This is a genomic window from Burkholderia sp. S-53 (assembly GCF_025560745.1).
Classification (GTDB): Bacteria; Pseudomonadota; Gammaproteobacteria; order Burkholderiales; family Burkholderiaceae; genus Burkholderia; species Burkholderia pyrrocinia.
This window is the reverse complement of sequence record NZ_CP090484.1, coordinates 849,057-960,806: the sequence shown is the minus strand read 5'-3', so window position 1 is coordinate 960,806 and position 111,750 is coordinate 849,057. Positions and strand designations below refer to the sequence as shown.

At 67.7% G+C, this 111,750-nt stretch carries 100 protein-coding genes; 52 read left to right on the top strand and 48 right to left on the bottom strand.

Going from position 1 to position 111,750, the window contains the following annotated elements; translation table 11 throughout:
* Positions 1 to 24 precede the first annotated feature (24 nt).
* The 4 genes from LXM88_RS26510 to LXM88_RS26495 all read right to left on the bottom strand — a co-directional run bounded on the left by LXM88_RS26510 (position 25) and on the right by LXM88_RS26495 (position 3,326).
* Positions 25 to 402 carry a DUF2946 domain-containing protein gene (locus tag LXM88_RS26510; RefSeq protein ID WP_262545634.1) on the bottom strand — a complete coding sequence of 126 codons (378 nt, stop codon included), beginning with the start codon at positions 400 to 402 and terminating at the stop codon, positions 25 to 27.
* 92 nt (positions 403 to 494) lie between these two features.
* Positions 495 to 989, bottom strand: a complete 495-nt coding sequence (locus LXM88_RS26505) for an SRPBCC family protein (protein WP_262545632.1) — start codon at positions 987 to 989, stop codon at positions 495 to 497.
* A 58-nt stretch (positions 990 to 1,047) separates the two neighbouring features.
* Positions 1,048 to 1,350 (bottom strand): 2Fe-2S iron-sulfur cluster-binding protein, encoded by a 303-nt coding sequence (locus LXM88_RS26500; RefSeq protein ID WP_262545630.1) that lies wholly within the window; start codon positions 1,348 to 1,350, stop codon positions 1,048 to 1,050.
* 71 nt (positions 1,351 to 1,421) lie between these two features.
* Positions 1,422 to 3,326 (bottom strand): sigma-54-dependent Fis family transcriptional regulator, encoded by a 1,905-nt coding sequence (locus LXM88_RS26495; RefSeq protein ID WP_262545628.1) that lies wholly within the window; start codon positions 3,324 to 3,326, stop codon positions 1,422 to 1,424.
* A gap of 395 nt (positions 3,327 to 3,721) precedes the next feature.
* Here LXM88_RS26495 and LXM88_RS26490 point away from each other — a divergent pair, with 395 nt between their 5' ends.
* Together LXM88_RS26490 and LXM88_RS26485 are read left to right on the top strand one after the other, a co-directional pair.
* A complete protein-coding gene (locus LXM88_RS26490) occupies positions 3,722 to 3,997 on the top strand; it encodes a DUF2964 family protein (protein WP_318654716.1) in 276 nt (91 codons plus the stop codon).
* Between the two features lie 240 nt (positions 3,998 to 4,237).
* Positions 4,238 to 4,525: a DUF1488 domain-containing protein gene (locus LXM88_RS26485; RefSeq protein WP_034180648.1), complete on the top strand. Its 288-nt coding sequence runs from the start codon at positions 4,238 to 4,240 to the stop codon at positions 4,523 to 4,525.
* 244 nt (positions 4,526 to 4,769) lie between these two features.
* Here LXM88_RS26485 and LXM88_RS26480 read toward each other — a convergent pair whose 3' ends face one another.
* Positions 4,770 to 6,071, bottom strand: a complete 1,302-nt coding sequence (locus LXM88_RS26480; RefSeq protein ID WP_096473708.1) for an NCS2 family permease — start codon at positions 6,069 to 6,071, stop codon at positions 4,770 to 4,772.
* 758 nt (positions 6,072 to 6,829) lie between these two features.
* On the opposite strand from LXM88_RS26480, the gene LXM88_RS26475 reads away from it, so the two are divergent.
* Positions 6,830 to 7,108, top strand: coding sequence for a hypothetical protein (locus LXM88_RS26475; RefSeq protein WP_047902603.1), 279 nt, complete (start codon positions 6,830 to 6,832; stop codon positions 7,106 to 7,108).
* 160 nt (positions 7,109 to 7,268) lie between these two features.
* Here LXM88_RS26475 and LXM88_RS26470 read toward each other — a convergent pair whose 3' ends face one another.
* From LXM88_RS26470 to LXM88_RS26445, 6 genes are all read right to left on the bottom strand, one after another.
* A complete protein-coding gene (locus LXM88_RS26470; RefSeq protein WP_262545623.1) occupies positions 7,269 to 7,643 on the bottom strand; it encodes a DUF2917 domain-containing protein in 375 nt (124 codons plus the stop codon).
* A gap of 326 nt (positions 7,644 to 7,969) precedes the next feature.
* Positions 7,970 to 8,347, bottom strand: a complete 378-nt coding sequence (locus LXM88_RS26465) for a DUF2917 domain-containing protein (RefSeq protein ID WP_262545622.1) — start codon at positions 8,345 to 8,347, stop codon at positions 7,970 to 7,972.
* Between the two features lie 251 nt (positions 8,348 to 8,598).
* Complete coding sequence (locus LXM88_RS26460; RefSeq protein WP_174430291.1) at positions 8,599 to 8,886, bottom strand: hypothetical protein; 288 nt, start codon at positions 8,884 to 8,886, stop codon at positions 8,599 to 8,601.
* Between the two features lie 78 nt (positions 8,887 to 8,964).
* The gene (locus tag LXM88_RS26455) at positions 8,965 to 9,870 is read right to left on the bottom strand and encodes a metal-dependent hydrolase (protein WP_262545620.1); all 906 of its coding nucleotides are present in this window, start codon (positions 9,868 to 9,870) and stop codon (positions 8,965 to 8,967) included.
* 34 nt (positions 9,871 to 9,904) lie between these two features.
* Positions 9,905 to 11,692: an SDR family oxidoreductase gene (locus LXM88_RS26450; protein WP_262545618.1), complete on the bottom strand. Its 1,788-nt coding sequence runs from the start codon at positions 11,690 to 11,692 to the stop codon at positions 9,905 to 9,907.
* A 39-nt stretch (positions 11,693 to 11,731) separates the two neighbouring features.
* Entirely contained in the window at positions 11,732 to 12,631 is a 900-nt protein-coding gene (locus tag LXM88_RS26445) for a M24 family metallopeptidase (RefSeq protein WP_262545617.1), read from the bottom strand.
* A gap of 616 nt (positions 12,632 to 13,247) precedes the next feature.
* Between LXM88_RS26445 and LXM88_RS26440 the strand changes: the two genes are divergently transcribed.
* Positions 13,248 to 14,525, top strand: a complete 1,278-nt coding sequence (locus LXM88_RS26440; RefSeq protein WP_262545615.1) for a haloacid dehalogenase-like hydrolase — start codon at positions 13,248 to 13,250, stop codon at positions 14,523 to 14,525.
* Between the two features lie 81 nt (positions 14,526 to 14,606).
* Here LXM88_RS26440 and LXM88_RS26435 read toward each other — a convergent pair whose 3' ends face one another.
* The 3 genes from LXM88_RS26435 to LXM88_RS26425 form a co-directional block, all read right to left on the bottom strand.
* Positions 14,607 to 15,380, bottom strand: a complete 774-nt coding sequence (locus LXM88_RS26435; protein WP_262545614.1) for a slipin family protein — start codon at positions 15,378 to 15,380, stop codon at positions 14,607 to 14,609.
* The gene (locus LXM88_RS26430; RefSeq protein ID WP_262545613.1) at positions 15,377 to 16,948 is read right to left on the bottom strand and encodes an NfeD family protein; all 1,572 of its coding nucleotides are present in this window, start codon (positions 16,946 to 16,948) and stop codon (positions 15,377 to 15,379) included. The genes LXM88_RS26435 and LXM88_RS26430 overlap by 4 nt, the downstream gene beginning before the upstream one ends.
* A 121-nt stretch (positions 16,949 to 17,069) precedes the next feature.
* Positions 17,070 to 18,110, bottom strand: a complete 1,041-nt coding sequence (locus tag LXM88_RS26425; RefSeq protein WP_262545612.1) for an AraC family transcriptional regulator — start codon at positions 18,108 to 18,110, stop codon at positions 17,070 to 17,072.
* 137 nt (positions 18,111 to 18,247) lie between these two features.
* Here LXM88_RS26425 and LXM88_RS26420 point away from each other — a divergent pair, with 137 nt between their 5' ends.
* From LXM88_RS26420 to LXM88_RS26395, 6 genes are all read left to right on the top strand, one after another.
* On the top strand, positions 18,248 to 19,381 hold the full coding sequence (locus LXM88_RS26420; protein WP_262545611.1) for an acyl-CoA dehydrogenase family protein: 1,134 nt from the start codon (positions 18,248 to 18,250) through the stop codon (positions 19,379 to 19,381).
* A gap of 164 nt (positions 19,382 to 19,545) precedes the next feature.
* Positions 19,546 to 21,252, top strand: a complete 1,707-nt coding sequence (locus tag LXM88_RS26415; protein ID WP_262545610.1) for an AMP-binding protein — start codon at positions 19,546 to 19,548, stop codon at positions 21,250 to 21,252.
* A gap of 109 nt (positions 21,253 to 21,361) precedes the next feature.
* Positions 21,362 to 22,891, top strand: a complete 1,530-nt coding sequence (locus LXM88_RS26410) for a CoA-acylating methylmalonate-semialdehyde dehydrogenase (RefSeq protein ID WP_262545608.1) — start codon at positions 21,362 to 21,364, stop codon at positions 22,889 to 22,891.
* A gap of 18 nt (positions 22,892 to 22,909) precedes the next feature.
* Complete coding sequence (gene mmsB / locus LXM88_RS26405; protein ID WP_096473716.1) at positions 22,910 to 23,809, top strand: 3-hydroxyisobutyrate dehydrogenase; 900 nt, start codon at positions 22,910 to 22,912, stop codon at positions 23,807 to 23,809.
* Positions 23,809 to 24,600 (top strand): enoyl-CoA hydratase, encoded by a 792-nt coding sequence (locus LXM88_RS26400; protein ID WP_262545606.1) that lies wholly within the window; start codon positions 23,809 to 23,811, stop codon positions 24,598 to 24,600. Before mmsB ends, LXM88_RS26400 begins: the two co-directional genes overlap by 1 nt.
* Positions 24,597 to 25,736: an enoyl-CoA hydratase/isomerase family protein gene (locus LXM88_RS26395; RefSeq protein WP_262545604.1), complete on the top strand. Its 1,140-nt coding sequence runs from the start codon at positions 24,597 to 24,599 to the stop codon at positions 25,734 to 25,736. Before LXM88_RS26400 ends, LXM88_RS26395 begins: the two co-directional genes overlap by 4 nt.
* A gap of 30 nt (positions 25,737 to 25,766) precedes the next feature.
* Here LXM88_RS26395 and LXM88_RS26390 read toward each other — a convergent pair whose 3' ends face one another.
* On the bottom strand, positions 25,767 to 26,696 hold the full coding sequence (locus LXM88_RS26390; protein WP_262545602.1) for a LysR family transcriptional regulator: 930 nt from the start codon (positions 26,694 to 26,696) through the stop codon (positions 25,767 to 25,769).
* 178 nt (positions 26,697 to 26,874) lie between these two features.
* Between LXM88_RS26390 and LXM88_RS26385 the strand changes: the two genes are divergently transcribed.
* Complete coding sequence (locus LXM88_RS26385; protein WP_262545601.1) at positions 26,875 to 28,413, top strand: MFS transporter; 1,539 nt, start codon at positions 26,875 to 26,877, stop codon at positions 28,411 to 28,413.
* A gap of 30 nt (positions 28,414 to 28,443) precedes the next feature.
* Here LXM88_RS26385 and LXM88_RS26380 read toward each other — a convergent pair whose 3' ends face one another.
* The 6 genes from LXM88_RS26380 to LXM88_RS26355 form a co-directional block, all read right to left on the bottom strand.
* The gene (locus LXM88_RS26380; RefSeq protein ID WP_262545599.1) at positions 28,444 to 29,817 is read right to left on the bottom strand and encodes an efflux transporter outer membrane subunit; all 1,374 of its coding nucleotides are present in this window, start codon (positions 29,815 to 29,817) and stop codon (positions 28,444 to 28,446) included.
* A 12-nt stretch (positions 29,818 to 29,829) separates the two neighbouring features.
* Positions 29,830 to 31,854 (bottom strand): MacB family efflux pump subunit, encoded by a 2,025-nt coding sequence (locus tag LXM88_RS26375; RefSeq protein WP_262545598.1) that lies wholly within the window; start codon positions 31,852 to 31,854, stop codon positions 29,830 to 29,832.
* A 2-nt stretch (positions 31,855 to 31,856) separates the two neighbouring features.
* Positions 31,857 to 33,050, bottom strand: coding sequence for an efflux RND transporter periplasmic adaptor subunit (locus tag LXM88_RS26370; RefSeq protein ID WP_262545596.1), 1,194 nt, complete (start codon positions 33,048 to 33,050; stop codon positions 31,857 to 31,859).
* Between the two features lie 286 nt (positions 33,051 to 33,336).
* Positions 33,337 to 33,918, bottom strand: a complete 582-nt coding sequence (locus LXM88_RS26365; protein WP_262545594.1) for an HD domain-containing protein — start codon at positions 33,916 to 33,918, stop codon at positions 33,337 to 33,339.
* A gap of 79 nt (positions 33,919 to 33,997) precedes the next feature.
* Positions 33,998 to 34,555 (bottom strand): helix-turn-helix domain-containing protein, encoded by a 558-nt coding sequence (locus LXM88_RS26360; RefSeq protein ID WP_262545592.1) that lies wholly within the window; start codon positions 34,553 to 34,555, stop codon positions 33,998 to 34,000.
* Positions 34,556 to 34,639: 84 nt separating this feature from the next.
* A complete protein-coding gene (locus tag LXM88_RS26355) occupies positions 34,640 to 35,278 on the bottom strand; it encodes a hypothetical protein (RefSeq protein ID WP_262545590.1) in 639 nt (212 codons plus the stop codon).
* 358 nt (positions 35,279 to 35,636) lie between these two features.
* Here LXM88_RS26355 and LXM88_RS26350 point away from each other — a divergent pair, with 358 nt between their 5' ends.
* From LXM88_RS26350 to LXM88_RS26340, 3 genes are all read left to right on the top strand, one after another.
* Positions 35,637 to 37,037, top strand: a complete 1,401-nt coding sequence (locus LXM88_RS26350) for an HdeD family acid-resistance protein (protein WP_262545589.1) — start codon at positions 35,637 to 35,639, stop codon at positions 37,035 to 37,037.
* Between the two features lie 94 nt (positions 37,038 to 37,131).
* Complete coding sequence (locus LXM88_RS26345; protein WP_262545587.1) at positions 37,132 to 37,710, top strand: hypothetical protein; 579 nt, start codon at positions 37,132 to 37,134, stop codon at positions 37,708 to 37,710.
* A gap of 249 nt (positions 37,711 to 37,959) precedes the next feature.
* Entirely contained in the window at positions 37,960 to 38,691 is a 732-nt protein-coding gene (locus LXM88_RS26340; protein WP_262545586.1) for a ribonuclease T2, read from the top strand.
* A gap of 88 nt (positions 38,692 to 38,779) precedes the next feature.
* Here LXM88_RS26340 and LXM88_RS26335 read toward each other — a convergent pair whose 3' ends face one another.
* Complete coding sequence (locus tag LXM88_RS26335; protein ID WP_262545585.1) at positions 38,780 to 39,646, bottom strand: metal-dependent hydrolase; 867 nt, start codon at positions 39,644 to 39,646, stop codon at positions 38,780 to 38,782.
* Positions 39,643 to 42,318, bottom strand: a complete 2,676-nt coding sequence (locus LXM88_RS26330; protein WP_262545583.1) for a fatty acid desaturase — start codon at positions 42,316 to 42,318, stop codon at positions 39,643 to 39,645. The genes LXM88_RS26335 and LXM88_RS26330 overlap by 4 nt, the downstream gene beginning before the upstream one ends.
* Before the next feature lie 61 nt (positions 42,319 to 42,379).
* Here LXM88_RS26330 and LXM88_RS26325 point away from each other — a divergent pair, with 61 nt between their 5' ends.
* Positions 42,380 to 43,090: a hypothetical protein gene (locus tag LXM88_RS26325; RefSeq protein ID WP_262545582.1), complete on the top strand. Its 711-nt coding sequence runs from the start codon at positions 42,380 to 42,382 to the stop codon at positions 43,088 to 43,090.
* 10 nt (positions 43,091 to 43,100) lie between these two features.
* Entirely contained in the window at positions 43,101 to 44,216 is a 1,116-nt protein-coding gene (locus tag LXM88_RS26320; RefSeq protein WP_262545581.1) for a hypothetical protein, read from the top strand.
* Between the two features lie 16 nt (positions 44,217 to 44,232).
* Here the strand turns inward: LXM88_RS26320 and LXM88_RS26315 are convergent, their stop codons facing one another.
* Both LXM88_RS26315 and LXM88_RS26310 read right to left on the bottom strand, forming a co-directional pair.
* Positions 44,233 to 45,126, bottom strand: coding sequence for a hypothetical protein (locus LXM88_RS26315; protein WP_262545580.1), 894 nt, complete (start codon positions 45,124 to 45,126; stop codon positions 44,233 to 44,235).
* A complete protein-coding gene (locus LXM88_RS26310; RefSeq protein ID WP_262545578.1) occupies positions 45,123 to 45,965 on the bottom strand; it encodes a metal-dependent hydrolase in 843 nt (280 codons plus the stop codon). The genes LXM88_RS26315 and LXM88_RS26310 overlap by 4 nt, the downstream gene beginning before the upstream one ends.
* 140 nt (positions 45,966 to 46,105) lie before the next feature.
* Between LXM88_RS26310 and LXM88_RS26305 the strand changes: the two genes are divergently transcribed.
* Genes LXM88_RS26305 through LXM88_RS26295 form a run of 3 tightly spaced genes read left to right on the top strand, consistent with a single transcriptional unit; the run spans position 46,106 to position 49,783 of the window.
* A complete protein-coding gene (locus LXM88_RS26305; RefSeq protein WP_262545576.1) occupies positions 46,106 to 47,044 on the top strand; it encodes a fatty acid desaturase in 939 nt (312 codons plus the stop codon).
* The gene (locus LXM88_RS26300; RefSeq protein ID WP_262545575.1) at positions 47,044 to 48,642 is read left to right on the top strand and encodes a GH3 auxin-responsive promoter family protein; all 1,599 of its coding nucleotides are present in this window, start codon (positions 47,044 to 47,046) and stop codon (positions 48,640 to 48,642) included. The genes LXM88_RS26305 and LXM88_RS26300 overlap by 1 nt, the downstream gene beginning before the upstream one ends.
* 4 nt (positions 48,643 to 48,646) lie before the next feature.
* Positions 48,647 to 49,783: an aromatic ring-hydroxylating oxygenase subunit alpha gene (locus LXM88_RS26295; protein ID WP_262545574.1), complete on the top strand. Its 1,137-nt coding sequence runs from the start codon at positions 48,647 to 48,649 to the stop codon at positions 49,781 to 49,783.
* Positions 49,784 to 49,816: 33 nt separating this feature from the next.
* Here LXM88_RS26295 and LXM88_RS26290 read toward each other — a convergent pair whose 3' ends face one another.
* From LXM88_RS26290 to LXM88_RS26280, 3 genes are all read right to left on the bottom strand, one after another.
* The gene (locus LXM88_RS26290; protein WP_262545572.1) at positions 49,817 to 50,770 is read right to left on the bottom strand and encodes a fatty acid desaturase family protein; all 954 of its coding nucleotides are present in this window, start codon (positions 50,768 to 50,770) and stop codon (positions 49,817 to 49,819) included.
* Between the two features lie 202 nt (positions 50,771 to 50,972).
* A complete protein-coding gene (locus tag LXM88_RS26285) occupies positions 50,973 to 51,563 on the bottom strand; it encodes an isochorismatase family cysteine hydrolase (protein WP_262545571.1) in 591 nt (196 codons plus the stop codon).
* Positions 51,564 to 52,365: 802 nt separating this feature from the next.
* Positions 52,366 to 52,758: a hypothetical protein gene (locus LXM88_RS26280; RefSeq protein WP_262545570.1), complete on the bottom strand. Its 393-nt coding sequence runs from the start codon at positions 52,756 to 52,758 to the stop codon at positions 52,366 to 52,368.
* Positions 52,759 to 53,142: 384 nt separating this feature from the next.
* On the opposite strand from LXM88_RS26280, the gene LXM88_RS26275 reads away from it, so the two are divergent.
* Both LXM88_RS26275 and LXM88_RS26270 read left to right on the top strand, forming a co-directional pair.
* Complete coding sequence (locus tag LXM88_RS26275; RefSeq protein WP_262545568.1) at positions 53,143 to 53,544, top strand: hypothetical protein; 402 nt, start codon at positions 53,143 to 53,145, stop codon at positions 53,542 to 53,544.
* A gap of 505 nt (positions 53,545 to 54,049) precedes the next feature.
* Complete coding sequence (locus LXM88_RS26270) at positions 54,050 to 55,678, top strand: hypothetical protein (protein WP_262545566.1); 1,629 nt, start codon at positions 54,050 to 54,052, stop codon at positions 55,676 to 55,678.
* A 165-nt stretch (positions 55,679 to 55,843) separates the two neighbouring features.
* Here the strand turns inward: LXM88_RS26270 and LXM88_RS26265 are convergent, their stop codons facing one another.
* Positions 55,844 to 56,758 (bottom strand): glutaminase, encoded by a 915-nt coding sequence (locus LXM88_RS26265; RefSeq protein WP_262545564.1) that lies wholly within the window; start codon positions 56,756 to 56,758, stop codon positions 55,844 to 55,846.
* A gap of 219 nt (positions 56,759 to 56,977) precedes the next feature.
* Here LXM88_RS26265 and LXM88_RS26260 point away from each other — a divergent pair, with 219 nt between their 5' ends.
* Both LXM88_RS26260 and LXM88_RS26255 read left to right on the top strand, forming a co-directional pair.
* Positions 56,978 to 57,688, top strand: a complete 711-nt coding sequence (locus tag LXM88_RS26260; RefSeq protein ID WP_262545562.1) for a response regulator — start codon at positions 56,978 to 56,980, stop codon at positions 57,686 to 57,688.
* A gap of 64 nt (positions 57,689 to 57,752) precedes the next feature.
* Positions 57,753 to 58,916: an ATP-binding protein gene (locus tag LXM88_RS26255; protein ID WP_262545560.1), complete on the top strand. Its 1,164-nt coding sequence runs from the start codon at positions 57,753 to 57,755 to the stop codon at positions 58,914 to 58,916.
* A 45-nt stretch (positions 58,917 to 58,961) separates the two neighbouring features.
* Here LXM88_RS26255 and LXM88_RS26250 read toward each other — a convergent pair whose 3' ends face one another.
* A complete protein-coding gene (locus tag LXM88_RS26250; RefSeq protein WP_262545558.1) occupies positions 58,962 to 61,379 on the bottom strand; it encodes a patatin-like phospholipase family protein in 2,418 nt (805 codons plus the stop codon).
* 267 nt (positions 61,380 to 61,646) lie between these two features.
* Between LXM88_RS26250 and LXM88_RS26245 the strand changes: the two genes are divergently transcribed.
* The 5 genes from LXM88_RS26245 (at position 61,647) to LXM88_RS26225 (ending at position 72,989) form a co-directional block, all read left to right on the top strand.
* The gene (locus LXM88_RS26245; RefSeq protein ID WP_262545556.1) at positions 61,647 to 62,681 is read left to right on the top strand and encodes a rod shape-determining protein; all 1,035 of its coding nucleotides are present in this window, start codon (positions 61,647 to 61,649) and stop codon (positions 62,679 to 62,681) included.
* Between the two features lie 234 nt (positions 62,682 to 62,915).
* Positions 62,916 to 63,575 carry a YdcF family protein gene (locus LXM88_RS26240; RefSeq protein ID WP_262545555.1) on the top strand — a complete coding sequence of 220 codons (660 nt, stop codon included), beginning with the start codon at positions 62,916 to 62,918 and terminating at the stop codon, positions 63,573 to 63,575.
* A 726-nt stretch (positions 63,576 to 64,301) separates the two neighbouring features.
* The gene (locus tag LXM88_RS26235) at positions 64,302 to 70,238 is read left to right on the top strand and encodes an autotransporter domain-containing protein (RefSeq protein ID WP_262545554.1); all 5,937 of its coding nucleotides are present in this window, start codon (positions 64,302 to 64,304) and stop codon (positions 70,236 to 70,238) included.
* A gap of 180 nt (positions 70,239 to 70,418) precedes the next feature.
* Positions 70,419 to 72,641 carry an amylo-alpha-1,6-glucosidase gene (locus LXM88_RS26230; RefSeq protein ID WP_262545553.1) on the top strand — a complete coding sequence of 741 codons (2,223 nt, stop codon included), beginning with the start codon at positions 70,419 to 70,421 and terminating at the stop codon, positions 72,639 to 72,641.
* Positions 72,642 to 72,737: 96 nt separating this feature from the next.
* Entirely contained in the window at positions 72,738 to 72,989 is a 252-nt protein-coding gene (locus LXM88_RS26225) for a hypothetical protein (RefSeq protein WP_047902638.1), read from the top strand.
* Positions 72,990 to 73,495: 506 nt separating this feature from the next.
* On the opposite strand, the gene penR is transcribed toward LXM88_RS26225, so the two are convergent.
* Complete coding sequence (gene penR / locus LXM88_RS26220) at positions 73,496 to 74,386, bottom strand: beta-lactamase transcriptional regulator PenR (protein WP_262545551.1); 891 nt, start codon at positions 74,384 to 74,386, stop codon at positions 73,496 to 73,498.
* A gap of 128 nt (positions 74,387 to 74,514) precedes the next feature.
* Between penR and blaPEN-bcc the strand changes: the two genes are divergently transcribed.
* The gene (gene blaPEN-bcc, locus LXM88_RS26215; protein ID WP_262545550.1) at positions 74,515 to 75,426 is read left to right on the top strand and encodes a PEN family class A beta-lactamase, Bcc-type; all 912 of its coding nucleotides are present in this window, start codon (positions 74,515 to 74,517) and stop codon (positions 75,424 to 75,426) included.
* A gap of 489 nt (positions 75,427 to 75,915) precedes the next feature.
* Here blaPEN-bcc and LXM88_RS26210 read toward each other — a convergent pair whose 3' ends face one another.
* The 5 genes from LXM88_RS26210 to LXM88_RS26190 form a co-directional block, all read right to left on the bottom strand.
* Positions 75,916 to 76,116 carry a membrane protein gene (locus LXM88_RS26210; RefSeq protein ID WP_047902641.1) on the bottom strand — a complete coding sequence of 67 codons (201 nt, stop codon included), beginning with the start codon at positions 76,114 to 76,116 and terminating at the stop codon, positions 75,916 to 75,918.
* Between the two features lie 561 nt (positions 76,117 to 76,677).
* On the bottom strand, positions 76,678 to 77,046 hold the full coding sequence (locus tag LXM88_RS26205) for an antibiotic biosynthesis monooxygenase family protein (protein WP_262545548.1): 369 nt from the start codon (positions 77,044 to 77,046) through the stop codon (positions 76,678 to 76,680).
* 34 nt (positions 77,047 to 77,080) lie between these two features.
* Positions 77,081 to 77,527 (bottom strand): MarR family winged helix-turn-helix transcriptional regulator, encoded by a 447-nt coding sequence (locus LXM88_RS37120; RefSeq protein WP_318654715.1) that lies wholly within the window; start codon positions 77,525 to 77,527, stop codon positions 77,081 to 77,083.
* Between the two features lie 342 nt (positions 77,528 to 77,869).
* Entirely contained in the window at positions 77,870 to 79,246 is a 1,377-nt protein-coding gene (locus tag LXM88_RS26195) for an ATP-binding protein (RefSeq protein ID WP_262545546.1), read from the bottom strand.
* A complete protein-coding gene (locus tag LXM88_RS26190) occupies positions 79,243 to 79,905 on the bottom strand; it encodes a response regulator (protein WP_059239568.1) in 663 nt (220 codons plus the stop codon). The genes LXM88_RS26195 and LXM88_RS26190 overlap by 4 nt, the downstream gene beginning before the upstream one ends.
* A gap of 516 nt (positions 79,906 to 80,421) precedes the next feature.
* Between LXM88_RS26190 and LXM88_RS26185 the strand changes: the two genes are divergently transcribed.
* From LXM88_RS26185 to LXM88_RS26160, 6 genes are all read left to right on the top strand, one after another.
* Positions 80,422 to 80,775 (top strand): YgiW/YdeI family stress tolerance OB fold protein, encoded by a 354-nt coding sequence (locus LXM88_RS26185; protein WP_096473745.1) that lies wholly within the window; start codon positions 80,422 to 80,424, stop codon positions 80,773 to 80,775.
* A gap of 55 nt (positions 80,776 to 80,830) precedes the next feature.
* Positions 80,831 to 81,691: a MurR/RpiR family transcriptional regulator gene (locus LXM88_RS26180; protein WP_047902647.1), complete on the top strand. Its 861-nt coding sequence runs from the start codon at positions 80,831 to 80,833 to the stop codon at positions 81,689 to 81,691.
* Between the two features lie 55 nt (positions 81,692 to 81,746).
* Positions 81,747 to 82,172 (top strand): GNAT family N-acetyltransferase, encoded by a 426-nt coding sequence (locus tag LXM88_RS26175; RefSeq protein WP_262545541.1) that lies wholly within the window; start codon positions 81,747 to 81,749, stop codon positions 82,170 to 82,172.
* A gap of 239 nt (positions 82,173 to 82,411) precedes the next feature.
* On the top strand, positions 82,412 to 83,272 hold the full coding sequence (locus LXM88_RS26170) for an isocitrate lyase/PEP mutase family protein (RefSeq protein ID WP_262545539.1): 861 nt from the start codon (positions 82,412 to 82,414) through the stop codon (positions 83,270 to 83,272).
* Positions 83,273 to 83,617: 345 nt separating this feature from the next.
* Positions 83,618 to 83,884 (top strand): YodC family protein, encoded by a 267-nt coding sequence (locus tag LXM88_RS26165; protein WP_262546927.1) that lies wholly within the window; start codon positions 83,618 to 83,620, stop codon positions 83,882 to 83,884.
* A 119-nt stretch (positions 83,885 to 84,003) separates the two neighbouring features.
* The gene (locus LXM88_RS26160) at positions 84,004 to 85,179 is read left to right on the top strand and encodes a cytochrome P450 (protein ID WP_262545538.1); all 1,176 of its coding nucleotides are present in this window, start codon (positions 84,004 to 84,006) and stop codon (positions 85,177 to 85,179) included.
* Positions 85,180 to 85,194: 15 nt separating this feature from the next.
* Here LXM88_RS26160 and LXM88_RS26155 read toward each other — a convergent pair whose 3' ends face one another.
* Both LXM88_RS26155 and LXM88_RS26150 read right to left on the bottom strand, forming a co-directional pair.
* Positions 85,195 to 85,521: a superinfection immunity protein gene (locus LXM88_RS26155; protein WP_047902652.1), complete on the bottom strand. Its 327-nt coding sequence runs from the start codon at positions 85,519 to 85,521 to the stop codon at positions 85,195 to 85,197.
* A 90-nt stretch (positions 85,522 to 85,611) separates the two neighbouring features.
* Positions 85,612 to 86,031 carry a rhodanese-like domain-containing protein gene (locus tag LXM88_RS26150; RefSeq protein ID WP_262545535.1) on the bottom strand — a complete coding sequence of 140 codons (420 nt, stop codon included), beginning with the start codon at positions 86,029 to 86,031 and terminating at the stop codon, positions 85,612 to 85,614.
* Positions 86,032 to 86,145: 114 nt separating this feature from the next.
* Here LXM88_RS26150 and ftrA point away from each other — a divergent pair, with 114 nt between their 5' ends.
* The 7 genes from ftrA to LXM88_RS26115 all read left to right on the top strand — a co-directional run bounded on the left by ftrA (position 86,146) and on the right by LXM88_RS26115 (position 93,079).
* On the top strand, positions 86,146 to 87,108 hold the full coding sequence (gene ftrA / locus LXM88_RS26145) for a transcriptional regulator FtrA (protein ID WP_262545534.1): 963 nt from the start codon (positions 86,146 to 86,148) through the stop codon (positions 87,106 to 87,108).
* A 53-nt stretch (positions 87,109 to 87,161) separates the two neighbouring features.
* Entirely contained in the window at positions 87,162 to 87,893 is a 732-nt protein-coding gene (locus LXM88_RS26140) for a hypothetical protein (RefSeq protein WP_262545533.1), read from the top strand.
* A gap of 48 nt (positions 87,894 to 87,941) precedes the next feature.
* Positions 87,942 to 89,012 (top strand): NAD(P)H-dependent flavin oxidoreductase, encoded by a 1,071-nt coding sequence (locus LXM88_RS26135; RefSeq protein ID WP_262545531.1) that lies wholly within the window; start codon positions 87,942 to 87,944, stop codon positions 89,010 to 89,012.
* An 80-nt stretch (positions 89,013 to 89,092) separates the two neighbouring features.
* Entirely contained in the window at positions 89,093 to 90,547 is a 1,455-nt protein-coding gene (locus LXM88_RS26130; protein WP_262545530.1) for a M20 family metallopeptidase, read from the top strand.
* 61 nt (positions 90,548 to 90,608) lie between these two features.
* Positions 90,609 to 91,718: a malate/lactate/ureidoglycolate dehydrogenase gene (locus LXM88_RS26125; protein ID WP_262545529.1), complete on the top strand. Its 1,110-nt coding sequence runs from the start codon at positions 90,609 to 90,611 to the stop codon at positions 91,716 to 91,718.
* A gap of 16 nt (positions 91,719 to 91,734) precedes the next feature.
* A complete protein-coding gene (locus tag LXM88_RS26120) occupies positions 91,735 to 92,310 on the top strand; it encodes a TfoX/Sxy family protein (RefSeq protein ID WP_262545527.1) in 576 nt (191 codons plus the stop codon).
* A 190-nt stretch (positions 92,311 to 92,500) separates the two neighbouring features.
* A complete protein-coding gene (locus tag LXM88_RS26115; RefSeq protein WP_262545525.1) occupies positions 92,501 to 93,079 on the top strand; it encodes an NnrU family protein in 579 nt (192 codons plus the stop codon).
* A 132-nt stretch (positions 93,080 to 93,211) separates the two neighbouring features.
* Here LXM88_RS26115 and LXM88_RS26110 read toward each other — a convergent pair whose 3' ends face one another.
* Positions 93,212 to 93,949 carry a sulfite exporter TauE/SafE family protein gene (locus LXM88_RS26110; RefSeq protein WP_262545524.1) on the bottom strand — a complete coding sequence of 246 codons (738 nt, stop codon included), beginning with the start codon at positions 93,947 to 93,949 and terminating at the stop codon, positions 93,212 to 93,214.
* A gap of 294 nt (positions 93,950 to 94,243) precedes the next feature.
* On the opposite strand from LXM88_RS26110, the gene LXM88_RS26105 reads away from it, so the two are divergent.
* A complete protein-coding gene (locus tag LXM88_RS26105) occupies positions 94,244 to 94,681 on the top strand; it encodes a hypothetical protein (protein WP_262545522.1) in 438 nt (145 codons plus the stop codon).
* 165 nt (positions 94,682 to 94,846) lie between these two features.
* Here the strand turns inward: LXM88_RS26105 and LXM88_RS26100 are convergent, their stop codons facing one another.
* From LXM88_RS26100 to codB, 3 genes are read right to left on the bottom strand one after another with little or no spacing between them, the layout of a single operon-like run.
* Positions 94,847 to 95,521 (bottom strand): TetR/AcrR family transcriptional regulator, encoded by a 675-nt coding sequence (locus LXM88_RS26100; protein WP_262545520.1) that lies wholly within the window; start codon positions 95,519 to 95,521, stop codon positions 94,847 to 94,849.
* A 46-nt stretch (positions 95,522 to 95,567) separates the two neighbouring features.
* Positions 95,568 to 96,821 (bottom strand): cytosine deaminase, encoded by a 1,254-nt coding sequence (codA, locus tag LXM88_RS26095; RefSeq protein WP_262545519.1) that lies wholly within the window; start codon positions 96,819 to 96,821, stop codon positions 95,568 to 95,570.
* Positions 96,822 to 96,864: 43 nt separating this feature from the next.
* Positions 96,865 to 98,133 (bottom strand): cytosine permease, encoded by a 1,269-nt coding sequence (gene codB / locus LXM88_RS26090; RefSeq protein WP_262545517.1) that lies wholly within the window; start codon positions 98,131 to 98,133, stop codon positions 96,865 to 96,867.
* Between the two features lie 501 nt (positions 98,134 to 98,634).
* Between codB and LXM88_RS26085 the strand changes: the two genes are divergently transcribed.
* The 3 genes from LXM88_RS26085 to LXM88_RS26075 all read left to right on the top strand — a co-directional run bounded on the left by LXM88_RS26085 (position 98,635) and on the right by LXM88_RS26075 (position 101,998).
* Positions 98,635 to 99,924: an NAD(P)/FAD-dependent oxidoreductase gene (locus tag LXM88_RS26085; protein WP_262545515.1), complete on the top strand. Its 1,290-nt coding sequence runs from the start codon at positions 98,635 to 98,637 to the stop codon at positions 99,922 to 99,924.
* A 17-nt stretch (positions 99,925 to 99,941) separates the two neighbouring features.
* Entirely contained in the window at positions 99,942 to 100,499 is a 558-nt protein-coding gene (locus LXM88_RS26080; RefSeq protein WP_021163465.1) for a helix-turn-helix domain-containing protein, read from the top strand.
* A gap of 152 nt (positions 100,500 to 100,651) precedes the next feature.
* Positions 100,652 to 101,998, top strand: a complete 1,347-nt coding sequence (locus LXM88_RS26075) for a glutamine synthetase family protein (protein WP_262545507.1) — start codon at positions 100,652 to 100,654, stop codon at positions 101,996 to 101,998.
* On the opposite strand, the gene LXM88_RS26070 is transcribed toward LXM88_RS26075, so the two are convergent.
* From LXM88_RS26070 to LXM88_RS26045, 6 genes are all read right to left on the bottom strand, one after another.
* Positions 101,967 to 102,551, bottom strand: coding sequence for a GNAT family N-acetyltransferase (locus tag LXM88_RS26070; RefSeq protein ID WP_262545505.1), 585 nt, complete (start codon positions 102,549 to 102,551; stop codon positions 101,967 to 101,969). The two genes, LXM88_RS26075 and LXM88_RS26070, sit on opposite strands and share 32 nt — an antisense overlap.
* A gap of 50 nt (positions 102,552 to 102,601) precedes the next feature.
* Positions 102,602 to 103,180 carry a hypothetical protein gene (locus LXM88_RS26065; RefSeq protein WP_262545504.1) on the bottom strand — a complete coding sequence of 193 codons (579 nt, stop codon included), beginning with the start codon at positions 103,178 to 103,180 and terminating at the stop codon, positions 102,602 to 102,604.
* Between the two features lie 69 nt (positions 103,181 to 103,249).
* Positions 103,250 to 103,639 (bottom strand): lysozyme inhibitor LprI family protein, encoded by a 390-nt coding sequence (locus LXM88_RS26060; protein WP_047902734.1) that lies wholly within the window; start codon positions 103,637 to 103,639, stop codon positions 103,250 to 103,252.
* A gap of 50 nt (positions 103,640 to 103,689) precedes the next feature.
* Positions 103,690 to 104,451: an N-acetylmuramoyl-L-alanine amidase family protein gene (locus LXM88_RS26055; RefSeq protein ID WP_262545501.1), complete on the bottom strand. Its 762-nt coding sequence runs from the start codon at positions 104,449 to 104,451 to the stop codon at positions 103,690 to 103,692.
* Positions 104,452 to 104,575: 124 nt separating this feature from the next.
* Positions 104,576 to 106,195: an NAD(P)-binding protein gene (locus LXM88_RS26050; protein WP_262545499.1), complete on the bottom strand. Its 1,620-nt coding sequence runs from the start codon at positions 106,193 to 106,195 to the stop codon at positions 104,576 to 104,578.
* Entirely contained in the window at positions 106,195 to 107,709 is a 1,515-nt protein-coding gene (locus tag LXM88_RS26045; RefSeq protein WP_262545497.1) for a polyamine aminopropyltransferase, read from the bottom strand. The genes LXM88_RS26050 and LXM88_RS26045 overlap by 1 nt, the downstream gene beginning before the upstream one ends.
* Before the next feature lie 121 nt (positions 107,710 to 107,830).
* Between LXM88_RS26045 and LXM88_RS26040 the strand changes: the two genes are divergently transcribed.
* Genes LXM88_RS26040 through LXM88_RS26015 form a run of 6 tightly spaced genes read left to right on the top strand, consistent with a single transcriptional unit; the run spans position 107,831 to position 111,750 of the window.
* Positions 107,831 to 108,217 (top strand): DUF350 domain-containing protein, encoded by a 387-nt coding sequence (locus LXM88_RS26040; RefSeq protein WP_011354425.1) that lies wholly within the window; start codon positions 107,831 to 107,833, stop codon positions 108,215 to 108,217.
* Between the two features lie 26 nt (positions 108,218 to 108,243).
* Entirely contained in the window at positions 108,244 to 109,299 is a 1,056-nt protein-coding gene (locus LXM88_RS26035) for an SPFH domain-containing protein (RefSeq protein ID WP_262545494.1), read from the top strand.
* A gap of 9 nt (positions 109,300 to 109,308) precedes the next feature.
* Positions 109,309 to 110,811, top strand: coding sequence for a DUF4178 domain-containing protein (locus tag LXM88_RS26030; protein ID WP_262545493.1), 1,503 nt, complete (start codon positions 109,309 to 109,311; stop codon positions 110,809 to 110,811).
* Positions 110,808 to 110,957, top strand: a complete 150-nt coding sequence (locus LXM88_RS26025) for a hypothetical protein (RefSeq protein WP_262545492.1) — start codon at positions 110,808 to 110,810, stop codon at positions 110,955 to 110,957. The genes LXM88_RS26030 and LXM88_RS26025 overlap by 4 nt, the downstream gene beginning before the upstream one ends.
* Entirely contained in the window at positions 110,954 to 111,337 is a 384-nt protein-coding gene (gene speD, locus LXM88_RS26020; RefSeq protein ID WP_262545490.1) for an adenosylmethionine decarboxylase, read from the top strand. Before LXM88_RS26025 ends, speD begins: the two co-directional genes overlap by 4 nt.
* 53 nt (positions 111,338 to 111,390) lie before the next feature.
* Positions 111,391 to 111,750: a hypothetical protein gene (locus LXM88_RS26015; protein WP_262545488.1), complete on the top strand. Its 360-nt coding sequence runs from the start codon at positions 111,391 to 111,393 to the stop codon at positions 111,748 to 111,750.

Genomic DNA, 111,750 nt, shown 5'->3' with positions numbered 1-111,750 from the left:
TGCATCACGCGTGACGACGACGGTTCAGGACGCGGACGGAGGGGCGCGCGGCTGCGCGGCCGTGAGCGGCAGCGCACGGCGCAGGCTGTCGAAGCGGGTCGCTTCGCGGTGCTGGATGACGCGCACGTTGGCCGCGAACGTCAGTTCGGGCGCGGGCAGTGCGGGCGTATGCGCAAGCAGGCTGCAATAGCCGCATGCGTGGAGGTGGGCCTGCAGGCTCTTCGACGCCGAATCGGCGGCGCGGTCGCCGGTGGCCGGCGCGGCCGTGCAGTAGCCGGCCAGCAGCGCATCGACGCGGCCTTGCGTCGTCAGCGCCTGCGAGATCGTCGGCGCGAGCGCCGTCATCAGGATGGCGAGCATCCCGATCAGACTGCCGATCTTCCGGAGACGACGACTCAGCATGCGATGCGCGGCGGCGGTTGGGCGACGATGGAGCGGATTATGCCACGCACGTCGATGCGCATGTCGGCAGGGGTGTGCGGCATCGCGGCACGTCATGCGTGCTTCGTCAGATATTTCGTGATCAGCATCATCTGCGCGGCCCAGCCCTGATCGTTCATCTCGCGCGCCTTCGCGCGACGTGCCTCGATCAACTGGTCGAAACCCGTTTCGGTGACCGTCAGCAGCGTGCCGCCGGCCTGTGCGGCGAGCGTGAACGTGACGAGCGTCATCGGCTCGGACGTGTAATCGATGTTCGGATCGATCGCGAACGGATGCCAGCGAAACGAGAACAGTTGCTTCGGCTCGACGCGATCGACGACGATTTCGAACACGGTGCCCGCATAGGGCTCCTGTGCCTTCGCGACGTCGTCGTCGACGCGCGTCGGCGTGATGCGGCCGAACAGCGGCTGGTCGGCCGCGAACGGCCCGTCGAACGTGACGCCGAACCAGTGGCCGAATTCCCCGGAATTGCTGACGGCTTCCCAGACGCGGTCGGGCGATGCCGCGAGCAGGGTCTGCTGTTCGATGCGATCGGTTTGCTGGGTCATGACGTTCTCCACGCAGGATCAACCGTTGCAGGACGGCGCACGCGATCGCACGCCGCGTCTAGTCGAGCATCATCGCGTCGGGCACGTCGAGCACGAGGTCCGACGTCGCGACGGCCACGCACGGCAGCGTATAGCCGTCGGCCTTTTCTTCGCGGCTCAGCCCCGGCCATTCGATCGTGTAGCGTACGCTGCCGCTGACGATCCGGCAAAGGCAGCTTCGGCACGTGCCGTTGCGGCACGAGCGCGGCAGCGCCACGCGTGCGAACGCGGCGGCCTCGAGCACCGTCAGCGAGTCGGGCGCATCGAAGGTCGCGCCGAGCGGCTCGATGCGCACGAGGGGAGGGTGTTCCGGATCGGTCATGGTGAAGCGGGCGGTGGTTCGGCGGCAACGCGCCAAGCATACCCGAAGCCGCCTGCGGCCGGCCGCGTGTGTCAGTGCCGGCGCAGGTACCGGTACACGGTGTTGCGAGCGAGACCGAGTTCGCGCGCGGCCGCCGATACGTTGCCGCCGTGCCGTGCGAGCACCGCGTCGATCACCGCGGCCTGATGGCTTTGCAGCGTCGTGCCTTCGCGCGGGTCGACCGGTGCGGTCGTGGCCGTTGCAGCAGGTGCCGCCGGCGCATCGTCGCAGTCGAGCCAGAAATCGTCGGGCAAATGCGCGAGCGTGATCTCGGTTTCGTCCTCGGCGAGCATGCCGGCCGTGCGCAGCACGTTGGTCATCTGCCGCAGGTTGCCGGGCCAGCGGTGGCGCGTGAACGCGTCGAGCACGTCGGCCGCGATGCGGCGCGGCATCGGCTCGCTGCGGGCGAGTCGCGCGAGAATCCGCTCGACGAGCGCGGGCAGGTCGGTGCGCGCGGCGAGCGCCGGCAGCGTGACCGCGAGCCCGTTGATCCGGTAGAACAGGTCTTCGCGGAACGTGCCTTCCGCGATCATCGCGCGCAGGTCGCGATGGGTCGCGCAGACCACGCGCACGTCGACCGGCACCGCGCGCGCGCCGCCGAGCGGCATCACCGCGCGTTCCTGCAGCACGCGCATCAGCCGGACCTGCTGCGCGAGCGGCATGTCGCCGATCTCGTCGAGAAACAGCGTGCCGCCGTCGGCCTGCACGATCTTGCCGGGGCTGCCGCGCTTGCGGGCGCCGGTGAATGCGCCGTCTTCATAACCGAACAGTTCGGCCTCGATCAGCGAATCGGGCAGCGCCGCGCAGTTGACCGCGACGAACGGGCCGTCCGCGCGCGGCGACGCCTGGTGCAGCGCGCGCGCGAGCCATTCCTTGCCGGTGCCGGTCTGGCCGAGGATCAGCAGCGGCAAGTCGCGCCCGCGGATCTTCGCGACGCGTTCGAGCACGGCGGCCATGCGCGCGTCGCCGGTATCGAGCGTTGCGAACGTGATCGCGTCGGGGTCCGGCGCGCGCACGCGTGCAGCCGGTGCGGGCGGCGTGACGGCGACGGTCGCCCGCTGCGCTTCCGAGAATTCGCAGCGCGCGAGCACGCGGACGCCGGTCGACAGCGTGAGACGGAACAGCGCGCCGGGCGCGCGCGCCGCCTGCTGCGCGAGCTGGCCGAAGCGCATGCCGAACAGCGCGTCGGTGCCTTGATGCTGCAGTGCATCGAACGGTGCGCCGAGCTGGAATTGTGCGCTGCGGTTCGCGGCGATCAGCCCGCCGTCGGGGCCGAATGCGACGAGCCCGGCGAACAGCGAGTCGACGCAATCCTCGTGTGCGTGAAAGCGCAGCCGCAGTGCTTCCGCGCACTGGTTCGCGAACAGGTGGTTTTCGATCAACTGCGCGGACATCCGCACGAGCGCGAGCGTATGCGGGCTGGAGCCGCGCGGATCGCCGCTGACGTCGAGCGTGCCGAGCGTGCGGCCGAACGGATCGAAGATCGGCGCGCACGAGCAGGTGAGGATGTGATTGGCGCGCAGGAAATGCTCGGCGCCGTGCACCGCGACGGCCTGGCCCGACGCGAGCGCGGTGCCGATCGCGTTGGTGCCGCGCGCGCCTTCGGCCCACGAGACGCCGGTGCACAGCGCGACGCGGTTGGCTTTCTCGATGAAGTCCGCGTCGCCGATGCTGTGCAGGATCACGCCGTCGGCGTCGGTCAGCAGCACGAGGCTTTGCGTATCGGCGATTTGCGCGTGCAGGTTCTCCATCACCGGGCGGGCGTGCGAGAACAGTGCGTGATTCGTGTCGAGCAACTCGCGCAGCGCGATGCGCGACAGCGGCGAGAAATCGGGGCGCTCGTGCGCGCGCAGGCCGACCGCGGTCGAACGCGCATGCGCCTGCGCGAGCAGGTCGGTGCGACCCGCGGTGGCGGGCAGCACGAAGGGGTGCGGCATGACTTGTCTCCTGTCGACCAGAGTTAGCGCTTCAGCGCTTACTCTGGTCCCATGCTTCGCGGTCGGTCCCAGTTAGCGCTTCAGCGCTTACTGGGACCCCATGCTTCGCGGTCGACCAGAGTTAGCGCTTCAGCGCTTACCGAGATCCCATGCTTCGCGGTCGGCCTCGGTCAGCACTTCAGTGCTTACTCGGGCCCCATGCTCCTCGATCGGTCAATCCTGTGCGTCGTTACCTGCCGAAGCGCTATCACCGAAACCACCCGCGGACTCCGGTTCCGCTTGCGGCGCACCATCGGGCACGAAGGCCGACCATCCGGGTACGCATCATCATACAAGCGCCACGTGCGATGTGCGACCGCGAACAAAATCCCCTTGCTTTTAAATGGCCGCATGCAATGATGGAAATGGAACACGCGCGCGCCGTGTTCCGCATCGCAACATGCATGCGACGCGACATGCATCCGTTCGGGAGACGCATCATGGTTCGGACGGAACTGAGAGTCGTGCTGGCGGCCATCGCCACCTTCATCATGCTGGGCGGCATTGCCGTGGCGATCCACGGATTGCTGTTCGATCTGAACGATGCGGTGCGATACGGGGCGGCCGCGATTGCGGTGGGCGTCGCGACGGCCGCAGTCGCGCTCAACGTCTGGCCCACCGATCCGCACTGACGTCCGTTTCCGAAACGGTGCCGGATGCCGCGCTGATCTGATGAAATGCGCGTCGGAACGACGCACACCGGAAAATTTGTCTCCTGCGCGAAACCGTCTAAAGTGGAAAGCAACCAGCATGCATTGTCCGCGCCATACCTCCGCGGACGGTGCCTCCGCTGGCGAGCCCGCGTACATTTCGTCCGGCCGGTAGCGGACGACGGACGCGGTCATTCGTGTTCTACCGGTCGAGGCGGCTTCATGCAGATCCATTTCACGAACGAGAAGCCTGAATATTCGGGGCGCGACCTGATGCTTGGGTTTACCGCGCTGGTCAATGGCGAGCGCGTCCAATGTCAGATCACCGCCGAGGCGCTGGAAGACCACTTCGGTGCGGCATCGCCGCGCTTCGAGGACATGGTCGGCGCATTCGACCAGCACCGCGATCGCATCGAGGCGGCTGCACGGCGCCTGCTGTCGGAGACGCGCGCGCAATGCGTGACGCTGCGCAGCGGTTATGTTCGCTTCTACGAGGCGAACTGGCGCTGAAGAAACGATGCTCGTCTTGCGTCGCGCGTCGCATGACGATGCGCGCGCGGAAAGACGTCGCGTGTCCAAGCAATGCCGTTCGGCGAGGGCCGGGCGGCATTTTCGTATGCGGGCCGCGCCGGCTGCGCATGCGTCGGCATGACCGGACGTGGTGTTTCTCAGGATCGCAGAAGAGATCATTCGAAAACAAAAACGCCGCCCGAAGGCGGCGTTTCTCATCATGCATCGCGCCGAAGCGCGTCCGTCATTCGCTGCCGAGATAGAAGAAGCGGAACAGGAACACGGCCGCGATGATCCACACGATCGGCTTGACCGTGCGGGCCTGGCCCGTCAGCAGCTTGAGGCCGCCGTACGCGATGAAGCCGAACGCGACGCCGTTCGCGATCGAGTACGTGAACGGCATCAGCAGCGCGGTCAGCGCGGCCGGCACGGCTTCCGTCGCATCGTCCCAGGGCACGTCGACCATCTCGCGCAGCATCAGGCACGACACGTACAGCAGCGCCGGTGCCGTTGCGTAGCCCGGCACGACGCCGGCGAGCGGCGCGATGAACAGGCACGCGAGGAACAGCACCGCGACGGTGATCGCCGTCACGCCCGTGCGGCCGCCGGCCTGCACGCCCGATGCGCTCTCGATATACGCGGTGGTCGACGACGTGCCGAGCACCGAGCCCGCGACGATCGCCGTGCTGTCGGCGAGCAGCGCCTTGTTCAGGCGGTTCATCTTGCCTTCGACGAGCAGGCCCGCGCGGTTCGCGACGCCCATCAGCGTGCCCGTTGCGTCGAACAGCTCGACGAGGAAGAACACGAGGATCACGTTGATGATGCCGGTCGACAGCGCGGCGCCGATGTCGAGCTTGAACAGCGTCGCGTCGATCGACGGCGGCGCGGAGAACACGCCGTGGAACTGGTTGTCGCCGAAGAAGAACGACAGGATCGTGACGCCGATGATGCCGATCAGGATCGCGCCGCGCACGCGCAGGTGGTCGAGCGTGACGATCGTGAAGAAGCCGACGATCGCGAGGATCGTGTCGTGCTTGTGCAGGTCGCCGAGCGTGACGAGCGTGGCCGGGCTGCCGACGATCACGCCCGACGTCTTCAGCGAGATGATGCCGAGGAACAGGCCGATGCCGGCGGTGATCGAGATTCGCAGCGATTTCGGAATGCCGTTGACGATCGCCTCGCGCACGCGGAACAGCGTGACGAGCAGGAACAGGCAGCCGGAGATGAACACCGCGCCGAGCGCGGCCTGCCACGTGAAGCCCATCCCCTTGACGACCGTGTACGCGAAGTACGCGTTCAGGCCCATGCCGGGCGCGCATGCGATCGGGTAGTTCGCGTACAGCCCCATGATGATCGACGCCAGCGCCGCGACGAGGCAGGTCGCGACGAACACGGATTCCTTCGGCATGCCGGCGTCGCCGAGGATCGCGGGGTTGACGAAGATGATGTAGGCCATCGTCAGGAACGTGGTGACGCCCGCGAGTATTTCGGTGCGGAAGTCGGTGCCGGCTTCAGCGAAGCCGAAATACCGCTTGATGGATTCCATTAGGGCGTTTCTCCGGTCGGGTTGTCGTGTTGCTTGTTGTGCCGAATTGTTGTAAAGGCAGCGGCCGGCTTAATGTAACCAGCCACTATTGCCCGGCTATCGGCGGATTGTAATAGCGCGGATAGCTCGGACGATATAGTTGGAGGGCCCGATCGACTGCCTGCGCGCGAACGGTCTGGCAGCCCGGTCGCGCGACGAAGGCGCGCATTTTACCGGTTCGGGCGGAACGGGCAGGCGGAAAGGGTAAAAACGGGAGCGTGACGAACCGGCGGGGCCGGCCGATGCGTGCGCAACGGCACGCGGGCCGCATTGCGCGCGGCCGGGATGCGATGGCATTCGACTGAAACGGAGCGCCCGCATGCTGCACGAACACGGTGCAGGCATCGCGTGCGCGCGAACGCGCGTGCGTGGCCGGTGCGAGAGCGCAGCGGCGTGCAGCGGCCATTCGTCAGTCCAAGCGGTTGCAGATATCGGGCTATCCTGCGCCGAAGCCGTTCCGTCCGCAACTGTCATTTGGCGCTGCGGGGGCGACTGTGGTTTCTGTGTAAAAGATTGCAAGACCCCATCGCATAAACCGGCAAGTCTTTCTAGGATAGATACACCGCGCATGCACACGCCGGCCAGTAATTGCCGACGCGGGGGAGTCGCAGTCCGTGCAGGCCAGGCGGTGAAGTGCGGTCAAGGCCGTTGCGCGTTCGGGCAGGCACGGCCGATTGCGATTGCCCGATGCGGGTTCGTCCGTAATCACGGAGGTCAGCATGTTGAACTGGATCAGCCGTTGGGCGATGCGACACGCCCCCACGCCGGAAAAAACCGCTGCGTCGATGCTCGTGACGGCGCGCATGGAACTGTTCGCAGCCGAACAGCGCGTCATCGATGCGAAATTACAGGCGGATTACTGGCGCACACGTGTGTCATTCCTCGAGGAGGTGCAGAAGCAGGGCATCGATCCGTGGGTGACCTCGCAGGCATCGCAACGCCCCGAGCTCGATTCAACTCCCCGAAGCACGGGCCCGCGTCTCGCCGCCAGCACCTGATGCACCTGCTGCATCCGGTCGCTGCGCACGGCGCGCGATCGCTCGCGGCACGCACTGGCGTGCCGCGTCATTCGAAGCGCACCTGCGGCGCGTTGCGCCGCGGGTGCGTCCGTTTCCGGCCGCGGCCGTTCCGCGTCTCGCGTGCGTGACCACGCGTCGATCATCCGCTCCTTCTCCATACCCCGGCGAGCAAACGTTGCACTTGCGCGAGCGTGCGCCTGAAGCGCTCGCTGCGTCGCACGTAGGCGGTCGTGATCGTTGCTTCGGCCGCTCGGTCGGCATCGGTGCCGAGCCAGATGCGCTCGCCGCGTGCGATGCGCAGCACGTCGCCGGGCTGCACCCAGTAGTCGTCGACGCTCGGCGGGCGCGTGATCCACAGCGCCGCGCCGTGCGCGCGGATCTCCGCGTCTTGCGGCGCGCGCCAGGTCATCGTCGTGCGCGGCGCGACCGCGAAACGGATCACGACAGTCGGTAACGCGATCGTGCCGGCGCGGCGCCGATCGGGACGGTCAAACAGCTGGCTTGCCTGGTCCATCGTCTTCTCCATTCAGTGAGCCGGACGGATGACGCGCACCAGAACAAAAAGGCCTCATCCGTTTCCGGCGAGGCCTTGTGTGACATGCGGTACTGCTCGATTGCTAACGCACAAGCGCCTCCCGTGATCCATTCTTTCGAATGTTCACTGGGCAATGAATCGCGATGGCGATGAGCTTGAACGTAGGCATGCGAACGAGTTTGTCTTCGTGGTGATGCGTTGTCAACGATAATTTTCGAGATATGTGACGCGGATGCATCGACGCGTGCTTGCGGCATTTCGTGATGAAGCTGCGCACTCGTACCGCGTACGCAGCGACGCTTTCGTCATGGACGACTTCGACTTCGTCCGCGCAGCATGCCGCGCATCCGTGCGAGCGCCCGCTGCAGCCACGTGCCGCGTTTCATCGTGTATGTGGTCGTGATCGATGCTTCGGCCGGCCGGTCATCTTCGGTGCTCATCCAGATGCGGTCGCCGCGCTGCACGCGCAGCACGTCGCCGGTTCGTATCCAGTAATCGTCGACGCTGCCGAGCCGCGTGATCCACAGCGTCGCATCGTGCACGCGGATCTCGGCGTCGCGCTGCGCACGCCACGTCAGCGTCTTGCGCGGCGCGACCGTGAAATGCATCGTGACGCTCGGCAACGCGATCGCATCGGTGCGGCATCGATCGGGGCAAACAATCAGGCGGCTTGCTTGGTCCATCGTCATCTCCATCCGTTGAGCCGGGCAGGATGACGCGCACCAAAACAAAAAGGCCTCATCCGTTTCCGGCGAGGCCTTGTGACATGCGTGTCTGAATCTCGATGCTAACGCACAAGCGCCCCCGGTGATCGCCGCGTATGGGCGTTCACTCGATTTTCATGCGCGATGGCGATGGGCTTGAGCATAGGCATGCGAACGAGTGTGTCGTGTCGGCGCGGCGCTGTCAACGGCAATTTCGAGATACGTGGCGGTTACGCGTCGCGTTGCGCGAGCCCGTTCACGAGCAGTTCGGACAGCAGGCCCGTCATCCCTTCCGGATGCGTGGCCGCGCGTGCCTTCAGTTGTTCGACGAGTTCGGCGTTGAGCTTGCACGCGAACGGCACGAGCCCCTGTTCCTGGTCGAGCTTGCGCTGCGCGCGGCGGTCGAGCTTTGCCGTGTCTTCGGCGCCCTTGCCGAAACGGGCGGCGCCCGACTGCTTCATCGCTTGCGTCAGCTTGAGCGCCTTGTTCTTTTCGAGATCGGTTTTCTTCATGGCCATCGCGGCACCTCCGGGAAATGAAGCCGCGATTGTACGCATTTCGGCGGGCGCCGCCCGCCGCACCCGCCGGAAACCGGTTTACGCACCCTTCGTCGTGCCCCAGTTGCCGCCGTGCGCGGCCGCCTGCGCGGCCGGCGAGCGCGCGAGGTATTCGAGCGCCTGTTCGGTCGAGCCTTCGTGGTGCGGCGTATAGCTTGGCTTGAAATAGCGCAGCGCCGCGCCGATCACCTTCCAGAACGACGGCAGGTGCCCGCGCCGCGAACCCTGCCACCACGCGAGCACGAAGCCCGGGTAGCGTCCGGCGTCCGGGTCGCGCGTGTACATGAACTTCGCGCCGGTCGTGATGTAGTAGAGCAGCAGCAGGATCACGAACGCCATGTGCACGCAGCGCTCCGGATAGGTGCCGCCCAGGTGCCGGTAGATGTCGAACGCGACGGTGCGGTGCTCGACTTCCTCGGCGCCGTGCCAGCGCAGCAGGTCGACCATCGTCGGGTCGGCCTTGCCTTCGTCGAGCCCGTGCGCGTTGAGCACCCAGTTGCCGAGATAACCGAAGAAGTGCTCGAGCGACGCGATCACCGCGAGCTGTTGCCGCAGCCAGAAACGCGTATGGCCGATCTTCAGCCCGAGCGGCTGTTCGCCGAGCACGCGCGTGAACAGCCGGTTGAGCTTCTGCGTGAACGGCTTCGTGTCGATCCCGTGCCGGTCGTAGTAGTGCTTGAGCACGCCGCCGTGCGAACGCGAATGCACGGCTTCCTGCCGCAGGAAGCCTTCGGCCTCGTCGCGCAGGCGCGCATCGGCGATCAGCGGCAGCGCCTTGTTGTACACGCGGCAGAACCACAGTTCGCCTTCCGGGAACAGCAGGTTCAGCGTGTTGATGATGTGGGTGCTGCCCGGATCGTTCGGCACCCAGGTGATCGGCGTGTCGCTGAAGTCGAACTTCACGTGCCGGGCCTTGATCTTGTGATAGTCGGCGGTAGCGGTCATTTGTGTCTGTCTCCCTGTGCGGCGTCATGCGCCGTCAATGCGATGCCATGCTGACGCGGGCGATCATCCGGCCGAGCCACGGCATGAAGCGGCCGACAAAGCGCATCGCGTGCGCTTCGCCGCCGACCGCGACGACGGGGCGGTTGCGCAGCACGCCGTCGACCATCGCCTGTGCGACGGTTTCGGGTTTCAGGCCGCGCATCTGGTACAGCTTCGTCGCGCGCTTGCGCAGCCGCGCTTCGTCCTGCGCGTTGGCGCCCGCGTATTGCGTCGACCCCATGATTCCGGTTTCCGCGAAGCCGGGGCACACGGCCGTCACGCCGATGCCTTGCTCCGCGAGTTCCGCGCGCATGCATTCGCTGAGCATCAGCACGGCGGCCTTCGTCGTCGCATAGGCGGGCAGGTCGCGCGACGGCCCGAACGCGGCGGCCGACGCGGTGTTGACGATGTGGCCGCCGGTGCCGCGCGCGGCCATCTGCTGCGCGAACAGCCGCGAGCCGTGGATCACGCCCCACAGGTTCACGTGCAGGATGCGCTCCCAGTGCCGCGTGCTCGTGTCGAGGATGCCGCCGGCCATGCCGATGCCCGCGTTGTTGATCACGACGTCCGCGCCGCCGAGTTCGCTGCCGACCCACGCCGCGAGCGCTTCCATCTCGTCGGCGGACCCGACGTCGACGCGTTTCGCGTGCGCCTGCGCACCGGTCAGCCCGATCAGCAGCGCGGTGCGCTCGGCGCTCGCGGCATCGATGTCGCACGCGACGACCGTCGCGCCTTCGCGTGCGAACGCCAGGGCCGCGCAGCGGCCGATGCCGCTGCCCGCGCCGGTGACGACCGCGACCTTGCCGCTGAAGCGCCCGCTGGTTGCGCGGCGGCGCGCGTTCGCGAGCGCGGGCGGTTCGGTGCCCGCTTCGACCGCATCGATCAGTTGCCCGGCGAGATCCGCGAAGCGCGCGGGATCGGCGAGCGGCAGCCAGTGGCCGGCCGCAACCTCGCGCCGGTAGTACTGCGGCACCCAGCGCGACAGGTTCTCGGACAGCGCGGGGCTCACGTACTTGTCGCCGAGCGGCACGATCGTCTGCACGGGCGCATGCGCGTAGCGTTCGCGCGGCGCGAACAGGCAGCGGATGAAGTTCGCGCGATAGAGGCGCACGCCGCGCGCGCCGTCGTCGGCCTGCGTCGCGCGCGGCGCGGCGGGCGTCTTTTCGACGCGGCGCAGCAGGCCCGGCCATGCGCGGCCGAGCCACAGCCGCCAGCCGAGCTCGGGGATGAACGGCAGGTGGAACAGGTACACGTACCACGACCGCACGAGCTGGCCGCCGAGCTTGGCCAGCGACGCGGGCGTCGGGCGCAGCACGCGTTCGCGCAGCCAGAAGCCGACGTGGTCGAGGCACGGCCCCGAGCACGACGTGTACGACGCGATGCGGCCGGCGAGGCGCGGATCGGTGACGAATTCCCAGCCCTGGATCGAGCCCCAGTCGTGCGCGATCAGATGCACGGCGCGGCCGGGGCAGAGCGCGTCGATCACAGCGACGAAATCGTCGGTCAGCTTCGCGAGGTGGTAGTCGGCCGTGCGCTTCGGCACGCCGGACAGGCCCGCGCCGCGCACGTCGTACGCGATCACGTAGTGCTTGCGCGCAAGCAGTGGCGCGACGTGCTGCCAGACGCTGCTGTCGTCGGGATAGCCGTGCACGAGCACGACCGGCGAACGGGCCGGGTCGCCCCAGGTCTTGACCGCGAGCGTCAGGTCGCCGGAGGCGACCGCCGTCTCGCGATGAACCGATTCGAACAGGGCCAGCGGCGCTTCGTCGGAAAGAGGCTGCATCGTGAGTCCGTCGTTCAGGGATTCGGAGGGAGGGGCACGTCAGGCGGCGGCCGGCGCGGTCGCGGCGGCCTGCGCGCGTTCGGCCTGGTGGCGCTGCCAGCGGCGCACGTGCGGCAGGTCGTCGTCGAGCCAGTACGCGTCGTCGTCGGTGATCACGAGCAGTTCTTCGAATTTCGCGCCGACGCCGGCGAAGCCGAGATGCGGTTCGACGGCCCACAGGCCCGGCACGGGCGCATGTTCGGAGCGGCGGTCGATCGACCACAGCGGCGACCAGCCTTGCTGCTTCGCCGCGCGGCCCTGGTCGAGCAGCAGGTTGCGCGTCGCGTTCAGCCCGAAACGCGCGACGAAGCGCGGCTTCGACAGCTTGTGGATCTTCGCGACACGATGCGCGAGCACCTTGAACGGATAGGCCTTGTGGCGCGGCTCGACGCCCTGGCGGCGGCACAGCGCGTCGACTTCCTGCGCGACCTCGGCCATCGGCCGGCGCGCCTTCACGAGCCGCACGATCATGTCGCGGTGGTCCATCAGGTCGTCCTGCAACTGCTCGAGGATCGGGTTCTCGCCGAGGCAGTGCGCGTAGCCGACGTCGGCCACGATGCCGTCGAGCACGGGCGCGACGTCGAGGATCACCGGCATGTCGGTTTCGAGCTGGCGATTGCTCGGGAAGAACGCGAGATTGAAGCCGCCCATGTGCTTGAGGCCCGAGAAGCCCTCGAACGCGGTGCGGTCGCCGAACCACGCGAACGGCTTGTGCAGCCAGTCGTGCACGCCGTTGTCCTGCAGCCATTCGGTCAGCAGGCGCGCGGCTTCCTTTTCGGTGATGCCGGGGTAGAGCATTGCGCCGACGGTTTCGACACAGCGGTAGGCAAGCTGCTGGACCGCGCGGAATTGCGGCAGCTCGTCGAGGTGGACTTCCGGCAGCGGGTGGTGGTCGGCCATGGTGCGTCTCCATATGTCGGCCAGAGTGGGCGCTTCAGCGCTTGTCGACCGGTGTTGGTGCTTCAGCACCGACTCCGGTCCCACGCAAAGCGCGCTCCGGTCCTGTGCAAAGCGGGGCGCTGATCCGGAATGCATTCGCCGGTGTTCCCGTCGAGAATTATTCAGTCAGCATTTAATGTGCCATTGAGTGATGTAATGATAATAGCCGGTTCGACGTGGCGCGCCAGCCCCCGGGGGTGAGGATTTGTCCTAATGAAGGGCCGAAATGGAGGAGAGACTCTAGGTTTCCGGAGGTCGGGGCCGGATGGCTGTCGGCGTGCACGCGTACGGATCGGGGGCGCTGGCCGGTGGTTGTCTCACAGGCGGTCCCGGCGCCGGCCCGGATGGCCGCGCGTGCGGCTCGCCTTGCGACGGCCCGGCATGTCGCGCCGGATCAAGTCCCTGTCGCGTCACGATGTGACGCTGTCAAATTGCCGAAATAATTTCGTCACATCATTCGCCCCCGGTTCGGAGCCATCCCGGCTTCGCCGCGCCGATGAGCCGCCGGCGCGCGGAGCGCCGCGCGGGGTAGCGACCGAAGCCGATTCGAGATTCGACATTTCCACGGAGAGAGACCATGCAACGCCGCCTGTTCATGAACACCCTTGCCGCGGCGACCGCCGCGACGTCGCTGATGCTCAAGGCCGGCACGGCCGACGCGAAGAGCACGACCGCGCCGGATGCGCTGGACCCGGGCCGCTGGTCGCCGTTCAACGCCGCGCGCCTGCAGGCGGTGCTCGACCGGCATGGCGTCGCGAGCGCGCGCTACGACGGCAAGCGCCGCCCGTACGCGGTGTTCGACTGGGACAACACGTGCATCATGAACGACTGCGAAGAGGCGTTGCTGATGTACCAGATCAACCATCTGCAATACAAGCTGACGCCGGACGAATTCGTCGACGTGATGTGGAAGGACGTGCCGAAGGGCGCGTTCATGAAGGACTACACGACGATCGACGGCAAGCCGGTGACGATGGAAGACCTCGCCGCCGACGTCGAATCCGACTATCGCTGGCTCTACGCGAACTACAAGGGATTCGGCGGCAGCAAGAGCCTCGACGAGATTCGCGAGACCGATCAGTTCAAGGATTTCCGCGCGAAGCTGTACTTCATGTACGACGCGATCTGCGACACGCACCCGCTCGAGATCGGCTACAAGTGGATCATCTACTTCTACAAGAACATGACGACCGCCGAGCTGCAGGCGATGGCGGAAGCGTCGAACAACTACGGCATCGGCGACGCGCTGCGCAAGGTCCGCTACGAAAGCCCGAAGACGTTGCCGGGCAAGGCCGGCGTGGTGGCCGACACGCATTTCCACGGCATCCGCATTCATGAGGAAATCCGCGCGGTGATGCACACGCTGCGCGCGAACGGCATCGACGTGTACGTGAGCACGGCGTCGCTCGACGATGTCGTGCGCGTGTTCGCCGGCAATCCGAACTATGGCTACGGCGTGCCGCCCGAGAACGTGATCGGCCTGCGCCTCGACATGCGGGACGGCAAGTACACGAGCACCTATCCGGCCGGCTGGCATTTCAACTGGGGGCCCGGCAAGACGGTGGGCATCCGCAACGTCCTCGAATCGAAGAAGGGCTACGGCCCGCTGCTGGTGTTCGGCGACAGCGACGGCGACGCGTGGATGCTGCGCGACTTCAAGGACACCGCGGCCGGCGTGATCGTCAACCGGATGAAGAAGGGCGAGATCGGCGCGGACAGCAAGCTCGCCGCCGAGCAGGTCGGCAAGCCGGACGCGCGTTTCCTGCTGCAGGGCCGCGACGAGCACACGGGCCTGATGATCCCGGACGAGAAGTCGATCAAGTACGGCAAGACCGAGCGCAAGCTGCTGGCCTGACGTGCGCGGGGCGCCGGGCCGTCGCGGCCCGGCGTCCATCGGGATCGATGGCGGCTTCGCGCGGGCCGGGAAATGCGCGTCTCAGTGCGTGCGTGGCTGGCCGAGCCGGTCCATTAACGCGCCCAGCAGGTCGATCGGCAGCGGAAACACGATCGTCGAGTTCTTGTCGGCCGCGATCGTCGTCAGCGTCTGCAGGTAGCGCAGCTGCATCGCCTGCGGCTCCTGCGCGAGCTTTTGCGCGGCCTGCAGCAGTTTCTCCGACGCCTGCAGCTCGCCTTCCGCATGGATCACCTTCGCGCGCCGTTCGCGCTCGGCCTCGGCCTGCCGCGCGATCGCGCGCACCATCGTCTCGTTCAGGTCGACGTGCTTGATCTCGACCGTCGACACCTTGATCCCCCACGCATCGGTCTGCGCATCGAGCGTCTTCTGGATGTCGGCGTTCAACTGTTCGCGCTCGGCCAGCAGCGCATCGAGCTCGTGTTTGCCCAGCACCGAGCGCAGCGTCGTCTGCGACAGCTGGCTCGTCGCGTCGAAGAAGCGCGCGACCTGGATCACGGCCTTCTCCGGATCGACGACGCGGAAATACACGACCGCATTCACCTTCACCGACACGTTGTCGCGCGTGATCACGTCCTGCGGCGGCACGTCGAACACGACGGTGCGCAGGTCGATCCGCACGACCTGCTGGACGATCGGGATGATCAGCACGAGCCCCGGCCCCTTCACTTTCCAGAAGCGGCCGAGCATGAACACGACGCCGCGCTCGTACTCGCGGAAGATGCGGATCGACGACGCAACCAGCACCACGAAGAAGACGATCAGGACGCTGCTGAAGCCGAATGTGTAGCCGATCATGTTGGTTCACCTTGATGTTGTTGTTCCTGCGCCGGCACGTCGTACAGCGGCGCGACGGTGAGCATCAGCCCCTGGCGGCCGGTGACGCGCACGCGGCAGCCCGCCGCGAGCGGCACGCTGCTCGCGACGCGCCAGCGCTCGCCATGCACGCGGGCCCAGCCCGCGGCCGACGGCGCGGGGCCGGCCGCGCCGTGCGGCTGGTCGGCGAGCAGGCCGTCGTCGAGCACTTCGCCGATGCTGCCGACCATCGCTTCGGCGCCCGTCACGACCGGGCGCCGCCGCGCGCTCAGCGCAACGCTCGACACGCCCGCGACGAGCAGCCCGCCGCCGAGCGCGAGGCTCCCGATCACCGGCCACGGAATCCCGTAGCCGGGCACGTCGGTATCGATCAGCATCAGCGCGCCGATCGTGAACGACACGATCCCGCCGAAGCCGAGCACGCCGAAGGTCGGCAGGAACGCCTCCGCGACCAGGCAACCCAGGCCGAGCAGCACGAGGCCGAGGCCCGCATAGCTGATCGGCAGCAACTGCATCGCGAACAGCCCGATCAGCAGGCAGATCGTGCCGACGAGGCCCGGCAGCACGAAGCCGGGGTTCGCGAATTCGAAGAAGAGGCCGTAGATGCCGATCGTCAGCAGGATCAGCGCAACGTTCGGATCGGCGATGATCGACAGGAACCGGCTGCGCCAGTCGGGCTCGACCACGACGAGCGGCGCATGCGCGGTCGCGAGCCGCACCGTGCCGGCGGTGGTCGTCGCGCTGTGGCCGTCGAGCTGGCGCGCAAGGTCGGCCGGATCCAGAGCGATCAGTTCGACGACGTGCTGCGCGCGCGCCTCGTTCGCCGACAGGCTGACGGCTTCGCGCACCGCGCGCTCGGCCCATTCGGCATTGCGCCCGCGCAACTGCGCGAGGCCGCGAATATAGGCCGACGCGTCCTGCATCGCCTTGCGGATCTCGGTCGATTGCGTGTCGGTCGGCAGCGCGGCCGGCGTCGTGCCCGGGGTTCCGGATGCACCCGGCGTCCCGGCCGGCGGCGCCCGTGGCGCGGCGGGGTTCCCGCCCGGCGGCGTGGCGCCGCCGACGCCGATCTGCACGGGCGACGCCGCACCGAGATTGGTGCCGGGCGCCATCGCCGCGAAGTGGCTTGCATAGACGATGTAGGTGCCCGCGCTCGCGGCGCGCGCGCCGCCCGGCGCGACGAACGCGGCGACCGGCACCGGCGAGCCGAGGATGGCCTTGATGATCTGCCGCATCGACGAGTCGAGGCCGCCGGGCGTGTCGAGCTGCAGGATCGCGAGCGGCGCGTGCTCGCGAGCGGCGCGGTCGAGCGAACGAACGATGAAGTCGGCGCTGGCCGGCCCGATCGCGCCGTTGATGGGGATCACGATGACCGGGTGCGCGGCTGCGGCTGCGGGTGCAGCGGCGGGCGGCGGCGCGGCGACGGCCGCGCACACGACGAGCAGCGCCGCGAACAGTGCGGCGCGTGCGACCCGCGCGGACAGCGGGTGACGGGGGTGGCCGTCGGGCGCGGCAAGCGCCGGCGACGGCCCGTGACTGTGAAAGCGCATCTGGGCGTCCGGGCGGCGCGCGGCCGCGCGCCGCCTGGCTCGCGGAAAGGGCGTTGGCCCGATGCTTAAAGATTAGGCGGTTTCGGCGGAAAGCGCGAAGCCGGGGGCCGCCGCGGCCGGATCAGGACCTGTTCACACCGCCGCCCCGCGCGAGCACTTCGTCGCGATAGTCGGCCGGACTGCGCCCGCTCCATTTGCGAAACGCGCGGTAGAACGCGCTCGGCTCCGCGAAGCCGGTCGCGGCCGCGACGTCGGCGATCGTGCGCGCGGGGTCGGCCAGCGCCTCGAACGCGAGATCGCGCCGCAGCGTGTCCTTGATCGACTGGTATGCCTGGCCTTCCTGGTGCAGCTTGCGGCGCAGTGTGGCCTCGGCCACATGCAGCCGCGCAGCCATTCCGCCCGCGCCCGGCCACGCGGCGGGCGGCATCCCGCGCAGCACCGCGCGCACCCGCTGCGCGAGTGCATTCGGGTTGCGGTACTTGACGATGAAGCTGGCCGGCGCGTTGCGCAGGAACGTCTTCAGCGTCTTCGCGTTCTGCACGACCGGCAGCGTCGCGAATTCGGGATCGAAATCGACATACGAATCGGGCTCGTTGAAGCGCATGTCGTCGCAGAACATCGACGGGTATTCGTGGTCGGCGGGCGGCGTGTCGCAGCGGAAGCTCGCATGCAGCAGCGGGATGCGCCGCCCGATCAGCCAGCAGGTGAGCCCGTAGACGATGATGAAATAGGTCGCATACGTGAACATCGCGGGCGTCGCGCCGTTGTTGCGGTGCACGAAGCGCAGCCGCACGCGCTGCGGATTCGCGTCGAGCTCCGCGTGCAGGTCGTCGAGCACGCAGTGCATGAAATTCACCGCGCGCGCCATCGCGTGCAGGCCGTCGCGCGCGGACAGCGCGGCCTGGCTCATCGCGATGAAGCTGCCGCTGCGCATCGGGTGGCGATCCTGCCCGAAAAACTCGTCGTCGAGCGCGCGTGCGATCGCGTTCCACAGTGCACCGTATTGCTGCGCGGACACGCGTGCGCGCGGCTGCCCGAGCAGCGCGGGCGCGATGCCGGCCTGCGCGAGCAGCGGCTCGGCCGCGACGCCGCGCCGGGTCGCGAGCGCGACGCTGTACGCGACGAGGCTGATCGCGACAGTTCCCTTGTCTTCCTGCTTCATCGGTGTCGCCGGTGTGGCAAAAACGCTCAGTGTAAATGAGCGACGCGAGCATCGAACAGTCGCGCGCGCTTGCCTACACTTGTTGCATCGAAACGCAAGGACGGTCGCGCCCGGCGGCCGCGGGAGACAGCAGCACCATGGACGAGCTTTATACCGAAGACCAGCGGATGATCCGCGACGCCGCGCGCGCGTTTGCCACCGAGATGCTGGCGCCGAACGCCGCGCAGTGGGACCACGATGCGCAGTTGCCCGACGCCGTCGTCGCGCAGCTCGGCGAACTCGGCCTGCTCGGGATGATCGTGCCGCAGGAGCTGGGCGGCTCGTATACGGACTACGTCGCGTATGCGCTGGCGATGGAGGAAATCGCCGCCGGCGACGCCGCGTGTGCGACGCTGATGAGCGTGCACAACTCGGTCGGCTGCGGCCCGATCCTCGGCTTCGGCACGCCCGCGCAGAAAGAGCGCTGGCTGGCCGACATGGCGTGCGGCCGCGTGATCGGCGCGTTCTGCCTGACCGAGCCGCAGGCCGGCTCCGAGGCGAACAACCTGCGCACGCGCGCGGAACTGCGCGACGGAAAATGGGTGCTGAACGGCGCGAAGCAGTTCGTGACCAACGGCAAGCGCGCGGGTGTCGCGATCGTTTTTGCCATGACCGACCCGGAAGCCGGCAAGCGCGGCATTTCCGCGTTCCTGGTGCCGACCGACACGCCGGGCTTCGTCGTCGGCAAGCCCGAGAAGAAGATGGGCATCCGCGCATCGGATACGTGCCCGATCACGTTCGAGAACTGCGCGATTCCGGAAGAGAACCTGCTCGGCAATCGCGGCGAAGGGCTGAAGATCGCACTGTCGAATCTCGAGGGCGGCCGGATCGGCATCGCCGCACAGGCGCTCGGCATCGCGCGCGCCGCGTTCGACAGGGCGCGCCGTTATGCGGGCGAGCGCGTGCAGTTCGGCAAGCCGATCGCCGAGCATCAGGCGATCCAGCAGAAGCTCGCCGACATGGCCACGCAGATCAACGCCGCGCGCCTGCTCGTGCATCACGCGGCGAAGCTGCGCACCGCCGGGCTGCCGTGCCTGTCGGAAGCGTCGCAGGCGAAGCTGTTCGCGTCCGAGATGTCCGAGCGCGTGTGCTCGGATGCGATCCAGATCCACGGCGGCTACGGCTACCTGGTCGATTACGAAGTCGAGCGTCATTATCGCGACGCGCGCATCACGCAGATCTACGAAGGCACCAGCGAAGTGCAACGGATGGTGATCGCGCGGCAGCTTTGAGCCGCGGCGGTCGCGTCGACGGAACGGAAGCATCACGCAGGGCACGAGGGCAATGCGGTGAACGCGGCACGCAACGACGTGACCGTGCGCCGCGCAACAGGGAATCGGGATGCGCTGCAGCGCACGCGCCGGTTGACCGCGACGCATGGAGACTGGAGGAAACGATGACGGTACAGGCATTCCTGGACGCACGCGATTTTCTGCTGCGCCATCGCACCGACTACGAAACCGCTTACCGCGATTTCGAGTGGCCGGTGCTCGATGCGTTCAACTGGGCGCTCGACTACTTCGACCCGATGGCGCGCGGCAACGACCAGCCCGCGCTGTGGATCGTCGATGCGGCGACCGGCACGGGCGATCCGTATTCGTTCGCGCAGATGTCCGAGCGTTCGTCGCGGATCGCGAACTGGCTGCGCTCGATCGGCGTCGTGCGCGGCGATCGCATCCTGCTGATGCTGCCGAACCGTGTCGAACTGTGGGACGCGATGCTCGCCGCGATGAAGCTCGGCGCGATCGTGCTGCCCGCGACCACGCAACTGTCGGCCGACGACGTGCGCGACCGCGTGCAGATCGGCGGCGCGAAATACGCGATCGTCGACGAGAACGAAACCGCGAAATTCGAACAGCCGGACCTCGGCCTCGCGCAGAAGATCGTCGCCGGCGCGCCGCGCGCGGGCTGGCTCGCGATGAGCGACGGCTATGCGGCGAGCGGCGCGTTCGAGCCGGACGCCGTCACGCATGCGGGCGATCCGATGCTGCTGTATTTCACGTCGGGCACGACGTCGAAGCCGAAGCTCGTCGAGCATACGCACCGCACCTATCCGGTCGGCCATCTGTCGACGATGTACTGGGTCGGCCTGCAGCCGGGCGACATCCACTGGAACATCAGCTCGCCGGGCTGGGCGAAGCACGCGTGGAGCTGCTTCTTCGCGCCGTGGAATGCGCAGGCGTGCGTGTTCGCGTTCAACTACGCGCGCTTCGAGCCGAAGGTCGTGCTCGATGCGCTGGTCAAATACCAGGTGACGACGCTGTGCGCGCCGCCGACCGTGTGGCGGATGCTCGTGCAGCAGCCGCTCGCGTCGTTCGACGTGAAGCTGCGCGAGATCGTCGGTGCGGGCGAGCCGCTGAATCCCGAGATCATCGAGCGCGTGAAGAAGGCGTGGGGCATCGCGATCCGCGACGGCTACGGCCAGACCGAGACGACCTGCCTGATCGGCAACTCGCCGGGCCAGCCGGTCGTCGCGGGCTCGATGGGCCGGCCGCTGCCCGGCTACCGGATCGCGTTGCTCGATCCGGACGGCGCGCCCGTGACCGAAGGCGAGGTCGCGCTGCCGATCGGCCAGGACGTCGCGCGCCCGGTCGGGCTGATGACCGGCTATGCGAACAACCCCGACGCGACCGCCTGGGCGATGCGCGACGGCCACTACCGCACGTCGGACATCGCGATGCGCGGCGACGACGGTTACTACGTGTACATCGGCCGTGCGGACGACGTGTTCAAGTCGTCCGACTACCGGCTGAGCCCGTTCGAACTCGAGAGCGTGCTGATCGAGCATCCGGCGATTGCCGAGGCGGCCGTCGTGCCGAGCCCCGACCCCGTGCGGCTGTCGGTGCCGAAAACCTTCATCACGCTGCGGCAGGGTTATGAAGAAAGCCCGGCGCTCGCGCTGGAGATCTTCCGCTTCTCGCGCGAGAAGCTCGCGCCGTACAAGCGCATTCGCCGCCTGCAGTTCGCGGAGCTGCCGAAGACGATCTCGGGAAAGATCCGCCGCGTCGAGCTGCGCCGGCGCGAAATCGAGCGCGGCGACGATGCGACCGCGCGGCTGCCCGGCGAATACTGGGAAGAAGATTTCGCCGCCGAACTGAAATGACCGACCGCGGGCCGTGCGCGCCGCATTCCGCGGCCGCGACCCGCAGCCGAATTGAACCGGCCGCGCGGCGATATCGCGCTTCGCGGCCCTCTGCAAGGAGAAAGGATCGATGAACGCGAATCCGACGCCCCAAACGGGGCAAGACGTGCCGACGGTCAAGCTGCTGATCGACGGCGCCTTCGTCGAGTCCGCCACGAAAGAGTGGCGCGACATCGTCAACCCGGCGACGCAGCAGGTGCTCGCGCGCGTGCCGTTCGCGACCGTCGCGGAAGTCGACGCGGCCGTGCAGGCCGCACACACCGCGTATGCGACGTGGAAGAACGTGCCGATCGCCGCGCGCATGCGCATCATGCTGAAGTTCCAGGATCTCGTGCGCACGAACCAGCAGCGCATCGCGAAGACGCTGACGGCCGAGCAGGGCAAGACGATTCCCGATGCCGAAGGCGACATCTTCCGCGGCCTCGAAGTGGTCGAGCACGCGTGCTCGATCGGTTCGCTGCAGCTCGGCGAATTCGCGGAGAACGTCGCGGGCGGCGTCGATACCTACACGCTGCGCCAGCCGCTCGGCGTGTGCGCGGGCATCACGCCGTTCAACTTCCCCGCGATGATTCCGCTGTGGATGTTCCCGATGGCGATCGTCTGCGGCAACACGTTCGTGCTGAAGCCGTCCGAACAGGACCCGATGTCGACGATGGAACTCGTCCAGCTCGCGATCGAGGCCGGCGTACCGAAAGGGGTACTGAACGTCGTGCACGGCGGCAAGGATGTCGTCGATGCGATCTGCACGCATCCGCTCGTGAAGGCGATCTCGTTCGTCGGCTCGACCCTCGTCGGCACGCACGTGTACAACCTCGGCAGCGCGCACGGCAAGCGCGTGCAGTCGATGATGGGCGCGAAGAACCATGCGGTGGTGTTGCCCGATGCGAACCGCGAGCAGACGATCAATGCGCTCGTCGGCGCCGGCTTCGGCGCGGCGGGGCAGCGCTGCATGGCGACGTCGGTCGCGGTGCTGGTTGGCGACGCGCGCGACTGGCTGCCCGATCTCGTCGCGAAGGCGAAGCTGTTGAAGGTGAATGCAGGCGCGGAAGCCGGCACCGACGTCGGCCCGGTCGTGTCGAAGACCGCGAAGGAACGCATCCTGTCGCTGATCGAAGCGGGCGTGAGCGAAGGCGCGAAGCTCGAGCTCGACGGCCGCGACGTGAAGGTGGCCGGCTACGAAAGCGGCAACTTCATCGGCCCGACGATCTTCTCGGGCGTGAAGACCGACATGTCGATCTACACGCACGAAATCTTCGGCCCGGTGCTCGTCGTGCTCGAAGCCGACTCGCTCGACGACGCGATCGCGCTCGTCAACGCGAACCCGTTCGGCAACGGCGTGGGCCTGTTCACGCAAAGCGGCGCGGCCGCGCGCAAATTCCAGAGCGAGATCGACATCGGCCAGGTCGGCATCAACATTCCGATCCCGGTACCGGTGCCGTTCTTCAGCTTCACCGGTTCGCGCGGCTCGAAGCTCGGCGATCTGGGCCCGTACGGCAAGCAGGTCGTGCAGTTCTATACGCAGACGAAGACGGTCACCGCGCGCTGGTTCGACGACGACACGACGGCCGGCCCGGTGAATACGACGATCCGGCTGCATTGAGCGGCGGAGGACACGAACATGAAAATCGGATTTATCGGCCTGGGTCACATGGGTGCGCCGATGGCGCTGAACCTGTTGAAAGCCGGTCATGAGGTGCATGCGTTCGACCTGAGCGCCGATGCATTGCGCGCGCTGCAGGACGCCGGCGCGCAGGTTGCCGCGTCGCCGCGCGACGCCGCGTCGGGCGCGACGTTCGTGATCACGATGCTGCCGGCCGCGCCGCACGTGCGTTCGGTGCTGAGCGGCGAGAACGGCGTGCTGGCCGGCCTCGACGCGGGCGCGACCGTGATCGATTCGAGCACGATCGACCCGGCGAGCGCGCAGGCGTTCGGCGCGCTGGTGCGCGAGCACGGCGGCGCGTTCGTCGATGCGCCGGTATCGGGCGGCACCGGCGGCGCGGCGGCCGGCACGCTGACCTTCATGGTCGGCGGCAGCGATGCCGATTTCGAGCGCGTGAAACCGGTGCTCGCCGGCATGGGCAAGAACATCGTCCATTGCGGCGCGACGGGCATGGGGCAGGTCGCGAAGGTCTGCAACAACCTCGTGCTCGGCATCTCGATGGCGGCCGTGTCGGAGGCGATGTCGCTCGGCGTTGCGCTCGGCATCGACCCGAAGGTGCTGGCCGGCATCGTCAACACGTCGACGGGCCGCTGCTGGAGTTCGGACACGTACAACCCGTATCCGGGCGTGATCGACACCGCGCCGTCGTCGCGCGGCTACTCGGGCGGCTTCGGCACCGACCTGATGCTGAAGGATCTCGGCCTCGCGAACGACGCGGCGAAGCAGGCGCGCCAGCCCGTCTATCTCGGCGCGCTCGCGCAGCAGCTTTACCAGACGATGAGCAGCCGCGGCGACGGGCAGCTCGATTTCTCGGCGGTGATCCGCCTGTACCAACCGGCAACGAAGAAGGACGCGTGATGATCGAACTCGACTACGTCGACGACGGCGCGATCGCGTGCGCGACGCTCAAGCGTCCGCCCGCGAACGCCTTTACCGCCGACGGGCTGCAGCAATTGCAGGAAACCGTCGCCGAACTGAATGCGAACCCGCGCGTGCGCGCACTGGTGATCACGGGCGACGGCCCGAAGTTCTTCAGTGCGGGCGCCGATCTCAACACGTTCGCCGACGGCGACCGAGCAGTCGCGCGTGCGATGGCGTCGCGTTTCGGTGCGGCATTCGAGGCGCTGCACGATGCGCGCGTCGTGACGATCGCGGCGATCAACGGCTATGCGATGGGCGGCGGCCTCGAATGCGCGCTCGCATGCGACCTGCGGATCGCCGAGACGCATGCGCAGATGGCGCTGCCGGAGCCGTCGGTCGGCCTGCTGCCGTGCGGGCTCGGCACGCAGACGCTGCCCTGGCTCGTCGGCGAAGGCTGGGCGAAGAAGATCATCCTGACCGGCGCGCGCGTCGACGCGCCGACCGCGCTCAGGATCGGCCTCGTCGAAGACGTGGTCGAGAGCGGCGCCGCACGCGACGCGGCGCTGGCGCTGGCGCGCAACGTCGCGCGGCAGAGCCCGCACGCGGTTGCATACAGCAAGGAGCTGATCGGCCTCGCGCGCCGCGGCGTGCCGCGCAGCGCGGCGCTCGCGGTCGAGCGCGAACGCTTCGTCGACCTGTTCGACACGCACGATCCGCGCGAAGGCGTGGCCGCGTTTCTCGGCAAGCGCGCGCCGCAGTGGAATACCGACGGAGAGCCGCAACGATGAGCACGCCGGTGACGAATCACGACGCGTTCGCGGAAGCCGCGCCCGAGGTGCTGTTCCGCGTGGTGAACCGCGTGGCGCTGATCACGCTGAACCGGCCGGCTGCGCTCAACGCGCTGTCGTACGCGATGATCGGCGAGCTGGCCGCGCTGTTCGAGCGCTGCCGCCACGACGACCAGATCGTCGCGGTCGTGTTGCGCGGCGCGGGCGAGAAGGGCTTCTGCGCGGGCGGCGACGTGCGCGCGCTGTACCGGATGGTGGCGCAGCGCGACACCTGGCTGCCGTTCTTCGTCGACGAATACCGGCTCGACCACGCGATCCACACGTTCCCGAAGCCGGTGGTCGCGCTGATGGACGGCGTGACGATGGGCGGCGGCATGGGCCTCGCGCAAGGCGCGGCGCTACGCGTCGCGACCGAGCGCAGCAAGATCGCGATGCCCGAGACGCGCATCGGCCTCGTGCCCGATGTCGGCGCGACGCATTTCCTGTCGAGCATGCCGGTTGAACTCGAGTTGTATGTGGGGCTGACCGGCGCGATGCTGTCGGGCGCCGACGCGCTGACCGCGAAGCTGGCCGACCTGTGCGTGCCGTCCGCATGGCTCGACACGTTCGAGACGCGCATCGAAAGCGTCAAGTGGGACGACGACGTGTTGCCGGCGCTGCGCAAGGTGTTCGAGCCGCCGTGCAACGTCGTGCCGCACGCGGTGCTCGACAGCCAGATGCCGTGGATCGTCCGTCACTTCGACAAGCGGTCGACCGTCGAACGGATCGTCGCGACGCTGACGCAGGATCTCGCGCGCGACGAGCTGACGCGCGAGCACCGTCAATGGCTGCAGGCGACGCTCGATGCGCTCGCGAGCCATTCGCCGACGATGCTGCACGTGACGCGCGAAGCACTGCTGCGCGGCCGCCAGATGACGCTGGCCGAATCGTTCCGGATGGAGCTGGGCATCGTGGCGCGTGCGATCGAGGAAGGTGACTTCTGCGAAGGTGTACGCGCGCATCTCGTCGACAAGGACCGCAAGCCGCGCTGGGCGCCCGCGTCGCTCGTCGAGCTGCGCGCCGAACGCGTGCGGCATTTCCTGACGTCGCCGTGGAAGCTGTTCGCGCATCCGCTCGCCGATCTCGGCGCGGCGTGATGAACCGACGCGCCGTGCGGCGCGTCGATTTCATTTCATTGCACTGATGTCATCCCGGCGCTCGATCATCGGCGGAATCGCCTGCGCGAGCGCGTCGATCACGCAGCGCGTCTTGCGCGGCAGGTAACGCGTTTTCGGCCAGATCGCGTGGATGTCGCCTTCACAGACGAAGCAGCGGTCGAGCACGACCGCCATCTCGCCGCGCTTCACGTAGTGGTCGAGCAGCCAGCTCGGCAGCCATGCGATCCCGAACCCCGACGCACCGGCCGCGGCGATCGCCTGCACGTCGTCGAAACTCAGCTGATGCTGCATGTCGACGCGTACCGTCGAGCCGTCCGGCGCGCGCAGGTCCCACGGCTGCGGCACGCCCGAGCGTGAATACGCGATGGTCCGGTGGTGTTTCAGATCGTCGAGCGACTTCGGCATCCCGTGGCGCGCGAGATACGACGGCGCCGCGCCGAGGCTGCCGTATTGCGTGCCGAGCCGGCGCACCGCGAGGCTCGTGCTGTCCGCGAGCGTGCCGATCCGCACCGCGAGGTCGATGCCTTCCTCGACGAGATCGACGAAGCGGTCGGTGATCGACACGTCGATCCGCAGATGTGGATAGGTGCGCGCGAGGTCGAGCACGATCGGCGTCACGCAGTGGTGCCCGAACGCGAGCGGCACGCTCAGCCGCAGCTTGCCGCGCGCCTCGTTGCGGCCGCAATCGAGATCGGCCTCCGCCGCTTCCAGTTCCGCGAGCGCGCGCACGCAGCGGTCGTAGTACGCCTGGCCGTCGTCGGTCAGGCTCTGGCTGCGCGTCGTGCGCTGCAATAGTCGTGCGCCGAGCCGCTTTTCGAGCCGCGCGATCGCCTTGCCGACGGCCGAGCGCGTCATGTCGAGCCGCTCTGCGGCGAGCGCGAAGCTGCCCGATTCCACCACCTGGACGAAGGTCGTCACGCCGTCGAGTCTGTCGGTCATCGCAAGTTGGGCTGATTGGGTCCTGAGGTTCCCCAGTTCGCGGAAATGTGTGCGTCAATGGGGAGTGAAATTCTCACTATAGTACCGATTCCCGTCCAGCGTGCGTCGCCGGCCGCGCGCGGCGAACCCTTCTCACCTGGAGGCGCGCGGCCTGTCGCCGGGCCGCGGCGCAATACGCATGACGCTATCCGACTCCCGCAGGAATGCGGTCGCACTCGCGGCCGTCTGTCTCACGTCGCTGATGTTCGGCCTCGAAATCTCGAGCGTGCCGGTGATCCTGCCGACGCTCGAACACGTGCTGCATGGCGATTTCAACGGCATGCAGTGGATCATGAACGCGTACACGATCGCGTGCACGACGGTGCTGATGGCGGCCGGCACGCTCGCGGACCGGTTCGGCCGCAAGCGCGTGTACGTGATCGGCACCGTGCTGTTCGGTGCGACGTCGCTGCTGTGCGGGCTCGCGCCGAACGTGCCGGTGCTCGTCGCGGGCCGGCTGCTGCAGGGCGCGAGCGGCGGCGCGATGCTGATCTGCCAGATCGCGGTGCTGTCGCACCAGTTCCGCGAAGGCCGCGAGCGCGGTCGCGCCTTCGGGATCTGGGGGATCGTGTTCGGAATCGGGCTCGGCTTCGGGCCGATTGTCGGCGGCGCGATCGTCGCGCTGGCGAGCTGGCCGTGGGTGTTTCTCGTCCATGCGCCGCTCGCGGCTGTCGCGCTCGCGCTGATCGGCGGCGCGGTGCAGGAGTCGCGCGATCCGCATGCGGGCACGCTCGATGTCGCGGGCATCGTCACGCTGTCGCTCGCAGTGCTCGGACTCGCGTTCTATATCACGCAAAGTGCGGAGCTCGGGCTGACGAGTGCGGCCGGCCTCGGCGTGCTCGGCGCGACCGTGCTGGCGCTCGCGGGCTTCTTCGTCGCGGAACGTTCGAGCGCACGGCCGATGTTCGACTTCTCGGTGTTCCGGATCCGCGCGTTCACCGGCGCGATCTTCGGGTCGATGGGGATGAACTTCAGCTTCTGGCCGTTCATGATCTACCTGCCGATCTGGTTCCAGGTCGCGCTCGGCTACGACAGCGTGACGGCCGGCGTCGCATTGCTTGCGTACACGCTGCCGACGCTGGTCGCGCCGCCGTTCGGCGAGCGGCTCGCGCTGCGCTACGGGCCGGGTGTCGTGATCCCGGGCGGCCTGTTCACGATCGCGGCCGGTTTTGCGCTGATGCGGCTCGGCAGTGCGGCGGAGCACGCGAGCTGGCTCACGATGCTGCCCGGCTGCGTGATCGCCGGCATCGGGCTCGGGCTCACGAACACGCCGGTCACCAACACGACGACGGGCGCGGTGCCGAGTTCGCGGGCCGGGATGGCGTCGGGCATCGACATGAGCGCGCGGATGATCTCGCTCGCGCTGAACATCGCGGCGATGGGCTTCGTGCTGGTCGCCGGGATCGTCGCGAGCCTGAAGGGCGGTGTCGCGGGCGCGATCGGCGATGCGGCGCTGCGCCGGCTTGCACAGGAGATTGCGTCGGGTCGGACCGACGGGCTACAACAAATCGCACCGGCGCTCGCGCAGGCCGACCCGAGCGGCGCGGCGCTGCACGCGGCGCTCGTGCACGGGTTCGGCTGGGTGATGGTGTACGGCGCGGCCGGTGTAGCGGTGCTCGCGACCGCGAGCGCGGTGGCGTTCGCGCCGGCGCGGCGCGGGGCGGCCGTGTGCGAATGACGCAGCCTGCCCGTTGCGTTGGTACGCCGGTCAGGACGTCCCGCCGCCGAGCGCGCGATACAGCGTCATCTGGTTGTTGAGCCGGTTCAGGCGCGTCAGCGCGTCGGCGCTTTGCGCGTCGCGCAGCCGCTGCTGCTGGTCGAGCCACGGCTGCACGGCGGTCGCGCCGGCCGCAAATCGCGCGGCGGCAAGCTGCTCGGCGCGCTGCGCCTGGGCCAGCGACAGCGCGCGCTGTTCGGCCTCGCGTTCGAGCTGCACGCGCGCCGACAGCGCATTCTCGACTTCCGCGAGCGCCGTGTAGAGCCGCTGGCGGAACCCGACCACCGCTTCCTCGTATTGCGACTTCGACACCTTGATCTGCAGTTGCATCGTGTTCCACTGGATGAACGGCAGCGCGAGACCGAGCCCGAGCGTGCCGACCGGATTCATCAGTACGCGCTCGAGACTCGTGCTCGTCGTGCCGGCGCTGCCGGTCAGCGTGAAGGTCGGGTAGAAACTCGTGCGCGTCGCGTCGACCTGCGCGAGCGACTCGCGCAGCCGGAATTCCGCCGCGCGCAGGTCGGGGCGCCGGCCGAGCAGGCTGGCCGGCAGGCCGGCCGCTACTTCCGGCGGCGGCGCGTCGGGCAGCGCCGACGGTTCGGCCGCGCGTTGCTGCGGCGGCCGGTCGAACAGCAGCGCGAGCGCGTGGCGGTTCTCGGTGCGCTGCTGGATCAGTTGTGTCTGCGCGGCGCGTTGCGCGGACAGGCTCTGTTCGGCCTGTGCGAGATCGAGCCCCGACACGGCGCCGGCCGCGTGCTGCGACCGGACGACCGCGAGCGTGCGCACCGCATACGCGATGTTCGCGTCGCCGAGCGCGATCTGCCGGTTCAGGTAACCGATCTGCCAGTACAGCGACGCGGTCGTGCCGATCAGCGACAGCCGCGCGGCCTCGAGATCGGCGGCCGTTGCGTCGGCTTCCCAGTGCGCAGCATCGCGCAGCGCGGCCAGCCGGCCCCACAGGTCGATTTCATAGCTGAGCGAACCGTTGATGCCGCTCGACCGGCTCGTCCGGTGCGTATCGAGCGTGCGCGACACCGCGCCGTTCGCGCCGAGCGAGATGGCGGGCGTCAGGTTCGTGTCGACGAGCCCGGCCTGCAGTTGCGCACGGTACACGCGGATCGCCGCGATCGCGAGGTCGTTGTTGGCGCGCAGCGCGTCGTCGATCAACCGGTCGAGTTGCGGATCGCCGAAGCTGCCCCACCAGTCGCGCGTCGACGCCGGTGCGTCGGCCGCGACCGGCGCTTCCCAGTTCGCGGGCATCGCGACGGCCGGCAGCGGTTCGTGGCGTGCGCCCGCGCAGCCGGCGAGCAGCGCGGCCGCGCACGCGAATGCACCGAGGCGGTGAAGTAATGAGGAATGCGTCATGGCGGCCTTTCGTCAGTCGCGCGCGAGCGCATCGATCGGATCGAGCCGCGACGCGTTGCGCGCGGGCATGAAACCGAATATCACACCGGTGAGCGTCGAGCAGACGAACGCCGTCACGATCGCGCCGGCGGAGAACACCATCTTCCATTGCGCGACGAACATCGAGAACACCGCGCCGAGCCCGAACGACAGCGCGATGCCGATCGTGCCGCCGAGCAGGCACACGAGCACGGCCTCGACGAGGAACTGCTGCAGGATGTCGGACTGGCGCGCGCCGACCGCCATCCGGATGCCGATTTCGCGCGTGCGCTCGGTGACCGACACGAGCATGATGTTCATCACGCCGATCCCGCCGACGACGAGCGAGATCACCGCGATCAGCGACAACAGCAGCGTCAGCGACTGGCCGGTTTTTTCGACGGTCTTGACCACGCTGTCCATGTTGTACGTGAAGAAGTCCTTGCGGCCGTGGCGCTGGATCATCAGCTTTTCGAGGCTTTTCTCGGCGGCGGCGCTCGGCTGCCCGTCGCGCACGCGCACGGTGATGCTGTCGAGATGGCGCTGGCCGAACAGGCGCCCGCTCGCGGTCGTGTACGGCACCCACACGTTCAGGCTCTTCACGCTGCCGAACGCGCTCTTCTTGTCGGCCGTGACGCCGATCACGACGCACGGCACGTTATCGACGAGGATCACGTCGCCGACCGGATTGCGCGTTGCGCCGAACAGCTTGCGGCGCGTGTTCTGGTCGATCACGGCTACCTGCGCCTGGCGGCGCACCGCGTCCTCGTCGAACGCGACACCCAGCGCGAAACGCATCCCGCGCGCCTGGAAGAAGCGGTCGCCGACGCCGCTCACGAGCGCGTTGACGTCGATGTTGCGGTAGCGCAGCAGCAGCGTGCGCGACGTTTCGGGCGTCGCGCTGTCGACGTACGGCTGCTCCGCGAGCGCGGCAACGTCGGCGGGCACGAGCGTCTGGATCGTGTCCGCGCGGCTGTCGCCCCAGTCGGTGCCAGGATAGACGTTGATCGTGTTCGTGCCGATGCTGCCGATCTCGTCGAGCATGTAGCGCTTCGCGCCTTCGCCGATCGCGACGATCGACACGACCGACGTGATGCCGATGATGATGCCGAGCATCGTCAGCAGCGTGCGCAGCCGGTGCGACACGAGCGCGATCCACGCCATCCGGCAGGCCTCGGCGAAGCGGCCGGAGCCTGCCGCGAAACGCCGTGCGCGCGTGCCGGTATCGGCGTCGGCGGGCGGCGGCATATCGTGCCGATCGTGCGCGGACGGCTCGCCGGCTGTCGCTTCGGCCGCGTCGACGAAGGCTTCCGCGAGCGCTTCCGCATAGTGGCGATTCCGCCGGTCGGCGACGATCTCGCCGTCGCTGATCTCGATGATGCGCCGTGCATGGCGCGCGACGTCCTTGTCGTGTGTGACGATCACGATCGTATGGCCGAGCGCGTTCAGCTCGTGCAGGATGCGGATCACGTCCTGGCCGCTTTTCGTGTCGAGCGCGCCGGTCGGTTCGTCGGCGAGGATCACCTGGCCGCCGTTCATCAGCGCGCGCGCAATGCTCACGCGCTGCTGCTGGCCGCCGGACAGTTGCCCGGGCCGGTGGTGCGCGCGATCCGCGAGCCCGAGGCGCGCGAGCAGCTCGCGTGCGCGTTCGTGCCGCTCCGCGCGCGTGGTGCCCGCATAGATCGCCGGCATTTCGAGGTTCGCGACCGCGTCGACGTGCGGCAGCAGGTGATAGCGCTGGAACACGAAGCCGAAGTGTTCGCGGCGCAGTTGCGCGAGTTCGTCGCTGTCGAGCATGTGCGTGTCGCGTCCACCGACCGTGTAGGTGCCTTCGCTCGGATGATCGAGGCAGCCGAGGATGTTCATCAGCGTCGATTTGCCGGAACCCGACGCGCCGACGATCGCGACGATCTCGCCCGCGTCGATCGACAGGTTGACGTTGTTCAGGACGACGACATCCTTGTCGCCGGCCGGAAAGCGCCGCGTGACGCTCGAGAGTTTCAGCAGGGGCTGGCGCATCGTCACACCACGTCCGCCAGCGGCGCGTGCTCGTCCGCGGCGGCTTCGCCGATCACGACGCGCTCGCCGTCCTTCAGGCCGGCCAGCACTTCGACGCGCACGTTGTTGTTGATGCCGATGCGGATGGTCCGCGTTTCCATGCTGCCGTCGGCGCGCAGCACGCGGACCGCATAGGTGCCGTCCTTGCGCTTCTCGCCGAGCGCGGCGGCCGGGATGCTGAGCGCGTTGCGCGCGTTGCCGAGCACGATGTTGACCTGTGCGGTCATCGCAATGCGCAGCCGGTGCTCGGGATTCGGCACTTCGAACAGCGCGTTGTAGAACACCGCGGAGTTCGGTTTCGTGCCGCCGCCCGCGCCGCCGCCGAGCGCGCTCTGCGCGTCGGCGTAGTTCTGCGGCGCCGGCTCGATCGCGCGCAGCTTGCCGTAGTGGCGCTTGTCCGGCTCGCCGAGGATCGTGAAATACGCGGTCTGGCCGGCGTTCACGCGGATCACGTCGGCTTCCGACACCTGCGCCTTCACTGTCATCTTGTCGAGATCTGCGAGCTTCAGGATCACCGGCGCCTGCTGCTGCGCGATCACGGTCTGGCCTTCCTGCGTGACGATCGCGACGACCTCGCCGTCGATCGGCGCGACGATGCGCGTGTAGCCGAGGTTGGCCTGTGCGGTCTCGATCTGGATGCGGGCCGAGCGGATCTGCGCGGCGAGCGACGCGAGCGTCGCTCGCTGCACGTCGAGCGTCGCGCGTGCGGCCTCGAACGCTTCGCGCGACGTCGCATCGTCGGGCAGCATCGCCTGCTGGCGCCGGAACGTGAGTTCCGCCTGGGTCAGTTGCGCGGCGGTCGACTGGTGCTGCGCGCGCAGGCTTTCTTCGCTGGCGCGCGCCTGGCGCAGCGCGTTTTCGGAGATCACGGGATCGATCTCGGCGAGCCACTGGCCCTTCGCGACCTTGTCGCCGAGCTTCACCTTCAGCGTTTTCAACTGCCCCGATACCTGCGCGCCGACGTCGACCTGCTTGAACGCCTGCAGCGCGCCGGTCGCGAGCACCGCGTTCTCGAGATCGCCGCGCGTGACGGGCGCGGACAGGTACTGCGGATGCTTGTCGGGCGCGCAGGCCTTCAGTGCGACGCCGGCGGCGATCGCGACGACGGCAAGGGTAGCGAGCACGATGCGCCGGCGGCGATGGGTCTTCTGAGTCATGAGAATGCGGCGAGGGTGAAGCGGGTGCCGGCGATGCGTGTGGCCGGGCGGGACGATCCGGTCGGCGTCGCATGCCGGGCGTGTTGCCCGCGCCGGCAGCCGCGTACGCATCGCGCGGGCGCGCCGATTCGAATCAGGCGCTCATGGTAAGCGAGGAATTCACGACAAAACGTGTGGAAATTGTGCTGAATTGTGCGAGCGCCGCGCCGGCGCGGCGGTCGGGCGGCGCGTCATTGTTGCGATCTGTGAAAGCGGTGGGCGGTGCCGCGTGCCCGGTCCCGCGAGCTTACGCGCGGTGCCCGCCCGCGTCGATCCTGCGTTGCGTATCGGCATCGACGATGTCGCGGATCGTACTGAACAGCGGCGCGGCATCGGTATAGCGCCGGCCGTAGCCGAGATTGAACGCGTAGTCGAAATCGGGAGGATTGCTGCCCTGGTTGTGCTGCAGGATTGTCTCGAGCTTGTCGAGCGCCTTCGCCGCGCGTGCTTCCGGCGACGCGGCCGCGTCGTATTCCTCCCACAGCGCGACGATCTCGTCGCGCAGCGTGCGGTCGAGCGACGACGTCAGCGTCAGCAGGTCGTTGCGTTCGTGCGCGCTTTTGTCCGGGTGCGCGGCCTGCTCGATCGCGGGAATGTCGCCGTGCAGCGCCTCGCCGAGATCGTGGACGACGCACAGTTTCAGCAGCTTCAGCGTATCGATGCCGGGCAGCGCGTCGGCGAACACGAGCGCCATCAGGCACAGCCGCCAGCTGTGCTCGGCCGTGCTTTCCGCACGCCCGGCCGACGTATGGCCGCTGCGCAGCACATCCTTCAGGCGTTCGGCTTCGCGCAGGAAATCGAGGCGCGCGTGGATCGTGTCGGGGTTCATGGTCGGCGTCCTTGCGATGAGCCGCCTAGCGTAAGGCGGCCCGGCGCGGTTCGTCCACGCATGAAATATGCGCGGCGCGCTACAGCGTTTCCACGAGCCGGGAGGCCGAACCGTCCGACAGCGTCATCCGCGTCCACCGGCACGTGCTGCCGCGGATCGGCACGACGCGCGACGCATTCGTGCCGGTCGCGAATTCGACGCTCGGCGGCCCCGCGCGGTCGCGCCAGCCGAGCGTGTCGAGCGCGGTTTCCATGCGGACGATTTCCGGCGTCGCGTAGCGCCACAGCGACGTGCCGAGCAGCGTCGGCAGCGGTTGCGAGAACTCCGCCGCGCGCGCCGGCGAACTGGCGAGCAGGCGGTGCGTGAGATCGCACACGAGATGCATGCGGCCCGCGCTGCCCGCGATGAGCCGCGCGAGCGCATGGTCGCCCGCGGAATCGAGGCGCGCGGCGAGCAGCCGCTCGGCCGTCGCGCGCTCGTCGGCCGACATCTGCTGCAGGCCGGCTTCCCAGCGGGAGATCGTCGATTGCGCGACGCCGAACAGTTCGGCCGCGTGACTCTGCTTCACGCGGTGCAGCGCGCGCCAGCGCTTGAGCTGCGGGCCGAGCGGCGGCGTGTGAAGCGGAGAGGCGGTCATGGCGATACTCCGGTTGCGGTCGTCGTGTGCGAGCGCGTGTCGCGGGCTGCTGCCGCCTGCACGGCAGCGGCGACGCGGGCGCCGTTACATGATCCGGAGGCCGCCGTTTGCCTCGATCGCGATGGCCGCGAACGGCACGAGCACGATGCCGCCCAGCACGAGCACACCGTCGGCGGCAACCGTGATCGGCGTCGCGAGAATCCGCAGCCCCATGCCGACGACGGATGGCGATTCCTCGATGTACACCGAGTACGGCTTGTTGAATGGCTGCGCGGTCCCCGTGTCCTTCGCGGCGAAGCCTTCCGTCGAATAGCGTTTGCCGTCGATGTCGCCTTCGAGCACGAGGCCGGCTGGCTCGGCGGTGAATCCGTCGGCGGCGGCCGCCTGTCGATCGCTGTCCGGCGCGTCCTTCGGCAACACGATCCGGTAGTGGCCGGTGACGCTGCCACCGCTTGCATGGAAGCCGATAAACGCCGTGCGCAGCGATTTCCGGTAGCCCGACAGCAGTACCGGCCGCAATTGGGCCGGCAGATCGAAGATGTAGTGGTAACGCGCGCCGAGGACGACCAGCTTCTTGCCGTCCTCGGAAATCATGAATCCGGATACTTGTTCGCGGTATGCGTCGTCCTTGTACAGCTTCGGCGTAAAACAGCCCGACAGCGCAAGGCTGCTCGCGGCGACGCCGGCGGCCAGCAGGCGCCGGCGCGTGATCGATGTACTCATTTCTTGTTGTCCCGTCTGGTGCGGTTCAGCGGGCTTTCGCCCTCGGAAGCCGGATTCTCGCGTATTCGCCGCGCGCTGTCGAACGGGAAATCTGCCGTGGCAGCGCAACCGGGCCCGCCGTATCGGGCGGTGCGCCGGGATGTCCGGGCCTGCCGAAAGCGTTTTCGTCAGGCTTTCAACCGACTCCGCCATATCTTATTATTCGGCCAGAGCAACGTGTACCGGCCGCCATCGGTCATGCCGACGGACGACGCACCGGTATGGATTGCCGACTTTCGACGATTGCGTCGCACGACGCACGGTCGAAATGACAGGAAACGCGAGGCCGCGCGTTTCCCAAAAATGACACGAGAGCGCGATGGTACGACTGATCTTGCTGCTGCTGGGCATCGAATATCTGCGCACCCGCTGGCGCGGGCTGACCGTGCTCGGCTGGCTGTGGGTCGTCGCGGGCGTCGTCATTTTCGTCGACGCGCTCGACGGCGCGCTGCATTTCCCGATCGAGCTGTTTGCGTGGCTGTTCCTGATCGAGGGGCTCGCGACGCTCGCGGTGGCCGGCAGCGGCGTCGGCGGGCAGCGCATCCTGCGCTACGTGAAGGGCATCGTGGTCGTGGTGGCCGCGGGCCTTGTGTTCGCCGGGCATCACCACGGCCATTTCCTGCTGTCGATGATCTTCGGCACGCTGTTCCTCGTCGACGGGATGCTGCAGTGCACGTCCGCGTGGATGGTGCGCTACCGCCGCTGGAACGTCGCGTTCGCGTGGGGTGTCGTCGAGATCCTGCTCGCCATCTTCTTCTTCCAGCCGTACCCGACGCACTACGTCGGCACCGTGCCTTACTGCCTCGGCCTGCTGATGTTCGGCGGCATGCACATGCTGAGCCTCGCCGCGCGCGTGCGGCGGCTGACGCGCAATCCCGCGTTCGCGACGTCGCCCGCGCCGGCGCTCGCGCCCGATCTCGACGACACGCACGACCGGCCGCATTTCGCGCAGTCCGAATGGGACGGCCCGCCGGCCGACGGCGAATGCGCGCTCACCGTGCACGTGTGGACGCCGACCGGCACGTCGAAGGCCGAAGCGCAGCGTTATCCGGTGATCGACCGCTACATCGCGGCGGTCGACGTCAACGGCGTGATCTCGACCGGACACGCGGCGCTGGAGTCGCCGGAGGGCATCTATATCAGCCTGTATCCGGGCGTCGAAATCGATCGTTCTCCGGACGAATTCACGCGCATCCTGCGCGCCACGCGCGAAAACGACGTGCCGGGCCTGTTCCAGCCCGACTACGCGACCGAGTCGAACGCGTGGTGCCCGTCGACCGTGCGCGTGCGGATCCGCAACTACGATCCGGCGAAGCTCGACGCATTCTGGTCGGTTTACCGGCAGAACGTGACGTACAACCTCACGCACCGTAATTGTTCGAGCACCGTGTCGAATGCGCTCGAAGCCGCGCTCGACGGCGCGGTGTGGCGGTTGAAGGGCGCGCGGGCCGGGTGGGGCGCGTTCGTGCGGCTGCTGCTCACGCCCGAGCTGTGGGTCGCCGCGCAGATCCGCAAGCGCGCGGTGACGATGGCGTGGACGCCCGGCCTCACGCTCGACTATGCACGCGCGCTCAGCATGCTCGCCGATCCGCGGCCGTTCGCGTGGTGGAAGGTCGCGCGCTCGGCGGTGCAGGCGATCATGGCGTCGCGCCGCGCGTGGCGCGAACAGGACAGTGCGGCACTGTCGCCCGGCGGATCGGAGGCTGCGTCGATGAAGTGATCGCGTGGCGCCGGACGAGGGCCCGGTGCCGCAGGGGCCGCCACCGCGCGGCCCGGCGAAGGTGCCCGCCATAACAACCCACAGACGAACAACAATGAACAAGACGAGAGCATTCCGCATCCTGATTCCCGCTGCGCTGGCGCTGGCGAGCGCAGGCCTCGCGCATGCGGCCGAGGACGAAGTGCCGCGCATGAGCAACGACGTGTACCGGACTTCGGTGTCGTTCTGCTCGAACGTCGCGGCCGCCGAGAAGATCGAGTGCCAGGGCGACATGATCGCCGCGGGCAGCCGGATCGTCGCGGCGATCGGCGGGCTGCCGCCGGCGTCCGCCGCTTCGATCGACGAAGGCGCGCGCAGCAAGCTGCCGGAGGCCGAGCGCAAGGGGCTTGCGCCGGTCGAGCCGGGCGCGATCGACAAGGACGACGACGTGGCCGGCCTCGCCGGCATGGTGCGTCTGTGCGACGTGTACGAATCCGAACCGCCGTCGCGTGCGCGTCATCACGCGGCGCTGAAGCAGCAGGCGCCGGCCGCCGCGCCGCGCGTCGAGGCGTTGCTGGCGGATGCGTCGACGGCGGCGCGCCGGCGCGTCAGCATCGGCGTGTGGCAGATCCTCGTGCTCGAAGGCCCCGAATCGGTTGCGCGCGCATGCACGCAGCTCGGCGCCGGATCGTGAGCGACGGCGTGCCGCCGGGGAGGCGGCACGCATCGGCCGTGCGCGGTAGCGGTATCGGGCGGGACGTGGCACGAGCGGCCGTGCCCGCGTTTCGCGACGATTCCGCGCGGCGCGACGGCCAGGGCCCCGCCGCCAAATAATTCGGCCACCTTCACATTCGTGCCACGTTGCGGAAGCAACAATCGCGGGCAGACATTCGACAATCTTGCGGCGCATCCCGCGACCGCAAGCCTTTTCCGAGGAAACGCCATGCTCAAGACGCTCGCCCGCGCCGTTGCCGCACTCGCCGTTGCTTCCGCCTCGCTGCACGCCACCGCGCAGACCAGCTACGACTACCTGTTGCTCGCCGCGTCGTGGGAGCCCGGCTTCTGCGCGTCGCACGACACGCCCGAATGCACGAACCTCGCCGGCTCGTATGCGGCGACGAGCCTGTCGCTGCATGGCCTGTGGCCGAACCGGTACGACGGCAACCAGCCGTTCTACTGCGGCGTGCCGCAGAACGACGTCGACCTCGACAACGCGCACCAGTGGTGCAGCATGGATGCCTACCCGATCAGCAGCGCGACCCGCAACTCGCTGTCGACGTACATGCCGGGCGTTGCGTCGTGCCTCGACAAGCACGAATGGTTCAAGCACGGCACCTGCTCGAATTCGGCGTCGCCCGATGCGTACTGGAACCAGGCGTCCGGCATGATCAGCCGGCTCGGCAACACGTCGTTCAACGCATTCCTGCAGGCGAACGCGGGCAACACGGTCACGCGCAACCAGTTGCTGTCCGCGTTCGAAGGCGCGTTCGGCAGCAATACGCGCAGCGCGGTGTCGCTGAAATGCACGAAGACGAATGGCGTCAGCTACTTCACCGAAGCGTGGATCGCGGTGAAGACGAATGCGACCTCGCAGTTCCCGAGCGCCGCATCGCTCGTGACGGACGGCAATACGCAGGGCACGTGCCCGACGTCGGGGGTGTATATCGCGAAGTGATGCGGGGCTCGCCGGTCGGCAACGGCATGCTGGCCGGCGTGTGGCGAACTGTTCCGGCATGCATGGCGGCGGCAGCCGTCCCGGAATCTCAGACCCGTTCCTCGAGCGCGCGACGTGCAATTCGCAGCACCTCATCGCTGTCGATCCGGTCAGGGTGAAACTGCGGCGCGAACCAGAACAGCCAGGCCGGCAGGATCCGCGTGAAGATGCCCGGATGCACGAACAACCACCATTGCAGGCGCGCCCATTCGCGCAGATTGCTGCGCTGCCGATCGGCGGCGGCGAGGCGGTACATGAAATAGGTCAGATCGAAGACGAAATACACCGAGACCGCCAGCATGGCGCCGCAGCGAATCAGGTAGCGCCTGACCGGTCGCGGCTCGATGGCGGCAAGCACGTCGAATGCGACCGCCTTGTGTTCGGTTTCCTCGATCGCATGCCATCTCCAGATCGCTGCCATTTGCGGATCCGCCCCGTCGAGCACCGCCGGGTGCCGCAACAGTTGATCGGCCAGGATCGCCGTGAAGTGTTCGAGACAGGCCGTCGACGCGAGACGCGTGATGGCCGGCATGGCCGACAGGCTGTTTTGCTGGCGGCGCTGGATCAGCGCTTCGAGTTGATCGACCGGGGCGCCTTGTGCGACGAGCCGGTCGTTGTAGCACCGGTGTTCGCGAATATGCGTGGCTTCCTGGTGGATGAATCCTGAGATGTCTTCAGCGAGCGGCGTATTGTTAGGGATCCTGTCGCGAAAATGCTTGACGCTGTCGATGAAAAATCGTTCGCCGAGCGGGAACATGATCGAGAACGCATCAAAGAAGCGCGTGACGTGACACCAGCTGCGATACCAGTATCGCGGGATGGTGTCGTCGAGCGGGAAACGCACGTCGCGTTGCGGGATCGGAGGCGAGGCACGCGTCGCATTGGGCGTGCGCGAACGCCGGAAGGGAAGTTTCATGTCGACTCGATTGCCGGGCGCGTCAGGCGCTGGCCCCATCGCATGCCGGGTTGCTCCAGATAGCGGTACGAGAGTGAGGCAACCAGCGCGATCGCGCTCAGCGACCCGATGCCGGCCAGCGCCAGTTGAGACCCTCGGACGGACGCGAAGCCCCCGGCGCGCCACAGTATTTCGTAGGTGACGAGCAGGACCGGAAGGTGGCAGAGATAGATCGAATACGCACGTTCGCCCACCCAGCGCATCGCGACGCTCAACCGGCCTGGGCGCGGCACGCCGCGTCGATGGTCGCCGGCCGCTTCCAGCCAGACGAGGCCGGCGGCAGCCAGCGCGATGACGGCAATGGATGCGCGTGCCGATATGAGCGGGGCGCAGACGAGGGCTGCCAGCAGCGCGATCCTGGCCGGCGACATGAGGCTTCGGACGGGGAGCATGGCCGCAAGGCGACGGGATGCTTGCGTCCGGTGGAACGCATACACGCCTGCGCCGAGCACAAGCGCGTCGACACGCAGGAACCAGCGCAGATCGAACGCATGATAGGGCAGGGTATTGAGCAGCGCGACACCCGTCAGCGAGACGATGAGCAACGTGCGCAGCCGCACCACGAGCAACGCGGTCGCGAGCACGACGTAGAACTGTTCTTCGAGCGACAGGCTCCAGTAGATCGCCGTCAACTGCGGCAATCCGCATTGCGCCGCGGCGCCACCGGCATGGCACGCGGCCCAGAAGAAGTTGGCGTAACCGAACGCGCCGGCGGCCGTCGCGCGCAGTTGTGCGACCGTGTCGAGGTGGCCGAAAGCCGTCAGCGTGAAGCCGAGCGCGATGCCGATGGCGAGCCACGTCCAGGCGGCGGGTAGCAACCGGCCAATCCGCCTGGTCCAGAACGCGCGCCATGTGGCGCCATCGATGCGATCGGTTGCGCTTTTGGCCAGCAGCGAGCGGCTGATCACGAACCCCGATATCGCGAAGAAGAGATCGACACCGCCCCAGAGCGACAGCTTGTCGACCGCGGCACCGGCATCGGGTAACGCCAGCAGATAGTGCTGGATGAGAACGAGCAGGATGGCGACACCGCGCAGCTCCTGAATGCCAGGTAACCTCGACAATGCCGCCGCATGGCCTGGCGATGCTTGGTGTTCCGCGTATCGACTGGATGAAATATCGGCGTCTGCAGCTCGGGTGCCCGCATCGGCTTGCTCGAAGGCCGGGGCACGCCGTTCCGCAACCGGGCGCCTGCGCCAGAGCAGCGCGATGAGTTCGCGCGACTCCAGTCGGCGTTCGTTGCTACCCACCGCCTCCGGCAGCGCATGCCACGGAATCGAAGGATTGCGGTGATGCTGCAGATGCAGATTGATGTGGTACGGCCACACGAGCACACGGCCGATCCATCCCGTCCGCCATGAATACGTCCAGTCGCTCCAGCCCGGCGTTGCATCGGGTCCGCCGCTGTGCTCGGCCATGCTGCGAATCTTTTGCAGCAGCACCGACAGCGTGAGTAGCGGTACGAACCACAGCGCCGCGACCAGCAGAATCGTTCGCGCGGAACAGGCCCACACGAGCAATGCGACGATCGCCACCCATACCGCCGCCGCCGCATGAAACGGCAGCCCGAGCCGCACGTGCGGCGCGCCGGCGCGTCGAAACGCGGCCATGTTGCGTACCATGTTCAGCACGAACAGGTCGCCGAGCAGTTGCCGCGCGAGCGCGCGCGCGTCGAGCGGCCGGAATCGCCATGGCTGGCCGTGATAGAGAAACTGACGCTCGGGGTCTTGCACGGTGCCGAGATGCCGGTGATGCGCGAGATGCAGCGGCCGGTAGAACTCGACGGGCACGAGCCCCGGTACGCCGATCGCGAGGTTGATCAGGAAGTCGTTGAGGCCACGGCCACGCGCAAGGTGATAGTGCGCCGCGTCGTGATACAGGATGAACAGCGCATGCTGTCGGGTTGCGACGACGAGCGCCGCGAGCGCGGTCAGGTACCACGCGTCCAGCGCGATCGCGACACGCAGCGCGACGATGATGCACGCCCATTCGATCAGTAGCGCGGCTGTCGTACGCAGATTCACTCGCAGCCGCAACAGCGCGATCGTCAACGCGCCGGCGGCGAGGCCGACCGCGCCGCCCGATGCGACGTCCGTCACGCGATGCTGTCCGGTGGTCAGCACCGTCACCGCCAGCAGCGCGCTCCACGCGACGAACAGCAGGGCCGGCCGCTTGCGTAGCGCGAGCAGCACGCTCGCGATCGCGACGGGCAGTGCGATGTGCCCGCTCGGCGACGCGGCCAGCGGTGTATCGAGCCGTTGCAGCCACGCGATCCAGCCCGTATCGGCGGCGGGCCACACGATCGCGTTGGGGTGAAGCAGATGGCTTGTCAGGCAGAGCCCGGCCGCGAGCGCGCCGGCGAAGAACGCCGGCAGCAGCCACGCGCGGCCGCGCCCGAGCCACACGAGCGCGGGCATCACGAGCAGGTAGGTCAGGTAGAGCGGTACGGTGCCGGGCAGTACGGGAATCGCCTGATCGAGTGCGCTCGCCGGAATGATCTCGATCGGGCCGAGCGGCCGGTGCGTGACGAAGCGATAGAGCATGCCCGTCACGACCAGGTAGGCGACGAGCACGAACCATGGCCGGGCGATCGGCGCGATGTTCGCATCCTGGCGGGAAAGGACCTGGGGCATGGCGTGAGCGGGCGGATGACCGGCTATCATAGCAAGGTGTTCAGCCTTGCAGGAGTGCCCGATGGAGTTGCGCGCCACCGCCGTCGGCCGTGCGGCCTTGCGCCCGGAGGACATCGACCGGATGTTCTCGTTGTATGCAGCGTCCTATTGCGACACCGGTCGCGCACAGTTCGACCGCGACCTCGGAGACAAGACGCACTGCATCGTGCTGCGCGACAGCGGCGGCGCGATCCAGGGCTTCTCGACGCTCAAGCAGTACGATGCGCACTGGCGCGACGCGCCGATTCGCGTGATCTTTTCCGGCGATACGATCATCGATCCCGCGCACTGGGGCACGCAGCATCTCGCGTTCGCGTGGATCCGCCATGCGGGCGACGTGTGGCGGCAGGCACCCGCCGTGCCGCTGTACTGGTTCCTGATCTGCAAGGGGCATCGCACTTACCGCTACCTGCGCGCGTTCGCGCGCGATTACGCGCCACGCGCGGGCGGCGCAACCGCGCCGGCCACGCAGGACCTGATGGATTACCTGGCCGCCAGCCGCTATGGGCATGCGTACGATCCTGCTACCGGCATCCTGTCGTTCGACACGCCGCAAGGCCGGCTGACACCCACGCTTGCGGAGGTGCCGGCCGCGCACCAGCGGCTCGCCGACGTCGACTATTTTCTGGCGCGCAACCCCGGGTATGCGCGTGGCGACGAGCTTGTGTGTCTGTGCGAACTGTCGGCGGCGAACCTGCGGCCGCTGGCGCGCCGGCTGTTCGATGGCGCGTGAGCCGGCACGGATGCAGATTCGTCTCGCGCAGCCGGCCGACAACGCGCGCATCCTCGATTTCCAGACCCGCCATGCGATGCAAGGTAGCCTGCCGTTGCGTTTCGACCGCGCGCCCGACTACTTCGCGCTGCACCGTTGCCATGCATCCGCCCACGAAGTGTGGCTCGCGGAGGACGAACAGGTGGCGCTGAAGGGGATCGCGAGCCTCGTCGTGCGCGATGGCTATCTCGGCGAACATGTGCAGCCCGTCGCCTATCTCGGCGATCTGCGGCTGATGCCCGACCGCCGGCTGTCGCGCGGATGGGCCGACGCGGTGCGCGAGCGTTTCGCAACCTTGCGGCGCGAGGCGGGCGTGCATCATGCGTATTGCTGCATGATTCGCGACAACCAGCTCGCGATGCAGTCGCTTGCACGATCGCGGCGTGAGCACCGGTTGCGCTTCACGCATTGGCACGGCTACGAGAACGTGTCGATCTATGCGCAACGCGGGCTGTCGTCCGCGCCGCGCAGCGTGCCCGGCATCCGGATCGTCGACGCACAGTCGCATCACGCGGACGCGCTGCGCGCGTTTCTCGATGCGGAGTCGCGCCGCCAGCCGTTCGGCTGCGTATTCTCTGCGGACGAATTCGCGCGTCGGCTCGATACGTGGCCCGCGTTCGGCATCGATTCGTTCCTGCTGGCGCTCGACGCGCGCGACAACCTGCTTGGCTGCGTCGCGCCGTGGGATGCCGGCGACATCAAGCGGATCGTGCTGGAACGCCTGCCGTTGTCGCTGAATGCGATCCGCGTCGCGTTCAACGCGCTGGCGCCCGCGTTGCGCCGCCCTCGCATCGCGGCACCCGGCGAGCCGCTGCGCGACGTCTACCTGACGCACCTGCAAGTGCGCGGCCGCGATCCGGCCGTATTCGCGGCGCTGCTCGACGCCGCGTGGGCGCGCGTGCGCGATCGCTACGCGCTGATGCAGCTATGCCTGTACGACGCCGATCCGTTGTGGCCGGCGCTCGCGCGCTATCGTGCGACGCGTACGCCGATGGACCTTTATACGCTGTCGACCGGCGAGCCGGCCGAGCCCGTCGACGGGCTGCTGGCCGGCCGCGTGCCGGGCTTCGAGATTTATCTGGTCTGACGACGGGCGGTACGGCTCACGCGGGCCGCGCGACGTGAAGCAGGTCGGCAACGGCGAGCCAGAAGCGGCCGGCGTCGAAGCCGAGCCCGCCGAGCACCGGTTGGCCGTGATCGAGCTGCGGCAGGCAGATCTGCGGGATGCCCGGCATCACCTGGTGCTCGAGATAGAACTGCCCGTCGTGCGCGCAGCCGGGACGATAACTATTCAGCCGCGCGTGATGTGAATCGAAGCGCGTGGACGCTTCGACGGACCAACTCACCGCATGCATGAGATGCAGGTCGCGCGGCAGCGCCGCGAGCATCGCGCCGACGCGCGGATCGCGTCGACTGCTGATGTCGCGCGTGCCGCCGTCCGCCCAGCGCGTGCGCAACAGGCGGTGCGCAATGCGGTCGGGCCACGGCGCGACCACGTGCGGCGGCAGGCCGTGACGGAAGATCGTATCGACGATCGACGACGGACCGACCGGCGGCTGCACGAGCGCAATGCCCGCGCAACGCTTCGCTGACACCGGATCGCCGACGAGCGCGGCGAGCATGTCGATGCCGCCCTTGCTGTGCGCGAGCACGACGAATTCGCCGCCGGCCGGCAGGTGCGCACGCAGGTGCACGCCGATATGCGCGCCCTGATCGAACACGCCGCGCGCGGAACGCACGGGCACCGTCAGCACGCGGTAGCCGGCCGCGCCGAGCGTTTGCCGCGCGCCGCGATTGCAGCCAGGCAGCCATTCGGAGTACAGCCCGGCGACGAGCACGATCGTCGTCGTCAGCGGCAGGCGGGTGGTGCGTTGCATCCAGCTGTCGATGAACGAGTCGGTCCGGTCGAGCGTCGCGTCGGCCCGTGCGAACGGCGTTAGCGGATAGTGGCGGCGCCAGTCGTCGAACCCGTCGGGTGTCCACGGCGCGCGCGTCATGCGTGCGACTCCGGTTCGCGTTCGAATGCGGCCAGATACGGTTCGAGCGCGGCGTGCGCCGCAAGCAGCGACGCGTCGCTGTCGATGCGATCGGGGTGATAGCGAGGCGAGAACCAGAACAGCCACATCGGCATCACGCGCGTGAAGATGCCCGGTGCGACGAACAGCCAGCGTAGCAGTTGCAGCCAGCCGCGCACGTTCCGCGTCTGCCCGTCGACCGCGACGAGGCGGTGCACGAAAAAGATCAGGTCGACCATGAAGTAGACCGAGATCCCGAGCATCGCCGCGCAGCGCACGACATAGCGCCGCGCCGCGTTCGGCATGGCCGCTGCGAACACGTCGAACGCGACGGTCTTGTGTTCAGTTTCCTCGATCGCATGCCAGCGCCACACGGCCGCCATCGTCGGATCGGCGCCGTCGAGGATCGACGGGTCGCTCAGCAGGCGGTGCGCGAGGATCGTCGTGTAGTGTTCGAGGCACGCGGTCAGCACGAGCCGCGTGACGGGCGACACCTGGCGCGCGGCGTTGCGCTGGCGCTTTTCGAGCAGCGCTTCGAGCGCGTCGACCGGCACCCGCTGCGACGCGAGGCGCGCATTGTAGAGCCGGTGCACGCGGATATGCGACGCTTCCTGCCGCACGAACGCATCGACATCGGCCGCCAGCGACGTATCGCCGCCGACGCGGTCGCGAAACGGCCGCACGCTTTCGATGAAGAAGCGCTCGCCGAGCGGAAACATCACGGAAAACGCGTCGAAGAAACGCGTGACGTGACACAGGCCGCGATACCAGTGGCGCGGAATGCGTTCGTCGATGTCGAAGCGCACGTCGCGCGTCGGCATTCGCGACGCGGTGGAGGAGGTGTCGGTGGAGCGACCCGGGCGCATGCTAGTTCGGCCTCGTTCCGTACGCGGCCCGGTCCGTTACCGGCGACTGACGCATCTGTTGTATCCTCCCGTGCAAACAACCGCCATTCCGAGCCATGAACCGACCGAGCGCGCCGGCCGCCGCGGCACAGACCCGACACTACGATCGCGCGAACCTGCTGGTGCTCGCGCTGCAGACCATCGTGTGGGCCGGCACGCTCACGTGGCTTTCGCATACCGGCGCCGGCGCGATGAAGTGGTTCGTGCTCGTGCCGTTCTGCCTTGTGATGCAGGGCGTGTTCTCGATGATGCACGAAACCTTTCACGGGTTCGGGCATCGCCGGCCGATCGCGAATTATATGATGATGTGGTGGGCTTCCACGATGTTCGGTGCGGCCGCGACACTCATTCACGTGAACCATCTCGGCCATCACGTGCGCAACCGCACGCGCGCCGAGCGCGCGGATTTCGCGACGGCGGACGAATCGTTGCTGCGCAAGCGCATCGAATACTACGCGGCGATCCTCGGCGGCATCTGGCTCGGCAGTTTCGTCGGCAGCTTCGTGCTCGCGCTGGTGCCCGGCCGCACGATGCAGCGGCTCGCCGCGCGCGGCGACGACAACACCTACGCGGCCGCCTTCAAGGAATTCACGACGGCCGACTTCCGCCGCATCCGCTACGAAACGCTCGCCGCCGTCGGCGCATGGCTGCTGGCCGGCTGGCTGCTCGACTGGTCGGTGTCGGCGGTGCTGGTCGCGTATGTCGCGTTCGCGTTCTCGTGGTCGTCGCTGCAATGGGTGTACCACATGCGCACGCCGCTCGACGTCGTCGAAGGCACGTACAACATGCGTGCGCCGACACCCGTGCGCTGGCTGCTGCTGAACTTCAACTACAACCTGACGCATCATCGCCGGCCCGCGCTGCGCTGGCAGGACATGCACTCGGCGTCGGACCTGCGCGAGACGCGGCCGCTGTGGTACGGCTGGCTCACGATCTTCGTGCCGCCTCGCCGGTTGCCCGACGATCTCGCTCAACTCGACAAGACCTATTTCTGATGGACGCCACCGCCCGCAACTCGGCCGACGCATGGCGCACGTTCGCGCGCGCCGCACAACCGGACGTCGATCGCTGGCTGGCGGGCCTCGAAGCGCCGGGCGATGCGCAGGCGCGGCGGCTGATGGCACTGCTCGCCGCGAACCGCGACACGGCATTCGGGCGCCGGTTCGGATTCGACCGGATCGACAGTCCCGCGCAGTTTCGCGAGCGTGTGTCCGTACATGCGGCTGCAGATTTCCTGCCGTGGCTCGATCGCGTTTCACATGAACCGGAACCGGTGCTGACCGCCGAGCGCCCGGTGTTCCTCGAACGGACGAGCGGCAGTACCGCGCGCCAGAAGCTGATTCCGTATACACCCGCGTTCCTGCGCGAACTGCAGGCCGCGATGGTCGTGTGGCTGGCCGACATGTATCGCGCGTGTCCGGCGCTCGGCGAAGGGCGCGCGTACTGGTCGATGTCGCCGCCGCTGCAGGCGCCCGGCGTTGCGCCGAACGGCATTCCGGTCGGCTCGGCGAGCGATCTCGATTATCTCGGCGACAGCAGCGCGGCCGCGCTTGCGTCGACGCTGCTCGTGCCGCCGCTGACCGGCGATGCGTCGACGTGGCGGCGCGAGACGTTGCGCGCGCTCGTCGCCGACGAAGCGCTCGCGTTCATCAGCGTGTGGAGCCCAACGTTCCTGACGAGCGTGCTGCGCCCGCTGTTCGATCGCGACGATGCCGACGGCACGCGCGATCTCGCGTGGGTCGATGCGTCATTGCCGGCGGACCGTCGCGCGGCGCTGCGCCGCGCGATCGAGGACGGCGATTGCCGCGCGCTGTGGCCGCGTCTGGCCGCGGTGAGCTGCTGGCTGGACGGCCCCAGCAAGCATTACGCCGATGCGTTGCGCGCGCGGTTCCCGAGCGTGCAATGGCTGCCGAAGGGGCTGTTCGCGACCGAAGGTGTCGCCAGTATTCCGTTCGGCGAGGGCGACGGCTGCCCGCTGGCGATCGGCAGCCACTACCTTGAATTCGTGCGCGACGATGGCAGCGTGTGCGACGTCGAAGGGCTGAGGCCCGGCGAAGACGCACAGGTGCTGCTGACCACGGGCGGAGGGTTGTATCGCTATGCGCTCGGCGATCGCGTTCGCGTGGTCGGCATGACCGCGCGAACGCCGCGCATCGCGTTCGTCGGGCGCGCGGCGGCGACCGTCGATCTCGTCGGCGAAAAGCTCGACGAGCCGATCGCGGCCGCTGCGCTGAACCGGGCGCGCGGGCAACACGGTGAAGTCGGCGCGTGCATCGTGCCCTGCACCGCGCGGGAAGGGCTGCCGCACTACGTACTGTGCGTCGCCGGAGACATCGGCGGTGACGAAGCCGACGCGATGCGCGCCGCCGTCGAAGCTGAGTTGGCGCAGGCGTTTCATTACGCGCATGCGCGCCGCATCGGCCAGCTCGGCCCGCTGCGCGTGCGCTGGCTCGCCGGATCGCCAGCGCGTCTCGGCGACTTGCAGCAGCGTGCGGCCGAACGCGCCGGCATCCGCGCGGGCGACGTGAAGCCGTGCGCGCTGGTGACGCGGCTGCCGATGGCCGACGCGCTGCTCGCGATGACGGATGAATGACCCAATGAACGACAGGATCGAACCACGCGGATGCGGGCAGGATTGCCCGTCGCGCGACGCGGCGCATGCGCAAGAACCTGCGCTGCCGGCCGACGGCCTGCACGAGCAATGGTTCGTTGCGTGCACGGAGCGCGAACTCCCGCGCGACAAGCCGCTCGGTGTCCGGATTCTCGACACCGGCATCGTGCTGTTCCGGCAGCGCGACGGCGGGATTGCCGCGCTGATCGATCAATGCGTGCATCGCGGCACGCGCCTGTCTGCCGGCAAGGTCGACGGCGACGCGCTCGTCTGCCCGTATCACGGCTGGCGCTACGACGGGGAAGGGCAGGTCGTCCATGTGCCGAGCATCGACGGCACGCGGCCGACGGGCACGCCCGGGCGCTACCCGTTCCGGCAGCGCACGCTGCCCGTGCAGGTGCTCGACGGGCTCGTGTGGGTGTATCTCGGCGCGGGCGATTCGTCGGCACGCGCGATATTCCGGATGCCGTTCCGTGACGTTGTGCCGTGGCAGTCGTACTTCATGGTCAACACGTTCGACGGTGACATCGCGATGCTCGCGCAGAACTTCATGGACGTGCCGCATACGGTGTTCGTGCACGACGGGATCTTCCGCAGCAGCCGCGGGCAGGCGATGGAAGCGACGGTCGCGGCGACGCCGGACAGCGTGTCCGTCACCTATCACGACGGCGACGACAAGATCGGTTTCTGCGTCGACTGGCTCACGAACCCCGATCGCGTGCCGCTCGCGCACGTCGACCGTTTCATCGCGCCGAACGTGACGCGCTGCGACTACCTGTGGGGCGAGCGTTCCGGGTTCCTGATCGTCAGCCAGATCACGCCGATCGACGCGCGCCGCTCGCGCGTCTACACATACATCGCCTATCGCTTCAGGCTGCCGCGCTGGGTGCTGCGCACGCTGCGGCCGCTGCTGAACCTGTACACGCATCTCGTGATCCAGCAGGACGTGCGGATCATGCGCGCGCACCGGCAGGGCCTCGACAACGCGCCGGGATTCCGCGCGCACAACGTGCGCGCGGACATCGTGCATGTCGCGATCGACCGGCTGCTCGACGCGGTGAAGCGCGGCGAACCGCTGCCGGCCGAGCAGTGCGGCGAGAAGGTGATGCGGTTCGAGCTGTAGGCGCGGCATGCGATGCCGCGCGGGGAAGGATGTCTAGTGCGCGGTGCCGGCTACGTCGGGCCGGAGCGGCGCGAACGCGTTGCCATCCGTCAGATAGCGATGCACGGCCGGCAGATGCTCGAGCGCGAGCGCCGGATACGCGTGATGCACCTGGTGATAGCCGATGTTGCGCGGATACAGCACGAGCTTGCCGATCCAGCCGAACGTCATCGTACGTGTCATCCGCCAGATCGATTCCGGCGAACGTTCGCCGACCTCGACGTGGTCGTGTTCGAGCAGCACGCGGTTCGCGTTCATGATGCCACCGACGATCCACGGCAGTCCGTAGTAAGTGAAAAACGACAGATCCCAGTGCACGACGGCGGCGATCGCGAGCAGATAGCCGGCGCAGTGCGGCAGGTCGGCGCGCGCGCAGGCGACGACTTCGGGATGACGACGCAGATCCTGGCGCGAGCGGTCCTGCATGAAGCCGCGCGCATACCACGGCCGGAACGCGGGCCACGCGAGCGCGAGCGGCGCCATCAGCGCGCGCAGCGGCCACCAGACCGGCAGCAGCGCGCCGCGCAGCATCATCGCGCGCCGCACCCAGCCGCCGCGCGCGGCCAGCCGGTGCAGGTACGGATCTTCGGCGGTGCCGACCGCGCGATGATGGCGCAGGTGGTGATAGCGCATCGCGGCGATCGATGAACCGATGGTCCAGCCGGCGAGCGCGTCGACGAGCGCGAGCGGCAGCGTCATGCGCCGCGCGGGAATATGGCACGCGTCGTGCAGGATCACGCCGAAGGCCTGCAACCGGCCCGCGATCAGCAGCACGGCCGCGACGTAGACGAACGGATTCGGTACGAAACGGATTGCAGCCCAGCACAGCAGGATGCCGAGCCAGTCGACGCACGCATAGCGGACGAGCCGCCACGGCCGCGCGCCGGCGGCGAACGGCAGCGTGCGGTTCAGTTCGGCAGGTGTCGGCAGGGTGGATGGCGTGGGCATTCGGCGGTGTCGGGCGTGTCGTTGAAGACGCGCATGCAGGCGTATCGGTCGGGAATATACACCGGTTTCGCGCGACGAGCGGCCGCACGGGCATGGGCCGATGCGGCCAATTCCCCGCGCGGCGCGTGCAGAACCGGCGGGTGCCGGAACCGCCCGGCAAGCCGTCATGCTGTGGGCGCTTCCGGGCGATGCGGTCGGACCGTTACCCGAGCAGCCGCAACGCATCCTCGAGCGACAACACCGTCGTGCGCGACTCGAACGCGGTGTCGAACAGGTGTTCGTGGACCACCTGATCCGGGTCGTAACAGCAGTCCTTGACCGTGTACAGCCGGAAGTCCGCGTCGCTCGCATATGCGACCGACGACAGTACGACGCCGGTCGACGCGATCCCGACGAGGATCAGCGTATCGATCCCCAGCGCGGCGAATCGCGCCTGCAGATCGGTGCCGAAGAACACGCTCGCGCGATGGGCTTCGATGACCGGCTCGTTGTCCCGCCGGCCGAGCTCCGGCGACGGGCCATCGTCGACGAACAGTCCGAGCCGCTTGATGCCTTGCCCGTTTTTGTTCAGCGGGCTGACTTCCGGATAGCCGGGGCTGAAGTGGAGATTCGCGAACCAGACGCCGACGCCGCCGGCTCGCGCCGCGTCGCATAGCCGGCGCGTATTGGCGAGCAATTCGGGGGCGACCGACGGGAAAAGTCCGAGGATGTCGGTCTGGTAATGCATGACGAGCAGCGCGGTTTGCGACGGCACGATGGCCGTTGCGTTATCCGATATGTTTTGCTGATTCATGACTGACGGCCCTCGGGTGTTGTTGGTTTTACCGCTGCTTTTTCTCGGTATCGGCGCATTCCCGCCGGCTGTCGTTGCAGACGGCGACGAATGCGTACATCAGCATAGCAGCGGTCGCCGTCGCGCGAGTCGCGGCTGCCTGATCGATCCGCCGCGCGTTGACCGGGCTCGCCGAACCATCGCGTCACAGCCCGAGCGGCATTTGATGTGTCGTGCTTCGCGCCCCGCGGAAGCTGGCGTTGGCGCGTCAAACAATCGACCGCCCCGTATCCGTCGTCAACCACTCTTGCGTCAGCGTGCTGGAACTCCGGCAATAAACCGACTATGTCATCCCGGCGCCGACCCAGCGGGCGAGTACCGCGCTGCATTCGACGACCGGGTTCGGCCAGGAAGAGACACTCGACCCAAGCACGAGGATGGTTGACAATGCCTCGCGCAAGAGTGCGATTGCCACGCGCACGCACGTGACGACCGAATCACCAACTCAGGCCGCACGGAAATGAGACACTCTTTCGGATATCTGCATGAGGTTTGGCTATGTCCCGACGGGCACGGACAATCGCTTCCTGCATGCATTCCATATGGACCAGATGGCGACGCAGCACGTGCGCTTAATGAGTCTGGAAGTGAGTGGGTCTGGACATTCTGGGCGCGTTCACATGCAGAGGCTATGGCCGTCTACTATGAATTTGTAGGCTACGGAGAATATAGCGTGCAGGACGATCTCGATCGGCAGCCCTATTCACCCGCTGCGTACGAGCGCCAGGCGGCGTACTTGCTTCGAGACGGCTCGCTTGGGGTCTCAAGCTCGGAAGTCCGGCGCTAACCGCCAGTGAACAAATGGCGGATACGATGTTCCGCCCAGGAAGGCCAGAAATACTTCCACGACCTGATCGGCCATGAACCATTCATCTGAGCGCATCGGGATTTTGCCCGCTCGGAAGACCAGGATTGTGCCATCAGGGCGTACAGGCGAAGGGTTGTTATGGAAGGCTCTCCATCGTTGCGCGCCGGATTCAAAGCGCTCGATCATACAGCTGGCGCCACCGCCGGCTACTTGCACGTAGTTGCCTGCGTCGTCAGTCAATGACGCATAAGATGACTTGCCATAGCTTCGCAGCGACTTGAGCGCACGTGTGATCTGTGCGGGAGTCGGCACAGTGTTTACTGGTCTGCCCTCGATTTCGAGTTTCATCGTCGATCCATCTTGATCCCTTTCAACCAGATGCGAATCATACCAACGCGGAAACCCAATAACGAATGACCGCTATCAGCGCATTCAAAGGACCGCTCAGGGCCGATGCCGAACCTTGACGTCGCTCGGCAGCGCATCGTTCGATGCCCGTCATGGACGGGACCGCACCGATAGACGCAAGCGTTGAATTCCGGTCTCGGTCGAAACAGCGGCCGTCTGATCGTGGAGTAGTATTCCCCCATGTCCAGGTTATTGCTCGGCCTCTACGGCGCACAGCCAACCCATCCGTGACGAGGGCGGCAAGCTCGTCAAAGGGTTTGGAAACTGCTTCAACGATACGTGTGGCCGCGTCGGCCGTGACGACGACATCGATGGGAATGCATCATGTCAACCGAGTGGAAGCACCGCGTCAGACTGTTTATCCAGCGTTTCTGGCAGCCGACCAGTGCGTGCATGACCTGCATGCCGGGGAGCTGGGGCAATATCATGAGCCTTGCCCACTGGACCATTGCATTTCATACAGGTCTGCTTACCGGGCTCCTGGCTGTACTTCTGACTTTCACGCCTGTGGCGAAACTCTACACACATCGATACGGCAATGCGCTGGTCGTTGGCGTCCTGACAACGTTGGGCGACGCCTACTCGCACACGAGTCACTACCGTATCCCCTATGTCGAGCACATCGTGACGGGGGCAATTTCAGGTCTCTTGACGCTGGCGGCGTCATATCTCTTCGAAGACCGCGCGCGGCGCCTTCGGGCAGCATGGGCTCGGGTTTTCGGATAGCTTGTCCGCTGACTTTCTGAATCCACCGGCCAAGCGGAAAGAGGCTCCCCGGTGTGGCTACGCTTCATGATCGGGAGGCTGCGCATGGACAACGGGAGCGCGCGACCGTTACATGCCCCAGCGTCAGGGCGCAGCCATGAAGGGTCACTCGTCCGAATCGTCAGACCGACATTGACGCGTCCGGCCCTCGTCCATGACCGTGCGTTGCGTCGAATTCCACTTGAGTGACTGCGTTGGAGGCTATGACCGAGCGGTTGCTATCGTTCAGCACGTTCGGTCTGTTCATGAGAATGTGAAGCAGCCTAGGGTTTCCGAGCTTGATGGCAGGTACCGCCTTGACTAAAAAAAAAGTGCTCGCTACTGAACTCCTCCTGTCGGAGTCGTCCGCGGCTGACCCTAGCCCTCTCCAACAAAAATGTAATCTTGACGGGCAGCGCCGCCGGGCCACCACCACTTTCGACGATCTCGCGTGAGGATTGCCCTTCGCCCTGCGGAGGAGGTCATCATGTATCACAAGCAGCTAATAAGCGCATGCGTAATCGCGGCCCTTGCAGCCACTCCCGCGCTTGGCCAACACGAGGAACACGCCGCTGCGGCGCCGGATGGCGGAACGTTCGGCACCGTGAAGTTCCCCACTTCATGCAGCCCTGCGGCACAAGTCCAGTTCGAGAAGGCACTGGCGATGCTGCATTCATTCTTTTACCCTTCGACGGTCAAGGCGTTCGAGGCCGTGACCCGGATCGATCCGCAATGTGCGATTGCGTACTGGGGTCTTGCGATCGCCCAGCGTATCAATCCGCTGGTCCCACCTTTTGACGAGACAGCACTCAAGAGCGGACTGGACGCGGTGGACAAAGGCTTGGCACTGGGCCCCAAAACCGAGCGAGAGCGGGACTGGCTGCTCGCAGCCAAGGCGTTTTATCAGGACTATGACAAAGTCCCCCAACGCGAGCGCACGTTGGCCTATACACAGGCGATGGAGCGCATGACGCAGAAATATCCCGACGATTCGGAGGCCGAGATTTTCTATGCCCTCGCGCTTAACGAAAGCGCATCGCCGAGCGACAAGACATACGCCAACCAGCTCAAGGCTGCGGCGATCCTGGAGAAAATCTACCGCGAGCACCCCGACCACCCCGGTGTCGCGCATTACCTGATCCACAGCTACGACTACGCACCGCTCGCGCAGCGCGGGCTGCCGTTTGCCGACAAATACGCGCAGATCGCGCCGGCGGCGCCGCATGCATTGCACATGCCGTCGCACATCTACTCGATGCTCGGCATGTGGGAAGCATCCATCAAATCGAACGATGCGGCGCTGAAGGTCATGCAGCAAGAAGCCGCCCGCAGCTGGCCGGGCGCCACCCACCCATCGGCACCCCATTCATGGGATTTCGAGGAGTACGCCTATCTGCAACTGGGTCAGGACGCGCATGCAAAACAGATCCGCGATGACGCGAATGCTGCCACGAAATTTCCATTTGACCGACTGGTAACCTATACCGCGCTGGCCGCCATCCCGGCACGCTATGCGCTTGAGCGCGGCGACTGGCAAGGGGCTGCACAGCTCGAGCCGCGTGGCAGCCGGTGGCCGCAAGCCGAGGCCGTCACGTATTTTGCTCGTGCCCTGGGCTGCGCTCGCGGCGGCAACGCGGACAGGGCGCAGACCAATATCGATATGCTCACGCAGTTGCAAGCCAGGCTTGAACAGTCCAGCCAGCCTTACTGGGCCGAGCAGGTCCACCTTCAGATCCTGGCCGCGTCGGCGTGGCTGGCCCATGCCCGCGGCAAGGATGATCAGGCGCTGGAACAGATGCGCGCCGCGGCCGCGCTGGAGGACGGGAGCGAAAAGCATGTCGCGATGGAGAACCGGCTGTACCCGATGCGCGAGCTGCTGGGCGAGATGTTGCTCGATCTGAAGCGGCCTGCCGACGCGCTGAAGGAGTATGAGGCGTCGATACGGACGACCCCCAACCGCCTGCGCGGCCTGTATGGTGCGGCGAAGGCGGCAAATCTGGCGCACGATAAACAGAAGGCGCAGTTCTACTATGGGAAGCTTGTCGCGCTCACGCAGAACGCTGACGCGGTCCGGCCGGAGGTACGCCAAGCCAAGCTGTATCTTGACCAGCATTGAGGCGGCCGGCATTGACCGATGCACCCCTGGAAGCGGCCGTTGAGGCTGAGTCGTGTCAACTGACAGAAACGGGGCGATTGCTGCCGATCGCTGAATTTCCCATTGAGCGCGTCGATATGAATCTGCCGCCGTCGCGCCAGATGACGTACGCCTAACTTCGGCACGTCAAAAGATCGACCGCCCCGAATACGTCGTCAACCACTCCAAAGCCAGCGTCCCCGCCAACGAGTTTCCATTCGCATCGAGCCCCGGCGCCCACACGCACACGGCCATCTCGCCGGGCAGCACCGCGACGATCCCGCCGCCGACGCCGCTTTTCGCGGGCAGCCCGACGCGATACACGAAATCGCCGGCCGCATCGTAGGTGCCGCAGGTCAGCATCAGCGCCGACAGCCGCTTCGCGGAACTCGAATCGACAACGCGCTCGCCGGTCACCGGCGCGACGCCGCCGTTCGCGAGGAACAGCGCGGCGCGCGCGAGCTCGACGCAGTTCATCGTGATCGCGCACTGGCGGCAATACGCATCGATCACCGTGTCGGGCGGCATCTGCATGTTGCCGAAGCTCGCCATGAAGTGCGCCATCGCGCGGTTGCGCTCCGCGTGCTGCAGTTCCGACAGCGCGACGCGCGAATCGTAGTCGATATCGGTCGCACCGATCAGCCGCCGCACGAATTCGACGAGCGCCGTCTCGGCCTTCACGAAGCGGCGGCACAGCACGTCGGTGACGACCAGCGCGCCGGCATTGATGAACGGATTGCGCGGCTTGCCGCGCTCGCTCTCGAGCTGCACCAGCGAATTGAACGCGGTGCCGGACGGCTCGCGGCCGACCCGTTCCCACAGCGCATCGCCCAGCATCTGGAACGCGAGCGTGCACGCGAACAGCTTCGAGATGCTCTGGATCGAGAAGCGCTCGTACGCGTCGCCGACCGTGCAAACGTTTCCGTCGAGCGTCACGACGGCCATTCCGAACTTGTCGGCGGGGATTTTCGCGAGTTCGGGAATGTAGTCGGCGACGCGTCCCTGGCCAATCCAGGGGGCGAGTTCAGTGTGGATGCGTTCGAGGATCGTCTGATAATTCATCACGTCAGGCAGGGTAGAGGCGTGGCCCGGATTCCGGCGAGCCCGTATGGAACCGTCCCGGCGCCGATTCGTCAAGCGCGGCAGGCATCACGCCCTTATTTTCAAGACGGGCAAACGGGCAACCGGCGGGCGCAGTATCATGCGGTACGTTTCGGCCGATGGCCGGCGCCCGGAATGACCGGCGCCGCAGCGGCTTCCTCGATGACCCGACCGTTGCCCATGTCTTTTCGCATCCTGCTCGTCGAAGACGACACCCGCCTGTCCACGCTGATCGCCGGCTACCTGCGCAAGAACGACTATGAAGTCGACACTGTGCTGCATGGTGACGCCGCGGTGCCGGCGATCCTGTCCATTCGTCCCGATCTGGTGATTCTCGATGTGAACCTGCCGGGCAAGGACGGCTTCGAAATCTGCCGCGAGGTGCGCAAGCAGTACGACGGCGTGATCATCATGGTGACGGCGCGCGACGAGCCGTTCGACGAATTGCTGGGCCTCGAATTCGGCGCGGACGACTACGTGCACAAGCCGGTCGAGCCGCGCATCCTGCTCGCGCGGATCAAGGCGCAGCTTCGCCGGGCACCGGCGCGCGCGCCCGAGAGCCCCGCGTCGCAGCCCGAACGCTATGCATTCGGCAAGTTCTCGATCGACCGCACCGACCGCACCGTCGTGCTGCCGGACGGCAGCACGCCCGATCTGACGTCGGCCGAATTCGACCTGCTGTGGGCGCTCGTGTGCCATGCGGGCGAAGTCGTCAGCCGCGACGACCTGATGCTGCAGTTGCGCGGCGTCGAATTCGACGGCCTCGACCGCACGATCGACGGGCGCATTTCGAAGCTGCGCCGCAAGCTGCGCGACGACGCGAGCAACCCGCAGCGGATCAAGACGATCCGCAGCAAGGGTTACCAATTCAGCAAGCACGCGTGGGAATGACGCCGCCGTCAGGCGACGCCGTCACGTTCCGCGCGGGCATTCCGCCCGCCAGCCGGGAGCCGCGATGATCCGACGAACCCTTTCGCACCCCGATGCACCGCCGTTGTCGACGCTGCGCTATGTCAGATGGCGCTGGCTGCATTTCCGTCGCGCATGGACCGATACGCGCGCCGACCGCATCCCGAGCTGGTCGCGCCTTTACGTGCGCACCTACCTGCATCTGCTCGGCCTCGTCTTGCTGACCGCGCTCGTGCCGGCGCTCGCGCTGTGCGTCGAATTGTCGCCGCAGGTCGTGTGGCATGCGTTCGACTCGCTGCCGGGCGATATCTGGATCGTGCTCGCGTTCGTGTTCGCCGCGCCCGCGCTCGCGGCGTACCGGTGGATGCGGCCGGTCTGGTCCGATCTCGTGATGGTGCGCGAGCGCGCGATCGACTTCACCGGCGGACGCTTCAACACGCGCGCACGCGAATCGCACAGCGTGATCATCGGCCCGCTCGCGCGCACGCTGAACGCGCTCGCGATGCGCATGGAGCGGCTGATCGCCGCGCAGCGCGATCTCACGAACGGCATCTCGCACGAGCTGCGCACGCCGCTCGCGCGCGTGCGCTTCGCGCTGGAGATGCTGCGCGAGCCCGCTTCCGCTGCCGAATACCAGGGCGCGCTCGAGAGCATCGCGCAGGACGTGACCGAACTCGAGGAATTGATCGACATGAGCCTCACGTTCGCGCGGCTCGAATACAGCTCGCTGCAGTCGAACCTGGAGATGACCGCGCCCGTCGCGTGGTTCGAGCATCAGGTCAACGACGCGCAGCTGCTGTATCCGGAGTGCACGATCGAGTCGCGCGTCGCGCTCGAGTCGGACCTGCGCGTGAAGATGGACCGGCGGCTGATGTCGTACGCGATACGCAACCTGCTGCGCAACGCGAGCAAGTATGCGCAATCGCGGATCGTCGTCGGCATCGCGATGGAGCACGGCAACATCGGGATCTTCGTCGAGGACGACGGCCCCGGCGTACCGGAGAGCGAACGCGAGCGGATCTTCGACGCGTTCGTGCGCCTCGATCGCCGCACCGGAGGCTACGGGCTCGGCCTGTCGATCACGCGGCAGGTGCTCCATGCGCACAACGGTCGGATCGCGGTCGTCGATCCGGCCGAGCTTGGCGGCGCGCGCTTCGAGATCAGCTGGCCGATTGGCACGGCGCGCACCGCGGCCGGCCCCGCGCACTGACGGCGGGGCGCGCGCCGGGGCGTCCCGCGCGGCGCCGGCGCATCGTCAGTACGTGCGGCCGAGCTGCAGGTAGAAGTTGCGGCGGCCGCCGGGCGCGAGCGCGATACCCATGTAGACCGGGCCGAACGCGGTCGACAGGCTCGTGAAGAACGTATAGCTCTGCTTGAGCGTGCCGCCGCCGACCTTCACCCCGCTCAACCAGACATTGCCGACTTCCGCGCTGGCGCCGATCGAAAGCGCCTTGACCGGCGATGCGTTGAACGTCATCAACTGGTTCATGTAGGTCACCTGCGCGTACACGAGTTCGTTGCCGTTCAACTGGTCGGCCGCATAGGCCGACAAATGCTGGAAGCCGCCGAGCGTGAAGTTGAAGGTGTTGATTACATTGGTGCCGCCGATGTTCTTGCCACCTTCGATCGTCGCGCTGATGCTGTGCCGACCGAACTGTTGCGCGATCATCGCTTTGCCGTAGATCTCGGTGTACGGCGCGTCGCTGATCGCGTCGCTGAAATCCTGCGCCGACTCTCCGTTGCGCGACATCAGCGAGCGTTCGACGCGAAACTCGGCGTAGTAGCCCTTGCGGGGGAACATCGGATCGTCGAGCTGGTCGATGACGAGCCGCGCGCGCGCGGTCAGCGCCTGCGCCGAGAAGCTTGGCCACAGCAGCGCCTGGCCGCTGTCGTCGAGCGGGACGTTGTAGGTCGGCGAGCCGTGCCCGGTCACGTAACCGAGACCGATCCGGAAATCGCCGAGCCGCGCGATCGGCAGGCCGAGATCGACACCCGCGCGCGCCGTCTGCATCAGGTATTGCGCCATTTTCACGTTGCCGCTCTGGTCGTACAGGTTCGCGTAGCGGCGCTGGTATTCGGCGTAGGGCGAGATGTAGACGCCGTACGCCATCGGCAGCGGCTGGCGCAATTCGACGCGCGCCGACTGCAGGTCGCTGCCGATCGTCGTATCCGCGCGGAATTCGAGGCCCGATTCGGTGAGCCAGGGCCGCCGGTAGCCGACATGCAGGCGGAAGCCGCCCTCGTCGGTCGAGCTGCTCGACATGCCCAGGCCGAACAGCAGGAAATTCGGTCCCCAGTATTTCTCCCGCGCGTTGATCTCGAGCACGTTGTCGTCGCCGTGGCTGACGATCTGCTGGGTGACGCTCTCGAAGTTGCCGCCCGTCGTCAGCCCGAGCAGGTCCTGGCTGACGGTCTGCGGATCGTAGAGGTCGCCGGGCTTCACGTGCAGCGCGTCGCTGACGACGCGCTTCGGCACGCCGCCGCTCGTCTTGATCTCGATGCGCGTGATCCGGACCGGCGGCGGCAGCGGCTGCGCGTGTGCGGAGCGGTAGGCGGCGTATTCCTCGGGCGTGAGCGCGTAGCGCTTCAGGCGCGGCAGCGCGGCAGTTGCCGCCGCTTCGCCGGCGGAGATGGCCTGGCGCGCGTTCTGGAAATCGGTGAAGCCGAGCGAGCCGAGCGCGGGCGTGAGCAGCACGTCGTTCGCGGTGATCTGCTGGCGCTGGGCGGACACGTTCTGGCGAATCAGGATGCCGACCATCTGCTGCATCACGTCGGCGGGCGACGCGAGCGCGTCGAGCGGGCGCAGTTGCGAGCCGATGTCGACGGCGATCACGACGTTCGCGCCCATCTGCCGCGCGGTGTCGACGGGCAGGTTGCTGACGAGGCCGCCGTCCACCAGCGCGCGCCCGTTGATCTCGGCCGGCGCGAACAGGCCGGGCATCGCCATGCTTGCGCGGATCGCGAGCGGCAGCGAGCCGCGGTCGAGCACGACCATCTGGCCCGTCTGCAGGTCGGTCGCGACTGCGCGGTACGGAATCGGCAGGCGGTCGAACGGCTGGTTGGTCGGCACGGAGGCCGTCCAGTTGGCGAGCAGCGCCTGCAGCCGGTTGCCCTGCACGAGGCCGACCGGCGCTTTCACGCCTTTCTTGCCGAAGCCGAGCGTCAGCCCGTTGATGTACAGGCGTTCGTCTTCCCGGCTGGATTGCGGCAGGTCCGCGCGGTCGGTCACGTCGAACGCGATATCCGCGAGGTTGACCTCCGACAGCCGCTTTTGCATGTCGTCGGCGGCCATCCCGCTCGCGTACAGGCCGCCGACCACGGCGCCCATGCTGGTGCCCGCGATGCAGTCGACCGGGATACGGTTTTCCTCGAGCACCTTCAGCACGCCGAGGTGCGCGTAACCGCGCGCGCCGCCGCCGGACAGCACGAGGCCGATCGACGGCCGGCCGGCCGGGCCGCCGTCGGCCGTGCAGTCGTGCGTGGCGGCGGGTGTCGCGGCAGCGGCAGCGGTAGCGGCGGTGGCAGCAGCCACGGACGTGCCGGCTGCAGCGAGGGCGGGCGCGGGTTCGGTGGCCGGCAGCGGTTGCGCGACGACCGTGCAGCACCAGAAGGCGACGAGCGTCGTGCAGAGCGGGCGCACCCGCGCCCAGCGGGAGGAAACGGTCGCTGTCATGGTGGAAATACCTGGGTGATCGGGCGTCTGCGGCCTGCCGGGAGCAGGCAAGACCGAGAGATTACCGTGTTTTACAGGCGCAACGCGAGAGGCCGTCGCGTAGCCGGACACGTCCGGAACGGTATCTTTGACAATTTCGTCGCGAAATAATCATTAGAATTACCTAAAGTATCGGAACGATTTGCCGCTAACTTCATGATGGGGCGGCAGGCGCGCCGCGGGGAAGCGGCGGGGTCGTCCCGATCCGTTCGCTCACAAAGGTTTGATATGTCGACACCGCTGTTCGGAAAGTTGTTTGCGCAACCCGTTGCGATCGACCCTGGAACGGCGAGTACGCAGATCTATACGCACGAGCGCGGCGTGGTGCTGAACCAGCCGTCGGTGGTCTGCTTCCGCAAGGCCGGCGCGACCGATGCGCGGCCGACGCTCGAAGCCGTCGGCGAGCTCGCGAAGGCGCTGCTCGGCCGCGAACCGGGGCATCTCGAAGCCGTGCGGCCGATGCGGCACGGCGTGATCGCCGACGCGCACGCGGCCGAGCAGATGATCCGCAGCTTCATCGACATGTCGCGCACGCGTTCGCGCTTCGGCCGGCGCGTCGAGGTCACGCTGTGCGTGCCGTCCGATGCGACGGCCGTCGAGCGCCGCGCGCTCCGCGAGGCCGCGTTCGCGGCGGGTGTGTCGGAGGTCGAACTGATCGAGGAATCGCTGGCTGCCGGGCTCGGCGCGGGGCTGCCGGTGACCGAGCCGGTCGGCTCGATGGTCATCGACATCGGCGGCGGGACGACCGAAGTCGCGGTGATCGCGCTCGGCGGCATCGTCTACCGCGAGGCGATCCGCGTCGGCGGCAATCAGTTCGACGCGGCGATCGTGAACCATGTTCGCAACCTGTACGGCGTGCTGCTCGGCGAGCAGACGGCCGAGCACGTGAAGAAGACGATCGGCTCGGCCACCAGCGCGGTGCCGCGCACGTCGACGCGCGCGGTCGGGCGCAGCATCAGCGATGGCCTGCCGCGCTCGGTCGAGCTGTCCAACCACGACGTCGCGGACGCGCTGGCCGCGCCGCTCAAGCAGGTGATCGGCGCGGTGAAGTCGGTGCTGGAAAATGCGCCGGCCGAACTCGTGACCGACATCGCGAATCGCGGCGTGGTGCTGACGGGCGGGGGCGCGCTGCTCGCCGATCTCGAACGCCTGCTGTACGACGAGACCGGGGTGATCGCACGGATCGCCGACGAGCCGGCCACCTGCGCGGTGCGCGGCGCCGGCGAGGCGATGGGGCGGCTGGCGATGTGTCCGGCCGATTGACGCGGTTCAGGCCGGCCGGGCATCGCAGCGCGGCGCAGCCATTCTGATTCTTTCGATCTCCATAGCGCCGGCCCGGCTTCCCGCGCAACGCGCATCGGTCATCTTTCCAGCAGGTCGGTAACGGCACGGCATCGGTCGGCCGCGTGGACGCGCGCGAGCGCGCCGTGCTAGCGTTACGCGCCCATGCCGGGCCGGGCCAGCCGATGCGCCCGACGACCTGAGAGACCGAAAACCTTGAAATACCGAACCAAACGGGGCTTTGCGGCCCGAGCGGGCCGCCTGCTGGCCGTCGTCGCGTGCATCTGGGCCGCCGCGGCCGTCGCGCTCGTCGTGTCCGGGATGCGGATGCCGAGCGAGCCGGCCGACGTCGCCGTGATCTTCGGCAATGCGCTCGACGATACGGGCGCGCCGAAGCCCGTCCTCGCGGCCCGGCTCGACGTCGGCGTGCGCTGCTACCGCACGGGGCAGTGCCCCGCGTTTCTGGTCAGCGGCGCGATCGACGGCCCCGGGCTGAACGAAGCGACCGCCATGCGCGACTATCTCGTGGCGCGCGGCGTGCCGGCCGACCGGATCGCCGTCGACGACCAGGGCGACAACACGCTCGCGACCGCGCAGCACACGCTTGCGTACCTGCAGGCGCACCGCGTGTCGCGCGTGCTGATCGTCAGCCAGTACTACCACCTTGCACGGGCGCGCCTCGCGTTCGAGCGCGTCGGCATCGCGCGGGAGAACATCTATGCCGCGTATCCGCACCGCTTCCAGTTGCGCGACGTCTATTCGAGCTGGCGCGAAGTGCCGGCCTACGCGGTCTATGCGGTGCGTCTGTGGATGAATCCCGATGCGCGGCCGGTCTCGTTCCGGCCGATGCTTTACCTGATTAGCCTGTTTTCCTGACGCGATGCACGGGGGCGAACGCCCCCGGCATCTGATTTTCTCCGTCCTGCTTTCCTGCCGTTTCATGCCGGATGCGGCATGCCTTCTTTTCTCGCCGGCCGAACGGATGTGATTGGCGACGGATCCGCGATAACGATTCGCATTTCAGGTCTGATGCAAGACGGAAATCGAAGCGATTTTGCCGAGCGCATGAAAGTCCGGTTTTTATTTGATTATTAAACGGATGCTTATCATTCGTGTCGGCTGTTTGTCGGAATGAAAATATTGCGCTGCAAAAGTCACGACTTTTGAATCGAGGCCGTATATCCGTGTTTCCACGGATGCGGAAACTCCGATATTTTTGCGAAAGATCAAAATAAACCGGCTGAAAAGCTGCTCGATGCTACCGCCGTACACGCAGCGGCGGGTAAAAAATACATGCTCGTTGGCCCTTGATCCGATGGGTAAACATCGACTGGAAAATGGCGTTACTTTGATATAGCCTTGTCTGACAATAGCGGGGCGGTAATCAAATCAACCAGAAAATCGCTGCATAAAATCAGGGGCCACCATCGTGTCATTCGACTAGTTTCGCGTTCGCAGCCCGGGGCTTATCAAAAATTCTTCCGTGAATAGACCGACGTCGCATTGCGACCGCCGGCGGGCGCGCTTTCGTTCGTGATTTTCTGCTGCGTGCCGTCGCGTGTGGGCGCAATACCTATACCAAAGTGAATAATGAGGGAAAGCATGAACCTTGCGCGTTCGAAAAAAGCCGGCGAGCCGTTCCCGAGACTGCTGTTGCCGACGGGTGTTTTCCTGGCGCTGTCCGGCGCCGGCATCGTTCCCGCCCAGGCGACCTGCAGCACGGCAGGCACGACGGTGACCTGTTCCGGTATTGCTAACCCACTGCAGCCGAGCTACTCGAACAGCGCGAACAACATAAATGCGACGGTCAACCCCGGCGCGAGCGTCGGCGTGCTGCTCGGCGTCGGCGGCACCGCGATGTCGCTGACCGGCAACAACAACACGCTGACCAACAACGGCACGATCGACCCCTCCGCGCTCGGCTCGGGGCTCGGCGTGCTGTCGAGCGGCGCGGTGGTCGGCAATGCGTCGGCGAGCGCGAACACCACCGTCGTCAACAACGGCACGATGAACGGCTCGACCGGCGTGGCGATCAGCGGCGTGACGGGCATGGCGCTGTCGGTCCAGAACGGCACCGGCGGCACGTCGCACATCACGAACACCGGCACGATCGGGTCCAACCCGCTGGTCGGTGCGACCCTCGTCGGCGCCGACGCACCCGTGGTCGCCGCATACGGCGGCGGCCAGGTCAATATGTCGAACAGCGGAACGATCAACGGCCGCGTATCGTTCGGCACGAACGGCACGCCCGGGCAGGGCAATACGTTCACCAACTCGGGCACGATCAACGGCGGCGTGTCGATGGGCGCGAACAGCAACAACACGTTCAATGCCGTGACCGGCTCGTCGGTCAACGCGGCGGGCGGCACCGGCGGGGCGTTCAACATCACGATCGGCCCGAACACGCTCAACGTGGCGGCGACGGGCGTCGTCGACGGCGGCGCGGGCGGCAACAACACGCTCAATCTGCAGCAGGGGACGTCGGCGAATGGCACGATCGCGGTCAACAACTACATCAACTTCAACCATCTCGACGTCAACAGCGGCAACTGGACGATCAACGGCGCGTCCACCGCGCAGGACGCGACGCTGGCGGGCGGCGTCGCGATCATCAACAACAACGCGTCGCTCGGCACCGGCACCATCACGTCGACCGGCGGTGCGCTGCAGGCGGGCGCGGCAGGGCTCAACGTCGCCAATGGCGTGACGCTCGGCACGGGCGGGCTGACGGTGCAGGGCGCGACCGGGCTCACGCTGTCGGGGACGGTGTCGGGCAGCGGCGCGCTGACGAAGAACGACGGCGGCACGCTGACGCTGTCGGGCGCGAACACGTTCACGGGCGGCACGAACCTGAACGGCGGCGGCCTGGTGCTCGGCAACAACGGGTCGCTCGGCACCGGCGCAGTGAACGTCAATGCGTCGGCGTCGCTCGACACGAGCACGAACGTCACGCTCGGCAACACGATCAATCTGAACAACAGCGCGACGCTGACGCTCGGCGGCAGCAACGATATCGGGTTGTCCGGCGCGATCAGCGGAAACGGCGGACTCGTGAAGAACGGCTCGACGACGGCGACGCTGACGGGCGTGAACACCTACACCGGCGATACGACGATCAACGGCGGCACGCTCGCGCTGAGCGGAGCCGGCAGCCTGGCGACGACCGGCACGGTCAACCTGACCGGCGCGGGCGCGACGTTCGACCTGAGCAACGCGTCGGGCGCGCGGACGATCGGCGCGCTGGCGGGCTCGGCTGGCTCGAACGTCACGCTCGGCGGCAATTCGCTGACGCTCGACGCCAACATCAATGCGACCTACGCAGGCACGATCAGCGGCGCGGGCAGCGTGACGCTGACAGGTTCCGGCACGCAATCGCTGACCGGCACGAACACCTACTCGGGCGGCACGAACCTGAACGGCGGCAGTCTCTCCGTCGGCAGCAGCACGTCGCTCGGCACCGGCGCGGTGAACGTGAGCGGCTCGTCGACACTCGACGCGAGCACCAACGTGTCGCTGGCGAACAACATCAACATCGCGACGAGCACGACGCTGACGCTCGGCGGCACCACTGCGCTCGGTCTGAGCGGTGTGATCTCCGGCGGGGGCGGTCTCGTGAAGAACGGCGCGGCGACGGCCACGCTGACGGGCGTGAACACCTTCACGGGCGGCACGACGGTCAACGCCGGCACGCTGGCGATCGGCGCGGGCGGCAGCCTGGCGGCGGGCAGCGCGATGAACCTGGCCGGCGCGGGCGCGACGCTCGACCTGAGCAACGCGACGATCGCGCAGACGCTCGGCGCGCTGTCGGGCGTGACGGGCTCGAACATCAATCTAGGCAGCAATGCGCTGACGCTGGGCGGCACCGGCAGCAGCACCTTCAGCGGTGCGATCAGCGGCACGGGCAGCCTGACGTTGACCGGCACCGGCACGCAGACGCTGAACGGCGCGAGCACCTATTCGGGCGGCACGAACCTGACCAGCGGCGGCCTGGTGCTCGGCAACAACGCGGCGCTCGGCACCGGTGCGCTGAACGTCGGCGGCGCGGCCACGCTCGATACGAACGCGAGCCTGACGGTCGGCAACGCGGTCAACCTCGGCACCGGCGCGGCGCTGACGCTCGGCGGCAGCAACGCACTCGGGCTGAGCGGCGCGATTTCCGGCACGGGCGCGCTCGTGAAGAACGGCGCCGCGACGACCACGCTGACGGGCGCGAACACGTACACGGGCGGCACGACGATCAATGCCGGCACGCTTGCGCTCGGCGCGGGCGGCAGCCTCGCGTCGACGGGGGCGGTGAGCCTCGCCGGCGCGGGCGCGACGCTCGACGTGAGCGGCGCGGCGGGCGCGCAGGCGATCGGCGCGCTGTCGGGCGCGGCCGGCACCAACGTGACCCTCGGCAACAACGCGCTGACGATCGGCGGCACGGCCAGCGGCACCTTCGGCGGCGCGATCTCCGGCACGGGCAGCCTGACGCTGGCCGGCACCGGCACGCAAACGCTGACCGGCGCGAACACCTACACGGGCGGCACGACGATCAACGGCGGCAGCACGCTCGCGCTCGGCGCGGGCGGCAGCCTGGCGTCGAGCGGCGTGGTGAACCTGGCCGGCGCGGGCGCGACGTTCAACCTGAGCGGGGCATCAGGCGCGCAGACGATCGGCGCGCTGACCGGCGGGACCGGCACGAACGTGAACCTCGGCGGCACCGGACTGACGCTGAGCGGCAACGGCAGCAATACGTTCGGCGGCGCGATCTCCGGCACGGGCGGCCTGACGCTGGCTGGCACCGGCACGCAAACGCTGACCGGCGCGAACACCTACACGGGCGGCACGACGATCAACGCCGGCACGCTCGCGATCGGAGCGGGCGGCAGCCTGGCGTCGAGCGGCGCGGTGAACCTGGCCGGCGCGGGCGCGACGCTCGACCTGGGCGGCGCGACCGGCGCCCAGTCGCTCGGCGCGCTGTCGGGCGTGACGGGCTCGAACATCAACCTGGGCAGCAATGCGCTGACGCTGGGCGGCACCGGCAGCGGCACCTTCAGCGGGGCGATCAACGGCGCCGGCAGCCTGACGCTGGCCGGCAGCGGCACGCAGACGCTGAACGGCGCAAGCACCTATTCGGGCGGCACGACCCTGACCAGCGGCGGCCTGGTGCTCGGCAACAACGCGGCGCTCGGCACCGGTGCGCTGAACGTCGGCGGCGCGGCCACGCTCGATACGAACGCGAGCCTGACGGTCGGCAACGCGGTCAACCTCGGCACCGGCGCGGCGCTGACGCTCGGCGGCAGCAACGCACTCGGGCTGAGCGGCGCGATTTCCGGCACGGGCGCGCTCGTGAAGAACGGCGCCGCGACGACCACGCTGACGGGCGCGAACACGTACACGGGCGGCACGACGATCAATGCCGGCACGCTTGCGCTCGGCGCGGGCGGCAGCCTCGCGTCGACGGGGGCGGTGAGCCTCGCCGGCGCGGGCGCGACGCTCGACGTGAGTGGCGCGACGGGCGCGCAGACGATCGGCGCGCTGTCGGGCGCGGCCGGCACCAACGTGAATCTCGGCGGCAACGCGCTGGCGCTGAACGGCGCCGGCACCGCGTTCGGCGGCACGATCGCGGGCGCGGGCGGCGTCACGGTGGCGAGCGGCACCCAGGTGCTGACCGGCAGCAACACGTACACGGGCGGCACCACGATCGCGGCCGGCGGCACGCTGCAGCTCGGCAACGGCGGCACGTCGGGCAGCGTCGCGGGCAACATCGCCAACAACGGTGCGCTCGTCTTCAACCAGTCCGGCAGCGTGACGGTCGCCAGCATCCTGTCCGGCAGCGGCTCGCTCACGCAGGCGGGCAGCGGCCAGCTGACGCTTACCGGCACGAACACGCTGTCCGGGCCGACGACGGTCGCGGCCGGCACGCTGGCCGTCAACGGCTCGCTGGCCGCATCGGCCGTGACCGTGCAGGGCGGTGCGACGGTGACGGGCACCGGCACGATCGGCGGCCTCGTCGTCGTGAGCGGCGGTACCGCGTCGCTGTCGCAGCCGGGGCAGGCGCTGAACGTCGCGGGCAACGTGACGTTCCAGCCGGGCTCGACGATGCTGGTCGCCACGACGCCGCAGCAAAGTGGCAGCCTCGCGGCGACGGGCGGCGCGACGCTGAACGGCGGCAACGTGCAGGTGGTCGCGAGCCAGGCGTCGTACCAGGCCAACCAGCCGTACACGATCCTGAGCGCGGTCGGCGGCGTGCAGGGGCAGTTCACGGGCGTGAGCTCGAACTATGCGTTCCTGACGCCGACGCTCACTTATGATCCGACCCACGTGTACCTGCAGTTGGGGTCGAACGGCAAGTCGTTCGCGTCGGCCGCGACGACGCCGAACGAAGTGGCGGTCGCCACGGCCATCGACACGCTGGGCAACGGCAACCCGGTGTACGACTCAGTGCTCATCGCCGACGCGCCGACCGCGCGCACCGCGTTCCGGCAGCTCGGCGGCGAGTTCTATGCGAGTGCGAAGAGCATGCTGATGACCGACAGCCGCTACGTGCGCGACGCGGTGTCGGACCGCGTGCGCCAAGGGCTCGCGGTGGGCTCGGGGCCGCTCGCGGCGCTGTCGTCGGGCGGCTCGGCGCTGTGCGACGACACGGGCGCGGCCGCGGCGCGCGGCAACACGCTGGCGCCCGAGCAGCGGCTCGGCTCGCACGCCGGCTGCGTCAGCAACGTGCCGTACCGGCCGGTCGTGTGGGGGCAGGGCTTCGGCGGCCGCAGCCGGCTGGCCGGCGACGGCAACGCGTCGACGATCAACCGCAGCATGACGGGCTTCATCGCCGGCGCGGACATGGCGCTCAACGACCGCACGCGCGTCGGCGTTGCTGGCAGCGTCACGCACAGCTCACTCGACAACGACCAGGCTTCGTCGGCGTCGCTCAATAGCTACTCGGTCGTGCTGTACGGCGGCGCGCAGTTCGATGCGCTGGGCGTGCGCGGCGGCGCGGCGTACACGTGGCACCGGATCAACAGCGATCGCCATCCGTCGTACACGGGCTTCAGCGACAGCAACTCGGCCGGCTACGATGCGAACACCACGCAGGTGTTCGGCGAGGTCGGCTACGCGATTCCGGTCGGGCGCGTCGCGCTCGAACCGTTCGCCGGGCTCGCATACGTGCGGCTGCACACGAGCGGCTACGCGGAAACCGGCGGCGCGGCCGCGCTGCGCACCGATGCGGACACGAGCCACGTCGGCTTCTCGACCCTCGGCGTGCGCGCGGCGACGGAACTCGGCGTGCTCGCGAAGGGCGCGCTGACCGCGCGCGGGACGGTCGGCTGGCGGCATGCGTTCGGCAACGCGCGGCCGACGTCGACGTTCACGTTCGCGAGCGGCAGCTCGTCGTTCCAGGTCACGGGCGTGCCGATCGCGCGCGACAGCGCGGTGCTCGAGGTCGGGCTCGACGCGAGCGTCACGAAGAACCTGACGCTCGGCGTGTCGTACAGCGGCCAGTACGGCAGCGGCGTGCGCGACAACGCGGTGCTCGGCAACATCCTGTGGAAGTTCTGACCGGCGCGTAACACGCCCACATCGGCGCCCGCATCGGCGCCGGCCCGCGACGCCCTGCGGCGACGGCAACGTCGCATGGCGTCGCGGCCGTTTCGTCGCTGCGCACGTCCCCCGTTCTGGCCTATCCTGTGCGAAACACGCGACGCGCGCCGCGCGTTGCGCCTCGACACAGGAGCATCGATGCCGAATCACGCCGAAGCCACGACGACGCAGGCGCCGCAAGTCGCGCCTGCTGCCCCGACCCCAGCGTCGGGCCCCGCATTCATCGCGCCCGAAGCCGATCCGCAGGTGCTCGCGCGCAACAACCAGTACGTGCTGAAATCCGGCGACGCGTTCGTGGTCAGCGACGCGCTCGGCGACGTCGGCGGTCACGACGACGGCCTGTTCGTCGACGACATGCGCGTGCTGTCGAAATGGCGCCTGACGTTCGGCGGCCGTGCGCCGTCGCTGTTGTCGGGCGCGACGAGCGCCGACAACGCATCGTTTACCGCACACCTGACGAACCGCCCGCTGCCGCCGCTCGGCGGCCGCGAGACACCCGAGGGCGTGATCCATATCGAGCGGATGCGCGTGCTCGCGGGCGACGTGCTGTACGAGGCGCTGACGCTGACGAACTACGGCGCGAGCGAAGCCGAGGTGCCGCTGTCGCTGTCGTTCGCGGCCGATTTCAAGGACATGTTCGAGGTGCGCGGCACGCAGCGCCCGAAGCGCGGCACCGTGGTGGCGCCGCGCGTCGACGCGGGCGCGGTGCGGCTGCGCTACGACGGCCTCGACGGCGTCGAGCGCAACGTGACCGTGCATTTCTCGCCGGCGCCCGACGCGCTGTCGGTCGATCGTGCCGACTACACGCTGACGATCGCCGCGCAGGCGTGCGTGTCGATCTACCTGACCGTCGACGCGACGCTCGGCCCGGCGCACAGTGAAGTGCCCGGGTGCGGCCGCGTCGCGTTGCGCACCGCGCTCGTCGGCGTGCATCGCGAGATGCGTGCGCGGCGCGAGTCGATGGCGCGCGTGAACACCGGCAATCCGCTGTTCGACGCGTGGCTCGACCGTTCGCTCGCGGATCTCGGGCTGCTCACGACGCAACTCGACACGGGGCCGTACCCGTATGCGGGCATTCCGTGGTTCTCGACGCCGTTCGGCCGCGACGCGGTGATCACGTCGCTGCAGATGCTGTGGCTGCAGCCGTCGCTTGCACGCGGCGTGCTGCGTTTCCTGGCCGAGCACCAGGCGCGCGAGACGTCCGCGTTTCGCGACGCGGAGCCCGGCAAGATCATGCACGAGTTCCGCCGCAGCGAGATGGCCGCGACGGGCGAGGTGCCGTTCGCGCTGTACTACGGCGGTGTCGACACGACCCCGCTGTTCATCGTGCTGGCCGGCGCGTATGTCGAACGCACCGGCGACGATGCGCTGATCGACGAGCTGTGGCCCGCGCTCGAGCGCGCCGCGCAATGGGTGATCGACAAGTGCGACCGCAATCCTTACGGACTGCTCGATTATCAGCGCACGTCGGAGCGCGGCCTCGCGAACCAGGGCTGGAAGGACAGCCACGATTCGGTGTTCCATGCGGACGGCCGCTTCCCGGACGGGCCGATCGCGCTCGTCGAAGTGCAGGCCTATGCGTGCGCGGCGCTCGATGCGATGTCCGAATGCTCGCACCGGCGCGGCCATGCGGCCGACGCGACGCGCTACGCGCTGCGCGCGAAGACGCTGCGCGAGCAGGTCGACGCGCTGTTCTGGATGCCGGAAGGCGATTTCTACGGGATCGCGCTCGACGGTCATGGCGACCTGTGCCGCGTGTTCGCATCGAACGCGGGCCACCTGCTCGCGTTCGGGCTGCCCGATGCCGAGCGCGGCGCGGCGGTCGCCGGCGTGCTCGGCTCGACACTGTTCCAGACGGGCTGGGGTATTCGCACGCTTGCGGCCGGCCAGCCGCGCTTCAACCCGATGGCGTATCACAACGGGTCGGTGTGGCCGCACGACAATGCGCTGATCGCTCGCGGCCTCGCGCGCTACGGCGACAAGACGGCCGCGGTGAACCTGCTGCGCGCGTTGTTCGAGGCGGCGGTGAGCTTCGAGATGCGCTTGCCCGAGCTGTTCTGCGGGTTCCCGCGTCGGCGCGGCGAACCGCCGACCGCCTATCCGGTCGCGTGCCTGCCGCAGGCATGGGCGGCCGGTGCGCCGTTCATGATGCTGCAGGCGTGCCTCGGCGTGAGCATCGATGCATCGCGCCACGAGGTGCGCGTCGAGCGCCCGGCGCTGCCGGAAGGTGTCGACTGGTTGAGGATCGATGCACTGCGCGTCGGCGACGAAACCGTGTCGCTGACGTTCCGCCGCGTCGACGGTCAGGTCGTCGCGTCGGCGGAGCAACCGGGCCGCGTGAAGGTGGTCGCGGTGCTTTAGCGCGGCGCTGCGCGAACGTTGCGCGATGTCGCGCCACGTTCGCGCGCAGCGGCATAGAATCGTGACATGACCCTTGAACGATGGCGGAGGTAGACGATGACGACCGACAACCGGCCCGACGACGGCGAGCAGAAGCTCGAGAATCTGGAAGCGGCGGTCGACCACCTGCACAAGTCGATCGAATCGCAGAGCATCGCGGTCGGCGCGGCGAAGGGCATCCTGTTCAGCCTGATCGAAACCCTCGGCGCACTGATCGGCGATCCCGACCTGCCCGAACATGCGCGCTCGGGCTATCAGGCGCTGCGCGACAAGGCGAGCGAATTGCGCGGCGGGCTCGACCGGCATTGACGCACGAATTGCACCGGCGCCCGCCGCACGGGCGGCGCCGGTGCTGCCCGATTCTGCAGACGAAGCACAAAACCCCGTGCGCTCAATGAGTTAGGCGGCCGATACGCAGGATATCCACAAGCTTGCCAACACAATCTGTGGAGAACCGGCCGGCGTCGGGCCGGGTGCGCGGTGCGTGCCCGGTGCGCGGTTCGAATGCCGTTGCGCTGCCGCACCATTGACCGGTCAAGGTCCTCGTATCGAATCCCCTTGTGTATCAAGATGTTACGCGCCTGATCTGATGGATATCCACAGGCTTGCCAACAAAATCTGTGGACAACTTGCAATCGATTGCGTCGCATTGGTTGAGGATCCGGCCTGAATGCGATCGGCGTGAGAGGCCCGTGCGCACGGGCTGCCCGATGTGTGCATCGCCACGGTAATTCGTGCGCGATCAAGGGCTTAGGTCCCGGGTACCCAGGATATCCACATCCTTGCCAACACTTTCTGTGGACAAGCGCAGCGCGTTACGCGGCCGGCGCCGTGTCGGCCGCCTCGGCCGCGATCCAGTCGCGAAAGAGCGTCATCGCGGGCGTGAGCGGTTTCGACTTCAGCGACGTGAGCCAGTAGCCGCCCGCGCGCACGTCGATGTCGAGCGGCCGCGCGAGCAGGCCGATCTGCAGTTCGCGCGCGAACATGCAGGCGGGCGCAAGCGCGACGCCCGCGCCCTGCATCGCGGCCTCGACCATCAGCCGCGACGAATCGAACACGGGCCCGTTGACCGTCCACGGTTCGAGTTGCGCGGCGTCGAACCAGCCGAGCCATTCGTCGGTGCGGTACGAGCGCAGCAGCGTTTCATTGGCGAGATCGGCCGGCTGCGCGAGGCGCCGCGCGATGTCCGGCGCGCACAGTGCGGTGAGCGGCGCATCGAGCAGGCGCTCGTTGCGCGTCGCCGGCCAGTTGCCTTCGCCAAAGCGGATCGCGAAGTCGAGACCTTCGGCGGCGAGGTCGACGACGTTGTTGTTGGTCCGCAGCCGCAGCTCGACGAACGGGTGCGTATCGCCGAACTGCTTCAGCCGCGGCATTAGCCAGCCTATGGCAAAGGTGCCGACGACGCCGAGCGTCAGCACCTCGTGGAAACGCCCGCCGTCGAACTGCTTGAGCACCGTCTCGATGCGGCTGAATGCATCGCTCAGCACGGGCAGCAGTGCGCGCCCCTCGTCGGTGAGCCCGAGACCGCGCGGCAGCCGCGTGAACAGCGTGCAGCCCAGCCGTTCCTCGAGCGAGCGAACCTGCTGGCTGACGGCTGCCTGGGTCACGCTCAGCTCGAGGCCGGCGCGCGTGAAGTTCAGGTGGCGCGCGGACGATTCGAACGCGCGCAGCGCATTGAGCGGAAGATGGGGGCGGAGCTTCGTCATAAGATTTTCTTTTGTCAGCGCTCAATTATCGTTGCTTGTCAGGCAACCGTAAAGTCCCGATAGTGCTGTCTCGGCGGCCGGCCGTCTTCAACACCATTTCGCGTCCATTCCATCATGAGACAACCGACATGACCCATTCATCGAAACGTCGAACCCTGTTGCTGGCCGCCGCGACGGCGCCACTCGTCCTGACCGTCACCGCGTGCGCATCGTCGCAGGCCGTCGCGCCGGACGAGGCTGCGCTGCCGAACGCGGCGGCCGCGGCGACGCTTGCCCAACTCGAACGCGACGCGGGCGGCCGTCTCGGCGTGTGTGCGATCGACACCGCGAGCGGCCGGCGCGTCGAGCATCGCGCCGGCGAGCGCTTCCCGTTCTGCAGCACGTTCAAGGCGATGCTGAGTGCGGCGGTGCTTGCGCAGAGCGTCGCGCGTCCGGGATTGCTGCAACAGCGCGTGACGTACGGAAAGGCCGATCTCGTCAACTATTCGCCGGTGACGGAGAAGCATGTCGACGCGGGCATGACGGTCGCCGCACTGTGCGAGGCCACGATCCAGTACAGCGACAACGCGGCCGCGAACCTGCTGATGAAGCTGATCGGCGGCCCGTCGGCGGTGACTGCGTACGCGCGCTCGATCGGCGACGACACGTTCCGGCTAGATCGATGGGAGACCGAACTGAATACCGCACTGCCGGGCGACTTGCGCGACACGACGACGCCCGCCGCGATGGCCGCGAGCATGCGCGTGCTGACGCTCGGCGATGCGTTGCCGGCCGCGCAGCGTGCGCAGCTCGTGACCTGGCTGCGCGGCAACAAGGTCGGCGACAAGCGGATCCGCGCGGGCGTGCCGGCCGGGTGGACGGTCGGCGACAAGACGGGCACCGGCGACTACGGGACGACGAACGACGCGGGCGTCGTGTGGGCGCCGTCGCGTGCGCCGATCGTGCTGGTCGTGTACTACACGCAGGCGCATGCCGATGCGCGGGCGAAGGACGATGTGATCGCCGACGTCGCGCGCGTCGTGGTTGCGGCGCTCGGTTGAGCAGGGCGGCGCGGCGTGCGCGACGGGATGCGCATGCACGCCGTGCCGCAGTCGTGACCCGCGCGACCAAACGTTGTGCGATCAACGACTTAGGGCACGCATGCTCAGGATATCCACATGCTTGCCAACAAAAATTGTGGACAAGCCCGCGAGCGGCCGCGTTCGTCGTGAAGCACGCCGCCGTGCCGTGTTTGAAGCGGCGCGGACAAAGTCTTTCGGATCAAGTGCTTGGCTGCGGTATGCGCAGGCTATCCACATGCTTGCCAACACAATCTGTGGACAAGCCGGCCAAGCCGGTCAGCACGCGCGGCAGGCGGCCCGTCACGCCGAGCAACGATGCGTGGCCGGCGATTTGCCGGCCTCGTGCCGCATTCGAAGCGGCGCGGACAAAGTCTTACGGATCAAGCGCTTGGCTGCGGTATGCGCAGGCTATCCACATGCTTGCCAACACAATCTGTGGACAAGCCTGTTCGTCCGTCGCCCCGGCAGTCAGCCTTGCCGATCGTCGACGGTGGGCCAGCGCGCGAACGCGAACACCCACAACATGATGAAGTTCAGGACCGGCACGAACATCGTCAGGATCCACCAGCCCGAATGCCCGGTGCGCCGGACGATGCGGACATACGGATAGACGACGACGGCGACAAGCACGAGCGAGACGAGCAACTGCCACGCGGTGAAGTGTTCCATGGCCTTCCTCGGAGTGATGTGTCGTAGTGTGGTGCCGGCGGAACGGCCGACCCGTTGCGCCGACGCGCGAGCCCGGCGATGCGCGGCTGCGTACGGCTCGCGTGATAGTGACGCGTGGCGGGCGCGAGCGTCAAGGCGCGGGTGGCGCGCCGCCGTGGCGCCGGATCGTCCGTATTCGCGCATGCTCGAGCCGCATGTTGCCGAAACGGTGACGCGGCGCATGAATCTGAGGCCGATCAACGGGTTAGCGCATGCTTGCGCAGGATATCCACAAGCTTGCCAACAAAATCTGTGGGTAAGTGGCGCGGCACGCAGGCTGCGATCGTGTTGTGCGCCGTCGTGGCGTCGTGATGCGAAGTGCGGCGAAGCGGCGCGCGAGAAGGTCGTCGCACGAGCCTCGTCTGCATCACGCGTGCCAAAGTCCATCGGATCAAGGGTTTAGCGCTGCGGTGCGCAGGATATCCACAAGCTTGCCAACATTTTCTGTGGAGAACTGCGCGTTCGCGATCGGCGGGCACGACACCGGCCGATGCCACGTGTTGCCTCGAATCGCGCGGGCGCTCACGCCGTGCAAATACCGGCCACGCCGACTTTCTGGAACAGGTGCGGGCTGGCGACCGCGGACGACGGATAGGCCGAGAGCTTGGCGACGAACTCGGGATGCGTGAACGCCGCGCGAAACGCGTCGGTCGATTCCCAGATCGCATAGTTCAAGTAAGTCGGACTGTCGCCGAGCGCGCGATGAAGCTGGGTCGAGATGAATCCCGGCTGCCGTTTCATGAATTCGGCGTCGTCCTTCCACACGGCCAGAAAGTCCGCTTCGTCCGCTGGATCCAGCGTGAACACGTTGACGAGGACGACTGGCTCCGCGGCGATGCCGAGCTGCTGCTGGATCGGAAAGTTCGGATCCATCGGTTTGAACTGGGGCATGGGAACTCCTGTGGGTAGTGGGTCGACCGCGTGATCACGCGTGGCCATCCTGGCCATGCGCGCTGGACATTGCCGAAAGAACGCGAATCGCCGCATCCAGGTCGGCCGAACTGAAGTCGCCGGCGATGTCGCGAACGTGCTGTTGCCATTGCCCGACCACCGCCTGATAGGCCGCGTCGCCGCGCGGTGTCAGCGCATACAGCGGCGATCGCTTGTGCGCCGGATTCGGCAGCGACCGGACCAGCCCTTCGTCGACGAGCACGTTGATCTGTTTCAGCACGGCCTGCCGCGTGATGCCCATCGCGTCGGCGATCTGCGGGATGTTCGGGGCTTCGGGCGCCATCGAGATGGCGCCCAGCACTTGCCAGCGCGCACTGGTCAAGCCGTGCGGCCCGGCAAAGGCGTTGCCCCATTCGATCAGCAGGCCGTTCAACCGGAATACGGACAGCGCGACGGCGGTCAACTTCGCGGATTTCGTCATATTCGATAAACGTGATGAATTGACAACTACTTTACGTAAACGACAACCAGTTGTCAAATGTGTGCGTGCGTCGCCGAACCATGCCGGGCAGACAGACTTGTGACGTGTTCCGGCACCGATGGCATCGGCAGCGGCGGATTGCCGGCCGACAAAAAAGAACCTGGAGAGAATCGGCGAGAACGATCTGGAAAACGATCGCGGTGCCGTTGCCGGCGACCGCATGGCGCATTTGCCGCGCACGCGTGACAAACCCTTGCCGATCAAGGGCTTGGTGCCGTTAATGGAAGGTTGTCCACAAGCTTGCCAACATAATCTGTGGACAAGCTGCCTGTCACGCGCGCATCAGACTGGTGCAGGAAAGCGCACCGTGACGGTGAGCCCGCGCCCGCCGCGCGTGGTACTGAGCGCGACCGTCGCGCGATGCTGTTCTGCGATCCGCTTGACGATCGACAGCCCGAGCCCGCTGCCCGACGACGTGACCGCCTGCGCACCCTCGCCGCGATAGAAGCGCTCCCACACGTCGGTGCGCTCGGACTCCGGGATTCCGGGGCCGTCGTCGGCGACTTCGAGCACGGGCGTCGTGCCGTCGATGCGCGCGGACACGTCGACACGCGCGCCGTCGCCCGCATAGCGGATCGCGTTGTCGACGAGATTGTTCAGCAGCACGCGCAGCGTGTTGAGATTGCCCGCGGCCATCACGGGCGCTGCGACGATCGCGCCGAGATCGATCCGGTGCGCATCGGCGACGCGCGCGCGGTCCGCGACCACCGACCGGCACAGTGCGGCGAGATCGATAGGCGCAGACGCGGCCGCGGCCGCTTGCGCATCGGGTTCGAGACGCGCGAGCGTCAGCAACTGTTCGGCGAGGTGGCCGAGGCGCGTCGTGCCCGCATGGATTTGCGCAAGGATGCGCTCGCGCTCTTCGGCGGTCGCTGCGCGCCGCAGCAAATTCGACTGGATCGACAGCCCCATGATCGGCGTGCGCAACTCGTGCGCGGCATCGGCGATGAAGTGCCGCTGCAGCGTGAACGAGCGGTCGAGTCGCGCGAGCAGGTCGTTGATCGCTTCGGCGAGCGGCCGGACTTCGTTCGGCATCGACGCGACGTCGACCGGTTCGAGGTTGTTCGCATTCCTGCGCTTCAGGCCGGACGCGATCGTGCGCAGCGGCCGCAGCCCCGCGCCGATGCCGAACCACAGACCGATCGCCAGCACCGGCAGCATCGAGAAGACCGGCCACAGCAGGTGTACGGCGATGCCTGCAATCGCTTCCCACCGTGCATGCCGCGCCTGCGCGAGCCGGATCGTCGTGCCGCCTCGCTCGGTCACGTAAGTGCGCCACGGCTGGCCGCCGACGTCGATGCTCGCGATGCCCTTCTGCGCGGGCGGCGGCAGCGTCGAATCGCGGTCGGTCGAATACACGAGCGTGCCGTTGCGCCAGACCTGCAGCAGCACGGCATCGGGATCGCTCGCCTCGAAGCCGTGCTTGCCGTTCGCGCCGTTGCTGAACGACAGCTCGCCGTTCGGGCCGACGACGATCTGCTTCGACATGCTGCGCATCTGGTCGTCGAGCAGGTCGTCGAGTTCGCGCAGCGCGCCCCAGTAGGTGCCCGCGCTCGCGACCAGGCCGATCACGCACGCGGCCGGCAGCAGCCACATCAGCAGGCGCCGCCGCAGCGACGCGTTGCGCCAGCGCGCGATCGCGCGTTGCATGCCCGTCATGTGCCGTCACCGATCCGGTAGCCGACGCCGCGCACCGTGCGAATCATGTCGTGGCCGAGCTTCTTGCGCAGGTTGTGGATGTGTACCTGCACCGCATTGCTTTCGATTTCCTCGCCCCAGCTATACAGCCGCTCCTCGAACTGCTCGCGCGAAATCACCGCGCCCGGTTCGCGCATCAGCTCGTGCAGCAGCACGAACTCCTTCGGCGACAGCGGCACTTCGTCGTCGTCGAGCCAGACGAGGTGCTTGACGGGATCGAGCCGCAGCGGGCCGATCGCGAGCGTCGTCTGCGCGCGTCCCGCATGGCGGCGGTTGACCGCGCGAATGCGGGCGAGCAGTTCGTCGAGCTCGAACGGCTTCACGAGATAGTCGTCCGCGCCGCTGTCGAGGCCCGCGATGCGGTCCGGCACGCCGTCGCGTGCGGTGATGATGATCGCGGGCAGGGTTTCGTCGCGGCGGCGCAGCGCGGCGAGCACCGACAGGCCGTCGCGGTTCGGCAGCCCGAGATCGAGCAGCAGCAGGCCGTAGCCGGTCGAGCGCAGCGCGAGCGACGCGGCGTCGCCGTCCTTCACCCAGTCGACCGCGAAGCCTTCCTGTTTGAGGCCCTGTTCGAGCCCGCTGCCGATCAGCGGATCGTCCTCGACGAGCAGTACGCGCATGGATTCGTGTCCCTTCAGCAGGGCGCCGGGCGCCCGGGGTTTTAGGGTCTGTTTACATATGGAACGTACATGCGAATGCCCGAAATCGCTCGTAGTGCAAGGAGCGAGAAGCGCCGTTTGGCCGAGCCAAACAAGCGACGAACGACGCCGCCATACGGGCGATTTCGGGCATTCCCGTGACATGAATTTTTTAATTTGGGGTTGCCACGAGAACGGCCGCTCGCCGCGTTGCGCTTCTTGCGAATACGTCAGTATTCGCAGCGTCGCGCGCCTCGCGAGCGGCCGTTCTCGTGGCAACGCATGCACGTTCCATATGTAAACAGTCCCTAATGATAAGCGGGCGTGCCTTAGCGGGAGCTTAAACACGGACGCCTCTGTGCGTTGGCGCACCGGACCGATGCGCCAGCGTGCCGCTTCGGACGGGCTTCAGGTGTTCTTAATCTTACGCTCCGTAATCTCGGGCCGTCGCGTTCAACGAGAGCGCGGCGCACCATCTAAACAAGGAGGAACGAGATCATGAAACACCTGACCAGAATCCTGGCTGTCGCGCTCGCCGTGCTGCCTGCCGCCGTCTACGCGGAATATACCGGGCCGTCGACGCTGACCACGACGACCGTGAAGGAGCTGCTCGCGAACGGCAAGGACGATCAGCACGTGCAGTTGCAGGGGCGCATCGTCAAGCATGCCGGCGGCGAGGACTACGAGTTCGCCGACGCGACCGGCACGATCCGCGTCGAGATCGACAACAAGCTGTGGGCGGCCGGCCAGCCCGTCAGCGACAAGAGCGAAGTGAAGCTGACCGGCGAATTCGAGCGCAAATGGTCGGGCAAGGTGAAGGTCGACGCCGACCATGTAGAAGTGCTGCACTGACCGGTGCGTGCGGGGCCGGTGATAACATGGACGACCGGTTCCCGTTCCCACCAAGATGGCCGCCAATTTCGACGAACTCGCGTCCCGGATCCGGGCGCAATTTTCCGAGCTGAGCCCGCAATTCCAGGCGGGCGCCGCATTCCTGCTCGATCATCCCGACGAAGTCGCCACTTCGTCGATGCGCAAGGTCGCACAGCGCGCGCAGGTGCAGCCTGCGTCGCTCGTGCGGCTCGCGCAGCAATTCGGTTTCCCCGGCTGGAACGAGCTGCGCGACCTGTGCGTCGCGCGGGTGCGCACGCGCCCCGAGCCGCTGACGCAGCGTGCGCGCTCGCTCGTGCGGCCCGATGCGAAGGCGTCGCTCGCGCACGACCTGCTCGCCGCGCAGCAGCACAACCTGTCGGCCACCGCCGCGCAGAACGAGCACGCGCTCGCCGACGCGGCCAGGCTGATCCGCAAGGCGTCGCACGTGCATGTCGCGGGGTTCCGCTCGTGTTATCCGGTTGCATTCGGTTTCGTGTACGGCTACCGGCTGTTCCGTCCGACCGTATCGCTGCTCAACGGCGTCGCCGGTTCGCTCGAAATGGAACTGCGGACGATCGCGAAGCAGAGCGTGACCGTCGTCGTCAGCTTTGCGCCGTATTCGGCGGAAGCGACGCGCGTCGCGCAGGCGGCGAAGGCGCAGGGCAGCCGGATCGTCGCGATCACCGACAGCGCGGTGTCGCCGATCGCGCTGCACGCGGACGCGCAACTGATCTTCACGCACGACAGCCCGTCGTTCTTTCCGTCGCTGGTGGCCGCGCACGCGATGGCCGAGGCGCTGGTCGCGCAGTTGCTCGCGCTCGAAGGCAGCGATGCGATCGCGGCGCTCGAGCGCACCGAGGCGGAGCTGCATGCGAAGGGCGCTTACGTCGTTTGACGCGGCACGCGCGGCTTCGGCCGTCCGTCATTCACGCTTCAACCCGACGCAACCGATGACGTTCACATACGAGGTGACCGACGCGGGCGACGCGAACGTGCGCAAGCAGATCGTCGCGCCGCTCGTCCGATTCAACGAACGCCACGCCGGCCCGGCCGACTTTCGCCCGCTGGCCGTGATCGTGACCGACGCCGAAGGCGCGGTGGTCGGCGGCCTGTGGGGCGGCACGGCGTTCGGCTGGCTGCATGTCGACCTGCTCGTGGTGCCCGAGGAAGCGCGTGGCCAGGGCGCCGGCACGCGCATCATGGATCTGGCCGAAGCGGAGGCCGTCGCGCGCGGATGCCACAGCGCATGGCTCGACACGTTCGACTTCCAGGCGCGGCCTTTCTACGAGAAACGCGGCTACGTCCGCTTCGGCGAGCTGCCGGATTATCCGGTCGGGCACACGCGGATTTTCCTGACGAAGAAGCTTGCGGGCTGAGCGACGGTCGCGCGATACCATTCTCCGAAGCCGTCGCCGACGCGTTGCTCGGCATCGACGGCGGGCAGCCCGGATCGACGTGAACGAAGGCGGTCCGGCAGCGGTGCCTGCCTGCTCGCTGCCTGCCGCCGGCGCGCCGCCGATTTTTTCCTGTCGCGCGGCGACATTTCGGCCATCGCTGAAACGTCGCGCGCACGACCGGCGTAAGCTCACCCGTCAACACTTTCCGGGAGTCCGCGATGAACCGTTCCGACCTTCAAGCCCGCCAGGCCGAAGTTTTCCGCACGCTGCACACGCGCCCCGGCGCATTCATCATCCCGAACCCGTGGGACGCCGGCACCGCCCGCCTGCTCGCGATGGCCGGTTTCGAGGCGCTCGCCACCACGAGTGCCGGCTACGCGTTTTCGAAAGGGCAGCCCGACAACGCGATCGACCGCGACGCCATGCTCGATCACATCGCCGATCTCGTTGCCGCGGGCGGCCTGCCGGTGAGTGCCGATCTCGAGAACGGTTTCGGCGACGCGCCCGAGACCGTGGCCGAAACGATCCGGCTGGCGGCCGAGGCCGGCGCCGTCGGCGGCTCGATCGAGGACGCGACGGGCCGCGCCGATGCGCCGATCTACGCGCACGACGCGGCGGTCGAGCGCATTGCGGCGGCGGTCGACGCGGCGCGTGCGCTGCCGTTTCCGTTCACGCTGACCGCGCGTTGCGAAAACTACCTGCACGGCCGCCGCGACCTCGCCGATACGATCGCGCGGCTCGTTGCTTATCGCGACGCGGGCGCCGACGTGCTCTACGCGCCGGGCATTACGGACGCCGCAGAGATCGCGGCGGTGACGCAGGCGGTCGCCGCGCCCGTCAACGTCGTGATGGGGCTGCAGGGCGGGTTGTTGAGCGTCGACGAGCTGGCGGCGCTCGGCGTGAAGCGCGTCAGCGTCGGCGGCGCGCTGGCGCGGGCCGCGCTCGGTGCGTTCCTGCGCGCCGCGACGGAGATGGCGCGCGACGGCACGTTCACGTTCACGCAGGCGGCCGTGCCGGGGCGCGATATCAATCGCTGGTTTGCGGCGCCCGATAATTCGCCGGTTTCGTTCGGAGAATGACAACAAATAAAACGTGGGATCGTTTCCAGTCGAAATATTGATTGACAATAATCAACCGGTTTCGCATCCGGTTTAAACGTCGATGACGACGCGAAAATCGTCGTTTATTCTCCGCATTCCGCCGGCTCGACCGGAACTGGCGCGCAGGCCGCGCCGGCTCTGGTGGTCGGCTACCCGCCCCGCGCACCGGTGCCGCACATTGTTGCATTTTCCCGATCGACGATATTTCGCGTGCGGGAGTTGCCGGTTATTTTTTTGATTGATAATCTGCGTCATATTCAAATGACCGGTTGTGCGGGCCGCCGGGAATATCAATATATTCAATATATAAAAACCGAGAGAGCGATGACGATCCGAGAAAATCTGCGCGTAAGGTTTCGCGTCGGCGATGTCGTGACGCTGAAAACAGGCGGGCCGCGCATGACCGTCACCTATGCCGGGCCGGTCGTGTTCGACGACGCCGACTGGCTGATCTGCCAGTGGTTCGACGAAAGCGGCGAGTTCCGGCAGGAAATGTTCCATCACGACACGGTGGTGCCGGAGCCGCGCGCGATTTCGGCCGGGCGCGTCCGGATGCGGATGCAGTCGCACCGCTACCGGTCGGCTGCCTGACGCCAGCCTGTCGTCGCGATGCTGCAGTGCGTGCAATACGTGCAATACGCAGCGCCCGTGCGACGACATTTCACGTGAGCCCGAAACATGCGGCAGCGCACTGCGCCGATACTGTTCGCATGAACTCGAACCCGATCGATCCCATTGCCGCGGTTACGCACCGCGATCCCTATCCCTACTATGCGGCGCTCGTCGACGGGCCGCCGCTCGCGTTCGACGCCACGCTCGGCCTGTGGGTCGCGAGCCGCGCGGCGGCCGTGACGGCCGTGCTCGGCCATCTCGCCTGCCGCGTGCGCCCGCTGGATGCGCCCGTGCCGCCCGCGTTGCGCGGCACGACGGCCGGCGCGCTGTTCGGCGAGCTGGTGCGGATGAACGACGGCGCGTTGCGGCACGACGTGCCGAAGCAGGCGCTGCGCACGGCGCTCGCGCCGATCGACACGGCCAAGCTGCGCGATCGCGCGGCGCAGCTTGCGGCGCGGCGGTTGCCTGCGCCGGACGATGCCGACGCGCTGAATGCGTGGTGCATGACGGTGCCCGTCTGTGCGGTTGCCGATCTGCTCGGCTTCGACGAGACGCAACTCGACGACATCGCGGCGCAGGTCGTCGACTTCGTCGCCGCGCTGTCGCCGCTGTCGGACGCGTCTGCGCTGGCCCGCGCGAGCGGCGGCGCGCGGCAACTGCTCGACCGGATGACCGAGCGCGTCGCGCAGACGCGCGCGCACGACGGCACGCTCGTCGCCGCGGTGCAGCAGGCGGCCCGTGCGTCGGGCTGGCACGCGAGCGGTGCGCTGGTCGCGAATCTCGTCGGGTTGCTGTCGCAGACCTGCGAGGCGACGGCCGCGTGGCTCGGCAACTCGCTGGTGGCTTGGAACGGGGAAGCGGAAACCGCGCACGTTGCGCCGGACGCCGCCGCGCTCGACGCGTTCGTTGCGGAAGTCGGGCGCTTCGATGCGCCGGTGCAGAACACGCGCCGCTTCGTCGCGTCGCGCACGACGATCGAAGGCGTGACCGTCGAAGCCGGCGACGCGATCCTGGTCGTGCTCGCCGCGGCGAACCGCGACCCGGCCGTGCATCGCGACCCGCACCGGCTGATGCCCGGCCGCGCCGCGGGGACGAATTTCGGCTTCGGCACGGGGCCGCATGGGTGTCCGGGCGAGCGGATCGCACGGGCGGTGACGGCGGGGGCGTTTGCGGCGTGGTTGCGCGCGGGCGGCTGGCCGCCGCGTGGCAGGCTGACGTGGAGTTACCGCGCGTCGACCAACGTCAGAATGCCGACGTTCGATGCGGCACGGTGAAGGGAAAAGAGGGACTTAACGGCAGCCTTGCTTCTCCGCCCATTGCTCCTGGGCGGCGACGCGGCGCTGCACGCGTTCGACGAGACCGGTCGAGAAGGTCCGCATGCTGATGCTGCGGCGCTTTGCAAGGATCGTCTGCGCGACATCGGTGCGCGGATTCGGCTGGCAAGCCCAGTACAGCGTCATCAGCCAGCCGATGCCGGTCCACCCGAACAGCGCGTTGAACATCGCGATCGTCAGCTTGTCGTGCCGGCCGCGCCGGTCGGCAATGACGGCCGGCACGAAATAGAGCGCGATCGCGACGACTGAACCGGCCACTTGAATCAGGACTGCATCGTTCATGGTGCTGCTCCGTCCGAACTGCAATGGGGCTGATTGTCGCGCTTTTTCCGTTCGTGTGCCGGCAATTGATTGTTGCGTTTTTAATGACGATCAGCGGGCCTCGGCGCCTGCCGGCTGCAGTTCGTTGCTCAGCGCGAAACCTTCGTCGAGCCAGCCCGTCACGCCGCCGATCATCAGCTTGACGGGGCGGCCGAGGCGCGCGAGTTCGATCGCCGCGCGCGCGGCGCCGTTGCAGTGCGGGCCCGCGCAGTAGACGACGAACAGCGTGTCGGCCGGATAGCCGGCGAGCTTGCCCGCGACGATCTTGCGGCGCGGCAGGTTGCGCGCGCCGGGCACGTGGCCGGCGGCGAACTGGTCGGGGCCGCGCACGTCGAGCAGCACGAAATCGGGCGCGCCGGATGCGAGCGCGTCATGCACGTCCCAGCAATCGGTCTCGAATCGCAGCGATGCGGCGAAATGCGCGAGGGCGGCCGGGCTGTCGGCGGCGGGCACGTCGGTGACGAAGGACATGGGCAGGCTCTCCTGGATGAACGGGCGCGGAATGCGCCGGCATGGAGGGCAGTATCGCGGTTCGGCGCGCTTCGCGGCAGTGGCGCGATCGACAAGTTCCGGTAACATCGCGCCATGCACAATCATCTCGTCGTCGCGCTCGCCTACGATCGCCTCTGCACGTTCGAATTCGGCTGCGTGGTCGAACTGTTCGCACTCGAACGCCCCGAACTCGGGGTCGACTGGTATCGCTTCGCGGTATGCGCGAGCGAGCCGGGGCCCGTGCGCGCGGCGGGCGGCATCACGGTCGCCGCGCCGTACCGGCTCGCGACGCTCGATCGTGCGGACACCATCGTGATTCCCGGCTGGCGCGACCCGGACGAACTGCCGCCCGAGCCGCTGCTGAAGAAACTGCGGGCCGCGCATCGGCGCGGCGCGCGGCTCTGTTCGATCTGTTCGGGCGTGTTCGTGCTGGCGGCGGCCGGCGTGCTCGACGGGCTCACCGTGACGACGCACTGGCGTTACGCAGAGCGCTTGCAGGCACGTTATCCGGCGCTGCGCGTGAATCCCGATGCGCTTTACGTCGACGAAGGGCAGATCGTCACGTCGGCCGGGTCGGCGGCGGGGCTCGACATGCTGCTGCATCTCGTGCGCCGCGATCACGGCGGCGCGATCGCGAACCGTGTCGCGCAACGCCTCGTGCTGCCGCCGCATCGCGACGGCGGCCAGGCGCAGTTCGTGCCGCGCCCGGTCGCGCCGGGCGGCAGCGACCGGCTCGCGAAGCTGATCGACTGGATGCGCGCGCACGCGGCCGAGCCGCACACGCTCGCGTCGCTCGCTGCGCAGGCCGCGATGAGCACGCGCACGCTGCAGCGCCAGTTCGCGGACGCGACGGGGATGTCGCCGCTCGCGTGGCTGATCCGCGAACGCGTGAACGTCGCGAAGGATATCCTCGAAGCGCAACCCGCGCTGTCGCTTGCGCAGGTCGCGGCGCGAGCGGGGTTCGGTTCGGAGGAGTCGCTGCGCCGGCATTTCCGGCGCGTCGCGGCGACGAGCCCGGCCGCGTACCGGCGCGGGATGGATCGCGGCGGAAGATAATAACGGGCGCCGAACGGGGCCGTTCGGGCACGACAACAAAAGGAAAAAACATCATGGGCTTGCTCGGAAAGCTGTTCGGAAAGAAATCGCACGACGAAGCGTCGTCGGCATCTCAGGCGCCTTCGACTGGCGAGCAGGGTGAGCAGAACGAGCAAAACGGCCCCGACATCGCGCCCGAACTTGCGCCCGCGCTGGCGGCCTACCAGGCGGGCCGGCACGAGGCCGCGATCGCGGGCGCCGCGCCGTACGCCGAGCGTCTCGCCGATGCGGCGCGGCTTTGCGCGCTCGCCTATTCGGCGATGGATCGGTATGCCGAAGCATTCCCGTACTGGCTCGCGTTGTTCGAACGGGAGCCGAGCGCGCACAACGCGGTGCAGCTCGCGACGACGTCGGTGATGTGCGGTGAGGTAAAGCGCGGCGAAGCGTGGATGCAGAAGGCCGCCGAGATCAATCATGAAACGCGCGAGCAGTCGGACGTCGCCGCGCGCGTGAACTTCATTTCCGCACTGATGCAAGGCGGCCATCTTCACGACGCGCTGCCGCATATCGCGTGGATGCGCGACGTGTACGGTCAGGTGCGCATCACCGATTCGACGTTCCTTTACATGCGCGGCATTCCGTTCTTTCCGTCGTTCCTCGAGAAGAGCCTGGAGATCCTGAAGGCCACGCAGCCGGCCGATGCGATTGCGCCGTGGTACGGCGCGCTCAACGGCAAGCTCGACGAAGAAGGCGAAGCGCAGCTTGCCGCGTGGGTCGGCCAGCTGCCGGGACAACCGGCCGCCTGAAAGGCCGCCGGCTCTTGCGATGACCATTCATTCCGAACAAGGATTCCGATGACGATGCTGCCTTCCCGTTTGCCGCTGATCCAGGCGCCGATGGTCGGTTCGCTGAGCTCGCTCGCGATCGCGGTGTGCGAAGCCGGCGGGCTCGGTTCGCTCGCGTGCGCGGCGCTCGGCCCGCAGCAACTGCGCGACGAGATCGCGGCGATCCGCGTGCGCACGCCCGCGCCGTTCAACGTGAACTTCTTCTGCCACACGCCGCCGGCGCCCGACGCCGAGGTCGACGCGCGCTGGCGCGCGGCGCTCGCCGGCTACTACGCGGAAGCCGGGCTCGATCCGGCCGACGTGAAGGGCGGCGCCGGTCGCGCGCCGTTCGACGATGCGATGTGCGCGGTCGTCGAGGAGCTGCAGCCGGCCGTCGTGAGCTTCCATTTCGGGCTGCCGCACGACACGCTGCTCGATCGCGTGCGACGCACCGGCGCGCGGGTCGTTTCGTCCGCAACGACCGTCGAGGAAGCGCGCTGGCTCGATGCGCGCGGCGTCGACGCGATCGTCGCGCAGGGCGCGGAGGCCGGCGGCCATCGCGGGATGTTCCTGACCGACGACATTCACGCGCAACCGGGCCTGTTCGCGTTGCTGCCGCAGATCGTCGATGCGGTGCGCGCACCGGTGATCGCGGCCGGCGCGATCGCCGACGGGCGCGGCATCGCGGCTGCGTTCGCGCTCGGCGCGCGTGCGGTGCAGATCGGTACCGGCTATCTGCTGACGCCGCAGGCCGGCCGTTCGGCGCAACATCGCGCGGCGGTACGTGCTGCGCGCGACGACGGCACGCGCGTGACCAATCTGTATACGGGCCGCCCCGCGCGTGGGCTGCTGACGCGTTTCATGCGCGAGCAGGGGCCGATGAGCGCGCTCGCACCTGCGTTCCCGCTCGCGACCGCGGCGGTCGATCCGCTGCGCGGCGCGTTCGAGCGGCGGGGCCGCGACGATTTCTCGCTACTGTGGTCCGGCGAGGCCGCGGCACTCGCGCGCGACGAGGATGCGGGCGAACTGACGCGGCGCCTGTGGTCCGACGCGCTGGCCTGCGCGGCAGGGCTGTGCGACGCGTTCCCGCAGGCGGTCTGAACGCACGCGGAAGGGGGCGCCGACGGCGCATCAACGGCGTATGATCTGGTTTTTCGTCAGCCCGATCCAGGCCCCCCACCATGACCTCCGTCGACACTACCCCCGTCCTCGACCATGACAAGCTCGTTACCTTCATCGAGCGCAAGTGGAACGATGAAATCCTCCACGCACTGACCGACTACATCGCGATTCCCGCGAAGAGCCCAGCGTTCGACCCCGACTGGGAGAAGCGCGGTTACCTCGAGCGCGTCGTCACCGATGCCGCGCAGTGGGCCGAACGCCAGCCGGTGAAGGGCCTGAAGCTCGAGATCGTGCGCTTGCCGGGCCGCACGCCGGTGATCTTCTTCGAATCGCCGGCAACGCGTTCGGGCAGCACCGACACGATCCTGCTGTACGGCCACCTCGACAAGCAGCCCGAATTCGACGGCTGGCGCGCGGACCTCGGCCCGTGGACGCCGAAATTCGAGAACGGCAAGCTGTACGGCCGCGGCGGCGCGGACGACGGTTATGCGATCTACGCGAGCCTCGCGGCGCTCGGCGCGCTCGACGAGCAGGGCATCGAACGGCCGCGCTGCGTCGGCCTGATCGAGACCTGCGAGGAATCGGGCAGCTACGACCTGCTGCCGTACGTCGACGCGCTGCGCGACCGGCTCGGCCAGGTGTCGCTTGTCGTGTGTCTCGATTCGGGCGCCGGCAACTACGACCAGATGTGGCTCACCACGTCGCTGCGCGGCCTCGTGTCCGGCGACCTGCAGGTCGAGGTGCTGGAAGAAGGCATCCACTCGGGCGTCTACGGCGGCATCGCGCCGTCGAGCTTCCGCGTGATGCGCCAGTTGTTCGAGCGTCTCGAAGACGCAAAGAACGGCAACCTGCTGCCGGGCGTGTTCCATTGCGAGATTCCGTCGAGTCGCGTGCGCGAAGCCGACGCGGCCGCCGCTATCCTCGGCGACGCGGTGTGGAAGGGGCTGCCGTGGGCATGCGGCGCGGACGGCAAGCCGGTGCTGCCGACCACGACCGATCCGCGCGAGGCGCTGCTGAACTCGACGTGGCGTCCGTCGCTGTCGGTGACGGGCGCGGCCGGCATGCCGGCGCTCGCCGATGCGGGCAACGTGCTGCGTCCGCGCACGGCGTTCAAGCTGTCGCTGCGCCTGCCGCCGCTCGTCGACGCCGCGCAGGCCGTGCAGCAGCTGAAGGAACTGCTCGAACTCGATCCGCCGTACAACGCGAAGGTCACGTTCAAGCCGGACGCAGGCGCCGCGACGGGCTGGGCCGCGCCGGATCTCGCACCGTGGCTCGCGTCGTCGCTCGACGCCGCGTCGCGCCGCCACTTCGGCGCGGACTGCGCGTACATGGGCCTCGGCGGCACGATCCCGCTGATGAACGTGCTGCAGGAAGGCTTCCCGTCCGCGCAATTCATGGTGTGCGGCGTGCTCGGGCCGAAGTCGAACGCGCACGGCCCGAACGAGTTCCTGCATGTGCCGTACGCGAAGAAGCTGACTGCGGCGGTTGCCGACGTGATCGCGACCGCGCGCTGATCGCCGCGACCGTTCGACGTCCCGATTGCCCGACCCGATCCGACCTGACGGAACCCTGCCGATGACCGCACTGCCGACGCCCGACACCGAACCGCTGCGCATGCGCGCCGAACCGCTGCATGCATTCGTCGCGGCACTCTGGGAACGGGCCGGCAGCAGCGAGCGCGAGGCGCGGCTCGTCGCCGATCACCTGGTCGGCGCGAATCTCGCGGGCCACGATTCGCACGGGATCGGGATGATTCCGAACTATGTCGCGTCATGGCGGGAAGGGCAGTTGCAGTTGAACGGGCACGCGTCGATCGTCCGCGACGGCGGCGCGGTGCTGACGATCGACGGCGGGCGCGGCTTCGGCCAGGTGATCGCGTTCGAGGCGATGGTCGAGGGGATCGAGCGCGCGCGGCGCATGGGCATCTGCGCGGTCGGGCTGCGCGACGTGCATCATCTCGGCCGCATCGGGCACTGGGCCGAGCAGTGCGCGCGCTCGGGGCTCGTGTCGTTCCATTTCGTCAACGTGCCGGGCGACCTGCTGGTCGCGCCGCTGCACGGCACCGATCCGCGCTTCGGCACGAACCCGTTCTGCGCCGCGTATCCGCGTGCGGGCCGGCCGCCGCTGCTGCTCGATTTCGCGACGAGCGCGATCGCATACGGCAAGACGCGCGTCGCGTACAACCAGGGCAAGCGCGTGCCGGCCGGGTCGCTGATCGACCATCGCGGCCAGCCGACCGACGATCCGGCCGTGATGCACGAGCAGCCGTTCGGCGCGCTGCTGCCGTTCGGGCTGCACAAGGGCTATGCACTCGCGGCGATGTGCGAGATTTTCGGCGGCGCGCTGGTCGGCGGGCATACGACGTACGGCGACACGCTGCAGAAGACGAGCGCGATCGTCAACGGGATGCTGTCGGTGCTGATCGATCCGACAGCGTTCGACGCGGCCGATGCCGAGCGCGAAGCCGATGCGTTCGTCGCATGGGCGAAGGCGTCGCCGCAGGCCGGCGACGCGCCGGTGCAGGTGCCCGGCGAGCCGGAGGAAGCGAGCCGCGCCGCGCGCGGCGCCGGCGGCATTCCGGTCGACCGCGCGACGTGGCGGCAGATTCGCGACAGCGCGGCGGCCGTCGGCTTCGACGACGCGGCGCTCGATGCGTGGACGCAGCGCTGTATCGGCGCTGCCTGACCGGCAAGGGCGGCCGATGAGCTGGCAGGCGGACAAGGCGCACGGCGAGGAGATCGCGTACCAGATCGCGAGCCTCGGCCATATCGAAGTCACGCGATTCTTCAGCGGCGCCGCGTTGCGGCTCGACGGCGTGATGTTCGGTTTCCTGGCGCGCGGGTCGATGTTCCTGCGTGTCGACGACGTGAACCGTCCGGCGTTCGTCGCGGCGGGGATGGGGCCGTTCTCGTATTCGGGGCGCACGCGTACCGTCGCGCTCGAGGGCTACTACGAGACGCCGGCGGACGTGCTCGAGGATGCGGGCGCGCTGTTCGACTGGTGTCGCGGCGCGTATCGCGCGGCGCTGCTGGCGGGGCCGCCGAAGCGCAAGGCGAGGGCGGCGCCGAAGACGGCATCCGGAACGGCGTCGACGACAGCGCCGAAACCGGCATCGAAGACGGCGCCGAAACCGGCATCGAAGGCGGCGTCAAAACCCACGTCGAAACCGACGACAGGCCAGAAATCGACGCCGGCATCGAAACGGCCTGCAAGGCCGTCGCCCGAAACGGCACCCAAAACGGCTTCGAAATCGTCACCGACACGTAAGAAATCCTAGTGTCGATTGCGTGAAGCAACGGCTTCGCGATTTCTGCATGCTTCACAACGGCGGCCCCGGCGTTTATGATCGGCGCGGATCGCGCTCGTGCCTGGCGCGGCCCGCGCCGGCCTCGCCGCCGGCTCCGCGAACGCGCATCGTACGCCGCGCGCGACGCTTCCCCACTCATCATTCCAGACGGAGACAGCCGATGCTCGTCCTGATTCTCGGTTTAGCGATCTTCCTCGGTGTGCACTCGATCCGGATCGTCGCCGACGGCTGGCGCTCCGCGATGATCGCGCGAATCGGCGAGAAAGGCTGGAAGGTCGGCTATGCGATCGCGTCGATCGTCGGCTTCGTGCTGATCGTCCGGGGTTACGGAATCGCGCGCGAGGGTGCGGCGCTGCTGTGGGTGTCGCCCGTCGGCGTACGCCACCTCACCGGCATGCTGACCGCGATCGCGTTCGTGCTGATCGCCGCATCCTACGTGCCAGCGAACCGCATCAAGACGCTCGTCGGGCATCCGATGCTGGCCGGCGTGATGGTCTGGGCGGTTGCGCACCTGCTCATGAACGGCACGGTGCACGCGGTCGTGCTGTTCGGCGCGTTCTTCGTGTGGTCGCTCGTCGATTTCGTCGTGTCGCGTACGCGCGATCGCCGCGACGGCGTCCGCTATCCGGCCGGCAAACTGTCGGGCGACGCGGTGGCGATCGTCGCCGGGCTCGCCGTGTGGGCCGTATTCGCGGGGTTCCTGCACGGCTGGCTGATCGGCGTGCGGCCGTTCGGCTGAGCGGGCGGCCGGCCCAGGCCGGCAGCCACGGCAGGAAATCGCGGAGGATTGCACCGGGCAGGATCGCTTTGTGCCGGGCCGCCGGCGATGAATCGGAATGACTGCCGCGGTGGCGGCAACGGTGTGCGTGCGTCAGATCGGCTTGACGAACAACCCGATGGTCAGCACCGCGCCGATGCAGACGATGCCGATCCGCAGCGCGCGTTCGTTCACGCGATGCAGCGCCCACGTGCCGAGCAGCCCGCCGACGATTGCACCGCCGCCGAGTGCGAGCGCCGCGCCCCAGTGCAGGTGCGGCGACGTCAGGAACAGCACGACGGCCGATGCGTTCATCACGCCGGCAAGCGCGTTCTTCGTCGACATCGCGTGACGCGGCGACAGGCCGGCCATCGTCAGCGTGGCCATCATCAGGAAGCCGAGCCCGCCGCCGAAGTAGCCGCCGTAGATCGCGATCATGAACTGCGAGATCGCGGCGGGCACGGTGCCGAGGTGCGCCGTGCCCTCGCCCGGCTTGCGGAAAAAGCTGCCCCACGCGAACACGATCGTTGCGAACAGCACGAGCCACGGCACGAGGCGCGAGAAGATCGACGAAGGCGTCTTCAGCAACAGCAGCCCGCCGAGCGCGCCGCCGACGACGCTGATCGCGAACAGCGCGCGAAACGACAGCTTGCCGGCGCCGCGCACCATGTTTCGGCTTGCCCAGCCGGTCGTGACCTGCGCGGGAAACAGCGCGACCGTCGACGTGATGTTCGCCGCGAGCGGCGACATGCCCGACACGATCAGCGCGGGCAGCGTGACGAACGAGCCGCCGCCGGCGAGGGTGTTCTGCAGGCCGGCCCAGAGGCCGGCGAGGATGACGAGGGCGAGCATCGGTGCGGGAGCGGGGAGGTGGCTGGGTTCGCTTGCCGGAAGCGGGCAGGCGCGGCGGACGCACGATGGTAATGCAGGATCGCGGGCGCGGGAAGGAAGAGCGCGGCGGGACAATCCGGGGAGCCGATGCAGAGCGTCCGTCGCGTCGTGGCGCGGTCGAACGTGCCGGCCGGATTCGGCACGGCGGCGGTGCCGGCCAGGAAAGCGCCCGATTTAACGCTTCATTACGATGGGCTTACCTGAAAGATGCTAAATTCGCCCATCGATATCTCATAAAGCGGAAAGGGCAGACAGATGCTGAAGAAATTGGCCGGGATGGCAGTGGTGGTCGGTGCGATGGCGGTGGCGTCATTGCCTGCCGTGGCAGGCGACACGAACAATGCACTGGGCGGCGCGCTGGGCGGCGTCGCGGGCGCAGCGGTCGGCAACGCGGTTGGCGGAAGCACGGGTGCGATCATCGGCGGGGCCGTGGGCGGTGGCGCAGGCGGTGCGGTGACGTCGAACAAACGCGAACGCACGGGCGCGGTCGTCGGCGGCGCACTGGGTGGCGGCGCGGGCGCCGCTGCGGGCAACGCGATGGGCGGCACGGCCGGCAGCCTCGTCGGCGCCGCCGTGGGCGGCGGCGCGGGTGCGGCGCTGGGCGGCCACGTGTCGCGCAACAACTCGCGTTCCGACGATCATTACCGCGGCAACAAGCACAAGAACAAGAAGCGCTACAAGCACGACGACTGACCGGCGGGTCTCGGGCGAGCCGCAGTGGGGCGAGCAAACGGTGACCAAGCACACAGCAGCGCAATGTCACCCGGCGCTTTCCCGGCGAGCGCCGATGGCGCCGGGTAGCAGGCACGTCTCCGTGACCGCCGTGCATGAATGGCGATCACGGAGGCGGTCAATCCGTCATTCCGTCTTTCCGTCTCGAGTGATCAGCGCGTTGAGCACCAGATTCGAAATGGTGCGGTAAGCCGCGTCGAAATCGTCGCTTCCGAGCGTGCGCTTGCCGAGCACCAGCAGCATCTGCGGGGCGAAATCCGCATACGCCTGCGTGGCGGCCCAGATCAGGAAGAACAGGTGCTCCGCATCGACCTGCCTGACCTTGCCTTCGTCGATCCAGCGTTCGAGCACCCGGATGTCGTCGCGCAACACCGGAATCAGTTGCTTGCGGATTTCCTTTCCGTAGGTCTTTGCTCCGCCGATGATCTCCAGCGCAAAAACCCGCGATCCATGCGGGCGATTTCTGGAAAATTCGAGCTTGGCCCGGATATAGGCCGACATCGCTTCCGCGGGCTCGCGATCGGGCGCCGCAAACTCCCGCATCCTGCCGAGCCAGTCGCGCAATACGTCGTCCAGCACGCGTCGGTAGAGCGCCAGCTTCGTCGGGAAGTAGTACATCAGGTTCTGCTTCGACAAGCCGGCGGCCGCTGCGATCGTGGTCACCGAACTTCCCTCGAAGCCGTACGTGGAGAACGATTCCTCGGCCGCGGCGAGAATGGCCGCCTCGAGCGTGCCACGCAGCGCTTCCCGCCGGCGGTGGGGCCGGACGGGCGTTTCCGGAGTCGGCCCGGACGGGTTCATCGCTCTTCTTCCACCGGCATGTCGGACCAGCGTCGTCGTTGCACGCTCAACGCGTGCCCGCTTCAGGATAGGTGATGCGTTCAGGCGCGCGCTGCATGATGACCTTCCCGGCGCGCAGCGACAATCGCACCTTTGCCTGTTTGCGGATCACTTCATAGTCGCAATCGGCGTCGAGGACCAGAAGATTGGCCGGCCGCCCGACGGCAATGCCGTAGCGATCGCCCAGCGACATCGCCTGCGCGCTGTGCTCCGTGACGAAGTCGAGGCATCGCTGCAGGTCTTCATAACCGAGCATGTGGCACACGTGCAGGCCGACGTCGAGGATGCGCAGGATGTTGCCGTTGCCGACGGGGTACCACGGATCCTTGATCGAATCCTGTCCGAAGCACACGTTGATGCCGGCGCGATCGAGCTCTGCCACACGCGTAATGCCGCGTCGTTTCGGGTAGGTGTCGAAACGCCCCTGCAGGTGGATGCTTTCGGTCGGACACGAAATGAAATGGATCTCCGACCGCTTCAACAAGCGGAACAGCTTCGAGCAGTAGGCGTTGTCGTAGGAACCCATCGCGGTCGTGTGGCTGGCGGTGACGCGCGTGCCCATCCCGCGAACCCGCGCTTCCTCGGCGAGCACCTCCAGGAAGCGTGAATGCGGATCGTCGGTTTCGTCGCAATGGACATCGACGAGGCAGCCCTTGCGTTCCGCGAGATCCATCAGGAACTTGATGGAGCTCACGCCCTGGTCGCGGGTGTTCTCGAAATGCGGAATGCCGCCGACGACGTCGGCGCCCATTTCGATCGCGCGCTCCATCAGTGCCCGTCCATTCTCGAACGACTCGATGCCCTCCTGAGGGAACGCGACGATCTGCAGGTCGATCAGATCGCGCGCCTCGTCCCTGACCTCGAGCATCGCCTTCAACGCGGCAAGCGTGTGATCGGTGACGTCCACATGCGTGCGCACGTGCTGGATGCCGTTGTCGCGCAGCATCCCGATCGTGGTGTGGGCGCGAGCTTTCGTATCGTCGTGCGTAATGGTGGCCTTGCGCTGCCCCCATCGTTCGATGCCTTCGAACAGCGTGCCGCTCATGTTCCACTCGGGTTCGCCGGCGGTCAGCGTCGCATCGAGGTGGATATGCGGCTCGACCAGCGGCGGAATCACGAGGTTGCTGCCTGCATCGATCACGTCGATTCCTTGCGGCGTCAGCGGCGACGGCTGGACGTCGATGCCGCGGATCGTGTCCGCATCGATGTCGATCGTGTGGAGGCCGCTACGGCCGCGCAATCTGACGTTGATGATTTTCATGAGCGTTCCTTTTGTATGGGGACCGGGAGGGCGCGCAGCGCAATCATTCACCCTGGACGGACGGTTCGCGCGAGAACGCGCGAGCAACCTGCAGCAGCACGACGTAGGCGGCGGCCGACGCCGCGATGCCGACGATCGGCGCGATCCACGGCGACGTATAGGCGAGTACGGCGCCGATCGCATACGCGGCCAGACCGATCACATTGAAGCGCGGAAGGCGGGCGGTGGCAAGCGACGGGTATTTCCCGCGATGGCGGTACCAGTAGTCCGCCATGATCACGCCGCCGACGGGCGGAATGATCGAGCCGAGCAGCACCAGGAATGGAATCAGCAGCTCGTACATCCCGCCGACCGCGAGCACGATGCCGATCGCTGCGCCCACGACGACGAGCGTGCGGCGCCGTTCGGTGCGCAGCAGATGGCATCCGGCGGCCGCGACGTTGTACATCGTCGGCCCCTGGATGGTCCAGAGGTTGAGGCACAGCATCACGACCGCCGCGATCGACAGGCCCTGCAGCATCATCACCTCGACGATGTCGGCTTGCTGATAGACGATCGCACAGTACGCGCCCGCGACGATCATCAGGCCGTTGCCGAAGAAGAAGCCGATCATGCTGGCCGACACGGCGCTGCGCGCGCTGCGTGCGAGGCGCGTCCAGTTGGTGGCCTGGGTGGCGCCGCTGGCAAAGGTGCCGATGACCATCGTCACGGCAGCCGAGAACTGCATCGGATGTGACGGCACGACGTGCGTGAGGCCGGCCCAGCCGCCGATATCGCGGGTGGCGATCCACATCGACGTCATCAGGAGCACGAACATCAACGGCACGGAGACGCGCGACAGCACGTCCATGCCGCGATAGCCGATGATGGCCGTGATGGAGAATCCGAAACCGAACAGGATCATCAACGGCGTGGTAACGGAGGCCGGCCACCCCAGCAGCTTGACCAGTACGATCGCCACCGTCGCGGTCCCCCATGCGTACCAGCCGAGTTCGGCGAAGCCGAGCAGGAAATCGGACAGCTTGCTGCCGACTTCCCCGAAGCAGAATCGCCCCATCAGCACCGCATTCAGGCCGCTGCGGGCGGCGATCAACGCGAGCGACGCCGCATAGGCGGCGAGCAACAGGTTTCCGATCACGGCGATCCGGATCATGCTGACGACGTCGAACGCGACACCGATCTTGCCGCCGGCAAACATCGTTCCCGTGAAGAACGTGAAGCTCAACAACACCATCGTGATGGACAGGAATCCGGTGCGTTTCGCGAGCGGGACTTCGCTCAACGAGAATTCTCCGTGATCCGAATCGGCCATCGGGCGTGAATCCTGGTTCGTGGGCATCTTGTCTCCCGGTCAGCGATAGGGCGGGTCTGAAAAGGGTTTGCGAGGGCCTTGCATGGATCGATGACGCACGGTTTCAGCGCGTCATTCTCTCTGGCCAAAATTTTGACAAGGGTAAAAATCCGGGGCGGCGGATGGCGGGGCAACTCGCCGGTCCTGCGTAGTTCGTACGCGAGTCGTCACGTGTATCGATCGATCGGTCGATTCGGTTGATCGGAGTCCGGACGGACGAAAACGGGGGAAACGTGACTGCTGCCCGTCACGTCCATGCCGAAACGACAAGGGTTTGTCGGCGGCGGGAACGGACAGGCAGAAGCGGCAGGTGTCTTGTCCGGTTCGCTGCCGGTAGCGGTTCGACGAATCTCTAAAGGTTGCCAGCCCGTCGATGCGCCGCTTTCCCGCACGCTTGCCTCCGTGAAATTGTCGTGCTAATTTTTCATGAAATTTGCCGATGAAAATTTCACGGGAGTCCGCATGTTCGTGCAGTCCGACCGTCACGTCGCAAGCTACTACGCCGGCACCTACCCGGCGCCGATCCCGCATCGTCCGGAACTGGACGAGCGTATCGACGCCGACGTGCTGGTTGTCGGCGCGGGCTTCAGCGGGCTGCATACGGCATTGCGCCTCGCGCTCGCCGGCAAGCGCGTCGTCGTGCTGGAGGCGAGCCGCGTCGCGTGGGCCGCGTCGGGCCGCAACGGCGGGCAGGCGCTGCTCGGCTGGTCGTGCGACATGCAGCCGCTCGAGGATTCGCTCGGCCGCGACGGCGCACGGCTGCTGTGGGACAGCATGCGCTGGGCCGCGGCCGAGGTGCGCGAACTGCCGGAGCGGCACGGTTTCGACATCGACTACCGGCCCGGCAGCCTGTGGGCCGCGGTGCGGCCGCGCCGCGTCGCGATGCTCGCGCAGGCCCGCGACGCGGCGGCCGAGCGATGGGGCTACGACCGGCTGCGCGTGATCGGGCGTGACGAGATGCCCGAATGGATCGGCGGCACGCGCTATCTCGCGGCGCTCCACGATCCGGAGGCCGGCCACCTGAATCCGCTGAAGCTTGCGCTCGGCCTCGCGCAGACGATCGAGCGCGCAGGCGGCCGCATCTTCGAGCAGAGCCGCGTGCTCGATTGCCGCGAGACGCCCGGCGGCCACATCGCCCGCACGGCGCGTGGAGAAGTGCGCGCGGACGTGCTCGTGCTCGCCTGCAACGCGTACGTCGACCGGCTCGATCGCGACCTGGCGCGCCGGCTGCTGCCGGTCGGCACGTACCAGGTCGCGACCGCGCCGCTCACGGCCGACGTCGCGCGTTCGCTGCTGCCGCAGAACAGCTGCGTGATCGACAACCAGTTCGTGCCCGATTACTTCCGGCTGAGCCCCGACAACCGGCTGCTGTTCGGCGGCGGCTGCACGTATCTCGGCGGCATCCCCGCCGATATCGCGGCGGCGACGCGCCCGCACCTCGAGCGCGCGTTCCCGCAACTGGCCGGCGTGCCGCTCGATTACGCGTGGGGCGGCCATATCGACATCAGCATGCGCCGCACGCCGGACATCGGACGCCACGGGCAGCGTTACTGGCTGCAGGGCTTCTCGGGGCACGGCGTGCTGCCGACGCTCGCCGGTGCGCGTGCGGTCGCCGACGCCGTGCTCGGCGACGGGCGCCTGCTCGAGCAGTACCAGCGCATCCGCAACCCGCGCTTCCCCGGTGGCGACCGGCTTGCCGCGCCACTGGAAGCGCTCGGCAAGGTTTGGTACCGTTTGCGCGATACCGTCTGACCGCACCGGAACCCATCATGAACGAACAGGAAGAGATAGAAAGTCTGGCGATCCTGATCCGCGACCTGCGCAAGCATCGCAAGGTCACGCTGAACGACCTCGCCGAGCGGATCGGCCGCTCGGTCGGCTTTCTGTCGCAGGTCGAGCGCGGGCTGTCGCGCCCGACGGTCGCGGATCTGACCGCGATCGGCGAGGCGCTCGGCGTGCCGACCACGTATTTCTACAGCCTGAGCAAGCCGCGCAGCGTGCCGTGGGTCACGCGGCCCGACGAGCGGCGCACCGTGTATTACGCGGCCGGCATTACCGACATCCTCGTGTCGCCGAACATGCGCTCGCGCTTCTCGATCCTCGAAAGCCATCTCGCGCCGGGCGCGAGCAGCGGCGAGCGGCCCGTCGACGACAGCGACGAGCAGGGCGGCTTCGTGCTCGAAGGAGAACTGACGATCTGGATCGACGGTGACGACACGCCCGTCACGCTCGGCCCGAACGATGCGTTCCAGCTTCCCGCGCACAAGCGGTTCCGTTATGCCAACCTGACCGACGCGCCGACGCGCGTGATCTGGGTGTTCACCTGAGTTGTCGGCGGGGCGGGCGGTGTCGCAGGCCGCCGCGCCGCGCAGCATGTTTGCAGTACTGATTTAAATGCGGCGTGCGTCGTCCGGTGCGCCGCATGAATCCGGTGCGCCGCGCTGCGGCACCGTCATACAAGACATGGAAAGGATGAGACATGGCTGACGTCGTTCCCGCGCTGGTCGATGAAGTCCGCGCATTCCGGCAGGCGCACCCCGAGATCCGTTATGTCGACCTGATCTGCCTCGACCTGCCCGGGCATTTCTACGGCAAGCGCTACCCGATCGATGCGCTCGAGAAGGTTGCGTCCGGCTCGCTGCTGAAGCTGCCGCAGAACTGCGTGCTGCTCGGCACGCAGGGCGGCCTCTACAAGATCGGCGACTACTGTTTCAACGACGGCGACCCCGACGCGCCGCGCCGCCTGATCCCCGGCACGCTGAAGCCCGTGCGCTGGGAGCGGCAGCCGCTCGCGCAGATGCTGATCAGCTCCGACGGCACCGATGCGCCGATCGGGTTCGAGCCGCGCGAGGTGCTCGCGCGCGTGCTGCGGCGTTTCGAGGCGCGCGGCATCCGACCGGTCGTCGCGTTCGAGCTCGAGTTCTACCTGTTTGCCGCGCAGCTCGCGGAGGGGATGCCGCAGTATCCGCGCGACCGATTGAGCGACGACCGCGACGATCAGCCGAACATGCATATCGAGCGCCTGTCGCGCTTCTCCGACGTACTGCACGAGATGGTCGAGGCCGCGTGCGAACAGGGCGTCGATGCGACGGTGATCACGGCCGAGCTCGGGCCCGGCCAGTTCGAGATCAATTTCGGCCATACCGACGACGCGTTGCGCGCGGCCGACTGGTCGGCGCTGTTCTGCCGCAGCACGCGCGGCGTCGCGTTGCAGCACGGCTATCGCGCGAGCTTCATGGGCAAGCCTTACCTGCATGCGCCGGGCAGCGGGATGCACGTGCACGTGAGCCTGTACGACGACGCGGGGCGCAACCTGCTCGCGGCGGACGGGCAGCGGCCGCTGCGGCACGCGGTGGCCGGATGCCTCGCGCTGCTGCCGCATTGCATGCCCATGTTCGCGCCGAATCACAACGCGTTCCGGCGCTACGGGTCGATGGTGAACGCGGCGAGCCGCGCAAGCTGGGGTTTCGAGGATCGCGATGCATGCATCCGGATTCCCGAGTCGGATGCACGCAACCTGCGGATCGAGCACCGGCTCGCGAGTGCGGACGCGAACCCGTACCTGGTGCTCGCAGCGATTCTCTCCGGGATGGAGCACGGGCTCGATGCACGGCTCGAGCCGATCGCGCCGCTCAACGAGGACCGCGGCAGCGGGATCGATTTTCCGAAGGAGATGCTGTCGGCCGTCGCGGCGATGCAGGATCATCCGGCCGCGTGCGAAGGGCTCGGCAGCGAGTTCGTGATGGTGTACTGCGAGAACAAGCGGCAGGAGGAGCTGGATTTTCGTAATGAGATCAGTGCGCGGGAGTATCGGTGGTTCTTGTGATTGCCGCGCGCGTCGACGAAGCAAACCAGGGAAGTGCGCGCCAGTAGCGCACTTCCTCGATTGGCGTACCGTCGATCTCGAACGTCTTGATGTCGTTTTCGGCGACGAAGCCCTCGCGTTCATAGAACGCTCTTGCTCGGCGGTTTTCGACGAGCACCCAGAGCGATACCCATGCATGGCCCGCGTGGTGCAGCGATCGGCACGCATGGTCGACCAGCGCCGTGCCGATTCCTTGCCCGCAATGCGACGGATGCAGATAGATCGCTTCGATTTCTCCCCACGCGCGATCCTTGTCGGTGTCGCGTGTCGGACCGTAGGCGATCCAGCCTGCTGCGTCGCTGCCCGTGAATGCGAGCGCGACGCGCGGGCGGCCGGCGTCGAGCGCGCAGCGCCACGCGGCTGTGCGTTTTTCCACCGACAGGCCCGCGAGGAATGGGGCCGGCATGATGCCCGGGTAGGTTGCCTGCCACGACGCGACGTGGATGTCGGCAATGGTCGCGGCATCGGCGGATGTCGCAGCGCGGATGTCGATCGTCGTCGTATTCGGTGCCATGCGTGTTCCGCCTGATCGGTTGCTGACTGTCGCTTTGTCCTGTGCGGGATTCAATCCGCCGGGTCCAGGCTACTGTCGATCGCGAAACGGTAGCCGATATCCACTTGCGACGCATCGCCCGGTTCGTCGGTTCTTTTCAGCACGAATTCGAACGCCGGTTCGAACCATCCGTTGCGCGGGACTTCTCCGCCGAGCACTTCGACTTCGTACCAGCCATTCTCGATTTCAATGACGGGCCTGCCCGGTTCGCGGTACCGCGCGAGCAGCGCGTTCACCGCTTCGTCGGTGCAGCGTTCGAGAATACGCCACGTGTAGAGCATGACCGAACGATGCTCGACGCGCAGCACGTACCCGCTGCGTCGATGCTGCAGGCGGCTTTCAGCGTTCAGCAATTCGGGCGTTTCGTCGTCCAGCGTGAAGATGACCGTGTATGGATGGTTCTCGATGCCGGCCAGCGGAATGACGATGCCTTCGAGCACGGCATGGTCGCCGCTGTCGTTCGTCGTGAACTCGGACGCGACGTTGTCCGACAGTCCATGCTGTTCCTTGTAGCGCTTCAGCAGCAGAAGATCGCCGACGAGGAAGTAATCGATCAGATCGTTGAGGACTTCGGAGAATTCATGCCGCATCGCCGTTCCTTTCGCGGTGCCGAAGCGCCGCGCCGCGAAACGCTTCGCGGCACGGCACCTTCGAAGTGCTTACTCCCCGAGCTTCGACGCCACGCACCCCGTGCTCGTGCATTCACGCTCGCGCTCGCGCAGGAACGACAGCCGCGACGCCGTCATGTCGGTCGCGCACTGGAGATCCACGAGGTAGCCGTTGTTGCGGGTCTCGCTGCACTGCGCGTCGCGCTGCTTCAGCCACGCGAGCTGGCCGGCCTTCAGCGTCGCCTGCTGGTCGCCGCTCAGTTGCTTGCGCAGCCGGCCGTATTCGTCGTTGAGTTCGCGGTCGGTCTGCGAGAACTGCGTGCTGCTGCAGTACACCTGGTCGAACGCGCTGTGCGGCTTCGCACAGCCGGCCGCGTGCGCGGCGAACGGAACGGCAAGCGCGAGCAGCGCGCAGGATGCGAACAGATTCTTCTTTTTCATGGTGATGCTCCTGACTGGGTGAAAACCGTTGAGCCCAATGGGCGATGCCGTCACTTCGGTGCCGTGCATGCGTCGATCCCGCCCGCGATTGCGATGGACAGGCGCTGGATCGTCTCACGCCGCGCGAGCCGCGCTTCCTCGTCGGGATTGACGATCACGCCGGCTTCGACGAGCACGGCCGGAATCGGCGCGGTGCGCAGCACGACGAGATCGTCGAAGCGGTGGATGCCGAGTTGCGGGTCGATCAGCGGGCGATTCTCGCCGCGGATCGGCTGCGCGTGATACAGCGACGGCCTTTCGCCGGCCGCGACCAGCCGCTCGGCGATCGCCTTCGCGCAACGCAGGCTTTCCGCGTAATGCAGATTGCGCTCCGACACGAACACCGAGAAACCGCGGAATTCGCGCTGCCGGCCTGCGTCGATGAACTGCTGCTGCATCGAGTCGTGATGGATCGACACGAACAGGTTCGCGTCGGGCGCCTGCGTCGAGCGCTGGTCGAGCGCGATCTCGCGGCCGTCGGCCGACGTGCGCAGCACGCGGTCGCCGCGCGCGGCAAGCTTTTCCGCGACCGCTGCGGACAGGTCCAGGTTGTACAGGTATTCGACGCGCCCGCTCGCGCCGGTGGAGCCCGGGTGCGCCGGCGTATGGCCGGTATCGACGACGATGTAGCGCCCGGATGCGGGATCGGTGCCGGTGCCTGCGGTGTCTGCCGCATGCAGCGCCAGCGGCGCGCCGAGCAGCGGGGCGCACGCGAGCATGCGCGCGGCGGCACGCACGAACGGGCGAAGGCGTCGGATGGTTCGGTTCGTCATTGTTGTTGTCGAGGAGGGCATACGGCGCGTCGAACGGCGCGGCACCGTCGGCCTGCTCAATGCAGTCGGAATGTCGCGCGATTATAGCGGGTGGCGGCGGCGCCGCAATGACGAATGGCGGCCGTCAGGCGAGCACGCGCCGGGCCGCGAGCATGCCCCAGTACGACGCTTCCTCGAACAGCGACAGCCCGGACAGATCCGCGTGCGCGAACACGACGGGGCCGTCGGCATCGCGCAGCGCGAGCAGCCCCGGCCGGCTCAGGAAGCCGACGTCGGGCGTCGCCATCGCATGGCCGCGCACGGTGATTTCGAGCGCCGTCGCGTGTTTCCACAGCTCGCGCCCGTATACGGCCTGCAGGTCGATCGCCGCCTGTTCGCGCAACGCGTCGGGCTTTGCCTGCGCGAGCCAGCGGCGCGTGTCGTCCGGCGCTTGCGTGCTCAGCGCCTGATACGCGGAAAACACCGAGCGCGTCGGCGGCGACATCCGGATCAACTGGTGGGTCGACACGACATAGCCGAGCCCCGCGCCGTCGTAGACGACGTTGTCCCACGCGAGCGGCACGCCGGCTGCTTCGGCCGGCATGCCGTCGAGCAGGAAGTTGGACACGAGCCACGGCGCGCGCGGCGGCAGGTCGCGCGCGGGCTCGAAGCCGTACGCGGAAAGCTGCGGAAACACGCGAGCCGCGACGAACAGCGGCATCGCGCACACGACGCGCCGCGCTTTCAGCGTGAACGTCGACAGCGCGCCATCGTCGCCGATGCGCGCGCACAGCACGTCGACGCCGCCCGCGCGTTCGGTCGCACGCACCGCGAAGCCGTCGCGCGACCACGCATTCGAGCCGGTGCGCGCGGTGATCGAATCGGTCAGCTTCGTCACCATCGTGCGCAGCCCGTCGGGCCAGGTCAGCACCGCGCCGTCGCCCGCATCGCCTGCGTGGCCGCCGCGCGACGAGAAATAGTGCAGCCCTGCCCATGCGGACACGTGCTCGTATCCCGCGCCGTAGTCGTCGCGGCAGCAATAGTTCAGGTACCAGTGCAGTGCCTTCGCGGTGTAACCCTCGTCGAGCAGCCACTGGCGAAACGAGCGTCGGTCGAGCGCGCGCCAGCGCGGGTCGCGCGACGATTCCGCGATCGGGATGCAGAACACCTTGCGGCCGTCTGCGCCGCGCGCGGCGCGCAGCCCGTCCGTGTATGCGAAGAAACGCGCCTGCTGCGCGAGCGCGTCGGCGCCGAGGCCGGCCGTGGGCACGATGCCGTCCTGCCACTGCCCGGCGATGAAGAGCCGTTCGTCGGGTGCGTGGACGAGTGCGCGCTCGTCGTACACGGGACGCGCGGACAACGGTGCGGATTCGATCACCCCGAGATCGGCGAGCATGTCGCGCAGATGCGCGGATTCGAGCGACGGCAGCGGCAGGTAGTGCGCGCCTTTCGGATAGCCGAGATCGCCGAAGCGGCCGCCGGCCGCGTTGCCGCCGAATTCGGGGCCCGCGAGCACCGCGAAGCGCTTGTGTCCCGCGCGTGCGAGCTGCCATGCGCACGACAGCCCGGCCGCGCCGGCGCCGAGGATCGCGACGTCCGTTTCGATCGTGCCGGAAGGCGGCGGCAGCGTGGCATGGTCGCGCAGCGCATGGCCTTCGCGCATGCCGGGGTAGCCGACGCGCGGCGTCGTCTCGATCCAGCCGGTGCGGCCGCATGCGGCGAGCGACGCGGCCGCCGACGCGACGAGGAACGTGCGGCGATCCATCAGCGCAGCACGTGTTTCCAGTCGGCGTCGAAGCGGCGCACGAGCGGCTGGTCGTTGAGTTCGTTCGGCGTCATCGGTAGCGCCGGCATGTCGGCCGGGAAGTGGAACATCTCGGCGGCCGTCTGCGCGTCGAGCCAGCGCGTGGGCACCGAGTAGTGCGTCGGCACCGTGAAGTCGCGGCGCTTGCCGGCGATCACGAAACCCCAGTCGCCGAACGAAGGCACGTAGCAGTGGTACGGCCACGTGTTGAGCCCGGCTTCGTGCAGCGTCGCGATGATGGTCCAGTACGCGTGCGGCGCGAAATACGGCGACGTCGACTGGATCACCGCGTAGCCGTTCTCCGACAGGTGGCGCGCGAGCAGCCGGAACACCGGCACCGAATACAGCCGGCCGAGCCCGAAGTTGGTCGGATCGGGAAAGTCGACGACGATCGCGTCGTACACGTCGGCGCTCGCTTCGAGCCAGCGCACCGCGTCGTCGTTGATCACGTGCACGCGCGGATCCTTCAGCGAGCCCTGGTTCAGCTTGACGAGCGGCGCGGACGTCGAGAACAGCTTCGTCATCGCGGGATCGAGATCGACGAGCGTGATCTGTTCGAGGTTGCGGTGCTTGAGCAGTTCGCGCACCGCGAGGCCGTCGCCGCCGCCGAGCACGAGCACGCGCTTCGCCCACGGCAGCGCGTCGATCGTCGGATGGATCAGCGCCTCGTGATAACGATGCTCGTCGCGCGACGAGAACTGCAGGTTGCCGTTCAGGTACAGCCGCATGTCGTCGTGCCATTGCGTGAGCACGATGCGCTGGTACGGCGTCGTTTCCGAATAGATCGTCTCGTCGCCGTACACGCCATGTTCGGCCCAGTGCGTGATGCGGTCCGACAGCGCGAAGCCGGCGACGAGCAGCCCGATCACGAGCGCCGCGCGCATCAGCTTGCCGCGCACGTTGCGGATTTCGTCGCGGAACAGGTGGGTCGTCCACAGGGCGACGAATGCGTTCAGGACCCCGAACAGGAAGCTCGTGCGCAGCAGGCCGAGACGCGGCGCGAGCACGAGCGGGAAGATCAGCGACACGGCGAGCGAGCCGAGATAGTCGAAGGTCAGCACTTCGCTGACGGTATGGCGGAACGCCTGGCGCCGCTGCTGGAACGCGCGCATCACGAGCGGGATCTCCATCCCGATCAGCAGGCCAAGCGCGAGCACCAGCGCGTAGAGCGCCGCGCGGAACGGCGCGGCGAGCCACGCGAACACCACGAACAGCACGGCAGCCGATACGCCGCCGAGCAGGCCGACGAGCAGCTCGATGTCGACGAAGCGATCGAGCACGTCGTCGTCCTCGACGAACTTCGCGAGCCACGAGCCGATCCCCATCGCGAACAGGTAGCAGCCGATCACCGACGAGAACTGCAGGATCGAATCGCCGAGCAGGTAGCTCGACAGCGCGCTGCTGATCAGCTCGTAGCCGAGCCCGCACGACGCGAGCACGAGGATCGACAGGACGAGCGCACGCTTATGCAGCATGGTGCGTCCGTTGTGCAGTGTTCGGCAATGTGGATATACTGGCGCGGATTTTTGTCAGCTGGCCCGGTGCGGGCCGGCCGGCGACGGGGCGGCGAACCGAGCACAAAATCCGAGGGAAAGAATGAATAGTGCCTATCTCTATGCGGTTCATTTACTGTCGGCGTTCGTGCTGCTTCTTGTGTTCGCGGCAGTGTACCTGAAGGTCACCCCGTTCGACGAACTGGCGCTGATCCGCGACGGCAACGCGGCCGCGACGCTGTCGTTCGGCGGCGCGCTGATCGGTTTCTGCCTGACGCTCGCGTCCAGCATCGCGCACAACTCGACGCTCGGCGAAGTCGTGATCTGGGCCGTCGGCGCGATGGCCGTGCAACTGATCACCTATGCGGCGCTCACACGCCTGATGCCCGGCATGAATCATGCGATCGAGGATCGCAACGTCGCGATGGGCGGCCTGATGGGCACCGCGTCGCTCGTCGTCGGCATCATCAATGCCGCCTGCCTGACCTGACACGCCACGCGTCCGAGGAGACCGACATGAGTCTGGGTTCATTCATCCGCAAGCAGTTCGTCGACGTCCTGCAATGGACGGAAGCCACCGACGGCGTGCTGGCCTGGCGCTTTCCGATGGAAGACCAGGAAATCCGGTACGGCGGCAAGCTGACCGTGCGCGAGACGCAGGTCGCGATCTTCGTCAACGAAGGCAAGGTCGCCGACGTCTTCCAGCCGGGGCTGTATACGCTGGAAACGAACACGCTGCCGGTGCTCACGTATCTGCAGAACTGGGACAAACTCTTTCAGTCGCCTTTCAAGTCGGACGTCTATTTCTTCAGCACACGGCTGCAGCTCGGCCGGCGCTGGGGCACCGCGCAGCCGGTGACGATCCGCGATCGCGAATTCGGCTTCGTGCAGGTGCGCGCGTTCGGCATCTACTCGTACCGGATCGTCGACGCGGGCGCGTTCCACCGTGAGGTCAGCGGCACGCGGGCGGAATACACGGTCGACGATCTCGAACAGCAGCTGCGCAACCTGGTCGTCACCGCGCTGAGCACGACGTTCGGCTCGGCCGACGTGCCGTTCGTCGACATGGCCGCGAACCAGTCGCTGCTGTCGCAGCGCGTCGCCGACGCGCTGGTGCCGGTGTTCACGCGCTACGGCCTCGCGCTCGATGCGTTCGCGGTCGAGAGCGTGTCGCTGCCGGCCGAGTTGCAGAAGGCGCTCGACCTGCGGATCGGCGCGGGGATGGCCGGCGATCTCGCGCGGGCCACGCAATACCAGACCGCACAGGCGATTCCGCTGGCCGCGCAGAACCCGGGCGGCATTGCCGGTATCGGCGCGGGGCTCGCCGCGGGCGCGGCGATCGGGCAGGCGATGGCCGGCCAGATCGCGGGCGCCGCGCAACCGGCGCCGGCCGCGGCACCGGCGGCACCCGTCGCAGCACCGGTGACCGCCGCTCAGCCGGCCGCGCCGGCCGACGGCACCGATTACGTGCAGCGGCTCGAGCAGCTGAAGGCGCTGTTCGACAAGGGCCTCGTGACCGAAGACGAATATTCGCGCGCGAAGGCCGAGATCCTCGCGAAGCTCACGCGGTAAGCGTCGCGCATGTTCAGTACTTCGTGCCCCCAGTGCGGCGCGCCGGTCGAGTTTCGCTCGGCGGCGGCGGTGATGGCCGTCTGCGCGTTCTGCCGCAGCACGCTGCTCAAGCGCGGCACCGACGTCGAGCGTATCGGCGAGCTTGCCACGGTGCTCGACGATGCGTCGCCGATCCAGATCGGCACGGCCGGGCGCTACGGCAAGCGCACGTTCACGGTGCTCGGGCGCATCCGGATGACCTACGACGCCGGCGCGTGGAGCGAGTGGTATGTCGTGTTCGACGACGGCGCATTCGGCTGGCTGTCGGATGCGTCGGGCCAGTACGCGGTCACGGTGCGCGAGCCCGACGATGCGTCCGGCGGCGCGTGGCCCGCGTTCGGCACGCTCGAAGCGGGCATGCGCATCGACCACGGCGGCCGCGCGTATCTCGTGTCCGACGTGCGCACCGCGCGCTGCACGGGCGGCGACGGCGAGCTGCCGTTCCGCGTCGATGCCGGCTGGGAGGCGCGCGTCGTCGATCTGCGTACCGGTAACGCGTTCGCGACCTACGATTATTCCGACGCCGATTCGAACGGCGGGAGCCCGGCCGTCTATTCGGGCGAGGCATTGGAATTCGATGCACTCGCGTTCACGGGGCTGCGCGATATCGAGACCGATACGCGCGAGAAGCGCGGCGCGAAGATGGTGCCGTTCGCGTGCCCGAGCTGCGGCGCGCCGCTGTCCTATGCGCCGAACGTGGCCGACTACGTCGTGTGCGGCAGTTGTCACGCGGGCGTGCAGTGCACTGCCGAGCAGCAGACCGTGTTCGCCGCGCAGCGCAAGCTCGAATCGGTGAAGGGTGCGCTGGAGCTCGGTGCAATCGGCACGTTCGACGGCGTGAAGTACACGGTGATCGGCATGATGCGTTGCCGCGTGCCGGGCGATGACGAGACATGGGACGAATACCTGCTGCTGAATCCGAAGCGCGGCCTCTTGTGGCTCGTGCAGAGCGAAGAGCGGTGGGAACGCGTGCAGGTGCTCGACCATTGGCCGACGATCGGCAGCGAGTCCGACGTGACCGACGGCGGCAAGACCTACCGCCTGCGCGAGGAATATGAATCGGAGGTCGTCTACGTGGTCGGTGCGTTCAACTGGCGCGTGCAGGCAGGCGATCGCACGTCGATCATCGATTACGGCTGGCAGAAGGACAAGCTGACGCGCGAGCGCAGCGATGCGGAGATCGTGTGGTCGCGCGCGCGGCCGCTGTCGGGCAGCGCGCTCGCCGAACGCTTCGGCACGCCGGCGCTCGCAGCTGCGACGAGCGCCACCGCGTCGACGGGCCTGTTCGGCGGCAAAAGCCCGCACAGTTTTGCGCCGCTGCCGTGGGTGTTCAGCGCGCTGCTCGTGATCTTCAACATGGGCTCGCTGTTCTCGTTCAGCGGCCGCACCGTCTACGTGCTGGTCGGCCTGCTGGTGCTGTGGCTGCCGGAATGGCTGTGGAAGGGCTTTGCATCGGACGGAGGCAACTCGTGATCCGGTTCATCCTCTATGGCGTCTACGGCCTGATCGTCGTCACGCTGTTCAGTTGCGCATCGATCGGCGGCAGCGGTTCGGGCGGCGGCGGCTGGGGCAGTTCGTCGGCGCGCAGCGGCTACTCGTCGTACGGGGCGCACAAATGACCGCGCGCGACGGGATCGCGCCGCCGAGCGCGACGCTCGGCTCGCACGTGCTGGCCGACCTGGCCGGCATCGATGCGGCGCTGCTGCGCGACGCCGCACGGCTCGAAGCGATCCTGACCGACGCGGCGCAACGGGCAGGCGCGCGCGTGATCGGCGCGCACTTCCATCATTTCGGCGGCGAGCATGGCGTGACGGGTGTCGTGCTGCTCGCCGAATCGCACATCACGATCCATACGTGGCCCGAGCATCGCTTCGCGGCCGTCGATGCGTTCATGTGCGGCGCGGCCCGTGCGGCCGATGCGGTCGATGCGATCGCCGCCGCGCTCGGCACGCAGGCGCAGGTCCGGCAGCAGGTGGCGCGCGGCGGTGCATCGGCGTGAGCGAGCGCTTCACACTTGTTGCCGATATGCGTGCAGGAATTCGATTCGCCGCATTGCTCGGCTTTGCACTGCTTACCGGCAGCGTTGCCGCGGAGTTGCCGCCGAAGCCGCCCGGGCCGGTCGTGATGGTCCACTTCGACTACTACGAGAAGGACCTGACGCGGCTTCATGCACTGGAACGCCGGCTGGATCGCGCGGTGAGGCAGGCAGGCGCGGGCGAACTTGGCGAAACCGAACTGCATCGCGACGGCAACGACGGCTATCTGTACCTGTATGGCGCCAGCGCCGATCGGTTATATGCAGTGGCGCGCCCGATCCTGAAATCGTCAGGATGGCTGACCGGTACGGAAGTCACGTTGCGCCGCGATTCCGGTGCGGAAACGTTCTCGATGGGACAGGGCGGAGCACGCTAG

What these genes read in the sequence shown, in the direction of transcription:
- LXM88_RS26210 (WP_047902641.1), bottom strand. Translation starts at nt 76,116, where the DNA reads ATGGAACACTTCACCGCGTGGCAGTTGCTCGTCTCGCTCGTGCTTGTC.
- LXM88_RS26065 (WP_262545504.1), bottom strand. Translation starts at nt 103,180, where the DNA reads ATGCGGCATGAATTCTCCGAAGTCCTCAACGATCTGATCGATTACTTC.
- LXM88_RS26110 (WP_262545524.1), bottom strand. Translation starts at nt 93,949, where the DNA reads ATGCTCGCCCTCGTCATCCTCGCCGGCCTCTGGGCCGGCCTGCAGAAC.
- LXM88_RS26270 (WP_262545566.1), top strand. Translation starts at nt 54,050, where the DNA reads ATGTATCACAAGCAGCTAATAAGCGCATGCGTAATCGCGGCCCTTGCA.
- LXM88_RS26350 (WP_262545589.1), top strand. Translation starts at nt 35,637, where the DNA reads ATGGTACGACTGATCTTGCTGCTGCTGGGCATCGAATATCTGCGCACC.
- LXM88_RS26290 (WP_262545572.1), bottom strand. Translation starts at nt 50,770, where the DNA reads ATGCCCACGCCATCCACCCTGCCGACACCTGCCGAACTGAACCGCACG.
- LXM88_RS26435 (WP_262545614.1), bottom strand. Translation starts at nt 15,380, where the DNA reads ATGATCGGCTACACATTCGGCTTCAGCAGCGTCCTGATCGTCTTCTTC.
- blaPEN-bcc (WP_262545550.1), top strand. Translation starts at nt 74,515, where the DNA reads ATGACCCATTCATCGAAACGTCGAACCCTGTTGCTGGCCGCCGCGACG.
- LXM88_RS26170 (WP_262545539.1), top strand. Translation starts at nt 82,412, where the DNA reads ATGAACCGTTCCGACCTTCAAGCCCGCCAGGCCGAAGTTTTCCGCACG.
- LXM88_RS26445 (WP_262545617.1), bottom strand. Translation starts at nt 12,631, where the DNA reads ATGGCCGACCACCACCCGCTGCCGGAAGTCCACCTCGACGAGCTGCCG.
- LXM88_RS26205 (WP_262545548.1), bottom strand. Translation starts at nt 77,046, where the DNA reads ATGCCCCAGTTCAAACCGATGGATCCGAACTTTCCGATCCAGCAGCAG.
- LXM88_RS26310 (WP_262545578.1), bottom strand. Translation starts at nt 45,965, where the DNA reads ATGCCGACGCGCGACGTGCGCTTCGACATCGACGAACGCATTCCGCGC.
- LXM88_RS26030 (WP_262545493.1), top strand. Translation starts at nt 109,309, where the DNA reads ATGTTCAGTACTTCGTGCCCCCAGTGCGGCGCGCCGGTCGAGTTTCGC.
- LXM88_RS26160 (WP_262545538.1), top strand. Translation starts at nt 84,004, where the DNA reads ATGAACTCGAACCCGATCGATCCCATTGCCGCGGTTACGCACCGCGAT.
- LXM88_RS26075 (WP_262545507.1), top strand. Translation starts at nt 100,652, where the DNA reads ATGGCTGACGTCGTTCCCGCGCTGGTCGATGAAGTCCGCGCATTCCGG.
- LXM88_RS26355 (WP_262545590.1), bottom strand. Translation starts at nt 35,278, where the DNA reads ATGAGTACATCGATCACGCGCCGGCGCCTGCTGGCCGCCGGCGTCGCC.
- LXM88_RS26230 (WP_262545553.1), top strand. Translation starts at nt 70,419, where the DNA reads ATGCCGAATCACGCCGAAGCCACGACGACGCAGGCGCCGCAAGTCGCG.
- LXM88_RS26495 (WP_262545628.1), bottom strand. Translation starts at nt 3,326, where the DNA reads ATGCCGCACCCCTTCGTGCTGCCCGCCACCGCGGGTCGCACCGACCTG.
- LXM88_RS26415 (WP_262545610.1), top strand. Translation starts at nt 19,546, where the DNA reads ATGACGGTACAGGCATTCCTGGACGCACGCGATTTTCTGCTGCGCCAT.
- LXM88_RS26060 (WP_047902734.1), bottom strand. Translation starts at nt 103,639, where the DNA reads ATGAAAAAGAAGAATCTGTTCGCATCCTGCGCGCTGCTCGCGCTTGCC.
- LXM88_RS26505 (WP_262545632.1), bottom strand. Translation starts at nt 989, where the DNA reads ATGACCCAGCAAACCGATCGCATCGAACAGCAGACCCTGCTCGCGGCA.
- LXM88_RS26175 (WP_262545541.1), top strand. Translation starts at nt 81,747, where the DNA reads ATGACGTTCACATACGAGGTGACCGACGCGGGCGACGCGAACGTGCGC.
- LXM88_RS26185 (WP_096473745.1), top strand. Translation starts at nt 80,422, where the DNA reads ATGAAACACCTGACCAGAATCCTGGCTGTCGCGCTCGCCGTGCTGCCT.
- LXM88_RS26320 (WP_262545581.1), top strand. Translation starts at nt 43,101, where the DNA reads ATGCAGATTCGTCTCGCGCAGCCGGCCGACAACGCGCGCATCCTCGAT.
- codA (WP_262545519.1), bottom strand. Translation starts at nt 96,821, where the DNA reads ATGAAAATCATCAACGTCAGATTGCGCGGCCGTAGCGGCCTCCACACG.
- LXM88_RS26080 (WP_021163465.1), top strand. Translation starts at nt 99,942, where the DNA reads ATGAACGAACAGGAAGAGATAGAAAGTCTGGCGATCCTGATCCGCGAC.
- LXM88_RS26395 (WP_262545604.1), top strand. Translation starts at nt 24,597, where the DNA reads ATGAGCACGCCGGTGACGAATCACGACGCGTTCGCGGAAGCCGCGCCC.
- penR (WP_262545551.1), bottom strand. Translation starts at nt 74,386, where the DNA reads ATGACGAAGCTCCGCCCCCATCTTCCGCTCAATGCGCTGCGCGCGTTC.
- LXM88_RS26165 (WP_262546927.1), top strand. Translation starts at nt 83,618, where the DNA reads ATGACGATCCGAGAAAATCTGCGCGTAAGGTTTCGCGTCGGCGATGTC.
- LXM88_RS26490 (WP_318654716.1), top strand. Translation starts at nt 3,722, where the DNA reads ATGATGGAAATGGAACACGCGCGCGCCGTGTTCCGCATCGCAACATGC.
- LXM88_RS26335 (WP_262545585.1), bottom strand. Translation starts at nt 39,646, where the DNA reads ATGAAACTTCCCTTCCGGCGTTCGCGCACGCCCAATGCGACGCGTGCC.
- LXM88_RS26370 (WP_262545596.1), bottom strand. Translation starts at nt 33,050, where the DNA reads ATGACTCAGAAGACCCATCGCCGCCGGCGCATCGTGCTCGCTACCCTT.
- LXM88_RS26130 (WP_262545530.1), top strand. Translation starts at nt 89,093, where the DNA reads ATGACCTCCGTCGACACTACCCCCGTCCTCGACCATGACAAGCTCGTT.
- LXM88_RS26125 (WP_262545529.1), top strand. Translation starts at nt 90,609, where the DNA reads ATGACCGCACTGCCGACGCCCGACACCGAACCGCTGCGCATGCGCGCC.
- LXM88_RS26380 (WP_262545599.1), bottom strand. Translation starts at nt 29,817, where the DNA reads ATGACGCATTCCTCATTACTTCACCGCCTCGGTGCATTCGCGTGCGCG.
- LXM88_RS26365 (WP_262545594.1), bottom strand. Translation starts at nt 33,918, where the DNA reads ATGAACCCCGACACGATCCACGCGCGCCTCGATTTCCTGCGCGAAGCC.
- LXM88_RS26465 (WP_262545622.1), bottom strand. Translation starts at nt 8,347, where the DNA reads ATGGACCAAGCAAGCCGCCTGATTGTTTGCCCCGATCGATGCCGCACC.
- LXM88_RS26425 (WP_262545612.1), bottom strand. Translation starts at nt 18,110, where the DNA reads ATGAAGCAGGAAGACAAGGGAACTGTCGCGATCAGCCTCGTCGCGTAC.
- LXM88_RS26485 (WP_034180648.1), top strand. Translation starts at nt 4,238, where the DNA reads ATGCAGATCCATTTCACGAACGAGAAGCCTGAATATTCGGGGCGCGAC.
- LXM88_RS26280 (WP_262545570.1), bottom strand. Translation starts at nt 52,758, where the DNA reads ATGAAACTCGAAATCGAGGGCAGACCAGTAAACACTGTGCCGACTCCC.
- LXM88_RS26140 (WP_262545533.1), top strand. Translation starts at nt 87,162, where the DNA reads ATGGGCTTGCTCGGAAAGCTGTTCGGAAAGAAATCGCACGACGAAGCG.
- LXM88_RS26300 (WP_262545575.1), top strand. Translation starts at nt 47,044, where the DNA reads ATGGACGCCACCGCCCGCAACTCGGCCGACGCATGGCGCACGTTCGCG.
- LXM88_RS26255 (WP_262545560.1), top strand. Translation starts at nt 57,753, where the DNA reads ATGATCCGACGAACCCTTTCGCACCCCGATGCACCGCCGTTGTCGACG.
- LXM88_RS26050 (WP_262545499.1), bottom strand. Translation starts at nt 106,195, where the DNA reads ATGGATCGCCGCACGTTCCTCGTCGCGTCGGCGGCCGCGTCGCTCGCC.
- LXM88_RS26360 (WP_262545592.1), bottom strand. Translation starts at nt 34,555, where the DNA reads ATGACCGCCTCTCCGCTTCACACGCCGCCGCTCGGCCCGCAGCTCAAG.
- LXM88_RS26455 (WP_262545620.1), bottom strand. Translation starts at nt 9,870, where the DNA reads ATGACCGCTACCGCCGACTATCACAAGATCAAGGCCCGGCACGTGAAG.
- LXM88_RS26500 (WP_262545630.1), bottom strand. Translation starts at nt 1,350, where the DNA reads ATGACCGATCCGGAACACCCTCCCCTCGTGCGCATCGAGCCGCTCGGC.
- LXM88_RS26450 (WP_262545618.1), bottom strand. Translation starts at nt 11,692, where the DNA reads ATGCAGCCTCTTTCCGACGAAGCGCCGCTGGCCCTGTTCGAATCGGTT.
- LXM88_RS26385 (WP_262545601.1), top strand. Translation starts at nt 26,875, where the DNA reads ATGACGCTATCCGACTCCCGCAGGAATGCGGTCGCACTCGCGGCCGTC.
- LXM88_RS26475 (WP_047902603.1), top strand. Translation starts at nt 6,830, where the DNA reads ATGTTGAACTGGATCAGCCGTTGGGCGATGCGACACGCCCCCACGCCG.
- LXM88_RS26045 (WP_262545497.1), bottom strand. Translation starts at nt 107,709, where the DNA reads ATGCTGCATAAGCGTGCGCTCGTCCTGTCGATCCTCGTGCTCGCGTCG.
- LXM88_RS26460 (WP_174430291.1), bottom strand. Translation starts at nt 8,886, where the DNA reads ATGGCCATGAAGAAAACCGATCTCGAAAAGAACAAGGCGCTCAAGCTG.
- LXM88_RS26375 (WP_262545598.1), bottom strand. Translation starts at nt 31,854, where the DNA reads ATGCGCCAGCCCCTGCTGAAACTCTCGAGCGTCACGCGGCGCTTTCCG.
- LXM88_RS26330 (WP_262545583.1), bottom strand. Translation starts at nt 42,318, where the DNA reads ATGCCCCAGGTCCTTTCCCGCCAGGATGCGAACATCGCGCCGATCGCC.
- LXM88_RS26120 (WP_262545527.1), top strand. Translation starts at nt 91,735, where the DNA reads ATGAGCTGGCAGGCGGACAAGGCGCACGGCGAGGAGATCGCGTACCAG.
- LXM88_RS26055 (WP_262545501.1), bottom strand. Translation starts at nt 104,451, where the DNA reads ATGACGAACCGAACCATCCGACGCCTTCGCCCGTTCGTGCGTGCCGCC.
- mmsB (WP_096473716.1), top strand. Translation starts at nt 22,910, where the DNA reads ATGAAAATCGGATTTATCGGCCTGGGTCACATGGGTGCGCCGATGGCG.
- LXM88_RS26085 (WP_262545515.1), top strand. Translation starts at nt 98,635, where the DNA reads ATGTTCGTGCAGTCCGACCGTCACGTCGCAAGCTACTACGCCGGCACC.
- LXM88_RS26035 (WP_262545494.1), top strand. Translation starts at nt 108,244, where the DNA reads ATGAGTCTGGGTTCATTCATCCGCAAGCAGTTCGTCGACGTCCTGCAA.
- LXM88_RS26470 (WP_262545623.1), bottom strand. Translation starts at nt 7,643, where the DNA reads ATGGACCAGGCAAGCCAGCTGTTTGACCGTCCCGATCGGCGCCGCGCC.
- LXM88_RS26260 (WP_262545562.1), top strand. Translation starts at nt 56,978, where the DNA reads ATGTCTTTTCGCATCCTGCTCGTCGAAGACGACACCCGCCTGTCCACG.
- LXM88_RS26245 (WP_262545556.1), top strand. Translation starts at nt 61,647, where the DNA reads ATGTCGACACCGCTGTTCGGAAAGTTGTTTGCGCAACCCGTTGCGATC.
- codB (WP_262545517.1), bottom strand. Translation starts at nt 98,133, where the DNA reads ATGGCCGATTCGGATCACGGAGAATTCTCGTTGAGCGAAGTCCCGCTC.
- LXM88_RS26440 (WP_262545615.1), top strand. Translation starts at nt 13,248, where the DNA reads ATGCAACGCCGCCTGTTCATGAACACCCTTGCCGCGGCGACCGCCGCG.
- LXM88_RS26070 (WP_262545505.1), bottom strand. Translation starts at nt 102,551, where the DNA reads ATGGCACCGAATACGACGACGATCGACATCCGCGCTGCGACATCCGCC.
- LXM88_RS26390 (WP_262545602.1), bottom strand. Translation starts at nt 26,696, where the DNA reads ATGACCGACAGACTCGACGGCGTGACGACCTTCGTCCAGGTGGTGGAA.
- LXM88_RS26480 (WP_096473708.1), bottom strand. Translation starts at nt 6,071, where the DNA reads ATGGAATCCATCAAGCGGTATTTCGGCTTCGCTGAAGCCGGCACCGAC.
- LXM88_RS26190 (WP_059239568.1), bottom strand. Translation starts at nt 79,905, where the DNA reads ATGCGCGTACTGCTCGTCGAGGACGATCCGCTGATCGGCAGCGGGCTC.
- LXM88_RS26115 (WP_262545525.1), top strand. Translation starts at nt 92,501, where the DNA reads ATGCTCGTCCTGATTCTCGGTTTAGCGATCTTCCTCGGTGTGCACTCG.
- LXM88_RS26430 (WP_262545613.1), bottom strand. Translation starts at nt 16,948, where the DNA reads ATGCGCTTTCACAGTCACGGGCCGTCGCCGGCGCTTGCCGCGCCCGAC.
- LXM88_RS26340 (WP_262545586.1), top strand. Translation starts at nt 37,960, where the DNA reads ATGCTCAAGACGCTCGCCCGCGCCGTTGCCGCACTCGCCGTTGCTTCC.
- LXM88_RS26510 (WP_262545634.1), bottom strand. Translation starts at nt 402, where the DNA reads ATGCTGAGTCGTCGTCTCCGGAAGATCGGCAGTCTGATCGGGATGCTC.
- LXM88_RS26235 (WP_262545554.1), top strand. Translation starts at nt 64,302, where the DNA reads ATGAACCTTGCGCGTTCGAAAAAAGCCGGCGAGCCGTTCCCGAGACTG.
- LXM88_RS26325 (WP_262545582.1), top strand. Translation starts at nt 42,380, where the DNA reads ATGGAGTTGCGCGCCACCGCCGTCGGCCGTGCGGCCTTGCGCCCGGAG.
- LXM88_RS26180 (WP_047902647.1), top strand. Translation starts at nt 80,831, where the DNA reads ATGGCCGCCAATTTCGACGAACTCGCGTCCCGGATCCGGGCGCAATTT.
- LXM88_RS26105 (WP_262545522.1), top strand. Translation starts at nt 94,244, where the DNA reads ATGCTGAAGAAATTGGCCGGGATGGCAGTGGTGGTCGGTGCGATGGCG.
- LXM88_RS26285 (WP_262545571.1), bottom strand. Translation starts at nt 51,563, where the DNA reads ATGAATCAGCAAAACATATCGGATAACGCAACGGCCATCGTGCCGTCG.
- LXM88_RS26195 (WP_262545546.1), bottom strand. Translation starts at nt 79,246, where the DNA reads ATGACGGGCATGCAACGCGCGATCGCGCGCTGGCGCAACGCGTCGCTG.
- LXM88_RS26265 (WP_262545564.1), bottom strand. Translation starts at nt 56,758, where the DNA reads ATGAATTATCAGACGATCCTCGAACGCATCCACACTGAACTCGCCCCC.
- LXM88_RS26275 (WP_262545568.1), top strand. Translation starts at nt 53,143, where the DNA reads ATGTCAACCGAGTGGAAGCACCGCGTCAGACTGTTTATCCAGCGTTTC.
- ftrA (WP_262545534.1), top strand. Translation starts at nt 86,146, where the DNA reads ATGCACAATCATCTCGTCGTCGCGCTCGCCTACGATCGCCTCTGCACG.
- LXM88_RS26345 (WP_262545587.1), top strand. Translation starts at nt 37,132, where the DNA reads ATGAACAAGACGAGAGCATTCCGCATCCTGATTCCCGCTGCGCTGGCG.
- LXM88_RS26155 (WP_047902652.1), bottom strand. Translation starts at nt 85,521, where the DNA reads ATGAACGATGCAGTCCTGATTCAAGTGGCCGGTTCAGTCGTCGCGATC.
- LXM88_RS26295 (WP_262545574.1), top strand. Translation starts at nt 48,647, where the DNA reads ATGAACGACAGGATCGAACCACGCGGATGCGGGCAGGATTGCCCGTCG.
- LXM88_RS26135 (WP_262545531.1), top strand. Translation starts at nt 87,942, where the DNA reads ATGACGATGCTGCCTTCCCGTTTGCCGCTGATCCAGGCGCCGATGGTC.
- LXM88_RS26150 (WP_262545535.1), bottom strand. Translation starts at nt 86,031, where the DNA reads ATGTCCTTCGTCACCGACGTGCCCGCCGCCGACAGCCCGGCCGCCCTC.
- LXM88_RS26305 (WP_262545576.1), top strand. Translation starts at nt 46,106, where the DNA reads ATGAACCGACCGAGCGCGCCGGCCGCCGCGGCACAGACCCGACACTAC.
- LXM88_RS26315 (WP_262545580.1), bottom strand. Translation starts at nt 45,126, where the DNA reads ATGACGCGCGCGCCGTGGACACCCGACGGGTTCGACGACTGGCGCCGC.
- LXM88_RS26040 (WP_011354425.1), top strand. Translation starts at nt 107,831, where the DNA reads ATGAATAGTGCCTATCTCTATGCGGTTCATTTACTGTCGGCGTTCGTG.
- LXM88_RS26410 (WP_262545608.1), top strand. Translation starts at nt 21,362, where the DNA reads ATGAACGCGAATCCGACGCCCCAAACGGGGCAAGACGTGCCGACGGTC.
- speD (WP_262545490.1), top strand. Translation starts at nt 110,954, where the DNA reads ATGACCGCGCGCGACGGGATCGCGCCGCCGAGCGCGACGCTCGGCTCG.
- LXM88_RS26400 (WP_262545606.1), top strand. Translation starts at nt 23,809, where the DNA reads ATGATCGAACTCGACTACGTCGACGACGGCGCGATCGCGTGCGCGACG.
- LXM88_RS37120 (WP_318654715.1), bottom strand. Translation starts at nt 77,527, where the DNA reads ATGACGAAATCCGCGAAGTTGACCGCCGTCGCGCTGTCCGTATTCCGG.
- LXM88_RS26420 (WP_262545611.1), top strand. Translation starts at nt 18,248, where the DNA reads ATGGACGAGCTTTATACCGAAGACCAGCGGATGATCCGCGACGCCGCG.
- LXM88_RS26250 (WP_262545558.1), bottom strand. Translation starts at nt 61,379, where the DNA reads ATGACAGCGACCGTTTCCTCCCGCTGGGCGCGGGTGCGCCCGCTCTGC.
- LXM88_RS26225 (WP_047902638.1), top strand. Translation starts at nt 72,738, where the DNA reads ATGACGACCGACAACCGGCCCGACGACGGCGAGCAGAAGCTCGAGAAT.
- LXM88_RS26100 (WP_262545520.1), bottom strand. Translation starts at nt 95,521, where the DNA reads ATGAACCCGTCCGGGCCGACTCCGGAAACGCCCGTCCGGCCCCACCGC.